The organism is Rhodococcus shunpengi, from assembly GCF_048381395.1.
Taxonomy (GTDB): Bacteria; Actinomycetota; Actinomycetes; order Mycobacteriales; family Mycobacteriaceae; genus Rhodococcus.
Genome location: NZ_JBLWIU010000012.1, coordinates 391,831 through 473,713, shown reverse-complemented (window position 1 = coordinate 473,713; position 81,883 = coordinate 391,831). Strand labels below are relative to the sequence as shown.

The 81,883-nt window shown below is 67.9% G+C and carries 82 protein-coding genes; 39 read left to right on the top strand and 43 right to left on the bottom strand.

The features are described from left to right. Positions 1-40 precede the first annotated feature (40 nt). The 4 genes from dmpG to ACNJ7K_RS07445 form a co-directional block, all read right to left on the bottom strand. Positions 41-1,096, bottom strand: coding sequence for a 4-hydroxy-2-oxovalerate aldolase (gene dmpG, locus ACNJ7K_RS07460; RefSeq protein WP_006550744.1), 1,056 nt, complete (start codon positions 1,094-1,096; stop codon positions 41-43). Beyond that, positions 1,093-2,025 carry an acetaldehyde dehydrogenase (acetylating) gene (locus tag ACNJ7K_RS07455; RefSeq protein WP_088899521.1) on the bottom strand — a complete coding sequence of 311 codons (933 nt, stop codon included), beginning with the start codon at positions 2,023-2,025 and terminating at the stop codon, positions 1,093-1,095. Before ACNJ7K_RS07455 ends, dmpG begins: the two co-directional genes overlap by 4 nt. Continuing rightward, the gene (locus ACNJ7K_RS07450) at positions 2,022-2,867 is read right to left on the bottom strand and encodes a 2-keto-4-pentenoate hydratase (protein WP_006550746.1); all 846 of its coding nucleotides are present in this window, start codon (positions 2,865-2,867) and stop codon (positions 2,022-2,024) included. The genes ACNJ7K_RS07455 and ACNJ7K_RS07450 overlap by 4 nt, the downstream gene beginning before the upstream one ends. A 90-nt stretch (positions 2,868-2,957) precedes the next feature. Then, positions 2,958-3,713: an IclR family transcriptional regulator gene (locus tag ACNJ7K_RS07445; protein ID WP_247849652.1), complete on the bottom strand. Its 756-nt coding sequence runs from the start codon at positions 3,711-3,713 to the stop codon at positions 2,958-2,960. Positions 3,714-3,829: 116 nt separating this feature from the next. On the opposite strand from ACNJ7K_RS07445, the gene ACNJ7K_RS07440 reads away from it, so the two are divergent. Continuing rightward, complete coding sequence (locus ACNJ7K_RS07440; protein WP_016931951.1) at positions 3,830-4,366, top strand: DnaJ family domain-containing protein; 537 nt, start codon at positions 3,830-3,832, stop codon at positions 4,364-4,366. Here the strand turns inward: ACNJ7K_RS07440 and ACNJ7K_RS07435 are convergent. After that, positions 4,353-5,006, bottom strand: a complete 654-nt coding sequence (locus ACNJ7K_RS07435) for a CoA transferase subunit B (RefSeq protein WP_120280851.1) — start codon at positions 5,004-5,006, stop codon at positions 4,353-4,355. The two genes, ACNJ7K_RS07440 and ACNJ7K_RS07435, sit on opposite strands and share 14 nt — an antisense overlap. A 3-nt stretch (positions 5,007-5,009) precedes the next feature. Next, positions 5,010-5,771 carry a CoA transferase subunit A gene (locus ACNJ7K_RS07430; protein ID WP_064062371.1) on the bottom strand — a complete coding sequence of 254 codons (762 nt, stop codon included), beginning with the start codon at positions 5,769-5,771 and terminating at the stop codon, positions 5,010-5,012. Positions 5,772-5,973: 202 nt separating this feature from the next. On the opposite strand from ACNJ7K_RS07430, the gene ACNJ7K_RS07425 reads away from it, so the two are divergent. After that, positions 5,974-6,747 (top strand): IclR family transcriptional regulator, encoded by a 774-nt coding sequence (locus tag ACNJ7K_RS07425; RefSeq protein ID WP_006550750.1) that lies wholly within the window; start codon positions 5,974-5,976, stop codon positions 6,745-6,747. A 7-nt stretch (positions 6,748-6,754) separates the two neighbouring features. Here ACNJ7K_RS07425 and ACNJ7K_RS07420 read toward each other — a convergent pair whose 3' ends face one another. From ACNJ7K_RS07420 to ACNJ7K_RS07400, 5 genes are read right to left on the bottom strand one after another with little or no spacing between them, the layout of a single operon-like run. Beyond that, positions 6,755-7,576 (bottom strand): HpcH/HpaI aldolase/citrate lyase family protein, encoded by an 822-nt coding sequence (locus ACNJ7K_RS07420; RefSeq protein ID WP_006550751.1) that lies wholly within the window; start codon positions 7,574-7,576, stop codon positions 6,755-6,757. Continuing rightward, positions 7,573-8,067 (bottom strand): MaoC family dehydratase, encoded by a 495-nt coding sequence (locus tag ACNJ7K_RS07415; RefSeq protein WP_006550752.1) that lies wholly within the window; start codon positions 8,065-8,067, stop codon positions 7,573-7,575. The genes ACNJ7K_RS07420 and ACNJ7K_RS07415 overlap by 4 nt, the downstream gene beginning before the upstream one ends. Then, positions 8,064-9,227, bottom strand: a complete 1,164-nt coding sequence (locus ACNJ7K_RS07410) for an acyl-CoA dehydrogenase family protein (protein WP_006550753.1) — start codon at positions 9,225-9,227, stop codon at positions 8,064-8,066. Before ACNJ7K_RS07410 ends, ACNJ7K_RS07415 begins: the two co-directional genes overlap by 4 nt. After that, positions 9,224-11,230 (bottom strand): acetyl-CoA carboxylase biotin carboxylase subunit, encoded by a 2,007-nt coding sequence (locus ACNJ7K_RS07405; protein WP_230791826.1) that lies wholly within the window; start codon positions 11,228-11,230, stop codon positions 9,224-9,226. The genes ACNJ7K_RS07410 and ACNJ7K_RS07405 overlap by 4 nt, the downstream gene beginning before the upstream one ends. Before the next feature lie 8 nt (positions 11,231-11,238). Then, entirely contained in the window at positions 11,239-12,834 is a 1,596-nt protein-coding gene (locus ACNJ7K_RS07400; protein ID WP_455407883.1) for a carboxyl transferase domain-containing protein, read from the bottom strand. A gap of 89 nt (positions 12,835-12,923) precedes the next feature. Between ACNJ7K_RS07400 and ACNJ7K_RS07395 the strand changes: the two genes are divergently transcribed. Together ACNJ7K_RS07395 and ACNJ7K_RS07390 are read left to right on the top strand one after the other, a co-directional pair. Continuing rightward, complete coding sequence (locus tag ACNJ7K_RS07395) at positions 12,924-13,583, top strand: SACE_7040 family transcriptional regulator (protein ID WP_016693261.1); 660 nt, start codon at positions 12,924-12,926, stop codon at positions 13,581-13,583. Continuing rightward, entirely contained in the window at positions 13,580-14,350 is a 771-nt protein-coding gene (locus ACNJ7K_RS07390) for a thioesterase family protein (RefSeq protein WP_016693262.1), read from the top strand. Before ACNJ7K_RS07395 ends, ACNJ7K_RS07390 begins: the two co-directional genes overlap by 4 nt. An 87-nt stretch (positions 14,351-14,437) precedes the next feature. Here ACNJ7K_RS07390 and ACNJ7K_RS07385 read toward each other — a convergent pair whose 3' ends face one another. After that, the gene (locus ACNJ7K_RS07385) at positions 14,438-15,310 is read right to left on the bottom strand and encodes an LLM class F420-dependent oxidoreductase (RefSeq protein WP_216850664.1); all 873 of its coding nucleotides are present in this window, start codon (positions 15,308-15,310) and stop codon (positions 14,438-14,440) included. Between the two features lie 264 nt (positions 15,311-15,574). Here ACNJ7K_RS07385 and ACNJ7K_RS07380 point away from each other — a divergent pair, with 264 nt between their 5' ends. Both ACNJ7K_RS07380 and ACNJ7K_RS07375 read left to right on the top strand, forming a co-directional pair. Next, a complete protein-coding gene (locus ACNJ7K_RS07380; RefSeq protein ID WP_088899515.1) occupies positions 15,575-17,215 on the top strand; it encodes a sensor histidine kinase in 1,641 nt (546 codons plus the stop codon). Between the two features lie 11 nt (positions 17,216-17,226). After that, positions 17,227-17,676 carry a response regulator gene (locus ACNJ7K_RS07375; RefSeq protein WP_172415070.1) on the top strand — a complete coding sequence of 150 codons (450 nt, stop codon included), beginning with the start codon at positions 17,227-17,229 and terminating at the stop codon, positions 17,674-17,676. 34 nt (positions 17,677-17,710) lie between these two features. On the opposite strand, the gene ACNJ7K_RS07370 is transcribed toward ACNJ7K_RS07375, so the two are convergent. Then, complete coding sequence (locus ACNJ7K_RS07370) at positions 17,711-17,956, bottom strand: DUF6480 family protein (RefSeq protein ID WP_024102438.1); 246 nt, start codon at positions 17,954-17,956, stop codon at positions 17,711-17,713. 244 nt (positions 17,957-18,200) lie between these two features. Between ACNJ7K_RS07370 and ACNJ7K_RS07365 the strand changes: the two genes are divergently transcribed. Further along, positions 18,201-19,382, top strand: a complete 1,182-nt coding sequence (locus tag ACNJ7K_RS07365) for a zinc-dependent alcohol dehydrogenase (RefSeq protein WP_016693267.1) — start codon at positions 18,201-18,203, stop codon at positions 19,380-19,382. A 56-nt stretch (positions 19,383-19,438) separates the two neighbouring features. Here ACNJ7K_RS07365 and ACNJ7K_RS07360 read toward each other — a convergent pair whose 3' ends face one another. Further along, positions 19,439-19,864 (bottom strand): Hsp20/alpha crystallin family protein, encoded by a 426-nt coding sequence (locus tag ACNJ7K_RS07360; protein WP_016693268.1) that lies wholly within the window; start codon positions 19,862-19,864, stop codon positions 19,439-19,441. A gap of 159 nt (positions 19,865-20,023) precedes the next feature. Here ACNJ7K_RS07360 and ACNJ7K_RS07355 point away from each other — a divergent pair, with 159 nt between their 5' ends. The 5 genes from ACNJ7K_RS07355 to ACNJ7K_RS07335 all read left to right on the top strand — a co-directional run bounded on the left by ACNJ7K_RS07355 (position 20,024) and on the right by ACNJ7K_RS07335 (position 24,135). Then, positions 20,024-20,353 (top strand): MerR family transcriptional regulator, encoded by a 330-nt coding sequence (locus ACNJ7K_RS07355; protein ID WP_026061371.1) that lies wholly within the window; start codon positions 20,024-20,026, stop codon positions 20,351-20,353. A 375-nt stretch (positions 20,354-20,728) separates the two neighbouring features. Next, complete coding sequence (locus ACNJ7K_RS07350) at positions 20,729-20,941, top strand: hypothetical protein (protein ID WP_037190626.1); 213 nt, start codon at positions 20,729-20,731, stop codon at positions 20,939-20,941. A gap of 56 nt (positions 20,942-20,997) precedes the next feature. Continuing rightward, on the top strand, positions 20,998-21,891 hold the full coding sequence (locus tag ACNJ7K_RS07345; RefSeq protein WP_487041426.1) for an AAA family ATPase: 894 nt from the start codon (positions 20,998-21,000) through the stop codon (positions 21,889-21,891). Continuing rightward, entirely contained in the window at positions 21,888-23,000 is a 1,113-nt protein-coding gene (locus ACNJ7K_RS07340) for a vWA domain-containing protein (RefSeq protein ID WP_487041425.1), read from the top strand. The genes ACNJ7K_RS07345 and ACNJ7K_RS07340 overlap by 4 nt, the downstream gene beginning before the upstream one ends. Continuing rightward, complete coding sequence (locus ACNJ7K_RS07335) at positions 22,993-24,135, top strand: XdhC family protein (protein ID WP_487041424.1); 1,143 nt, start codon at positions 22,993-22,995, stop codon at positions 24,133-24,135. Before ACNJ7K_RS07340 ends, ACNJ7K_RS07335 begins: the two co-directional genes overlap by 8 nt. On the opposite strand, the gene ACNJ7K_RS07330 is transcribed toward ACNJ7K_RS07335, so the two are convergent. Continuing rightward, complete coding sequence (locus ACNJ7K_RS07330) at positions 24,123-24,938, bottom strand: mycofactocin-coupled SDR family oxidoreductase (protein ID WP_487041423.1); 816 nt, start codon at positions 24,936-24,938, stop codon at positions 24,123-24,125. The two genes, ACNJ7K_RS07335 and ACNJ7K_RS07330, sit on opposite strands and share 13 nt — an antisense overlap. A 143-nt stretch (positions 24,939-25,081) precedes the next feature. Between ACNJ7K_RS07330 and ACNJ7K_RS07325 the strand changes: the two genes are divergently transcribed. Genes ACNJ7K_RS07325 through ACNJ7K_RS07310 form a run of 4 tightly spaced genes read left to right on the top strand, consistent with a single transcriptional unit; the run spans position 25,082 to position 29,737 of the window. Beyond that, on the top strand, positions 25,082-25,570 hold the full coding sequence (locus tag ACNJ7K_RS07325; protein ID WP_120280856.1) for a (2Fe-2S)-binding protein: 489 nt from the start codon (positions 25,082-25,084) through the stop codon (positions 25,568-25,570). Positions 25,571-25,572: 2 nt separating this feature from the next. Beyond that, the gene (locus ACNJ7K_RS07320; RefSeq protein ID WP_487041422.1) at positions 25,573-27,972 is read left to right on the top strand and encodes a xanthine dehydrogenase family protein molybdopterin-binding subunit; all 2,400 of its coding nucleotides are present in this window, start codon (positions 25,573-25,575) and stop codon (positions 27,970-27,972) included. Next, complete coding sequence (locus ACNJ7K_RS07315) at positions 27,969-28,823, top strand: FAD binding domain-containing protein (protein WP_487041421.1); 855 nt, start codon at positions 27,969-27,971, stop codon at positions 28,821-28,823. Before ACNJ7K_RS07320 ends, ACNJ7K_RS07315 begins: the two co-directional genes overlap by 4 nt. Before the next feature lie 53 nt (positions 28,824-28,876). Then, complete coding sequence (locus tag ACNJ7K_RS07310) at positions 28,877-29,737, top strand: SRPBCC family protein (RefSeq protein WP_120283792.1); 861 nt, start codon at positions 28,877-28,879, stop codon at positions 29,735-29,737. Positions 29,738-29,808: 71 nt separating this feature from the next. Here ACNJ7K_RS07310 and ACNJ7K_RS07305 read toward each other — a convergent pair whose 3' ends face one another. Further along, positions 29,809-30,732 carry a LysR family transcriptional regulator gene (locus ACNJ7K_RS07305; protein ID WP_120280857.1) on the bottom strand — a complete coding sequence of 308 codons (924 nt, stop codon included), beginning with the start codon at positions 30,730-30,732 and terminating at the stop codon, positions 29,809-29,811. 277 nt (positions 30,733-31,009) lie between these two features. On the opposite strand from ACNJ7K_RS07305, the gene ACNJ7K_RS07300 reads away from it, so the two are divergent. The 8 genes from ACNJ7K_RS07300 (at position 31,010) to ACNJ7K_RS07265 (ending at position 38,750) form a co-directional block, all read left to right on the top strand. Further along, positions 31,010-33,094, top strand: a complete 2,085-nt coding sequence (locus tag ACNJ7K_RS07300; protein WP_487041420.1) for a sensor histidine kinase — start codon at positions 31,010-31,012, stop codon at positions 33,092-33,094. 42 nt (positions 33,095-33,136) lie between these two features. Further along, positions 33,137-34,030: an amidohydrolase family protein gene (locus ACNJ7K_RS07295; RefSeq protein WP_159417183.1), complete on the top strand. Its 894-nt coding sequence runs from the start codon at positions 33,137-33,139 to the stop codon at positions 34,028-34,030. Positions 34,031-34,237: 207 nt separating this feature from the next. After that, entirely contained in the window at positions 34,238-34,738 is a 501-nt protein-coding gene (locus ACNJ7K_RS07290) for a cysteine dioxygenase (RefSeq protein WP_268654870.1), read from the top strand. Positions 34,739-34,821: 83 nt separating this feature from the next. Beyond that, positions 34,822-35,733 (top strand): ABC transporter substrate-binding protein, encoded by a 912-nt coding sequence (locus ACNJ7K_RS07285; RefSeq protein WP_192378596.1) that lies wholly within the window; start codon positions 34,822-34,824, stop codon positions 35,731-35,733. 16 nt (positions 35,734-35,749) lie between these two features. Then, a complete protein-coding gene (locus ACNJ7K_RS07280; protein ID WP_159417180.1) occupies positions 35,750-36,859 on the top strand; it encodes an ABC transporter ATP-binding protein in 1,110 nt (369 codons plus the stop codon). Further along, complete coding sequence (locus ACNJ7K_RS07275; RefSeq protein WP_159417179.1) at positions 36,856-37,500, top strand: ABC transporter permease; 645 nt, start codon at positions 36,856-36,858, stop codon at positions 37,498-37,500. The genes ACNJ7K_RS07280 and ACNJ7K_RS07275 overlap by 4 nt, the downstream gene beginning before the upstream one ends. After that, positions 37,497-38,171 (top strand): ABC transporter permease, encoded by a 675-nt coding sequence (locus ACNJ7K_RS07270; RefSeq protein ID WP_174246965.1) that lies wholly within the window; start codon positions 37,497-37,499, stop codon positions 38,169-38,171. Before ACNJ7K_RS07275 ends, ACNJ7K_RS07270 begins: the two co-directional genes overlap by 4 nt. A 105-nt stretch (positions 38,172-38,276) precedes the next feature. After that, positions 38,277-38,750 carry a hypothetical protein gene (locus tag ACNJ7K_RS07265; protein ID WP_159417177.1) on the top strand — a complete coding sequence of 158 codons (474 nt, stop codon included), beginning with the start codon at positions 38,277-38,279 and terminating at the stop codon, positions 38,748-38,750. Positions 38,751-39,049: 299 nt separating this feature from the next. Here the strand turns inward: ACNJ7K_RS07265 and ACNJ7K_RS07260 are convergent, their stop codons facing one another. Then, a complete protein-coding gene (locus tag ACNJ7K_RS07260; RefSeq protein ID WP_159417176.1) occupies positions 39,050-39,922 on the bottom strand; it encodes an alpha/beta fold hydrolase in 873 nt (290 codons plus the stop codon). Between the two features lie 207 nt (positions 39,923-40,129). Then, the gene (locus ACNJ7K_RS07255) at positions 40,130-41,404 is read right to left on the bottom strand and encodes a glutaminase (RefSeq protein WP_487041419.1); all 1,275 of its coding nucleotides are present in this window, start codon (positions 41,402-41,404) and stop codon (positions 40,130-40,132) included. 87 nt (positions 41,405-41,491) lie between these two features. Here ACNJ7K_RS07255 and ACNJ7K_RS07250 point away from each other — a divergent pair, with 87 nt between their 5' ends. Then, entirely contained in the window at positions 41,492-42,175 is a 684-nt protein-coding gene (locus tag ACNJ7K_RS07250) for a phosphodiesterase (protein ID WP_487041418.1), read from the top strand. Here ACNJ7K_RS07250 and ACNJ7K_RS07245 read toward each other — a convergent pair. Next, the gene (locus tag ACNJ7K_RS07245) at positions 42,168-42,662 is read right to left on the bottom strand and encodes a hemerythrin domain-containing protein (protein ID WP_159417173.1); all 495 of its coding nucleotides are present in this window, start codon (positions 42,660-42,662) and stop codon (positions 42,168-42,170) included. The genes ACNJ7K_RS07250 and ACNJ7K_RS07245 overlap by 8 nt on opposite strands. Positions 42,663-42,732: 70 nt before the next feature. Further along, entirely contained in the window at positions 42,733-43,599 is an 867-nt protein-coding gene (locus tag ACNJ7K_RS07240) for a LysR family transcriptional regulator (protein ID WP_487041417.1), read from the bottom strand. 76 nt (positions 43,600-43,675) lie between these two features. Between ACNJ7K_RS07240 and ACNJ7K_RS07235 the strand changes: the two genes are divergently transcribed. Both ACNJ7K_RS07235 and ACNJ7K_RS07230 read left to right on the top strand, forming a co-directional pair. Continuing rightward, positions 43,676-44,665: a bile acid:sodium symporter family protein gene (locus ACNJ7K_RS07235; protein WP_159417172.1), complete on the top strand. Its 990-nt coding sequence runs from the start codon at positions 43,676-43,678 to the stop codon at positions 44,663-44,665. Positions 44,666-44,799: 134 nt separating this feature from the next. Beyond that, on the top strand, positions 44,800-46,017 hold the full coding sequence (locus ACNJ7K_RS07230) for an alpha/beta hydrolase (RefSeq protein ID WP_159417171.1): 1,218 nt from the start codon (positions 44,800-44,802) through the stop codon (positions 46,015-46,017). Between the two features lie 3 nt (positions 46,018-46,020). On the opposite strand, the gene ACNJ7K_RS07225 is transcribed toward ACNJ7K_RS07230, so the two are convergent. Beyond that, a complete protein-coding gene (locus ACNJ7K_RS07225; RefSeq protein WP_160877141.1) occupies positions 46,021-47,217 on the bottom strand; it encodes a 4-hydroxybenzoate 3-monooxygenase in 1,197 nt (398 codons plus the stop codon). Between the two features lie 103 nt (positions 47,218-47,320). Next, positions 47,321-48,079, bottom strand: coding sequence for an IclR family transcriptional regulator (locus tag ACNJ7K_RS07220; RefSeq protein WP_159417170.1), 759 nt, complete (start codon positions 48,077-48,079; stop codon positions 47,321-47,323). 81 nt (positions 48,080-48,160) lie between these two features. Here ACNJ7K_RS07220 and ACNJ7K_RS07215 point away from each other — a divergent pair, with 81 nt between their 5' ends. From ACNJ7K_RS07215 to ACNJ7K_RS07200, 4 genes are all read left to right on the top strand, one after another. After that, positions 48,161-48,520, top strand: a complete 360-nt coding sequence (locus ACNJ7K_RS07215; protein ID WP_159417169.1) for an ArsR/SmtB family transcription factor — start codon at positions 48,161-48,163, stop codon at positions 48,518-48,520. Beyond that, a complete protein-coding gene (gene arsB, locus ACNJ7K_RS07210; protein ID WP_159417168.1) occupies positions 48,517-49,596 on the top strand; it encodes an ACR3 family arsenite efflux transporter in 1,080 nt (359 codons plus the stop codon). Before ACNJ7K_RS07215 ends, arsB begins: the two co-directional genes overlap by 4 nt. Next, positions 49,593-50,000 carry an arsenate reductase ArsC gene (locus ACNJ7K_RS07205; RefSeq protein ID WP_120280870.1) on the top strand — a complete coding sequence of 136 codons (408 nt, stop codon included), beginning with the start codon at positions 49,593-49,595 and terminating at the stop codon, positions 49,998-50,000. Before arsB ends, ACNJ7K_RS07205 begins: the two co-directional genes overlap by 4 nt. Positions 50,001-50,204: 204 nt before the next feature. Beyond that, on the top strand, positions 50,205-51,155 hold the full coding sequence (locus ACNJ7K_RS07200) for a DUF808 domain-containing protein (protein WP_183070775.1): 951 nt from the start codon (positions 50,205-50,207) through the stop codon (positions 51,153-51,155). A gap of 22 nt (positions 51,156-51,177) precedes the next feature. Here ACNJ7K_RS07200 and ACNJ7K_RS07195 read toward each other — a convergent pair whose 3' ends face one another. Together ACNJ7K_RS07195 and ACNJ7K_RS07190 are read right to left on the bottom strand one after the other, a co-directional pair. Beyond that, positions 51,178-51,783: a phosphoribosylanthranilate isomerase gene (locus ACNJ7K_RS07195; RefSeq protein WP_120280872.1), complete on the bottom strand. Its 606-nt coding sequence runs from the start codon at positions 51,781-51,783 to the stop codon at positions 51,178-51,180. 48 nt (positions 51,784-51,831) lie between these two features. Beyond that, the gene (locus ACNJ7K_RS07190; protein WP_120280873.1) at positions 51,832-52,191 is read right to left on the bottom strand and encodes an Rv2640c family ArsR-like transcriptional regulator; all 360 of its coding nucleotides are present in this window, start codon (positions 52,189-52,191) and stop codon (positions 51,832-51,834) included. 93 nt (positions 52,192-52,284) lie between these two features. Between ACNJ7K_RS07190 and ACNJ7K_RS07185 the strand changes: the two genes are divergently transcribed. Further along, a complete protein-coding gene (locus tag ACNJ7K_RS07185; protein ID WP_159417165.1) occupies positions 52,285-52,782 on the top strand; it encodes an ArsI/CadI family heavy metal resistance metalloenzyme in 498 nt (165 codons plus the stop codon). Positions 52,783-52,857: 75 nt separating this feature from the next. Here ACNJ7K_RS07185 and dnaB read toward each other — a convergent pair whose 3' ends face one another. From dnaB to rpsF, 5 genes are all read right to left on the bottom strand, one after another. Further along, positions 52,858-56,082 carry a replicative DNA helicase gene (gene dnaB, locus ACNJ7K_RS07180; RefSeq protein WP_487041416.1) on the bottom strand — a complete coding sequence of 1,075 codons (3,225 nt, stop codon included), beginning with the start codon at positions 56,080-56,082 and terminating at the stop codon, positions 52,858-52,860. A gap of 469 nt (positions 56,083-56,551) precedes the next feature. Beyond that, a complete protein-coding gene (gene rplI / locus ACNJ7K_RS07175; protein ID WP_026061132.1) occupies positions 56,552-57,007 on the bottom strand; it encodes a 50S ribosomal protein L9 in 456 nt (151 codons plus the stop codon). Positions 57,008-57,024: 17 nt separating this feature from the next. Beyond that, positions 57,025-57,267 carry a 30S ribosomal protein S18 gene (rpsR, locus tag ACNJ7K_RS07170; protein ID WP_006550800.1) on the bottom strand — a complete coding sequence of 81 codons (243 nt, stop codon included), beginning with the start codon at positions 57,265-57,267 and terminating at the stop codon, positions 57,025-57,027. 41 nt (positions 57,268-57,308) lie between these two features. After that, positions 57,309-57,827, bottom strand: coding sequence for a single-stranded DNA-binding protein (locus ACNJ7K_RS07165; protein ID WP_064062336.1), 519 nt, complete (start codon positions 57,825-57,827; stop codon positions 57,309-57,311). A gap of 64 nt (positions 57,828-57,891) precedes the next feature. Beyond that, on the bottom strand, positions 57,892-58,179 hold the full coding sequence (rpsF, locus tag ACNJ7K_RS07160; RefSeq protein WP_006550802.1) for a 30S ribosomal protein S6: 288 nt from the start codon (positions 58,177-58,179) through the stop codon (positions 57,892-57,894). A gap of 154 nt (positions 58,180-58,333) precedes the next feature. Here rpsF and ACNJ7K_RS07155 point away from each other — a divergent pair, with 154 nt between their 5' ends. Genes ACNJ7K_RS07155 through ACNJ7K_RS07145 form a run of 3 tightly spaced genes read left to right on the top strand, consistent with a single transcriptional unit; the run spans position 58,334 to position 60,668 of the window. Next, positions 58,334-59,674, top strand: coding sequence for a glycosyltransferase 87 family protein (locus ACNJ7K_RS07155; protein WP_487041415.1), 1,341 nt, complete (start codon positions 58,334-58,336; stop codon positions 59,672-59,674). Further along, positions 59,674-60,261: a GNAT family N-acetyltransferase gene (locus ACNJ7K_RS07150; protein ID WP_487041414.1), complete on the top strand. Its 588-nt coding sequence runs from the start codon at positions 59,674-59,676 to the stop codon at positions 60,259-60,261. Before ACNJ7K_RS07155 ends, ACNJ7K_RS07150 begins: the two co-directional genes overlap by 1 nt. A gap of 26 nt (positions 60,262-60,287) precedes the next feature. After that, the gene (locus tag ACNJ7K_RS07145) at positions 60,288-60,668 is read left to right on the top strand and encodes a DUF2752 domain-containing protein (RefSeq protein ID WP_487041564.1); all 381 of its coding nucleotides are present in this window, start codon (positions 60,288-60,290) and stop codon (positions 60,666-60,668) included. Positions 60,669-60,671: 3 nt separating this feature from the next. On the opposite strand, the gene ACNJ7K_RS07140 is transcribed toward ACNJ7K_RS07145, so the two are convergent. Both ACNJ7K_RS07140 and ACNJ7K_RS07135 read right to left on the bottom strand, forming a co-directional pair. Then, positions 60,672-61,229, bottom strand: coding sequence for a hypothetical protein (locus ACNJ7K_RS07140; protein WP_159417161.1), 558 nt, complete (start codon positions 61,227-61,229; stop codon positions 60,672-60,674). Between the two features lie 122 nt (positions 61,230-61,351). Continuing rightward, on the bottom strand, positions 61,352-65,170 hold the full coding sequence (locus tag ACNJ7K_RS07135) for an nSTAND1 domain-containing NTPase (RefSeq protein WP_487041413.1): 3,819 nt from the start codon (positions 65,168-65,170) through the stop codon (positions 61,352-61,354). A 174-nt stretch (positions 65,171-65,344) separates the two neighbouring features. Between ACNJ7K_RS07135 and ACNJ7K_RS07130 the strand changes: the two genes are divergently transcribed. Next, entirely contained in the window at positions 65,345-65,626 is a 282-nt protein-coding gene (locus tag ACNJ7K_RS07130; RefSeq protein ID WP_159417160.1) for a response regulator transcription factor, read from the top strand. Between the two features lie 219 nt (positions 65,627-65,845). Here the strand turns inward: ACNJ7K_RS07130 and ACNJ7K_RS07125 are convergent, their stop codons facing one another. The 5 genes from ACNJ7K_RS07125 to ACNJ7K_RS07105 form a co-directional block, all read right to left on the bottom strand. Then, positions 65,846-66,328: an RNA polymerase subunit sigma-24 gene (locus ACNJ7K_RS07125; protein WP_159417159.1), complete on the bottom strand. Its 483-nt coding sequence runs from the start codon at positions 66,326-66,328 to the stop codon at positions 65,846-65,848. A 27-nt stretch (positions 66,329-66,355) separates the two neighbouring features. Further along, positions 66,356-67,948, bottom strand: coding sequence for a glycosyltransferase family 87 protein (locus ACNJ7K_RS07120; RefSeq protein ID WP_159417158.1), 1,593 nt, complete (start codon positions 67,946-67,948; stop codon positions 66,356-66,358). A gap of 9 nt (positions 67,949-67,957) precedes the next feature. Beyond that, on the bottom strand, positions 67,958-70,600 hold the full coding sequence (locus tag ACNJ7K_RS07115) for a transglycosylase domain-containing protein (protein WP_230789930.1): 2,643 nt from the start codon (positions 70,598-70,600) through the stop codon (positions 67,958-67,960). 553 nt (positions 70,601-71,153) lie between these two features. Next, on the bottom strand, positions 71,154-71,330 hold the full coding sequence (locus ACNJ7K_RS07110) for a hypothetical protein (RefSeq protein WP_159417156.1): 177 nt from the start codon (positions 71,328-71,330) through the stop codon (positions 71,154-71,156). Between the two features lie 15 nt (positions 71,331-71,345). Further along, entirely contained in the window at positions 71,346-71,768 is a 423-nt protein-coding gene (locus ACNJ7K_RS07105; RefSeq protein ID WP_172414849.1) for a DUF5318 domain-containing protein, read from the bottom strand. Positions 71,769-72,000: 232 nt separating this feature from the next. On the opposite strand from ACNJ7K_RS07105, the gene ACNJ7K_RS07100 reads away from it, so the two are divergent. Beyond that, positions 72,001-72,558 (top strand): PadR family transcriptional regulator, encoded by a 558-nt coding sequence (locus ACNJ7K_RS07100; protein ID WP_016694961.1) that lies wholly within the window; start codon positions 72,001-72,003, stop codon positions 72,556-72,558. Beyond that, entirely contained in the window at positions 72,551-73,651 is a 1,101-nt protein-coding gene (locus tag ACNJ7K_RS07095) for an inositol-3-phosphate synthase (protein ID WP_120280883.1), read from the top strand. The genes ACNJ7K_RS07100 and ACNJ7K_RS07095 overlap by 8 nt, the downstream gene beginning before the upstream one ends. Before the next feature lie 88 nt (positions 73,652-73,739). Here ACNJ7K_RS07095 and ACNJ7K_RS07090 read toward each other — a convergent pair whose 3' ends face one another. From ACNJ7K_RS07090 to ACNJ7K_RS07080, 3 genes are read right to left on the bottom strand one after another with little or no spacing between them, the layout of a single operon-like run. Continuing rightward, the gene (locus ACNJ7K_RS07090) at positions 73,740-74,498 is read right to left on the bottom strand and encodes an SDR family oxidoreductase (RefSeq protein ID WP_120280884.1); all 759 of its coding nucleotides are present in this window, start codon (positions 74,496-74,498) and stop codon (positions 73,740-73,742) included. After that, entirely contained in the window at positions 74,495-75,568 is a 1,074-nt protein-coding gene (locus ACNJ7K_RS07085) for a phosphotransferase family protein (protein WP_230789164.1), read from the bottom strand. The genes ACNJ7K_RS07090 and ACNJ7K_RS07085 overlap by 4 nt, the downstream gene beginning before the upstream one ends. Positions 75,569-75,584: 16 nt before the next feature. Further along, on the bottom strand, positions 75,585-76,817 hold the full coding sequence (locus ACNJ7K_RS07080; RefSeq protein WP_230789167.1) for an acyl-CoA dehydrogenase family protein: 1,233 nt from the start codon (positions 76,815-76,817) through the stop codon (positions 75,585-75,587). An 81-nt stretch (positions 76,818-76,898) separates the two neighbouring features. Here ACNJ7K_RS07080 and ACNJ7K_RS07075 point away from each other — a divergent pair, with 81 nt between their 5' ends. Then, the gene (locus tag ACNJ7K_RS07075) at positions 76,899-77,486 is read left to right on the top strand and encodes a TetR/AcrR family transcriptional regulator (protein ID WP_159417153.1); all 588 of its coding nucleotides are present in this window, start codon (positions 76,899-76,901) and stop codon (positions 77,484-77,486) included. Positions 77,487-77,523: 37 nt separating this feature from the next. Here the strand turns inward: ACNJ7K_RS07075 and ACNJ7K_RS07070 are convergent, their stop codons facing one another. The 4 genes from ACNJ7K_RS07070 to ACNJ7K_RS07055 form a co-directional block, all read right to left on the bottom strand. Continuing rightward, a complete protein-coding gene (locus ACNJ7K_RS07070; protein ID WP_159417152.1) occupies positions 77,524-79,653 on the bottom strand; it encodes a transglycosylase domain-containing protein in 2,130 nt (709 codons plus the stop codon). A 125-nt stretch (positions 79,654-79,778) separates the two neighbouring features. Further along, on the bottom strand, positions 79,779-79,970 hold the full coding sequence (locus ACNJ7K_RS07065) for a hypothetical protein (RefSeq protein ID WP_006550829.1): 192 nt from the start codon (positions 79,968-79,970) through the stop codon (positions 79,779-79,781). Continuing rightward, on the bottom strand, positions 79,967-80,788 hold the full coding sequence (locus ACNJ7K_RS07060) for a carbohydrate ABC transporter permease (protein ID WP_033098494.1): 822 nt from the start codon (positions 80,786-80,788) through the stop codon (positions 79,967-79,969). The genes ACNJ7K_RS07065 and ACNJ7K_RS07060 overlap by 4 nt, the downstream gene beginning before the upstream one ends. Positions 80,789-80,871: 83 nt before the next feature. Then, a partial coding sequence (locus ACNJ7K_RS07055) for a carbohydrate ABC transporter permease (RefSeq protein WP_487041412.1) occupies positions 80,872-81,883 on the bottom strand: 1,012 nt, incomplete at its 5' end.

Below are 81,883 nucleotides of genomic sequence, written 5' to 3'. Positions count from 1 at the left end.
CGCGCCCGACGCGGCTGTTCCGGCTCGATGCGGCCGGGGATCAGTTCCCTGTGCGGTTGCGCAGGTCGAGTGCGACGTCGGTGATCATGTCCTCCTGTCCACCGACGAGGCCGCGACGACCGATCTCGACCAGGATGTCGCGGGTGTCGAGGCCGTAGATGCTCGCTGCGGTCTCGGCGTGACGCAGGAAGCTCGAGTACACGCCGGCGTAGCCGAGGGTGAGGGTTTCACGGTCGACCTGCACCGGACGGTCCTGCAGCGGACGCACCAGATCGTCGGCGGCGTCCTGCAGACCGAACAGGTCGCACGAGTGCTTCCAGCCCTTGAGGTCGGCGACCGCGACGAACGGTTCGATCGGGCAGTTGCCCGCACCGGCACCCTGGCCTGCGAGCGACGCGTCGACGCGGATCACGCCCTCCTCGACCGCCACGACGGAGTTCGCCACCGACAGCGACAGGTTCTGGTGGGCGTGGATACCGATCTGGGTGCTCTCGTTCAGCACGTCCCGGTATGCACGGATGCGCTCGCGGACACCGTCCATCGTGAGGCGGCCACCCGAGTCGGTGACGTACACGCAGTCGGCGCCGTAGGACTCCATGAGCTTCGCCTGCTGGGCCAGGGCGTCTGCGGAAGTCATGTGCGACATCATCAGGAAGCCCGACACGTCCATGCCCAGTTCCTTCGCCGCCGCGATGTGCTGCGCGGAGACGTCGGCCTCGGTGCAGTGCGTCGCGATGCGCACCGACCGCACACCGATCTCGTAGGCGCGCTTCAGCTCGTGGACGGTTCCGATACCGGGCAGGAGCAGCGTCGTCAGGGTTGCCGAATTGATGGCTCCCGCTGCGGCTTCGAGCCACTCCCAGTCGGTGTTGCTGCCGGGACCGTAGGTCAGCGAGTGACCGGCGAGGCCGTCACCGTGTGACACCTCGATGGCGTCGACACCCGCACGGTCGAGTGCACCGGCGATCGCCGCGACGTTCTCGGGGGTGATGCGGTGACGGATGGCGTGCATGCCGTCGCGCAGGGTCACGTCCTGGATGTACAGCGCCGTTCCGTCGCTTGCGAATTCACGTGCCGTAGTGGTTGCCGCGGTCATGCCGTCACCTGATCCTTCTTGCGTGCCGCCACGGCGCGTGCGACCTGCAGCGCCGCGGAGGTCATGATGTCGAGATTGCCCGCGTACTCGGGCAGGTAGTGCGCTGCGCCCTTGACCTCGAGGAACACCGCGACCTTCCACAGGGGGCCGGTGTGGTCGGTGAGCGTCTCCATGGGCTCGGTGACCTCGGTGAACTGCACCTCCTGCTTGAGGGCGTAACCGGGCACGTATTCCTGGACCTTCGCGACCATCGCCTCGACGGACGCGACGATCTCGTCCTTGCGGTCCTCGCCGACGAGCGCGAGCACGGTGTCGCGCATGATCATCGGCGGCTCGGCCGGGTTGAGGATGATGATCGCCTTGCCGCGCGTGGCGCCACCGATCTTCTCGATGGCCTGCGAGGTGGTCTCGGTGAACTCGTCGATGTTGGCGCGGGTGCCGGGGCCGGCCGACTTCGAGGAGATCGAGGCGACGATCTCGGCCCAGTGCACCTTGGTGACCTGGGAGATGGCCGCGACGATCGGGATGGTGGCCTGGCCACCGCAGGTGACCATGTTGACGTTCGGAGCGTCGAGGTGCTCGGTGAGGTTCACCGGCGGCACCGTGTACGGGCCGATCGCGGCCGGTGTCAGGTCGATGAGCATCTTCCCGTGCGGGCGCAGGACCTTCTCGTTGTACTCGTGGGCCTTCGCCGAGGTCGCGTCGAAGACGATCTCGATCTCGTCGAAGCGCGGGTGCTCGACGAGTCCTTCGACACCGTTCGAGATGGCGTCGATGCCGAGGCGCTTCGCCCGTGCGAGACCGTCGGATTCGGGATCGATACCGACGAGGGCGACGGTCTCGAGTTCGGCGTCGGCCAGTCGCTTGATCTTGATGAGCAGGTCGGTGCCGATGTTGCCCGACCCGATGATGGCAACCTTGGTGGTCATGAGTTCTCCTGTGCGGTGGAGCTTTCGGAAGAGAAACGCGCGGTGACGGTGCCGAGCGAGGAGATCTCGGCGCGGACCGTGACGCCGGGCGGCGCCGGAACCATCGGGCCGAGTGCCCCCGACAGCACGACCTGCCCTGCGCGCAGGGGCTGGCCGAACTCGCGTGCCGTACGCGCGAGCCACAGCAGGGCGTTCAGCGGATCGCCGAGGCAGGCTGCGCCGTTGCCCTCGGAGACGAGTTCGTCGTCGACGTACATCCGCATGGTGGCGTCGATCGGCTCGAATTCGTCGAGGGTGAGCGTCTGCGAGCCGAGCACGTACAGGCCGCTGGATGCGTTGTCCGCGACCGTATCCGTGATCTTGATGTCCCAGCCGGCGACGCGGCTGTCGACGATTTCGAGAGCGGCGACCGCATGTCCCACGGCGGCGCGGACGGTCGCGAGATCGAGATCGTCCGAGTCGAGGTCGGCGGAGAGGACGAAGGCGATCTCGGCCTCGGCCTTCGGCTGCAGCAGGCGCTTGCTGGGCACCTCGTCGAGATCGGTGACGTCCATGTCGTCGAAGAGGACACCGAAGTCGGGGCGGTCGACACCGAGCTGCTGCTGCACCGCCGGGGAGGTCAGGCCGATCTTGCGTCCGACGATGCGGGCACCTTCGGCGAGCCGGCGGTCGGTGAGCTGCTGCTGCACCGCGTACGCCAGGTCGATGTCGGTCTCCCCGAGCAGGTCGCGGACCGGACCGCACGGGGTGGAGCTGCGTGTGGCCTCGATGAGACGGTCGGCCGCCGCACCGGCGATGCGGGTGCGATCCGCCGCTGATGTGGTGTTGGAGCTGGTAGTCATCACGTCCTCGTCGTTCGATGGATTACGACCATCCTGGCGGCGAGGTCCGTACCCGCATAGGGGCGCGTTCCGGTGAGTGGAACGTGAGGCTCAGAGGTTGCGGATGGCTTCGCGCCGGGCGTGGGTGGCAGCGATGCCCGCGGCGGCGGCCTTCACCGCGCCCTCGTGCTTCTCCGGACGGAACCGGGTGACGGGACCGGTGACGCTCACCGCCGCGATGGGACGCTCGTCCGCGTCGAAGATCGGAGCGGCGACGCAGGCGAGGCCCACCGCGGACTCCTCGAACTCGAACGCCACACCGCGCTCGACCACGGTCACGAGATTCGCCCCGAGCCGGCCGGGTGTCGTGATGGTCCGGGGAGTCTTGCGCGCCAACCCGGCCTCGACCACACCGGCCAGCAGCTCGGGCGGGGAGAACGCGAGAAGGGCCTTGCCGATTCCGGTGCAGTACATGGGCATCCGTCCACCGATCCGGGACGGCGTGGAGGCGGGGCGATGTCCGCCGATCTTCGAGACGTAGACGACCTCCACCCCCTCGGGGACGCCGAGGTGCACGGTCTCGTGGGTGCGCTCGTACAGGTCTTCCATGAACGGGATCGCGACCTCGACGAGGCCGCGCTCGAGAGAGGCGCGCAGACCCAGTTCGAAGAGCTGACCGCTCAGGCGGTATCCCGCCGGATCCTTGTCGAGCAGCCGGACGGCGACGAGATCGGTGACGATGCGGTGCAACGTCCCCTTCGGCAATCCGGTACGCCGGCCCAGTTCGGCGAGGGTGAGGACGTGGTCGTCGGCGGTGAACGCCCACAGCACGGTGACGACCTTGCCGAGCACCGTGTTCGTGTCCACCCCGTCGCCCGGCGGGCGGGCATGCACCGGCGACTCGCGCTGTCCTTCCACGTGGCTCAGGTTAGGACACCATGCACCACACCCGGGACGGGCGCCCGCGCTGGCATCCTGGATGTGTGACCGAGCGCAAGCGGTGGGACCTGACGTTCGAGACATGGATCGAACGTCAGATCCGCGTGGCGCAGGACCGGGGCGATTTCGACGATCTGCCCGGTTACGGCAAACCCATCCCCGACCACGGCGACGACGATCTGTGGTGGGTGAAGAGTTATCTGGCGCGTGAGGGTCTGTCGACGGAGGCGCTGCTGCCGCCCGAACTGCAGTTGCGGCGCGAGATCGAGCGGCTGCCCGGCACGGTCGGCTCGGCGCCCAGCGAGAAGGTGGTGCGCGACATCGTCTCCGATCTCAACCGGCGGATCGCCGACTGCCTGCGTTTCCCGAGCGGCCTGCCCGTACCGATCCACAAGGTCGACGCCGAGGAGATGGTGGAGGTGTGGAAGGTCGAGCGGGCACGTCGTCGCGAGGAGGCCCGCACGGCCCTGAACTCGACGCGACCCCGGCTCGAGACGGAGTCCGAGACCGGGGTCGCGCGGAGAAGGTGGATCTTCCGGTGGTTCCGCAGGCGGAACCGGCCGGTCGTCAGGGAAGGGTGAGCGGTGCTCCGGTCGCGGCGCGCACCTGTTCCTCGGTGACGCCCGGGGCGCACTCGGTCAGGACGAGGCCGTCGGCGGTCACGTCGATCACCGCGAGGTTGGTGATGATGCGCTGCACCACGCCCTCACCGGTGAGCGGCAGCGAGCACTCCGAGACGATCTTCGGGTTGCCCTGCTTGTCGGTGTGCTCCATGAGCACGATGACCTTGCGGGCACCGTGGACGAGATCCATCGCCCCGCCCATGCCCTTGACCATCTTGCCGGGCACCATCCAGTTGGCCAGATCGCCGGTGGCCGAGACCTCCATGCCGCCGAGCACGGCGGTGTCGATGTGGCCGCCGCGGATCATGCCGAAGCTCAGCGCCGAGTCGAAGAAAGCAGCGCCGGGGTTGACCGTCACGGTCTCCTTGCCGGCGTTGATCAGATCCGGGTCGACCGCGTCGTCGGTGGGGTACGGCCCGGTGCCCAGGATGCCGTTCTCACTGTGCAGGGTCACGTGCACACCCTCGGGCAGGTAGTTGGGGATCAGCGTCGGCAGGCCGATACCGAGGTTGACGTACTCCCCCGGCGAGAGTTCCTGCGCGGCGCGCGCGGCCATCTGCGTGCGCGTCCAACCCTGTGTCTCGACAGCTGTGGTCATCTTCTACGCTCCCTTCGCGGCGCTGACGGTGCGCTTCTCGATCTGCTTGTCCTGGACACCGGTGTGCACGACCCGGTTCACGAAGATTCCCGGCAGGTGCACCTCACCCGGATCGATCTCGCCCGGCTCGACGAGTTCCTCGACCTGGGCGATGCACACGCGGCCGGCCATCGCGGCGAGCGGGTTGAAGTTCATCGCGGCCTTGTTGAACACCAGGTTGCCCTCGGTGTCGCCCTTGAGGGCGTGCACGAGCGAGAAGTCGGCGGTAATGGACTCCTCGAGCACGTACCGCTTGCCGCGGAACTCGCGGATCTCCTTCGCCGGGGATGCCACGGCGATCGAACCGTCGGCGTTGTACTTCCACGGCAGTCCGCCCTGCGAGATGGGCGTGCCGACGCCGGCGGGGGTGAAGAAGGCGGGGATGCCCGCACCACCGGCGCGGAGCTTCTCGGCGAGAGTGCCCTGCGGGGTCAGCTCCACCTCGAGCTCGCCGGAGAGGTACTGCCGGGCGAATTCCTTGTTCTCCCCGACGTACGATGCGGTGACCCGGCGGATGCGCTTGCTGCCCAGCAGGATTCCGAGGCCGTGGCCGTCGACGCCGCAGTTGTTGGAGAACACCTCGAGGTCGGTTGCCCCGGTGTCGGCGATGGCCTGGATCAGGATGTCGGGAATGCCGCACAGTCCGAATCCGCCCACCGCGAGCGTCGCACCGTCACGGATGTCGGCGACGGCCTCCGCCGCCGTCTCGAACACTTTCGTTGCCAACTCTCACCTCTCGGATTCCGGGGGAGCCGCCTGGGCTCCGCTGGACGAATCACGTCCACTGGATGAACGCGGTCACATTCTCGGCTTCTACTAAAGATCCTGCAGGTGGAGAACACAAGTGCCCGTCCGAATCTCTCTGAAATTGGTCGTTCATCGAACGGAGACGCCATATGCGTTCACTGAGTGGACGTAGAATCGAGGCATGTCGTCCGATGCACGGGGTCAACTGGTCACGCGGATCGCCGCTCTGCTGCGCACCGTCTCGTCGCACGAACCGAAAGGGGTGACGACCTCGGAGGTCGCCCGCAGCACCGATCTCGCCCGGCCCACGGTGCACCGGCTGCTCAGCTCGCTCGCCGACGAGGGGCTCGTCGACCGGGATCCGGCGTCGGGACGCTGGGCCCTCGGACCCGAGCTCTACCTGCTGGGATCGCTCGCCTCGGTGCGCTACGACATCACCGATCTCGCGGGCGACGTGCTGCGCGATCTGGCGCGCGCGACCGGCGAGAGCGCCTTCCTCTCCGCGCGACGGGGCGACGAGACCGTGTGTCTGGCGATGGAGGAGGGCAGCTTCCCGCTGCGTTCGCACGTGCTCCACATCGGGATCCGGTTCCCGCTCGGGGTGGCGTCGGCGGGGCTGGCGATCCTCGCGCACATGCCCGACCAGGAGATCGAGGCGTATCTGTCGCGGGCGGATCTCACGGAGAACTGGGGGCCGGACCATGCGCGACCCGCACTGGAGAAGCGCATCGAGGCGACACGGCTGGCCGGCTACGCCGTCAATCCGGCGCTGATCGTCGAGGGCAGTTGGGGAATGGGCGCCGCGGTGTTCGATCACCGCGGCGCCCCGACCTGGGCGTTGAGTCTGACCGGCGTGGAGAGCCGGTTCCGGCCCGATCGTGTGCCCGAACTCGGTGAGGCGCTGCTCGACAGCGCCCACCGTCTCACTCAGTTGTTGCGTCACCGTCCCCGGTGACGCGCGGTCATGCCGAGGCGGCAGCCGACGCGCGCTGCAGCACGCGCTCGGCGTGACGCAGCACCGGGGCGTCGACCATCTTCCCTTCGAAATCGAAGACGCCGCGCTCCGATTCGGCGGCCTCGAGGACACGTCGCGCCCACGCCTCCTCCTCGGGGGTGGGCGCGTACGCCCGGCGGACGACGTCGACCTGGCTCGGGTGGATCGACACCTTGATGTCGAATCCGACCGCCACGGCGTCGAGGGCCTCCTCGTGGAGACCGTCGGTGTCCTTGATGTTCAGGTACACCGAGTCGAGCGCCCAGCGGGCGTGACCCTTCGCGGCGAGCAGGGTCACCGACCGGGCGTGTTGCGCGACCGCGCGGTACGTCCCGTCGGCGCGGCGGCTCGCGTTGCCACCGAGTCCGGCGACGAGATCCTCGGCACCCCACATCATTCCGAGTGTGTTCTCGGCGACGGCGATGTCTTCGACCGCGAGCACCCCGAGGGGCGACTCGATGAGCGCGACCACCTCGAGCGGTGCGAGCGAGCGCACCTCGTCGCCGCTCTCGCATTTGGGCAGCATGACCCGCGTGTACGACGTGCGGCGCAGCGCCTCGAGATCGGCCTCGTGGTCGGCCGTGCCCACCGGGTTGACCCGCACCACGGTGCGTTCGGGGTCGAGCGGCGTGGCGATCAGTGCCTCACGGGCGGCCTGCTTGTCGGCCGGTGCGACGGCATCCTCGAGGTCGATGATCACCACGTCGGAACGTTCGGCGGCCTTGGCGTAGCGCTCCGGGCGATCGGCGGGACAGAAAAGCCATGCGGGGCCGGGGAGTTCCCAGGTCATGTCGTGGGCCTCTTCTGGACGAGGGTCTTGCGCACGGCGACGGCGACGACATCGCCGTGCTGGTTGCGACCGGTGTGCTCGAGGGTGACGATGCCCTCCCCCGGCCGGCTCTTCGACTCGCGCTTGTCGACGATCTTCGTCTCGGCGTAGAGCGTGTCGCCGTGGAAGAGCGGCTTGGGGAAGGAGATCTCGGAGAATCCGAGGTTCGCGACGATCGTGCCCTGCGTGAGCTGGGCGACCGACAGTCCCACGATCGTCGAGAGCGTGAACATCGAATTGACCAGACGCTCACCGAAACTGGTCTCGGCGGCGTAGGCGGCGTCGAGGTGCAGCGCCTGCGTGTTCATCGTCTGCGTCGTGAACAGCGTGTTGTCGGCCTCGGTGATCGTGCGGCCGGGGCGGTGCTCGTAGATCGCGCCGAGTTCGAATTCCTCGAACCACAGGCCGCGCTGGACGATCCGCTTCTCCACGGTGGTGTCGGTTTCGCTCACAGTCCCAGCTCCCGTCCGATGAGCATGAGCTGCACCTCGGTGGTGCCCTCACCGATCTCGAGGATCTTGCTGTCGCGGTAGTGGCGCGCCACGGCGTATTCGTTCATGAAGCCGTAGCCGCCGTGGATCTGCGTCGCGTCACGCGCGTTGTCCATCGCGGCCTCGGACGCGACGAGCTTGGCGACCGCGGCCTGCTTCTTGAACGGCTTGCCGGCGAGCATCGCGGCGGCGGCGTCGTAGTAGGCGGTGCGTGCTGCGTGCGCACGCGCCTCCATGCGGGCGATCTTGAAGGCGATGGCCTGGTTGTTGCCGATCGGGCTGCCGAATGCCTCGCGTTCCTTGGCGTACTTCACCGATTCGTCGACGCAGCCCTGCGCGGCGCCGGTCGACAGCGCGGCGATCGCGATGCGGCCCTCGTCGAGGATGCGCAGGAAGTTGGCGTAGCCGCGGCCCCGCTCGCCGAGGAGGTTCTCCTCGGGCACCCGCACGTCGGCGAAGGTGAGCGGATGTGTGTCGGAGGCGTTCCAGCCGACCTTGTTGTAGGCGGGTTCGGCGGTGAAGCCCGGCGTGGAGGTCGGCACGAGGATCGTGGAGATCTCCTTTTTGCCGTTCTCCCGCACACCGGTGACGGCGGTGACGGTCACCAGCGAGGTGATGTCGGTGCCGGAGTTGGTGATGAACTGCTTGTTGCCGTTGATGATCCACTCGCCGTTCTCGAGCTTGGCGGTGGTCTTCGTGCCTCCGGCGTCGCTGCCCGCACCCGGCTCGGTGAGACCGAAGGCGGCGAGGTTGCGACCGCTCGCGAGCTGCGGCAGCCACTCCTGTTTCTGCTTCTCGTTGCCGAAGCGGTAGATCGGCATCGCACCGAGCGAGACACCGGCCTCGAGAGTGATGGCGACGGACTGGTCGACCTTGCCGAGTTCCTCGAGTGCGAGGCACAGCGCGAAGTAGTCGCCGCCCATGCCGCCGTATTCCTCGGGGAACGGCAGGCCGAACAGGCCCATCTCGGCCATGCCCTGCACGACCTCGTAGGGGAACGAATGCTCGGCATCGTGCTTGGCCGCGACCGGCGCGACCACCGTGCGGGCGAAGTCCGCGACGGTCTTGCGCAGCTGCTCGTACTCGTCGGGAAGTTGGCCGGTGGCCAGGTATTCCGTCATGACTGTGCCTCTTCCGTGTCGGCGTGCGGGGTGACCCGCGCGAGAAGTTGATCGACCTTGACCTGCTCACCGGCGGCCGCGAACAGTTCGACGGTGCCGTCGATGGGGGCGGTGAGCGAATGTTCCATCTTCATGGCCTCGACGACGACGAGCGTCTGCCCGGCCGTGACGGTGTCGCCGGATGCGACGGACACCGCGATGACGGCGCCGGGCATCGGGCTGGTGATGTCGGCGTCGCCGGCGTGCGCGTCGTCGCCGCGCACCGATGCCTCGCGCACCTCGCGGACGGCGACGCTGCCGTGGCCGTCGGAAAGCCAGACCGCACCGTCGGATTCGCCGACGCGGTAGCTGTGACGCCGGCCGTCGAGCACGACCGCCAGATCGGAGCCGTGCAGCACGGCGCTGAACCGGTAGGTCTCGCCGTCCTCGACCTCGGCGACACCGGCCGCCGGGGTTCCGGTCAGGCGCACGTGTGCGGTGCGGTCGCCGGAGGTGAGCCGCGACGTGACGGGGCGGTGGGCACCGACGCGCCATCCGTCGGGCACCGCCCACGGATCGGTGGTGTCGCCCGCCCAGCGGTCGAGCCACCGCAGGATCGCCGCGGCGACGAGCGTGGAATCGGCGGTCGTGGGGGCCGTGTAGTCGCCGACCCGGCGGTCGAGGAGTCCGGTGTCGAGCGCACCGGCCACGACGTCGTCGTCGGCGAGCAGGAACCGCACGAAGTCGACGTTGGTGACGACGCCGAGCACGGCTGTCTGTGCGAGCGCCCGGTCGAGGCGGCGCAGCGCTCCGGCGCGGTCGTCGGCGTGGGCGATGACCTTGGCGAGCATCGGGTCGTAGTCGCTGCCGACCACGGTGCCGGCGCGGATGCCGGAGTCGACGCGCACGCCGGGACCGGTGGGTTCGACGACGTCGGCGATCTCACCGCCGGTCGGGAGGAAGCCGCGGGCCGGATCCTCGGCGTAGACGCGGGCCTCGATCGCGTGGCCGGTGAGGGTGATGTCGTCCTGGGTGAAGCCGAGCGGCTCGCCGGCGGCGATGCGCACCTGCCACTCGACGAGATCGAGGCCGGTGACCATCTCGGTGACCGGATGCTCGACCTGCAGTCGGGTGTTCATCTCCATGAAGAAGAACTCGTCCGGCTTGTCGGCGGAGACGATGAACTCGACGGTGCCGGCGCCGGTGTAGTCGACGCTGCGCGCGGTGTTGCACGCGGCCTCACCGATGCGGGCGCGGGTGGCCTCGTCGAGCAGCGGCGAGGGCGCTTCCTCGATGACCTTCTGGTGCCGCCGCTGGAGGCTGCACTCGCGCTCGCCGAGGTGGACAACGTTGCCGTGCGCGTCGGCGAGGACCTGGACCTCGATGTGCCGGGGGCGCTGCACGAACCGTTCGAGGAAGAGGGTGTCGTCACCGAACGCCGACGCCGCTTCGCGACGGGCGGATTCGAGCGCGGCGGGCAGATCCTTCGGGTCCTCGACGAGGCGCATGCCCTTGCCGCCACCACCGGCGGAGGGCTTGACGAGCACGGGATAGCCTACTTCCTCGGCGCCCGCGATCAGTTCGTCGTCGCTCAGTCCGGGCCGGGAGATGCCGGGCACGACGGGAACGCCGAACTCCGACACCGCGGCCTTGGCGGTGATCTTGTCGCCCATGGTCTCGATCGCGTGGGCGGACGGGCCGAGGAAGGCGATACCGGCGGTGGCGCATGCGGCGGCGAAAGCCGAGTTCTCCGAGAGGAATCCGTAGCCGGGGTGGATGCCCTGCGCGCCGGTGGCGAGCGCCGCGTCGATGACCTTGTCGATCACCAGGTAGCTCTCGCGCGCCGCCGCGGGTCCGAGCAGCACCGCGGTGTCGGCCTCCTGCACGTGGCGGGCGTCGCGGTCGGCCTCGCTGAACACGGCGACCGAGCGGATGCCCATCGCCTTCAGGGTGCGGATGACGCGCACCGCGATCTCGCCGCGGTTGGCGACCAACACCGTGTCGATCCGAGTCGTATCAGTCATGGGTGCACTCACATCCGGAAGACGCCGTAGGAGACCGGCTCGAGCGGGGCGTTGGCGCACACCGACAGTGCCAGTCCGAGAACTTTTCTGGTGTCTGCGGGATCGATGATGCCGTCGTCCCACAGGCGCGCGGTCGAGTAGTAGGGGTTGCCCTGCTCCTCGTACTGGGCGCGGATCGGAGCCTTGAACTCCTCCTCCTGCTCGGCCGTCCAGGGCTTACCCGAGGCATCGAGCTGGTCGGAGCGCACCGTGGCCAGCACCGAGGCGGCCTGCTCGCCACCCATGACGGAGATGCGGGCGTTGGGCCACATCCACAGGAAGCGAGGCGAATACGCGCGACCGCACATCGAGTAGTTGCCGGCGCCGTACGAGCCGCCGATGACGACGGTCAGCTTCGGCACCCGCGCGCACGCGACCGCGGTGACCATCTTCGCGCCGTGCTTGGCGATACCGCCGGCCTCGTAGTCGCGGCCGACCATGAAGCCGGAGATGTTCTGCAGGAACACCAGCGGGATCGAACGCTTGTCGCACAGTTCGATGAAATGCGCTCCCTTGACGGCGGATTCGCCGAAGAGCACGCCGTTGTTCGCGATGATGCCGACCGGGTGACCATGGATGCGCGCGAAGCCGGTGACGAGCGTCTTGCCGTATTCGGCCTTGAACTCGTGGAAGCTGGATCCGTCGACCACACGGTCGATGACCTCGTGCACGTCGTAGGGGATGCGCGAGTCGGTGGGCACCACGTCGTACAGCTCGGTGGGGTCGGCCTCGGGCGGGGTGGTGGGTTCGACGTCCCACGGGCGCGGGTTGCGCGGACCGAAGGTGGAGACGATGTCGCGCACGATGCGCAGCGCGTCGCGGTCGTCCTCGGCCAGGTGGTCGGTGACGCCGGAGACCTTCGAGTGCAGGTCACCACCACCGAGTTCCTCTGCGGTGACGACCTCGCCGGTCGCGGCCTTCACCAGCGGCGGGCCACCGAGGAAGATGGTGCCCTGATTGCGGACGATGACGGCCTCGTCGCTCATGGCGGGGACGTAGGCGCCGCCGGCGGTGCACGAGCCCATGACCGCGGCGATCTGCGGAATCCCCTTGGCGCTCATGGTGGCCTGGTTGTAGAAGATGCGGCCGAAATGCTCGCGGTCGGGGAAGACCTCGTCCTGCCGCGGCAGGAAGGCGCCGCCGGAGTCGACGAGGTACAGGCACGGCAGGTTGTTCTGCAGCGCGACTTCCTGCGCCCGCAGATGCTTCTTGACCGTGATCGGGTAGTAGGTGCCGCCCTTGACGGTGGCGTCGTTCGCGACGATCACGCACTCGCGGCCGGCGACGCGGCCGATGCCGGCGATCATGCCGGCGCCGGGGCACTCGTCGTCGTACATGCCGTCGGCGGCGAGCGGCGACAGTTCGAGGAACGGGCTGCCCGTGTCGAGCAGTTCGTCGACGCGGTCGCGGGGAAGCAGCTTGCCGCGCGCGACATGCCGCTCCCGGGCTTTCTCGCTGCCGCCCAGTGCTGCGGCAGCGAGCTTGTCTCGGAGCTCTCCGACCAGCTGTTCATGCTGGTCGCGGCTGGTTGTCGAGGCCGTCTCAGCGGTTGTCACGCACACCATCCTCGGTAGATCGACTAATCGCCATTAACTGAAATCTAGGTTAGTTATGATTAACCGAGTTGTCCAGACCACACCGAGCGGAGATTTTCATGACCGAGTCCGCGATCGACGTCTCGACCGCATCGGGACGCCCGACGCGGCGTAGCCTCGCCAAGGCGGAACGCCGACGGGACCTCCTGCGTGCCGCGGCGCACCTGATCGCCGAACGCGGATTCCCCGGGGTCCGCCTCGAGGATCTCGGTGCGGCCGTGGGGATCAGCGGACCCGCCGTGTATCGGCACTTCCCCAACAAGGACGCCCTGCTCGTCGAGATCCTCGTCGAGATCAGCCGCCGCCTCCTCGCAGGTGGCACGCAGGTCGCCGAGACGACGCCCGACCCGCGCGACGCCCTCGAGGGGCTGGTCGACTTCCATCTCGACTTCGCGCTGGGCGAGCCCGATCTCATCCGCGTGCAGGACCGCGAGTTCACGTCCCTCCCCGACGAGGGGCAGCGGGAGGTGAGGGTGACCCAGCGGCGCTACGTCGAGATCTGGGTCGACGTCCTGCGCCGCATCGACCCCGCACTGCCCGAATCCGACGCGCGCACGATGGCGCACGCGACCTTCGGACTCATCAACTCGACACCGCACAGTGCCGACCCGCGTTCCCCCGAAGGCACCCGCGCGGTGCTGCGACGCATGGCACTGGCAGCTCTCGCCACGACCCCCTCGGCTCTCGCGGCAGAGCCGGCACGAACGGAGACCGCATGAGCTACTTCGAACGACTCGGCCCGACCTCCTTCCGCGCCACCGAACACGTCGGTGGGGCGTGGAACGAGGCGGAGCAGCACATCGCGCCCGCCCTCGGGCTGATCGCCCACGTCGTCGAATGCGACCGCGACGCGCGGCGCGACGACGACCTCGCGATCGGACGCCTGTCGTACGACATCCTCGGCACCGTGCCCGTCGGTCCCGTCGTCACGACCGTCGAGGTCCTGCGGCCCGGACGCACCATCGAACTGGTGGAAGCGACACTCGCCTACGACGGGCGCGCGATCGTGCGTGCGCGCGCGTGGCTGATGCAGACCGGCCCCACCGCGGAGATCGCCGGCACCACGCTGCAGCCGATCCCGTCGCCCGAGGACTGCGAACCCTGGGACCCGACGACGCTGTGGCCGGGAGGATTCATCGACTCGGTGGAGGTGCGTCGCGTCTCGACCGCACCCGGACGGGCCTCGTTCTGGGTGCGTACCGATCTTCCGCTCGTGGAGGGCGAGAAGGTCAGCGATCTCGCCGCCACGGCCGGCCTGTTCGACATCGCCAACGGCATGGCGGTGCGTGCCGATCCGAGGACGGTCGCCTTCCCCAACCTCGATCTGACCGTGCACCTGTTCGCCGAACCCCGCGGTGAATGGGTCGGCTTCGATACGTCGGTCTCGTTCGGCGCCGACGGCATCGGCCTGACGAGCACGGTGCTGCACGATGCGACCGGCCCGATCGGCACGATGTCCCAGATCCTCACGGTGCGGCCGATCTGAGCGGCCGCACCGGTCCGGAGGTCTCGGAGTCCGGTGACCTCGAGGTTCGGTGACCTCGGGGTGCGGCGCCCTCGGGGTTCGGTGGCCTCAGCTCAGCAGCGCGGACGCGAGCTGCCGGTAGCCCTCGCTCGGGAAGGTGAACGGATCCGCGGTGAGCACCTGGATGGCCACCTCGTCGGCACCGGCGGCGTAGTGCTTCTCGATGCCGGCGACGACGCTGTCGAGATCACCCCACGGGATGAGCACGTCCATCAAGGCGTCGCTGCCACCGTCGGCGAGGTCCTCGTCGGTGTACCCGAGACGACGCAGGTTGTTCGAGTAGTTCGGCAGCGCGAGATAACCGCGCATGTACTCGCGGGCGATGCCGCGCGCGACGGTCTCGTCGGTTTCGAGGACGACGGCCACCTCGGGCGCGAGCAACGGCTCCGAGCCGAGGGCCTCACGCGCGACCGCCGTGTGCTCGGGCGGAACGAAGTACGGATGGGCTCCTGCCGCGCGCTCGGCGGACAGCTTCAGCATGCGCGGGCCGAGCGCCGCGAGGACCCTGCGATCGGTGGGCACCGGCGTCGACGCCGCATCGAGACCGTCGAGGTACTCGACCATCCGGCTGTAGGGCTTGGTGTAGCTGGTGTTCTCCCGCGCGTCGACGACGGGAGCGTGACTCGTTCCGACTCCCAGCAGGAAACGACCAGGATACCGCGACTCCAGATCGGCGACCGCAGCGGCCGTGGTCTCCGGGTCGGCGTGCCAGATGCTGATGATGCCGCTCGCCAGTTCGAGCGTCGTCGTCGCCGCGAGCAGTTCCCCGTAGACGGAGGGGAAACCGTCCCGGAATCCGCCGGACGTCCACAACCGGGAGTACCCGAGCTCCTCCAGTTCGCGGGCAGCGCCGAGCGCCTGCTCGCGAACCTTCCGACCGAGCCAGAACGCGCCACCCCACACACTCACTCGTCGTGTCATGCGACCGACCCTAGTCGCGTTCCGGCACTCGGTGCAGCCGCTTCGGCCCGTGGCCGGATCGGGACGGCTCCACCGGTCGGCTACAGTTCGCATTCGGGTTCAACAGACAGCCCGTCCATACGTGTGTTCGCAGACCGACAGGTCCGGGACCGCACCGCCGTCGGGATTCGTCGCCCGTAGGCGCGAATCGGGCACGGACCGGGAAGCTGGGGTGGATGTGATCGGTTTCGTGCGTTCCGCCGAAGTCGGAGCGACGGTGCAGCGATGAGGGATCCTTCGGTTCCCGAACCGCGTATCGAGCGCATCTCCTCGCGGCTGGCCGTGCAGAGCTGGTTCCAGTTGGCGTTCGCGCTCCTCGCGGTGTTCGCCGTCGTCGGTTCGATCGTCGGCGGGATCTTCATCCAGCGCACCGTGCAGATCACCGACGAGGTGACCGAGCGGATCCAGCCGGCGATGACGCAGGCCTTCAACTTGCAGACCGCTCTGCTCGATCAACAGACCGCGGTCCGCGGGTACGCGCTCACGACCGAACCCGTCTTCCTCGGGCCGTACCGTGCGGGTCAGGAGAACCAGCAGGTCGCGCTCGATCGTCTTCGCGTGCTCCTCGCCGGGCATCCGGATCTGCTCGCCGACATCGACACGATCGAGGCCGCCGCTGCGCAGTGGCGGACGCAGTACGCAGAGCCGATCATCGAGACCGTCGTTCCCGGGGAGCCGCGTCCCGTCGATCCGGCCCTGGCCGAGCAGGACCGGCTGGCCTTCGGTGAGATCCGGTCGATGTTCGCCCAGGAGAACAACGCTCTCTCCGATGTCCTGGCGGAGGACCTCGACGAACTCGCGGAGTCCCGCACCATCCGCAATTCGGTGTTGATCGCGATGGTGATCACGTTCATCCTCACCGGTCTCGCCACGGTGGTTCTCGTCCACAACCTCGTCGCCGTGCCGCTCGCAAGGCTTCGCCGGGCCAGCCGCCGGGTCGCGCTGGAGGAGAACTTCTACCAGCACATCTACCCCCAGGGACCGAAGGACATCCGGGCACTCGCCCTCGATGTCGAGACGATGCGCGGTCGTATCGCGGACGCGTTGGCGGACTCCCGGAAGCAGCAGACCCTGCTCGCGAAACAGACCGAGGATCTCGATTCCCAGGCCGAGGAACTCCGCCGCTCGAACACCGAACTCGAGCAGTTCGCCTACGTCGCATCGCACGACCTGCAGGAACCGCTGCGGAAGGTCGCGTCCTTCTGCCAGTTGCTCGAGAAGCGGTACGGCGACGTCCTCGATGATCGGGGACGGCAGTACGTGGAGTATGCCGTCGACGGCGCGAAGCGGATGCAGGTGCTGATCAGCGATCTGCTCGCCTTCTCCCGGGTCGGACGCGTTCACGACGCCTACGTCCGGGTCGACCTCGGCCGACCGCTCGAGAAGGCGTTGTTCAACCTCTCTGCCTCCATCGAGGAGTCACAGGCGCAGATCGAACGCCCCGACGACCTCCCCGAGCTCACCGGCGACCCCACTCTGCTGACGATGCTGTGGCAGAACCTGGTCGGCAACGCCATCAAGTTCCAACATCCCGATCGCACCCCGGTGATCAGGATCGAGTGCGAAAAAGTCGAGGACGAGTCGGACGGTCCGCAGTGGCACTTCTGCGTCACCGACAACGGCATCGGGATCGACAGCGAGTACGCCGAGAAGGTGTTCGTCATCTTCCAGCGGCTGCATCCTCGCGACGATTACCAGGGCACCGGTATCGGACTGGCGCTGTGCAAGAAAATCGTCGAGTATCACGCGGGAAGAATCTGGATCGACACCGAGTACGGCGATACTCATACCGAGGGCACTCGAATCTGCTTCACCCTCGGAACCGCATCACGCCCCGTCGAGCAGAAGCAGGGGACCACGGCCTGAGGAGCACGATCGTGACATATCCCCCTGCCCGACCGGTGGACGTCCTGTTGGTCGAGGACGATCCCGGCGACGAGCTGATGACCCGTGAAGCATTCGAGGACAACAAGATCGGCAACGCCCTCCACGTCGTCCGCGACGGGGCGGAAGCACTCGACTTCCTGTACCGCCGGGGCGACCACGAGGGCGCGCCGCGCCCGGATCTGATCCTGCTCGATCTGAACCTGCCGAAGTACGACGGCCGGCAGGTGCTGACGAAGATCAAGTCCGATCCGGAACTGTCCGACATCCCGATCGTGGTGCTCACGACCTCGTCGGCCGAGGAGGACATTCTCCGCAGCTACAAGCTGCACGCCAACGCGTACGTCACCAAGCCGGTCGATCTCGACCAGTTCATCGGTGCCGTGAAGCAGATCGACGAATTCTTCGTGCAGGTCGTGCGGCTACCGCGTCGCGGACGCTGACGAGAAGCTCCGCGGCGCGGCTCCGGCCGAACCGTCAGGACAGGATGCCGAAGATCGCGACCACGAAGATGATCACGATCACCGCGACGGCGAGCAGCGTGAGCCACCCGCTGATGGGGAACCGCTTCCTCGTGTCGGGTTCCGGGGCGGACAGCCCGGACGTCGTCCCCGAATCGGGGGGCGTCGATCCGGGCGCTACGCCACCGCCGGGTTCCAGATCCGGGGTACGTGCAGGGTCGGGATCCTGGTTTCCATGATGTTCGGGGTCCGACGTGGTCACCTGACCTCCTTCTGTGCGGCTGCGCTCCCGTGGAGCGGCCGCAGACGTGTGTCGCGGTGAATTCGGTTCTACGGCGACATACCTCTCCCCCGCACTCCGCAAACCCCGCACTCCGCAAACCTGCCTTCTGCGGCAGGCGACCTCTTCCGGTCCGGCGTTTGCCCGCTCCGAGCGCGGGTAGGCATCGAGGGACACGTGCCGGGTACGACCCGACATTCCTGCACCCGAGGAGCCGAGGAGCGACATGAAGGCAGTGACATGGCAGGGGCGCCGCAACGTGAGCGTCGATACGGTGCCCGATCCGACGATCCAGGAGGCCGGTGACGCCGTCATCCGCGTCACCACCACCAACATCTGCGGCTCCGACCTGCACCTGTACGAGGTGTTGGGAGCCTTCATGACTCCTGGCGACATCCTCGGTCACGAACCGATGGGCATCGTCGAGGAGGTCGGCTCCGGCGTCACGAAACTGAAGCCCGGCGACCGGGTGGTGATCCCCTTCCAGGTGTGTTGCGGCCAGTGCTTCATGTGTTCCCACGGCCTGCATTCGCAGTGCGAGACCACGCAGGTCCGTGAGGAGGGCACCGGTGCCGCGCTGTTCGGCTATTCGAAGCTCTACGGCAGCGTGCCCGGCGGGCAGGCCGAATACCTGCGCGTCCCCCATGCCGACGCCACCCACATCAAGGTCCCGGAAGGGCCGGCCGACGACCGTTTCGTCTACCTCTCCGACGTGTTGCCCACCGCGTGGCAGGCCGTCGAATACGCGGAGATCCCCGACGGTGGGAGTGTCACGGTGCTCGGCCTCGGCCCCATCGGTGAGATGGCCGCGCGCATCGCGGCGCACAAGGGTGCCCGCGTGATCGGCGTGGACATGGTCCCCGAGCGACTGGCCCGCGCGGCCTCCCGCGGCATCGAGGTCGTCGATCTGCGCGAGGTCGACAACAACCCCGGCGACATGATTCGTGACATGACGAACGGGCGCGGTACCGATTCGGTGATCGACGCCGTGGGTATGGAGGCGCACGGCTCACCCGTCGCGAAGCTCGCCCAGAGTGCCGCCGGTTTCCTGCCGTCGGCAATCGCCGAGCCGTTCATGGAGAAGGCCGGAGTGGACCGTCTCCACGCGCTGTACACCGCGATCGACGTCGTGCGGCGTGGTGGTGCGGTCTCGCTGAGCGGCGTGTACGGCGGGGCGGCAGATCCGATGCCGATGCTCACCCTGTTCGACAAGCAGATCCGTCTCCACATGGGTCAGGCCAACGTGTTGAACTGGGTCCCGGAGATCCTGCCGCTCCTGACCGACGAGGATCCGCTGGGGGTCGACGACTTCGCGACCCACCGCCTCCCGCTCGACGACGCACCGCACGCGTACGAGATCTTCCAGAAGAAGCAGGACGGCGCCATCAAGATCTGTCTGAAACCGTAGTGGACGCAGCCGAACCGGGCCCGGGAATCATCCCGGACCCGGTTCGTCGTAGCGGTTCACTTCTCGATCGCGGCCTGGCCGTTCGTCTCCGCGTCGATCACGGAGATCTTGCGGGGCTTCGCCTTCTCTGCGACCGGAATCGTCAGGCGCAGAACACCACCGCGATACTGTGCTTCGATCCGATCGGTGTCGAGAGTGTCACCGAGGAACAGCCGACGAGTGAAGACGCCTCGCGGCCTCTCGGTGGAGACGAATTCCTTGTCCCGGTCGACTTCCGGACGTTCCGCGCGCACGGTGAGCACGTTGCGTTCGACATCGAGGTCGATCGAGTCGGCGTCGACGCCCGGAAGGTCGAACTCGGCGACGAAACGGTCGCCTTCTCGCCATGCATCGAGCGGCATCACCGCGGGCCGTGCCATGGTGCCGAGCACCTGCTGCGTGAAACGATCGATATCGCGGAAGGGGTCGGTGCGCATCAACATCGGTCTGTCACCTCCGACTGTCCGGCCGTTCGTGACGGCCACACTCTGTTTGATTATCTGTGTCTGTAGACACAGATTTATTATGGCCCTGTGATAAGGTTCGGTCAAGGCTGCGGGTGACCGCGGCGCGACCCGAGAACCCCGACTCCGGAGGAAACGATGACGCCAGATCCGTTACGCGCCCGGCGCGGGGTCTACGGCATCTCGGTGGCCGCCGAACTGTCGGGACTCGACCCGCAGACCCTGCGCCTGTACGAACGCCGAGGGCTGCTGAACCCCGAACGCACGGCAGGCGGAACGCGCCGCTACAGCGACAACGATCTCGAGATCGTCCAACGGATCGTCGAACTGGTGGGCTCCGGAATCAATATCGCCGGAATCGCCCGGATCCTCGAACTCGAGGCGAACAACGCGGCCCTCAGGGAGGACAACGACCGTCTGCGCTCCACTCTGGACAGCAGACCCCCTCCCCCGCCGCATACTTCCTAGACCTCCTCTACCTGCGCAAACAGCAGAAAGACCGGGCCGGTTCAGGAGAACCGGGCTAAGATTCAAGAACGCCTCAGAGGTGCGTAGGAGTGCGTCCGCCAAGTGACGCACCGATAGCAATAAGGGGTGACCTCAGTGCGCAATGCACAGCACGATTCACCGAATATCGGACAGGGACAGCAGGACACGGTATTCCGGCCTAATCACATCGCAGACGACACGATCCGCTGGCCCGATCCGAGCCCGCTGGACGGATGGTGGGCCCGCGTCATGGGCAAGTCGGTTCCCTGAGAGGAACCGGCACGATCCGACCATTCCACGACATCGATTCGCGGATACCGAGTTATTGATCGAGTTATTGATATCGAGGTGGACATGATGCCGCACCGCGACCCGCTCTCCGGTGGCCGGTGGGTCTTCCGTTGCGACCATTGCGATCACTGCTACCGCACTGCCGCACAGAGCAAACTGCAGGCAGAGCTCTATGCCCAGATGAACGGCTGGGCCACCCATCCGACGACGTTGTGCCCCGGATGCGCAACACTGTTCACCGGCGAGTTCGCGCCGCTCGCGCACGCCGACGGTTGAGCCGATAGTTGTCGCAGTCGCCGGTCGGGAGGCGGGGGAGCATCTAGGCTCGCTTCATGACCGGCGACGCGACGCGTATCGATTCACCCGAGAAACTCTCGGCTGCTCTCGAGACCACGGGATATCTCGCCGACGATGGACTGGCGACCGTCGTCTTCCTTGCGATGCGTATGGGCCGGCCGCTCTTCTGCGAAGGCGAACCCGGAACCGGGAAGACTTCGCTCGCAGCGGCTCTCGCTCAGTCCCTGGATCTGCCGATGGTCCGGTTGCAGTGCCACGAGGGCATCGACGCCTCGCAAGCCCTCTACGACTGGGATTTTCCCCGGCAGTTGCTCCATCTGCGCTCGCTCGAAGCGGCGAGCGACGGTGTGCTCGATGCGGATACCGCCGAGCGTTCCCTCTACACGGAGCGTTACCTCCTCGTCCGCCCGTTGCTGCAGGCGCTCACCGACTCGCCGTGCGTGCTGCTCGTCGACGAGATAGACCGCGCCGACGACGAGTTCGAGGCCTTCCTGCTCCAGCTACTCGACGAGAACGCGGTGACGATCCCCGAACTGGGCGAGATCCGCGCGGAGGTCCCACCGCTGGTGGTGCTCACCTCCAACCGGACCCGTGAGGTGCACGACGCGCTCAAGCGCCGCTGTCTGTACCACTGGGTGGAGCATCCCGATCTCGAACGCGAAGTCGCGATCCTGCAGCGGCGATTGCCCGGTCTGGGGCACCCGCTCGCCGAGCAGATCGCCCACGCGGTGCGCTCGCTCCGCGAACAGGACCTCCTGAAGCCCCCGGGGATCGCCGAATCCCTCGACTGGGCGCGCGCACTGATCGCCCTCGACCGCGACGTCCTCGACGCGGCGACCGCCGCGGCGACACTCGGTGCCGTACTGAAGTACCGCGAGGACATCGACCGGGTCACCCGCGCCGGACTCGACCTCTCGAGCGCCGGATGACGACCGCCCCCGGTCCGGTCGTCGGGCTGGCCGGCTTCTGCCGCGCCCTCGCTGCCGCCGGTCTGCCCGTCGCCCTCGATGCCACCGCTACCTATCTCGACGCCCTCGCACACGTCGACGTCGGGGATCCCGTCCAGGTCTACTGGGCGGGCCGCGCGACGCTGTGCCGCACCCCGGACGACACGGCCCGCTACGACGCGACCTTCGTCCACTGGTTCGGCGACACCGTCCCCACCGGCTCGCGCACCCACGGGCAACGCACCCGCACCGCACGGATCGCGGCGCTGTCCCGCGGCGAGGGCGCCGACGGCGACTCCGGCGACGACGCGCCACGACTGCAGGTCGCGGCGGACGACACCGACGTCCTCCGGCACCGCGACGTGGCCGAACTGACGACCGCCGAACGCGCTCACCTCGCCGAACTGCTCGCGCGGCTGCAGCCCCGTCCCCCGACGCGCCGGGGACTGCGGTCGAAGTCCTCCCGCCGCGGGCCGGTGGACCCGCGGCACACCCTGCGCGACATGCTGGCGAGCGGAGGCGAACCCGTCCGGCCGCGGCACCGTGCACGGGCGACGAGACCGCGCCGGGTGGTGCTGCTGATCGACGTGTCCGGTTCGATGAGTCCCTACGCCGACGCGCTCCTGCGGTTCGCGCACGTCGTCACGCGTGCCGCACCGTCGTCCACCGAGGTGTTCTCCCTCGGCACGCGGCTGACCCGCCTGTCGCGGGCGCTGCGTGCCCGCGACCCGCAGATCGCGCTCGCCGGGGCCTCGCGTGCGGTTCCCGACTGGGCGGGTGGGACACGTCTCGGCGACACGCTCGGTGCGTTCCTGGACCGTTGGGGGCGAAGGGGTTTCGCGCGCGGCGCGGTGGTGGTGATCTTCTCCGACGGCTGGGAGCGCGGCGACGCCTCGCTGCTCGGGGAACGCATGGCGCAGCTGCATCGCCTCGCGCACCGCGTGCTGTGGGTGAACCCGCACGCCGGCAGCGCCGGATACGAACCGATCCAGTCGGGTATCTCCGCGGCCCTGCCGCACATCGATCGTCTGCTCGCGGGACACAGCCTCGCGACACTGGAAGAACTTCTCGAGGAGGTTCGGCGTGCGTGAAATTCTGGACGAGCTCGACCGGCGGTACCGGGACGGGGAGGCCGTCGCGGTGGGCACCGTGGTCTCGACCTTCCGTTCGGCGCCCCGGGGACCGGGTGCATCGATGCTGGTCGCGCAGGACGGCACCGTCACCGGCAGCGTCTCGGGCGGATGCGTCGAAGGCGACGTCTACGAACTCGGCCGGTCCGTCATCGACAGCGGGCAGCCGGTGCTGCAGCGTTACGGGGTCTCCGACGACGACGCGTTCTCCGTCGGCCTGACCTGCGGCGGCATCATCGACGTCTTCGTCGAACGGATCGACGCCGCGTCCTTCCCCGCCTTCACCGACCTGCTCGGCTCCGTCCGCGCGGGCGAACCCGTCGCGCTCGCGACCGTCACCGCCCATCCCGACCCGGCGGTACGGGGACGACGGATGGTCGTGTGGCGCGACCGCGCCGACGGCCGGCTCGCCTCGTCCCGCATGCACGACGCCGTCGTCGACGACGCGCGCGGCCTGCTCGAGGTTGGACGCTCGGGCACCCTCCGCTACGGCACCGACGGTGAGCGTCGCGGCGAGGGGATGTCGGTGTTCGTCAACGTCTTCCAGCCCCCACCGCGGCTGATCGTGTTCGGGGCGATCGACTTCGCGTCGGCGATGGCCCGGCTCGGCTCGTTCCTGGGTTACACGGTGACCGTGTGCGACGCGCGTGGAGTGTTCGCCACCGAGGCCCGCTTCCCCGGCGCCCACGAGGTGATCGTCGACTGGCCGCACCGCTATCTCGCCGCCGAGGCCGAGGCCGGACGCGTGGACGCCCGCACCGTCATCACGGTGCTCACCCACGACCCGAAGTTCGACGTACCGCTCCTCGAGGTCGCGCTACGGCTCGACGTGGCCTACGTGGGAGCGATGGGGTCGCGCCGCACGCACGACGACCGGATGGAGCGTCTGCGGGAGACGGGACTGACCGAGGAGGAACTGGCACGCCTGTCGTCGCCGATCGGCCTGGACCTCGGGGCCCGCACCCCGGAGGAGACGGCGGTGTCGATCGCCGCCGAGATCATCGCGCTGCGCTGGGGTGGAGGCGGCGGCCGCCTCGCGGAGACACGCGGACCGATCCATGCCCACGAGGAGCACATCGGCGCTCAGAAGTACTGAGCACCACCGTCGATCGCGAAGCTCTGGGCGGTGACGAAGGCGGACTCGTCGGACGCGAGGAAGGCGACCATGTTCGCGATCTCGTCCGCCTCGGCCATGTACTTGTTCAGGAAGGGCATGGTCATGCCGCCGAGCCGGGGGTTGCTCTCGGCCGTCTGCGCGATGCGTTCGCGCATCGAACCCGATCCCATGGGCGTGTTCACCGCGCCCGGATGAATGCTGTTGACCCGGATGTCGTGCTGTCCGAGTTCGGCGGCGAAGGCCCGCGCCATCCCGACGAGGGCGTGCTTGCTGGTCGTGTAGTGCACCATGAACGGCTGCAGCTTCACGCCGGCGAGCGAGCTGGTCACGACGATCGAACCGCCGCCGCGGGCGATGAGGTACGGGGCGGCCGCGGTGATCGTGTTCCACACACCGGTGACGTTGATGTCGAGGGTGTCGCGGAAGCTCTCGGAGGTGATCTCGTCCCACGTCTGCGGGATGCAGATCCCCGCGTTGGCGACCACGACGTCGAGACCGCCGAACTGCGCGACACCCTCTTCGAGCACCGCCTTCGTACCGTCGAGATCGCGGACGTCGCACTGCACCAGATGCGCCTTCGCGCCCTCCGCCTCGACCAGCCGGCGCGTCTCGTCGAGGTCCCCGACCGTGGGGGAATCGTAGGGAACACCCGGCAGCGGACCGGCGAGATCGATACCGACGATCTGCGCACCCTCCTGCGCGAGCCGGACCGCGTGGGCGCGGCCCTGACCACGCGCGACTCCGGTGATGAAGGCGACCTTGTCCTCGAGGCGACGGGTCATGCGGTTCCTCTCGTGGCGGCTTCCGCCTCCGATCGACGCGAGCACGAAGGCGATTTCGGCGATTCGGGTCCTTTCTACGCGCGATATGCAGCAGAGTGTCAGTGATCTGTATCACTGCGCTACGCGAGGTACTTGGAGGACCGATGCGCATCACTGTCACCGTAGACGGAACGCAGTACACGGACGACGTGGAACCGCGACTGCTTCTCGTCCACTACCTCAGAGATCGACTCGGGAAGGTGGGCACGGTGGTCGGCTGCGACACGAGCAACTGCGGCGCCTGCACCGTGTTGCTCGACGACCACAGCGTCAAGTCGTGCTCGGTGCTCGCGGTACAGGCCGACGGACACGCGGTCACCACCGTCGAAGGGCTCTCCACGAACGGCAGCCTGCATCCGGTCCAGGAGGCGTTCCGCGAGAAGCACGCCCTGCAGTGCGGCTTCTGTACGCCCGGGATGATCATGGCGACCATCGACCTGCTCTCCGAGAACTCCGATCCGAGCGACGAGGACGTCCGGCACGGCCTCGAAGGAAATCTGTGCCGCTGCACCGGATACCAGAACATCGTGGCCGCTGCGCGTGACGCCGCCCAGCGACTGCGCGAGAACCCGGCCGCCACGCAGGAGGTATGACGATGACGAGCACCGTGGATCCCACCACCGACGAGGGAACCGGCGAATCCGAACTCGGCCGGGCACGCCGCCGCAAGGAGGACGAACACCTCATCACCGGCCGCACACGCTGGACCGACAACATCGTGCTCCCCGGGATGCTGCACGCCGCGATCCTGCGCAGCCCGGTCGCGCACGCCCGCATCACCGGCCTCGACGTCTCCGAGGCCCGGGGCAAGCCGGGGGTCGTCGCCGTCTACACGGGTGCCGACCTCGCCGAGGAGCAGGGCAGCCTGCCGTGCGCGTGGCCGATCACCGAGGACATGAAGACCCCGAACGCCCCGGCCCTCGCAGTCGACACCGTGCACTTCGCGGGTGAAGCCGTCGCAGTCGTGGTGGCCCGCAGCGCATACGAGGCCCACGACGCCCTCGATGCGATCGATGTGGACTACGAGGACCTGCCGGTCGTGCTCGATCTCGAGAGCGCGGCGCAGGACGGCGATCTCGTCCACCCCGATCTCGGCACCAACGTCAGCGCGACGTGGGTGTTCGACTCCGCCGAGGCCGGTAGCGGTGGCAACGTCGAGGACGCGATCCGCGACGCGGAGGTGATCGTCGAACGGACCTTCCGGCAGCAGCGGCTCATCCCCGCTTTCATGGAACCGCGGTCGGTCGTCGTCGACCCCACCGCCTCGCAGATCACCATGTGGTCGGCCACCCAGGTCCCACACGTGCTGAAGCTGATGCTCGCGATGACACTCGGTCTCCCCGAGCACAAACTGCGCGTCATCGCTCCCGACGTGGGCGGCGGTTTCGGTGGCAAGCTGCAGGTCACCCCGGAGGAGGTGCTCACGCTCCTCATCGCGCGTCGCCTGCACAAGCCCGTCAAGTACACCGAGACGCGCAGCGAGTCGATGCTCGCCGCGCACCACGGCCGCGACCAGGTCCAGAAGCTGACCCTCGCCGCGCGCCGCGACGGCACCGTCACCGGCCTGAAAGTGGAACTGCTCGCCGACATGGGCGCCTATCTGCGTCTCGTCACCCCGGGTGTGCCGATCCTCGGCGCATTCATGTTCAACGGCATCTACAAGTTCGACTCGTACCGGTTCGCGTGCACCAACGTGTTCACCAACAAGGTGCCCACCGACGCCTACCGCGGCGCCGGACGCCCCGAAGCCACCTTCGCGATCGAACGCATCATGGACGAGCTCGCCGTCGAACTGTCCATGGATCCCCTCGAGCTCCGCGAGAAGAACTGGATCAAGCACGAGGAGTTCCCGTTCGACACCGTCGCGGGTCTGACCTACGACTCGGGCAACTACGAGGCCGCGACCGCCAAGGCACGAGAGTTGTTCGACTACGACGCATTACGACGCGAACAGGCCGAACGACGCGAGCGCAACGACCCGGTGCAGCTCGGTCTCGGGGTCTCCACGTTCACGGAGATGTGCGGCCTGGCCCCGTCGCGGGTGCTCGGTTCGCTCTCCTACGGCGCCGGCGGCTGGGAGCACGCCGCGATCCGCATGCTCCCGACCGGCAAGGTGGAGGTCGTCACCGGTTCGTCCGCCCACGGTCAGGGCCACGAAACGGCGTGGAGTCAGATCGTCGCCGACCGGCTCGGAATCCCGTTCGAGGACATCGAGATCCTGCACGGCGACACGCAGAGTTCACCGCGCGGTCTCGACACCTACGGTTCCCGCTCACTCGCCGTCGGCGGCATCGCTGTCGTGAAGGCCGCCGGGAAGGTGGTCGCCAAGGCCCGGCCGATCGCCGCACACCTGCTCGAATGTTCCGAGGACGATCTGGATTTCGAGGCAGGACAGTTCCGTGTGAAGGGCACCTCGAAGTCCGTCGGGCTCACCGACGTCGCGCTCGCGGTGTTCGCCGCGCACGACCTGCCCGACGGTGTCGAACCGAACCTCGACTCCGAGGCGACCTACGATCCCGACAACTTCTCGTTCCCGCACGGCACCCACCTGTGCGCGATCGAGGTCGACACCGAGACGGGGCACGCGCGAATCCGCAAGTACGTGTGCGTCGACGACGTCGGCCACGTCGTGAACCCGCTCATCGTCGAGGGTCAGGTGCACGGCGGACTCGCCCAGGGCATTGCCCAGGCCCTGTACGAGGAGGCGGTGCACGACGAGTCGGGCACGTTGCTGAGTTCGTCGTTCGCGGAGTATCTGCTGCCCACCGCGGTGGATCTGCCGCCCTTCGTCACCGATCGCACCGACACCCCGGCACCCGGTAATCCGCTGGGTGTCAAGGGTGTCGGCGAGGCAGGAACCATCGCCTCCACCCCGGCCGTCGTCAATGCCGTACTCGATGCGGTCCGGCCGTTCGGCGTCACCGACGTCGAGATGCCCTGTACACCGATGCGGATCTGGCACGCGCTCCGCGACGCCCGAGGAGGCACGAAATGATTCCGGCTCCGTTCGACTACGTCGCCCCCTCGAGCGTCGACGAAGCGGTCGCCGCGTTGACGGAGGCAGGTGAGGACGCGAAGGTCATCGCCGGTGGGCAGAGCCTCATGCCCGTCCTGCGACTGCGGATGGCGGCACCGACCGTGCTCGTCGACCTCGGCAGGATCCCCGAACTGCGGGGCATCCGCGACGACGGCGACGCCCTGGTGATCGGCGCGACCACCACCCACCACGACGTGCTGCACGACCCGCTCGTCGCGGAGCACGCACGGTTGCTGGCCGAGGCGACGGCGACCGTCGCCGATCCTCAGATCCGGCACCGCGGCACGTTCGGCGGGGCGCTCGTGCACGCCGATCCGGCCGGAGATCTCGCCGCGCCGGCCGTGGCGCTCGAGGCGACCTTCACCGTGGCGGGTCCGTCAGGGCGTCGCACCATCGCGACGGACGACTTCTTCCAGGACTACTTCACGACCGCGGTCGAACCCGGAGAGATCCTCGTCGAGGTCCGGATTCCCAAGCACACGGGCTGGTCGGCGCGCTACCAGAAGTTCCATCGCGCGGCCCAGCAGTGGTCGATCGTCGGAGTCGCGGCGACCCTGCAGGCGTCCGGCGGCACCATCGAGCGGGCGAGGATCGCGCTCACGAACATGGCGGCCGTTCCGGTCCGGGCACGCGGCGTCGAGGAATCGCTGGTCGGCAAACCCGCGACGGCAGAGACGATCCGCGAGGCCGCCGAGCTCGCCACCGACGGCACGGCTCCCATGACCGACGGGAATGCCGACGCCGAGTATCGGAGCCACCTCGCCCGGGTACTCACCCGCCGAGCGGTCACCACTGCCTCCGGGGTCTAGGCGTTTCCACGCCGAACACCGAGATCCCGGACCACTTGTTCGGAAAGGACCTCATGCAACTCGAACACACACTGTCCGTTCCCGCCCCGGTCGACGAGGTGTGGACCGCCCTGCTGAATCCGGAGAAGGTTGCGCCGTGCATGCCGGGCGCGACGCTCACCGGGGTCGACGGCGACACGTTCACCGGGACCGTCAAGGTGAAGCTCGGACCGGTGGCGCTCACGTTCAAGGGCACCGGCGTGTACGTCGAGAAGGACGAGAGCGCCCGCCGGGCGGTCATCGAAGCCAATGCGAAGGACACCCGGGGCAACGGCACGGTGGCCGCGACCATCACCGTCACCCTCACCGGCGACGGCGACCGCACCGACGGCATCGTGAACACCGACATGAAGATCACCGGCAAGCCCGCCCAGTTCGGACGAGGGATGATCTCGGATGTCGGTGGGAAGATCCTCGAACAGTTCGCGGACTGCCTGTCGAAGAAGCTCGGACCCGAAGCGGCGGCCTCCTCCACGTCCTCCTCCTCCGCGGCGACCGCTGAGGCAGCCGAGTCGCAGCCCAACGAATCCGTGCCGGCGAGCCCGCCGCTCACCGCTGCAGGTTCGGGCGACGAGCCTGCCGGTGGAGCATTCGTCGGGCCCGGCGCCGGGGACGACGACTCCGCGCAGGCGCGGCCGAACGAGTCGGTGCCGCCCAGCCCGGTGAGCGCCTCACCGGCACCGACAATGACCTCGACGCCTCCCACGCCGTCGACGACTCCCTCCCCGGCCGCGCCCCCGCAGCCCGAGGCCGAACCGCTCGACCTCATGCAGTACGCGAAGGGATCGGTCGCGACGCGGGTCGCGCCGGTGGGAGTGATCGCGATTCTCGTCGTGGTCATCGCGGTGATCCTCCAGCGTCGATCGGGACGCTGACCCACGCCGGATCCACTCGAACGCTGCGGATCGGACCCGTCGAACGGGCCGGTTCGCAGCGTTCGTCGCTGTCAGCCCGCCTGTGCTGCGACGCGGCGACGCCCGACCGGATCGAGCTGCGCGCGGAGCCAGGCGTGCGCGGGATCCGCATCGCGCTCGGCGTGCCACACCGCGAATTCGCGCAGGGGCGGCAGCTGGAAGGTCGGTTCCAGGATGCGCAGGGACGCCGCCTCGGCGACGTGCCGGGCCATGCGCTCGGGCAGGAAGGTGATCATGCGGGTGTTCTCCAGGGCATACGGGAGAACCGCGAGGTTGCCGCTGGTTGCGCCGATCCGGGCCACCACTCCTGCACGCAGCAGCGCGCGGCCGAGGTTGGTGTCGTCGGAATACTGCGCGTAGGACAGCAGCGGGTAGCGGCCGAGCACTTCGCGCGTGAGCTTGGTGCCGGTGTACGGGTGGCCGGACCAGACCGCCCCGACGAATCTGTCGGTCAGCACGACCTGCCTCCGGCAGGTCTCGAACTCCGGGGATTCGAGGACGTATCCCGGCAGCACCGCGAGGTCGATCTCGAACCGGCGGAAGGCATCGAGACCGGCACCGTTGAACGGCAGCAGATCGAAACGGATGTTGGCCGGGGTGCTCCCCCGCACCAGCATGCGCAGAAGGGTGATCTCCGCGTAGTCGCCGGTCATGATCGTGAAGGTGCGCGAATCCGTCGCGGGGTCGAAACCGGGTGCGGCCAGCACCGAACGCTCGAGGGTCCGCAGCACCTCACGGAGCGGTTCGACGATCGCCTGCGCCCGCGCGGTGGGACGCAGTGTGCGGCCGCTCTTCACCAGAAGCGGATCGTCGAATTGCTTGCGCAACCGGGCGAGAGCCGTACTCGTGGCCGGCTGCGACATGTTCAGTCGCCGCGCCGCCCGCGTGACATTGCGTTCGGAGAGCAGGACATCGAGGACGACGAGCAGGTTGAGATCGACCCGTCGCAGATCCATGCGCCCCCCTGACATCGAAACCCGGCGGAACGGAAAATTCCGGCGGCATCGTAGCGCACGACCGTGATGTATACGCAAGGCCGAATACCAGCTATCGGACTTGGACGGCGATCTTGTGAGCGCAACGAAGTACTACCTACTCTGACCCACGTCCTGACGGCAGCGAACCGTGATTCGCCCTGGCCCGAATTTCGAAGGCGAAATTCTTTACTTGCCGAAGTCCAGTTTCGGCCGGCCGCCGACTCAGGCAGGTAGAGAGGTTCGGGGGCGAAACGTTGTGAGTCTCATAAAGAAATTCCGGCAGCACACGCCGGACAACTGGCGTCTGTGGCGCAGGATGACCGCGGTCGTCGCCGTCCCCCTCGTCGCCGCTACCCTGTACGGCTCGCTCCGCGTCTACGACCTCTACCAGGAGAACGACACCTACAGCGCCGCCGCCGAGAACGTCTCCATCCTGCCGACCCTCGCCGACTACGCCACCAGTGTCACCGGCGCCGCCGCAGCGACGATCCTGTCACTGCCCGTCGACAACGGTGCCCAGGTCGCCCGCGAATCCGCCGCGACGCTGCGCGACCACATCGACGCCAAGGATCTCGATCCGCAGATCGCGGCGATGATCAACCGCATGCTCGCCGAGGGCGAGAGCCTGCTCGACAGCGCGTCGTCGGGAACCCTGGCGCCGACCGTGGCCAGCGAGCGCGCCGAAGGATTCGTCAGCCGCGCCCAGGCTGCCTACCGCGCCATCACCACCACCACGGACGACCCCACCGTCCAGCGCGAGAGCGCGACACTTCTCGACCTGTGGGACACCCAGTGGTCCCTGCTCGACCAGGTCCTCGCATACTCCGCGCTGAGCGCCGGAACCGACGGTGCCCTGCTGATGTGGAACAACGCCCTCGGTGTCGAGTCCGCGCGACTGGCCGTCCTCCGCGACACCTTCGTCGAGAACGAGGCCGCCGACGCCTCCCGGGTCGACGGTCTGATGACCCAGCTCGAGAACCGCCGCAGCATCACGGCCAACCTCGACAACGAAGCGGGCAACGTCGCCGCCCTGCGCGGGTCGATCTTCGAGAGCCTCATGATCTACCAGGAGGAGGTCGCCGGTTCCGCGACCCGAGCCGTGACCGCCCTCGACGACCTCGCGGCCGAAGCACGCACCGAAGCCCTCAAGAACGCCATCGGTGTCGCGATCATCCTCCTGCTCGCCCTCACCCTGGCGATCGTGATCGCGATGTCGCTCGTCCGGCCGTTGCGCCGACTGCGCGACGACACCCTGCGCACCGCCGAACAGGATCTGCCCGCCGCACTCGCTGCGATCAAGGACGGCGCCGAGATCGAATCCGTCACACTGGATCCGATCCGCGTCCACACCCGCGAGGAGATCGGCGAGGTGGCGCGCGCCGTCGACAGCATGAACGAAGGTGCCCTACGCCTGGCCGGCGAACAGGCCCAGCTGCGCCGCCAGGTCAACGAGATGCTCGAAACGCTCGCCCGCCGCAACAAAACGCTCGTGGAACAGCAACTGGCGCTGATCGATTCGCTCGAACACGAAGAGCGCGACCCGACGCGTCTGCAGAACCTGTTCGCGCTCGACCACCTCGCCGCCCGCATGCGGCGCACGGGCGACTCGCTGCTCGTCCTCGCCGGTACCCGCCAGCGCCTCGGCCGCGTCCCCGACACACCGCTCGTCGACGTCCTGCGCGCATCCGTCTCGCAGGTCGAGAACTACCAGCGCGTGAACATCGGAAATGCGCCGGACGGCAATCTGGTCGGCAGCGCCGTCACCGACGTCGTCCACATGATCGCCGAGCTCCTCGACAACTCGCTGCGCGCCTCACCGCCCGAGAGCACCGTGGCGTTCGCGTTCTCCCGCGCCGTCGACGGCGGCCTCCTCCTCGAGATCGCCGACCGCGGAATCGGTATTCCCGCAGACGAACTCGCCGACATCAACATGCGGCTGGGTTCGGACGGCGAAGCCGGATCCGGTGCCGCACGGCGAATGGGTCTGTTCGTGGTCGCGCGCCTCGCCGATCGTCACGGCATCACGGTGCGTCTGCGTCCGACCTTCGACTCGTCCACCAACGCCGGCATCACCGCGAGCATCTACCTGCCGACCAGCCTGCTCAAGGGAACCGGCAGGAACCACGACGATCCGTACCGGATCGATCGGCCGCGCCGCCTGCCCGATCCCCCTTCGGAGTACGGCGAGCAGTTCCACGCCGACCCGGCATCCGGATCGCAGCCGGCGGTCGGAAGCCGTCACTCGGCACCCACCCCCGCTCTCGCGACGCCCGGGACGAGTCCGGGCATCCGACGCGGACAGCTGCACGAACGATGGGTCCCCCGCGGCGCGGGACAGTAGGCGACGCAGGCCGTGGGCGGGGCGGTCTGTCATCCTGACGGCATGACCGCTCCCCGCGTCGACGTCCACCAGCACGTCTGGCCGGCACCGTTCGTCGCGGCATTGCGGGCACGCACCCGTGCGCCGCGGCTCGTCGGATGGACGTTGTACCTCGACGGTGAGCCCCCGTACGAGGTGCGACCCGAGGATCATTCGATCGCCCGGCGGGCCGAGCTCGCGGCGCAGGACGGCATCGACCTGGCGCTGGTGTCGTTGTCGAGCCCGCTGGGGATCGAAACGCTTCCCGCGGCCGACGCCGCCGGCCTGCTCGACGCCTACCACGAGGGAGTGCTCGCGCTGCCGCACCCGTTCGGGGCATGGGCGGCGGCGTCGATCGACGATCCCGATCCCGCGGCGCTGCGCGCGGTGCTCGGGGCGGGCTGCGTCGGCCTCCAACTTCCCGCCACCGAGTTGGCGGATGCCGACGGCTACGCGCGGTGCGCCCCACTCCTCGACGAACTCGACCGCGTCGGCGCTCCCCTCTTCGTGCATCCTGGGCCCGCCGCGGCCGACCCGTCGGCTCCGCCGTGGTGGCCGGCGATGGTGTCGTACGTGGCGCAGATGCACACCGCGTGGTTCGCCTGGCACGAGTACGGGGCCCCTCGCCTCCCCGGACTGCGCGTGGGGTTCGCGATGCTCGCCGGGCTCGCTCCGCTGCACGCCGACCGGATGGCCGCGCGCGGCGGACCGGCGACGATCCCGTCGGCCGGAGTGTTCGTCGACACCTCGTCGTACGGTCCCGAGATCGTCGAGGCCGTGGCGGCCGGGCTCGGCCGCGACCGCGTCGTGCTCGGGTCGGACCGTCCGTACGCTGCACCGTTGCTGTTCGGCGACGAGCGCGACGAGCCCGTACGGCGACGCAATCCGGCCCGGTGGTTCCGAACGTCACACGAGTGAAAACCTTGACAGCGCCGCATCCGGCCGCTGAAGTGATCGGCATGCATCTTCCGGCGACCCTGCGGCATCGCAGGCTACATGTGGACTACGTCCGCATCGCCGGTGGTTTCTGTGGTTGTCGCGCCTGTCGTTGATCCCGGCCCGACCCCACTTCTTCTGCCCGGACGACCCTTCGGCCCCGTCCGGCTCCCGTTTCGAGGAACCACGATGCCTGCTGCTCTTCTGTCCACCTCCGTGCGCGTCGATCTCACCGAGATCGTCCGTGACATCGCCGCGGACGTCTCCCGCCGGCGGCCGCTCGTCCGTTTCGACGAGACCGAACGCTGGTACACCCGGCTCGCCGTTGCCGACGACTACGAAGTGTGGTTGCTGAGCTGGCTTCCCGGGCAGCGCACCGGGATTCACGATCACGGTGGGAGCGCCGGTGCGTTCGCCGTGGCACAGGGACGGGTCCGGGAGGACACCGTCGACCAGCCGTGGTCGGAAGACCTTCCCGGGCAACGCGTGACACTCTCCCGCACCCGTCTGTCGACGGGTGCCACGCGTCGATTCGACGGTCGGCACGTGCACGAGGTCGTCAACGACGGTCCCGTCCCGGCGGTGACCGTGCACGCCTATGCCCCCGCACTGGACTCGATGAGCCGATACCGCCTCGAGAGCGGCATCCTCACCCTCGCGACCTCGGAGCGTGCCGGCGACGACTGGTGATCCACTCGTGACAAATCCGGCACAGTGGGTATCCGCCGGGATAGAGTCGAAAACCGACCGTGCCGCATCCGAGGGAGCAACCCGTGAAACGCTTCGCACGCACCACCGCACTTCTCGCCGTGTACGCATTCGCCCTGGCCGCCTGTTCCGGCGGTGGAGACGAGGATCCCCTCGCCGGGGATACAGCGGACGGAGGCGCGATCGTCGTCGGTTCGGCGAACTTCCCGGAGAACGTCCTGCTCGCGGAAATCTACTCGCAGGCACTCGAGAGCGCAGGCTCCGAGGTCACCCGCCAGTTCAACATCGGCAGCCGCGAGATCTACTACGACCAGGTCGCCTCGGGTGCCATCACACTCGTCCCGGAGTACAACGGCGCACTGCTCGCCCGGGTCGATCCCGACAGCACCGCCTCGACGACCGAGGACGTCAATGAGGCCCTGTCCGAAGCCCTTCCGGACGGACTCGAGATCCTGGCCTCCGCACCCGGCGAGAACAAGGACGCCCTCGTCGTCACCGAGGAGACCGCGCAGCGCTACAACCTGGTGAGCATCGCCGATCTCGCGCCGGTCGCCGGCGAACTCGCCCTCGGCGGACCGCCGGAATTCGAGACGCGCCGGCAGGGTGTCGTGGGTCTGCGCGAGGTGTACGGGGTCGAGTTCCGCGAATTCGTCCCCACCGACACCGGTGGCCCCATCACCATCCGCGCGCTCTCGGACGGCACCGTGCAGGCCGCGAACATCTTCACCACCGATCCGTCGCTGAGCACCGAACCATTTGTGGCGCTGGAGGACCCGGAATCGATCTTCGGAGCCCAGAACGTCACCCCACTGGTGCACCGCGCCGATCTCGACGACGACGACGTCGCGAAGATCGACGCCGTGTCCGACAAGCTCACCACCGACACCCTCGTCGTCCTGGTCGGACAGGTGGTCACCGACGGCCGCGACATCGACGTCGTCGCCGAGGAGTGGCTGCAGCAGAACGATCTGAACTGACGGAAGTCGGTGCCGCGTGATCATATTCGACAACGTCGAGAAGCGATATCCCGACGGGACCGTCGCCGTCGACGGACTCTCGCTGGAGGTCCCGACGGGCACCCTGACGGTGTTCGTCGGACCGTCGGGCTGCGGGAAGACCACCTCGTTGCGCATGATCAACCGGATGGTCGAACCCTCGGGCGGGCGTGTGCTCGTCGGGGGCCGCGACGTCCGGGACGAGGATCCCCGGATCCTGCGCCGCGGCATCGGATACGTGATCCAGCACGCCGGACTGTTCCCCCATCGCACGGTGGTCGACAATGTCGCCACCGTGCCCCGACTGCTCGGCGCGAGCCGTAAGGAGGCCCGCGCGACCGCGATGGACGTGCTCACCCGGGTCGGACTCGGAAAGGAACTGGCGCAACGCTATCCGTCTCAGCTGTCCGGCGGGCAGCAGCAGCGTGTCGGTGTGGCCCGCGCGCTGGCGGCCGATCCTCCGATCCTGTTGATGGACGAGCCGTTCTCCGCGGTCGATCCCGTGGTCCGCAAGGATCTGCAGGACGAACTCCTGCGCCTGCAATCGGTGCTGGCCAAGACGATCGTGCTCGTCACCCACGACATCGACGAGGCGATCAAACTGGGCGACCGCGTGGCCGTCCTGCGACCGGGCGGGGTGCTCGCCCAGTACGCGACACCGGAGGAGCTTCTCACCTCCCCCGCCGACGATTTCGTCGCCGGATTCCTCGGCGTCGATCGCGGTGTGCGGCTCATGTCGTTCTTCTCGTCCGCCGACCTGCCGCTGCGCACCGACCCGATCGTCACCCGCGATGCCGCCGAACTCGCCGTCGGCGACGGCTGGCTTCTCGTCGTCGACGACGACGGACGCCCGACGGGGTGGCACGACGGCAGTGCCGATACGGAATTCCTGCCGGCCGGAAGGCCGTTCGTTCCCGGGCGGGATCCGCTGCGCGCCGTGCTCGACGCGGCCGTGCTCTCACCGTCGGGTCATGCCGTGGCGGTGGACGACGACGGACGTGCGCTCGGGGTGATCAGCAGCGAAGAGGTGGCCGCGGCGGTCCGCGCAGCGCACAACCACAGAGAGGCCGGCACCCCGTCTCCGCTCGAGATGCGGAAGTCGCGGTGAGCCTGCGGATTCCCGGCTATCTCGGGACGTTCTGGGAACTGCTCGGCGATCATCTCGTCATGGCGCTCGGCGCGTCGCTGCTCGGCCTCGTCCTCGCCCTGCCGCTGGGCCTCGCGTGCGTGCGGTGGCCGCGGGTGTACGCCCCGGTGCTCGCGGTCTGCAGCGTCCTGTACTCGATTCCGTCGCTTGCCTTCTTCGTCCTGCTCATCGCGTTCACCGGGATCAGCCGGACCACGGTGATTCTTCCGCTGGCCGTCTACGCCCTGGCGGGCCTCGTCCCGAACGTCGTCGACGGATTGCGTGCCGTGCCCGACAGTGTCCGCCAGTCGGCGGTGGCGATGGGATTCTCGACGCCGCGCCGGTTGCTCACCGTCGACCTGCCGCTGGCGATCCCCGCGGTCGTCGCGGGGTTGCGCGTCGCGACCGTCGCGAACATCAGCATGGTGAGCGTCGGAGCGCTCATCGGCATGGGTGCCTTCGGGGCATTGTTCACCGCGTCGGTGCAACTCGACCGGCTCGATCTGGCGATCATCGGCATCATCGCGACCGTCGTGATGGCACTGGTCGTCGACGCGGTGCTCGTGCTCGTCCAGCGTCTCACCACGCCGTGGATGCGCCGCACCTCGAAGGTGCGCCGATGACGACGCTGCTGAACTATCTGGCCGAGTACTTCGGCGACTCCGCGAACTGGTCGGGCGCGTCCGGGATCCCGACGCGACTGGCCCAGCACTTCGGCTACACCCTGCTCGCGTTCGTGATCTCCGTGCTCCTCGCGTTGCCGCTCGGTCTGTGGACGGGTCACACGGGCCGCGGCGGCGTGTTCGTGTCCCTCACGGCGAACGCCGCACGCGCCCTTCCCACCTACGGCCTGCTCGTGTTGCTGGTCGTGCTGTACGGGATCGGGCTGGTTCCGGTGATGGTGCCGCTGGTGGCACTCGCGATCCCACCCATCCTGTTGAACTCCTACGAAGGGATCCGCGGGGTCGACCCGGCGCTGACCGACGCCGCCCGCGGGATGGGGATGACCTCGTCCCAGATCCTGCTGCGGGCCCAGCTCCCGGTGGCTCTGCCGCTGATCCTCGTCGGCCTGCGCACCGCCGCAGTGCAGATCGTCGCGACCGCGACCATCGCCGCCGCGGTGAGCTTCGGCGGGGTGGGAAGGCCCATCGTGGACGGTCTCGCGCGCAGCGACTACGCCCTGGTCGTGGGCGGTGCCGCCCTCGCCGGGATCTGCTCGCTGGTGATCCTCGCGCTCTTCGCGGTCCTCGGCCGACTGCTCGTCTCACCCGGCGTTCGGGCCTCGCGCGACTAGCTCGTACGACCCCTCGGAACGCCTCCTTCGGGGCTGCAGAACGTGTCGGTGGCCCGGAGCACACTGGAGGTAGAGACGAAGTCCTATCGAGGAGGCGCAGGTGCGATGTATGCGCAACGCGAAACCTACTTCGGCTGGACGTCTCGGCGTGTACCCCTGTACGCAGCCGCGCAGCCCACGGCATCCCCGGCCACACCGGCCGCATCCGGTCCGAGCATCCGTCCCGAGGACGAGAGCGTTCCCTCGGGTGTGACGCTCGACCGCATCCTGCCCGAGTCCGTGCTGCACGGCCGTCTGGTCGCGTATCACGACGCGGACGAGGACAGGGACTACGTGGCCGTGGCGGTCGGCGCGGTGGCGGGCGAGAACGATGTACCGGTCCGGGTGGCCGAGGAGGAGACACTCGTCGTGTCCGCGGCCCGCAACGTGATCAACGGGATCCTCGTCGGCACGGAGGACGACGACCTCGACGAGCTGGAGGTCGCCCGGCAGCTCCGCTTCGGCGGACCGGTCCGCGACCTGCTGGAATACATCGGCGCACGGTCGGTCGTCGTCGACTGGAGTCCCGCTGTGGCGTGATCCGACAGCGCCGTGGCGTGATGTGACCGAGCCCCGTGATCGCGGATGTGTGACGCGCCGACACACACATCTGCAACGACTCGGCGTTCAGGTGGTACGGTCGTAGGTGTCCCCGTGACCAAACCGTAATAATCCGGGGATTATCGCAGCCCTCAGGTGGGTATCCGACCGCTCGGGTTCCACTGGGAGGGTGACCGGAAGTGGCGATGCCGGACTGATAGCTACGCCCGTCGGGGGCAGCCCGACATCGCCACTTTCGACCCAGTTCTTCGTGACCCGGTTCTTCCGAGTCCCGGGCCTCAGCCCTCCGTTACCGATGCAGCAGCGGCCATGGACGCCAGAGCTGCCGGCGTCTCGACCGCGAGGAGATGACCCGCCTCGGGAAGCGTCACGAAATGCGCGCCCATGTCGTCTGCCAGCTTGTTCAGCGCGTCGACCTGCACGAGGGGATCCTTGCTACCCACGACGACCTCGACCGGACGCCCACGCCAGCGGCGCAGCACGGCCCGATCGATGCGGGGCATGTTCGTCAGCGACGTGCAATACGCGCCGACGCGGCAGGACCACCGCAGGGTCTGTTCGTCGGGCCGGTAGTCGCATCCGGCGAGTGCCCGGAGGTACCGCTCGGTGTTCTCGAGGTTGGGCTCGTTGCGCCACTGCAGGCCGGGGATGAGGGCGCGGTTCCACCGGACGCGCGGGACGAGCCCCAGCGGGGCGGCGATCACCAGCTTCTCGATCCGGTCGGGATCCTCCACCGCAGCAGCTACCGATGCCGACCAGCCGAGCCCGATCACGGGAACCCGCTCGACGCCCAGCGCATCGAGCACCTCGACCAGCCAGTGGCCGTAGACGGCGTGGATCCGGCTGTCGGGCCGGCTGCCCGCGCTCGCACCGGGAAGGCCCGGGACGTCCACGAGCACCACCCGGTGGTGCTCGCCGAACTGCTCGGCGAGCAGACGCAGCCCCGCCGCAGGGAGGTCGCCACCCGCGAGCACCACGATCGGCGGTGCGGTGGCAGGACCTGTAGTGAGCACATAGGTGTCGCCCAGCGAAGTGCGGGCGACGTGCTCCTCGACGGGACGCTTCCAGTAGGTCAGCAGTCCTGCGCACGCCTGATGGATCACACTGCCGTCTCCGGGGCAGCGATAGGGCGAACGTGTGAGCAACGCCATCATCCTCCTACCCGGACGGTTCCGGGGACGACGAGGGATTCACGGAACGGCATGAATGGATCTTCTTTCGTGGGGTACGAGCGTCTTTCGCCGCCGGCCTCAGGCACACCGCACGACACCGTAGCCCAGTGCTCGGCGTGAACGCCACCCGTGGTGCCGGAAAGTTTCACAGCCGTCCCTCACGTCACTTTCGTGCCGAATGCCCTTTCACCTCTGCGCCTCCAGGTCTTCCCACGAGGCGTGGACCTGCGGCCGGAAGCCGTAGCCGGTGTCGGGATCGGGCAGATGCCCTTCGGGGTCGATCACGACGACCTCCACACCGTCCCGATGGAGCCGACCGATCATCTCCAGCAACATCCTTCGGCCCACAGGCAGGACCGTGCGGACGAGGGAAAGGTCGAAGACCAGGCGTTTCGTCTTCACCGGATCGTCGACCACGGCCGTCACGAGACCCTCGGCACTGGTGAACTGGAGGTCGCCCTGCAGCTCCAGAAGAGTGAGAGACTCGTCACCCTCACCGATGACATGTCGTCTGCGCAACACCGAGTGCGCGACCATCGGCGCGTCCATCAGATGCAGGCTCATGTCACGGGAGAGACGACCGAAGGCCGCGACGCCCTGGACGCTGGTGCCGTGCTCGTCGAGGCGCGGTGAGTACGCCGCAATACCCAACTGTCCCGGTAGGATTCCTATGATTCCTCCGGATACGCCGCTCTTGGCGGGGATACCGACGGTGGAGAGCCAGTCCCCCGCCGCGTCGTACATCCCACAGGTCGCCATCACCGACAACACCTGACGCACCACGTCGCGCGAGAAGATCTCCTCGCACGTCACGGGTTGCACACCGCCCGCCGCGAGTGTCGCGGCCATCATCGCGAGGTCCTTGGTCGTGACCGTCACCGAGCACTGCCGGATGTACCCCTCGACGATCTCGTCGGGATCGTCCTCGAAAACCTCGTATCCCCGAAGGAGATTGGCGATGGCGACATTGCGATAGGAGTTCTCGAGTTCCGAGGCCGCGACCTTCTCGTCGATCGCCAGGTCGCGACCGGCCAGGGACGACAGCAGGGAGCGGATGTCCTCCACCGAGTCCTCGACCGGCCTGTCGTCGAGCACCAGGGCGTGTGCGGCGAGCGCACCGGCATTGATCATCGGGTTCAGCGGACGGCCCGTGTTGCGTTCGAGGGAGACCTCGTTGAACGCCTCCCCGGAAGGTTCGACGTCGATCACGTCGAGTACGGCGCCGAAGCCTCTCTGTTGCAGTGCGAGACCGTAGACGAAGGGCTTCGAGATCGACTGGATCGTGAACTCGGTGTCGTCGTCGCCCACGGAGTACATCGCGCCCTCGGCGGTCACGAGGGTGAGTGCGAACCGGTCCGGGTCGGCCCTCGCCAGTTCGGGGATGTAGTCGGCGAGTGTGCCCGAACTGTCGGCACATCCTCGGAGGACTTCGGTCAGATAGTCCGGCAACGGTGAACGCATGCATTCCATCGTGACCGACTCGGACGCTGCCGGGGTAGGGAGTGACGAACGCGATTGAACCGACAGACCGACGGGTATGCCATCCCCATGACTGCTCTGTCGTCGGCGCTGTCCGTGCCGTTCCGAGTGGGATCCGCGCTGCGCGGAGCACGCGTGTTCCATCCCCGCGGCGAGACCTTCGAAGGGATGGCCGAACTCGAGTCGTCCTGGTGGCCGCAGCAGATCCCCCGCCCCACCCCGGTGATCGCCCGGGTGTCGCGAGGCATCGGCACGCCGGACGGGATGCCGGACGTGCTCGGTCTCGCGGTGCGCTTCGCCTCGAAGACCGGCCCGTGGGACGTCCTGCTCGCATCGGCCTACCTGCCGGGCCGGGTGACGTTGGTGCCGGCCCGCTCGTGGTCGACTGCCCGCTACAGCACACTCATGGCCTATCGGACCGACAGCGATCCCACGCCGCGGTGGATCACTGCCGTTCCGCGCGGGCGGCATCCGTCCTCGACGACCTCGGTGCAGGCGCTCGAGGTGCCGCTCGAGTTCTCCCTCCTGGTGGGTTCCGCCCGCGGCCCTCTCGAAGCGGCGGGACGCCTGACGCTGAGTCGCCGCCTGCCCGAAAAGGATTCGGAGCAGCCGTCCTTCGATCCGACCGTCCACTGCCCCGGATTCGTCGATCCGTGGCCGGGCTGGCTCGTCGAGACACGGCGCGACGCCTACCGGGCGAGCCGGGCCGGACGAGGCGCCTCCCTCGCCCGGCCGCAGCACACCGTCAGCTGATCACCGCGTCGATCGTCTTCTTCAGCGCGGACGGCTGTGCCGGTGACCGCGGGGCGTCCTTCTTCATCTCGAGCATACGAGCACCGATGTCCTGCAATTGCTTACGGCCGAGCGCCTCGCGCACCTTGGGGAACCACTCGTCCTCCTCCTCGTCGATGTGATGCTCGACGTTCTCGATCAGGACCGTCGTCTTCGCGTCGAAACGCTCTGCGTCGGGCTTCATCCCGGCCAGTTCGACGACGAGCACATCGGCGACGTGGTGTTCCTCGTACGACTCGAGGATGTCGTCCTCGAGATCGGGAAGCAGGGAGCGTATCTCGGGGTACATGCACTCGTTCTCGAGATAGGTGTGCACGGTGAGGGCTTCGATGATCCTGTCGACGATCTTGCCCTTCTCCTTCTCCCCCTCGGCCTTCCGGAAGTCGCGGAAGAGTTTCTTGATCTCCTTGTGGTCTTCCTTCAGCAACACGATCGCGTCTGTGGACACGGTTCCTCCTGCGGCGTGAGAAATGCCGCCCCCAGCGGGCGTGACACAGGAATACCCATCCGCGACACCGTCACACGCGCACGCGATCCGCATTCGCGAGGATAGCCGCCCGCAGTGCCGCCTCCGGACCGCTGAGTACGGAACGGCGCGCCATGAGCACGAACTCGATCTCACCCGCATCGGGAAGCAATCGTCGGGGATCGCGCACCGGGACGAGACCGGGTGGTGGAAGCCGCTCGGCGTGCAGCACCACGCCCAGTCCGGCGAGCGCCGCGGCGCGCAGGCCGTTGAGACTGTCGGTCGTGCACGCGACGCGCACACCGCGCCCGCTGCGCTGGAGGACCTCGAGCGCGATGTCGCGGGTCAGGGCCGGCGATGGATAGGACACCAGCGGTGTCGGCTCGTCCGGGTCGAGGATGTAGTCGGGGGCGGAGAGGAAGACGAGGCGCTCGCGGAAGATCATCTCGCCGTGGCGGCTGCCCGGTCGGCGCTTGCCGAAGACCAGATCGAGTTCGTTGTCGTCGAGCCGGCGCTGCAGATCCTCGCTCAGATCCACGGTGAGTTCGAGATCGATGCGGGGATGACTGCGCCGGAACTCGGCGAGGATCGACGGCAGCTCGTAGAGCACCAGGTCCTCGGAGACCCCGAAACGCAGCCGGCCGCTGAGCGGTGACTCCGAGAAGTGCCTGCGGGCGGCATCGTGGCGATCGAGGATCTCGCGGGCGAAGGCGACCATATCGGCGCCGTCCGCCGTGAGCTCGACGTTGTGCGTGTCGCGTACGAACAGGCGCCGCCCGATCTCCTTCTCGAGTCGCGCGACGTGCTGACTGACCGTCGACTGCCGCAGGCCGAGCCGCTGGGCGGCCGCGGTGAAGCCGCGCTCCCGCTCGACGGCGAGGAAGCTCCGTAGATGTACCGGATCGAACACGACCTCCATTTCATCATGAATCGCGATAACAGAAAACGTGGTGACCGTCTTCTGTAATGGCCTCAGGCTGCCGTACCGTCGATTCGTGCTCTCCAAGATCCCCGTGCTCGGACGACTCGACCCGTTCCTGCTCGCCATCCTCGCCACCGTCGCCGTCGCTGCTCTGCTGCCCGCCGACGGGGTCGTACTCGACGGCGTGAACTGGGCCGCCAAGATCGCCATCGGGTTGCTGTTCTTCCTGTACGGCGCGCGCCTGTCCACGCAGGAGGCCATCGAGGGTCTCAAGCACTGGCGTCTGCACCTGACGATCCTCGCCACGACCTTCGTCGTCTTCCCGCTGCTCGGCCTGGCCGCGAAGGTGCTCGTGCCGTCGATCCTGAGCGACCCGCTCTATCTCGGCGTCCTGTACCTGTGCCTGCTGCCGTCCACGGTGCAGTCCGCCATCGCGCTCGTCTCGGTGGCGCGCGGCAACATCCCCGGTTCGATCGTCTCGGCCAGCGCCTCGAGTCTCATCGGAATCTTCGCGACGCCGCTGCTGGTCGCGCTGACGATGTCCACCCAGGGCGTCACCTTCAGCGGGTCGGCCGTGCTCGACATCGTGCTGATGTTGCTCGTGCCGTTCGTCGTAGGTCAGCTCCTGCGGCGCTGGATCGGTGGCTGGGTGAAGGCCCACGGCAAGCCGCTCAAGCTCGTCGACCGCGGATCGATCATGCTGGTCGTGTACGTGGCGTTCAGCCGCGGCATGAACGAGGGCATCTGGTCGATGATGTCGGTCGGTCGCCTGCTCGCCCTCGTCGGTGTGTGCGCGGTGCTGCTCGCGATCGTGCTCGCACTCACCTGGTACTCGTCGCGCGGACTCGGTTTCGAATACCAGGACCGTGTCGCGATCCTCTTCTGCGGCTCCACGAAGTCCCTGGCCACCGGCCTTCCCATGGCGATCGTGCTCTTCCCCGGCCAGCCCATCGGCCTGATCGTGCTGCCGCTCATGCTGTTCCACCAGATGCAGCTCCTGGTGTGCGCGGCCCTCGCCGGACGCCTGGCGAAGAAGGCACCGGACGGGCTCGTAGCCGTGTAGGAGAGCGAAGCGGAAGCTCCTGTTCGACGAGATCGAGGGTGAAATCCGCTGATTCCGGTAGCGGTGACGTCGTCGTGCCGTCACCGTGCAGGGAGAACCCCGATTCGCGAACCTCGGCTCGAAGGAGCACCGGCATGGGTCTGCTCTTCCACGATCATCTGCACGACGAGTTCGGAACCTGGCCATTGGCCTACATCCCCTACGGTGGTGCCGACTTCGGTGAGATCGCCGCAGTGGCCCGGCAGGTGGGGGACGGTGACGATGCGGACTTCTACGGGGCATGGGTCGAGGCCGGGGATCGTCTCGTCGCCGAAGCGGAGACCTGTGCGGCCGCCGGGCACGACGACTCGGCTCGCGAGTTGTTCCTGCGGGCGAGCGCCTACTACGCGACCGCCTATCACCCGCTGTACGGATCCCCGGTCGACCCGCGTCTGATCGCTGCCTTCGACAAGCAGGTCGCAGCATTCGATGCCGGGCTGGCGATCGGGGACACACCCGTGAAGGCCGCCAGGATTCCGTTCGAGGACACCACGTTGCCGGGCTACCTGATCCCCGCACCCGGTCACGAGAGCAACGTGCGGCCGCTCATCGTCTTCACCAACGGATACGACGCCACGATCACCGACATGTTCTTCGCGTCGGCGGTGGCGGCACTGCGACGCGGCTACCACTGTCTCCTGTTCGACGGACCGGGTCAGGGCGAGATGCTCTACAAGCAGAACATGCCGATGCGCCCGGACTGGGAAGTGGTCGTGCGCGCGGTGATCGATCATGCGACGGCCTCCCCCATCGTGGACCCCGAACGCATCGTCCTGAGCGGATGGAGTCTCGGGGGGTATCTCGCGCCGCGCGCAGCGTCCGGTGAGCATCGCCTGGCAGCGGTGGTCGCCGATCCCGGTCAGTGGAGCGTCGCGGCCGGCACCCGGGCCCTCGGGGCAGCATTCGGCCTGTCCCCCGAGGTCCTGGACGATCCTCTCTCGATGCACACGCAGGACGCCGACGCGATCATGGCTGCGGTGCAGGCGGATCCGTCGCTGCGCTGGAAACTCGTCTCGCGCGGATTCTGGGTCAACGGAGTCTCGGACATCCGGGAACTGTTCGCGGCACTGAACGAGTACACGCTCGACGAGGTCGGGGAACGCATCTCGTGCCCGGTCGTGGTGACGGCGGCCGAGAGCGATGCCCTCGCACGCGGTGCGGGAACATTCGGAGATCGGCTCGGCGACACGGTGACTCTCATCCCGTTCACCGACGCCGAGGGTGCGGGTGGGCATTGCGAGATGGGCAACCGCACCCTCCTCAACAGGCGGGTTCTCGATCGGCTCGACGAACTCCTGGCCCGCACGCCCTGACGATCAGCGGTCGGGCCAGCCCGTGTACGCCTCCGCGAGATACTGCTGCCCGTACCGGGAACCGACGACCCCGGCGAGTTCACCCAGCGCCCGCTTGTTCTCGAACGACGTTGCGTCCTCACGGGTGTGGAGCATCGAGGTCATCCAGTACGAGAAGTTCTGCGCCTTCCACACGCGCTGCAGCGCCGTGTCGCTGTAGGCGTCGAGCAGGTCGGACGAGCCGGTGGAGAAGAACGAGTCGAGCGCGCGGAAGAGCACCCGGACGTCGGCCAGGGCGAGGTTGAGTCCCTTGGCACCGGTCGGCGGAACGGTGTGGCCGGCATCGCCTGCCAGGAAGAGGTTTCCGTGCCGCATCGGTTCGCACACGTACGAACGGAAGGGCAGGACCATCTGCTCGAAGATCCGGCCGCGCTTCAGTTCGAAACCGTCGGGGCCGTCGACACGCCGCTGCAGTTCGTCCCAGATCCGGTCCTCGCTCCACGCCGACGCGTCCTCGGACGGATCGCACTGGAAGTACATCCGCTGCACCGACTCGTTGCGCTGGCTGATGAGGGCGAATCCGTGATCCGAACGCGCATAGATCAACTCTGGCGCACTCGGCGGAGCCTCGGTGAGGATCCCGAACCATGCGAAGGGGTACTCGATGAAGTGATCGGTACGGACGTCCCCCGGAATCGCCTTGCGGCAGATGCTCTGTGATCCGTCGGCTCCGACGAGGAATCGGCACCGGATCTCGACCGGCGTGCCGTCGGATTCGGTGAACCGGATCTTGGGTGTGTCGGTGGTGATGTCGAGAACCTCTGTGTCGCAAACGCTGTAGCGCACATCGCCACCGTCGCGTTCGCGCGAGGCGGCCAGGTCGACGAAAACCTCGTTCTGCGGATACAACCACACCGACTCACCCACGAGGTCCCGGAAATCGATGCGGTGGCTCTCGCCTCCGAAGCGCAGATCGATGCCGTCGTGGCGGTGCCCTTCGTTCAGGACACGGGTGTCGACTCCGCTCTCGGTGAGCAGCGACACCGAGCCGTGCTCGAGGATGCCCGCACGGTGGGTGGTCCGGATGGTCTCGTGATCACGCTTCTCGACGACGATATTGTCGATCCCCGCCTTCGCGAGGAGGTGGGAGAGCATGAGACCTGCCGGGCCGCCGCCGACGATGCCGACCTCGGTGCTGACGACCGTACGGGTTGCGTTCATGTGTTCGTCCTTCGCTGCGCGTATCCGATTCGCGTCCCGTCGAGTGTCGTGCGCCTCACCCACCGCACACGCCAACTTCTCGTTCAATGAGAAAACGATCGGGTCAGTCCGGGGGACGCTCGCCGACTCCGCGCGCGATTCCGCGGGCAGCGGCCATGAGGACGGGCACGACGGCCTGCTGCCGGGACGCACCGGTGGGCACCACCACGCCGAGCGCCGCCATGGCATGACCCGACCGTGCGAGGACGGGCACCGCGATGCCCGTGGTGCCCTCGTCGAGCACACCGTCGAAGCGCGCATAACCCCGTCGGCGGACCTCCGCGAGCGCGCGACGGAAATCCCTCGTCGTCGCAGCGAACCGCTTCTCCACCTCGGGATGTCGTCGCCGATAGGTTTCCTGCACCTCCGCAGGTGAGAACGCGAGCATCGACATGCCCAGCGACGTGTCGTGGACGGGGAGCCGACGCGCGACCGAGGCCTGGTTGACCACCGAATCGGACGCCGACAGCCGCTCGAGGACGAGGACCTCGTCGTCCTGCAGGACCGCGAGCTGGGTGTGCTGGTGCACCACCGACTGCACGTCCTGCAGGAAGGGCAGTGCCGCCTCCCGCAGATCCCGCGCGGGTGCACTGCGCGCGACGAGTTCCCACAGGCGCAGACCGAGCCGTACCCGGCCGTCGTCGTCCCGGGTGAGCAGACCGTGTTGCACCAGCTCGCCGACGAGCCGATAGGTCGTGGCCTGCGGGATACCGGACCTGCGGGCGAGACTCCCGACCGTCAGGCGGGGTTGAGTGTCGTCGAACGACTCGAGGATGCGGACGACGCGGTCGAGCATCGAGTCACCGGACGGCGAGTTGGCCATGTCGCCATTGTTCCGTGTCCGATCCGGGCAGCTTCACCATCCGGATCCGTCCGTAGATTCGACATCTGTCAATATAGACGTGTGTCGAATCAAGATCTCGCGGGCGACGACGCCTGCTGCTCTCCGCTCGTGCGCCAACCCCTGACGGGCGATCGCGCCGTCGACCTCGCCCGGATGTTCAAAGCCCTCGGCGATCCGGTGCGTCTGCGGTTGCTGTCGCTCGTCGCGAGCCATGCCGGCGGTGAGGCGTGCGTGTGCGACATCTCGGGATCGTTCGATCTGTCCCAACCGACGATCTCGCACCACCTCAGAGTTCTGCGCGAGGCAGGCCTGCTCGAGTGCGAGCGTCGCGGAACGTGGGTGTACTACTGGGTGGTTCCGGCTGCATTACGGCAACTCTCCGAGGTGCTCGGGATCGAGTCGACCGAGGTACCCGCATGAGTGAGCGCACCGCGGTGGACACTCCCGTGATGGGCAGGATGTCGACACTCGACCGCTTCCTTCCCGTGTGGATCGGCACCGCCATCGTCGTGGGCCTGCTGCTCGGCCGCATGATTCCCGGACTCGGGGAAGCCCTGAGTTTCATCGAGATCGACGGAATCTCGCTGCCGATCGCCCTCGGTCTGCTGATCATGATGTACCCCGTGCTGGCGAAGGTGCGCTACGACCGTCTCGACACGGTCACCGGCGACCGCACCCTGTTGATCTCGTCGCTGATCCTCAACTGGATCGTCGGTCCCGCACTGATGTTCGCGCTCGCGTGGCTGATGTTGCCGGATCTGCCCGAATACCGCACCGGTCTGATCATCGTCGGCCTCGCGCGCTGCATCGCGATGGTTATCATCTGGAACGACCTGGCGTGCGGCGACCGGGAAGCCGCAGCCGTGCTGGTCGCGATCAACTCGGTCTTCCAGGTGATCATGTTCGCCGCTCTCGGCTGGTTCTACCTGTCGGTGCTGCCCGGATGGCTCGGCCTCGAGCAGACCGGTCTCGACGTCTCCCCGTGGGAAATCGCGAAATCCGTGCTGATCTTCCTCGGAATCCCGCTCGTCGCCGGTTTCCTCACTCGTCGATTCGGCGAGAAGGCCAAGGGCCGCAGCTGGTACGAGCAGACCTTCCTGCCGCGCATCGGACCGTGGGCGCTGTACGGACTGCTGTTCACCATCGTGATCCTGTTCGCGCTGCAAGGCGAACAGATCACCTCGCGACCACTCGACGTCGTACGCATCGCGCTGCCCCTGCTGGCGTACTTCGCGATCATGTGGGGGAGCGGGTATCTGTTCGGCGCTGCAGTAGGACTCGGCTACGAACGCACCACCACCCTCGCCTTCACCGCCGCGGGCAACAATTTCGAACTCGCCATCGCCGTCGCGATCGGCACGTTCGGCGTCGCGTCCGGGCAGGCCCTGGCTGGAGTCGTCGGACCACTCATCGAAGTGCCCGTCCTCGTCGCACTCGTGTACGTGGCTCTGGCTCTGCGTACACGTTTCGCCGCACGCGCCGGAGGTGCGTCGTGACCACGGTCCCGTCGGTGTTGTTCGTGTGCGTGCACAATGCCGGTCGGTCCCAGATGGCCGCCGGGTTCCTGAGTCATCTCGCGGGGGACCGCATCACAGTCCGTTCCGCCGGGTCCGCACCCGCCCCCGAGGTGAACCCTGCTGCGGTCGCAGCGATGGCCGAGGTCGGCATCGACATCTCCGGCGAGAACCCGAAGATCCTCACCGCCGACGCCGTGCAGGCCTCCGACGTCGTGATCACGATGGGCTGCGGCGACACCTGCCCGGTGTTCCCCGGTACGTCCTACCGGGACTGGGTGCTCGACGACCCGGCCGGACGAGGAATCGACGCCGTGCGTCCGATCCGTGACGAGATACGGACGAAGGTCGAGGCGCTGATCGCCGAACTGACGTCGCCGGCATGATCGAGTTCGGCAACCGCATCCATCGGGTACCCACAGATCTGTCACGCCGGGCGTCCGCGTAGGGCGCCCGGTGTGGACGAAGTCGTCCCCGACATGCTCCGGACACCGCGTTGCACGTCATCGCAGGTCCGGTAGCGTTCTGAGACGACTCGTAATCGCGTGTCGGTCGATCGGCTCGGTGCAGCCGAACTGTGGGAGGTTCCCGTGGCTGGTGGTCTCGTCGCCCTTCTGGACGACGTCGCGGTACTTGCGAAGGCAGCCGCGGCATCCATAGACGACATCGGCGCCGCAGCCGGCAGGGCGAGCGTCAAGGCAGCGGGCGTGGTCGTCGACGACACGGCCGTCACCCCTCGCTACGTGCACGGGTTCACCCCCGATCGCGAACTGCCGATCATCCGCAAGATCGCGATCGGGTCGATCCGCAACAAGCTCCTGATCATCCTGCCGGTCGCGATGATCCTGAGTCAGTTCCTCCCGCAGGCCCTGCCGTATCTGCTCATCGCCGGTGGTCTGTTCCTCTGCTACGAAGGTGCCGAGAAGGTCTACGAAGCGCTCACCGGCGGCCACCACGAAGAAGAGGCCACCGCGGCGGAGAAGGGCCCCGAGTTCGAGAAGGCCATGATCGGCGGCGCGATCCGCACCGACCTGATCCTGTCGGCCGAGATCATGGTGATCTCGCTGGCCACGGTCGAGGACGAACCCTTCCTGACCCGACTGCTCGTCCTCCTCGTCGTCGCCGTCCTCATCACCGTCCTGGTGTACGGCGTGGTCGCCCTGATCGTGAAGATGGACGATGTCGGCCTGGCGCTCGCGAAACGGAAATCGACCTTCGCTCAGCGCGTCGGTCGCGGTCTCGTGACGGCGATGCCGAAGCTGATGACCGTTCTCACCGTGGTCGGGATCGCCGCCATGCTGTGGGTCGGTGGGCACATCCTGCTCGTCAACGTCGGCGAGGCCGGATTCCATTGGCCTGCCGATCGCCTCCACGATCTCGAGCACTGGTTCGGCGAGCTCGTACACGGCGGATTCGGCGGCGTGCTGTCGTGGACCGCGGGGACCGTGGCATCCGCTCTGGTGGGCCTGATCGTGGGCGCGATCGTCGTGCTGATCATGCACCTGATTCCGCGGCGGAAGAAGGCCGACGCCGCGCACTGACGCCGCCGGATCCCCGGACGGGTCACTCCGGGGCGCTTCTCCGGACCGCCTGCGCGAACGCCCGCATGAGACCGGGATCCTTGACGCCGCGTTCGGCCTCGATGCCGCTGGAGACGTCGACACCCCACGCCCCGGACGCGGCAAGCGCCCTCTCGACATTGTCGGGGTTCAGCCCGCCCGCGAGGACCCACCGACCGGACGGCAGGGCACTGCGGTCCTGCCAGTCCCACGTCTTCCCGGCACCGGCGACGGCACCGTCGACGAGCAGCAGGTCGGCCCCGTAGTCCTCCGACAGCGCCTCGGCTCCTCCGGTGTTGACGGCACGGATCACCGTGAATCCAGCGTCGTGCAGCACGCGCACGTCGTCGGCCGACCGAAGGTCGTGCACCTGGACGTGATCGAGATTCGCGGCCCGCGCCGTCGCGATGATCTCGTCGAGGGGCATCTTCACGTAGACGCCGACGGCGAGTGTTTCCGCCGGCACGCGGGGGCGGAGCGTCGCGGCCCGGTCGGGGGAGATGCGACGAGGACTCTCGGCAAGGACGAAACCGACCGCGTCGACGCCCAGTTCGACGGCGAGATCGACCGTCGCCTCGTCCTGCAGCCCGCACATCTTGATGAACGTCATCACTACCTTCCTCGCCGTTTCTCCACCTCGAGGATATGTCTGCGACCGTCAGCGGCAGCAGTTCGGATCCAGGACGACCCTGAGCGCCTCGAGGGACTCGGAGCGGGCACGGTGATAGACGTTCATCCCGCGCCGCTCGGATTCGACCATGCCCGCCTTGCGCAGTTGTCCGAGGTGATGGCTCACCGTGGATTCCGCGAGATCGACACCGGCTGCAAGATCACATGTGCACACCGCACCTTCGTCTGCAGTGAGCAGGATCGACATGAGCTTGATGCGCACCGGGTCGGCCAGGGCCTTCAACCTCAACGCGACTTCGAGGGCGGCATCGTCACTCATCGGCGCAGCCGATACCGGCGCACAGCAGATCGGGGCGCGGACATCGATCACGGGTAGAGCTTTCGGCATGATTCGAGCCTAACCACCTTCTTGACATATGTCGAAATACAGGAGCATCCTGTGAGCGGTAATTCGATATATGTCACACAGGTGGAGGAAGTCATGTCACGCATCCAGTTCGCTCTCAACGTCGACGACCTGCCCGAAGCGGTCGCCTTCTACTCGACACTGTTCGGTACCGAACCGGCCAAGCTCGAACCGGGCTACGCCAACTTCGCGATCGCCGATCCACCGTTGAAGCTGGTGCTGTTCGAGAACCCGGGCAAGGGCGGCACGATCAACCATCTCGGGGTCGAGGTCGACTCGTCCGAGAAGGTGCACACCGAGATCGCCCGATTGACCGAAGCGGGTCTGTTCGCCGACGAGGAGATGGGCACGACCTGTTGCTACGCCACGCAGGACAAGGCGTGGGTGACGGGTCCGGCAGGGGAGAAGTGGGAGGTGTACACCGTCCTGGCCGATTCGGAGACCTTCGGGTCGAGCCCGCAGCATCTCGACGGCCCGCGAGAGACCGACGACGTGGCGTGCTGCACCGCGAACACGGCAGACGAGCGCCAGAACCAGCCTTCGACGACAGGAGCCGCACCTACCTGCTGCTGAACGTCTTTCGCCGAAGGTTCACGTCCTCGGGACACGATCTGTCGCCCCGGCCGCCGGGCGGGGCGACAACTCGTATCAGCCTCGCGCCATGTCCACGAACCGCGACAGGTGCAGCTGGTGCGCAACGGTGATGGTCGCGGTCGGGCCGTTACGGTGCTTGCCGACGATGAGGTCGGCCTCGCCACCACGCGGGTCGTCGCGCTCGAACGCGTCGGGGCGGTGCAGCAGGATGACCATGTCGGCGTCCTGCTCGAGGCTGTTGTGCACCGCGATGCCGTCGGCGACGAAATTGTGTGTGCCGGGCACTGTTCCGTCGTAGACGTCCTGCTCGCCGAGACTCGTGACGGAGACGATCTCGTCCCAGAACACGTTGTTGGTGGCGACCATGTCGATGTCGGCCGTGTCGAGGACATCGGCAACCCGGGCGAGCCGCGAGCGTGCACCCTCGGTGGTCCGCGGGATGGCGGACGCGACCGGCCCGATCGGGGCGAGTTGTTCGACGGCGAGAAGTTCGCCGAGCTCGGCTTCGATCTCGGGGGTGACGGTGTCGGGGCTGTGCTTGACGAGCTTCGGTCCCAGTTGCGCCAGGACCCACTGCGCCGCGGTTCCGTGCTTGCCCACGTCGTGGAGGAAGACCGCCTGGTTCTCCGCTCCGGTGACCGTGAGGTCCCAGCCCTCGCCGGCATCGGTGATCCGCGCGAACACGCCGATGCGCAGGAGCAGGCGCGCGAGGTCGTCGGCGAGACGACGATCCGCCGACCGGTAGCGGACGACGGCGCGGGCAGCGCCTGCGTCCCATGCGACCTCACCGCTGTCTTCCCAGATGTGGCAGACGAGTTCGGCGACCTGTTCCTTGGGGAGCGAGAACGCGCGGGTGGGGATCAGCCGGCCGGCCACGGCAGTGTCCGCGAGAGCGGCCACCTCGTCGTCGGATGCGGGTATCACGTCCAGGGGTGCGGGCACCGCACGCGGCACTGCGACACGCTCACCGGCGACCAACTCGCCCAACGGCATCCAGCCGTCGATGGTGAGGAAGGGATGGTTCGCGGTGGCTTCGACACGACGCCCCGAGGCCAGCTCCAACCGGAAGACTTCCTTACGGCCGCTGGGGAAGACCTTCACCATCGGCCGGACGACCATCCGCATGCGTTCGTCGAGCGACCACACGAGGGGCTGTTCGCCCGACTCGAGCAGCTCGCCGAGCGTGACCTCGGCACCGGTGTCGGCGCGCATGATGCGCGTGGACGCCGGCAGGCAGCCCGACTCACGGAGGTCGGAGACCTGCGGCCGCTTGTCGGTGCGCTGCTCGGGACCACGGTTGAGCTGACACACCGCGACGACCGGAACCTCGAGTTCCTTCGCGAGAAGCTTGAGGCTACGCGAGAATTCAGAGACCTCCTGCTGACGCGACTCGACCTTCTTGCCGGACGACATGAGCTGCAGGTAGTCGATGACGATGAGACGGATGTCGTGCTTCTGCTTGAGCCGCCGCGCTTTTGCACGGATCTCCATCATCGTGAGGTTCGGCGAGTCGTCGATGAACAACGGCGCCTCGCTGATCTCACTCATGCGACGGGCGAGACGCGTCCAGTCGTCGTCGGTCATGCGTCCGGATCGCATGTCGCCGAGCTTGATCTTCGCCTCCGCGGACAGCAGACGCATGACGATCTCGGTCTTGCCCATCTCGAGCGAGAAGATGACCGAGGCCATGCCGTGCTTGATGGAGCACGACCGCATGAAGTCCATGCTCAGCGTGGAGTTGTGCGTGGGCACCATCGCGCGACCCGCGAGGTACATGTGGTCGCCGTCGACCTCGACGCACCGCACCGGGACCGAGGGAACCGGGCGGACGGCGACGATACGGCGCTCCCGCGACGCTGCGGCACGGCATTCCTTGTGCCGCACGGCCTTACTGGGCAGGACGAAGACATCGTCGTCGGTGGCGAAGGAGATCTCGGTGCCGTCGAGCACCGGTGCGTAACCGAGGCCCGACAGGAGTTCGGCGACGCCCTGCGCCAGACGCTCGGACGAGCCGACGAACCGGATGGTGCCGTCGTCGTCGATCTCTCCACCGGCGTCGAGCAGGCCCGCGAGGAGTTCGCGACGCTGCGGTTCGGATGCCCGCTGGTACTCGGCGGGGATGTGTGCGCCGAGCGCGACGAGGGCGCTCGTGAAACCACCTTCGCCGTCGATACGCATGTGCAGTTCGGGATCGGACGACGGTCCGCCCAGCCACGCACCGAGCGTGAAGGGGGAGACGGGCAGCTCGGCTGCCGGGAACGACAGTGCCTCGGTGTTCGCGACGGTGTGCCCGGCGTCGGCGGAGGCGGCGAGTTCGCCCGTGGTGCGGATCGCGCCGTCGCCGGTGCGCCACTGGTGCTGCTCGTCGGCGACGATCACGGTGCCGTCGGAGAACACGACGTCGAAGCACGGACGGCCGTGCATGACCTCGGTGGCGGCGAGGACGCGGGTGGGACGGCCGTCGGCACCGAGGAGTTCGTCGCCCACACCGACCTCGCCCATCGTGGTCCAGCCGGTGGGCGTGGGCAGGGGAGTGTCGAGGGCGAGCGCCTTACCCACACCGGGACGCGCGGCGACGATGATCATCTGGCCGGCGTGCAGCCCGTTGGTGAGCTCGTCGAGTTCGGCGAAGCCGGTGGGCACGCCGAGGGAGATACCGCCGCGGCTGGCGATGGAGTCGATCTCGTCCATCGTGGGCTGCAGGAGCTCTTCGAGCGGCACGAAGTCTTCGGTGGTGCGTCGTTCGGCGACCTCGAAGACCTCGGCCTGCGCGCGGTCGACGATCTCGGCGACGTCCTGGCCGTCGGCGCCGGCGTAGCCGTACTGGACGATGCGGGTGCCCGCCTCGACGAGACGGCGCAGGACGGCCTTCTCGGCGACGATCTCGGCGTAGTAGCCGGCGTTGGCCGCGGTGGGGACGGTCTGGGTGAGCGTGACGAGGTAGGCGGCTCCGCCGAGACGCTTGAGTTCGCCGCGCCGGTCGAGTTCGGCCGACACGGTGACCGGGTCGGCGGGTTCGCCGCGGCTGTAGAGATCGAGGATCGCGTCGTACACGGCCTGGTGGGCCGGGCGGTAGAAGTCGCCGGGCCTCAGCACTTCGAGGACGTCGGCGATGGCGTCCTTGCTCAGCAGCATGCCGCCGAGCACGGACTGCTCGGCTACGAGATCCTGAGGGGGCTGTCGACCGAAGTCTCCACTCGGTTCCTCGGGAGGTCCCGAATATTCGGGATTTCCACGATCGTCAACGACGGCCACTGCAGTGCCTGCCTTCCTCCACATGTCCCCGTCCGGCGCGCTGTGCTCCGGCGGATACCTGCACGCACTCCCGGTGTCGGTACCCGGGGTTTCGTGTCCGGTTCTACTCGCCCCTACCGACATCCTGTGTGTGGAGTCGTGCGCCCGACGTTAGGGATCGGGATGACCCTCCACAACTCGGGTTGTGCACACAGTTGGGGATGAATTGTGGAAAGAGGAGGACAGCCTTGTGCACCGGATGTGCACAACCTGGGGACAACACATCTCACATCTCCCATAACTGCAGGTAGGAGCGGAAAAACGCCTGTTCACACCTGTGGAGAAAAAGAATTTCGGCGTGTCGGAGGGCCGGGCGTGTTCACCCATTCGTTCCCCGAACGACATTCCGAGGAGTCACAACGGTGTGGTTTACCCCCCGGTTTATCCACAGGCTGTGCACAGACGACGAGGAGCCCCACGCCGACCAGGCGCGGGGCTCCTCGGGGGGCCGGAATCAGGCAGCCACGACGTTCAGCGTGAACTTCGCGGTGACATCCGGGTGCAGCTTCACGACGATCTGGTGCTTACCGGTCGCCTTGATGTGAGCCTTGGGCAGCTCGACGATGCGCTTGTCGACAACCGGGCCACCGGCAGCCTTGAGAGCACCGGCGACATCGGCAGCGGTGACCGAGCCGAACAGCTTGCCCGAGTCGCTCGAGGTCTTGACGCTCAGCGAGACGTCCTCGAGGCCCTCGATGGCGGCCTTGAGCTCCTGGGCGTGCTCGAGGCCACGCACGGCGCGAGCCTCCTGAGCACGGCGGATGCCCTCGACCTGCTTCTGGGCACCACGGGTGGCGACGATCGCCAGGCCGCGGGGCAGCAGGTAGTTGCGGCCGTAGCCGTCCTTGACCTCAACGGTGTCGCCAGGCGCACCGAGGTTGTCCACGTCAGCAGTAAGGATGAGCTTCATCGTGTCCCTCCCTTTCCTCAGCGAGTCGTCGAGACGTAAGGGAGCAGAGCCACCTCACGAGAGTTCTTGACAGCAACAGCGACGTCGCGCTGGTGCTGCACGCAGTTGCCGGTGACACGGCGAGCGCGGATCTTGCCGCGATCGCTGACGTACTTGCGCAGCAGCGTCGTGTCCTTGTAATCGATCTGCACGTTCTTTTCCTTGCAGAAGGTGCAGACCTTCTTCTTCAAAACCTTCTCGCGCGCGGGCGACTTAGGCATGGTCGTTCTCCGTAATTTTGGATGTTCCGATCGAGGTCGGATCAGAACGGAGGCTCGTCGTCCCCGGAACCACCGAAGGAGCCCGACTGCGGGGCGTCGCCCCACGGGTCGTCTCCGCCGACGTTCGCGTTCTGAGCGGGACGGCCACCGCCCGATCCACCGGAGGAACCACCGAAGCCTCCGCCACCGCCACCGCGACCGGCCTTGGTGACCTTGGCCGTGGCGTAACGGAGCGAGGGGCCGATCTCGTCGACCTCGAGCTCCACGACAGTGCGCTTCTCACCTTCACGCGTCTCGTAGCTGCGCTGCTTGAGCCGGCCCTGCACGATCACACGCGAGCCGCGAGTCAAGCTCTCGGCCACGTTCTCCGCTGCCTCACGCCAGATGTTGCAGCGCAGGAACAGAGCCTCGCCGTCCTTCCATTCGTTGGACTGACGGTCGAACACGCGGGGCGTGGATGCAACGGTGAAGTTCGCAACCGCAGCACCCGCGGGGGTGAAACGCAGTTCGGGGTCGGCGGTCAGATTGCCGACCACGGTGATGACGGTGTCGCCTGCCATGTGGTTCCTCCTGCAGTGTGGGGAGTCCTGATGCGCCAGAGCCTACGGCCCGGCGCCGACAGGCTCACTTGCCGTGGCGCAGAACCTTGGTGCGGAGCACCGACTCGTTCAGGCCGAGCTGGCGATCCAGCTCTGCAACGGCAGCAGGCGTCGCGCTGATGTCGATCACCGCGTAGATGCCTTCGCTGTTCTTGGCGATCTCGTAGGCGAGACGGCGCTTACCCCACACGTCGACCTTGTCGACCTTGCCGCCTTCCTGGCGAATGACGTTGAGGAACGTCTCCAGCGAGGGAGCGACGGTGCGCTCGTCCAGGCTGGGGTCCAGGATGATCATCAATTCGTAATGACGCATAAGACCTCATCACCTCCTATGGACTGTGAACGGTCACGGACGTTCCGTGACAGGAGGGTCGTTGCGTCAGCAACCCATGAAGGGTACACGACGGCCCGGCGACCAGCGAAATCGCCGACCGTCGCGGTCAGGGGTTTTGTCCTAGGGTGAGGACATGCGCACGAGCTCCGGGACCGTCTCGCTCGTCGCCGTCCTGACGTGCGCGGTGATGATGTGGTTCGGCTACCTGAACAAGGCCCGGTGCGCCGGCCCCACCTTCGACGCCGAGGGCCGCACGCTGCGGTTCGAGGACATCAAGGACGCGGACGTCTGTTATTCCGATATCCAGCAGTTGTGGATCGGCCGCGGCATCAACCTCCACCTCTTCCCCTTCGTCGACGGGGGCATCACCTCGTCGGGAGCGCTGACCGGGGGCACCGTCGAGTACCCCGTGCTCAGCGGGGTGCTCATGTGGATCGGGGCGATCGGTGCCCACACCGATGCGGAGTTCCTCCTGCAGTCGGCGTGGTTGCTCGCCCCCTTCGGGCTGATCACCGCGTGGTTGCTCGCTCGGATGGCGGGGTGGGCAGCGCTGACGTGGTCGCTCACGCCGCCGCTCGTGCTCTACGCCTTCCTCAACTGGGACCTGCCGGTCGTGGCGGTCACCGTCGCCGCCGTCGCGGTGCTGACGATCGAACGCTGGTCGCTGCGGACTCGCGGAGTGGTCGCGGCGGTGCTGCTGGGCGTGGGCTTCTGTCTCAAGCTCTATCCGGGCATCTTCGTGCTGCCGCTCATCGCCTATGTCCTCACCGGCGGGAGCTCACCCGACCGGAAGCGGGACGTCCCCGGCGCCCTCGCCGTCGCGGGCACGGCGGCAGCGACGGTCGCCGCGATCAACCTGCCCTTCGCGATCCTCGGCTACGAGGGCTGGCGCGCGTCGTTCGCCTTCCAGCAGAACCGGGAAGCGGACGGGACCAGCAACTCCATCTGGTACTGGGGTCTGCGGCCGTTGATGGGCGGCTACCAGGAATACGAGAACACTCCCCAGTACAACGAGCTGGTGGCCCAGTTGTCGCCGACGCTGGTCGCGCTGTCGTTCGCGCTCGCTCTGTGGTTCGGATGGCGCCGATACCTCCGCGACGGCGTCTATCCGTGGCTCGGGACCGGGGCCGCGATGCTGTGCGGGTTCATGCTCTTCCACAAGGTGCACTCACCGCAGTACACGCTGTGGCTGCTGCCACTGCTGATCCTGCTGCGCGTGCCGTGGGGTCTCGTCGCCGCTTATCTCCTCGCCGACCTCGCCATCGGCATCGGCATCTTCCGGTGGTTCGCCGCGACCGCCGGCGAAACGGACATGGCCCTGCCGCTCACGCTCGTCCACATCGGAGTGTGGGGACGCGCGGTCCTGCTGGTCGTGCTGTTCTTCGTCTTCCTGCGCGTCGCGCCCCGAACTCCGTGGCAGCAGACGGAACGAACGGACTACGCTCGCCGTCCGACGACGACCGGGAGAACGTGATGAACGACAGTTGGACGGAACATCCCGTCCTCGAGGGTCCCCGTATCCGGCTCGAGCCCCTCACCGACGCGTACGCCGAAGGGTTGCTGGAAGCCGCCGACGATCCCGACACGATTTTCGCCTGGGCGCACCTCGTGATCCGCGACCTCGACGACGCGCGCACCTTCGTGCGCGAGGCGGTGGCCGATCCGTCCCGGTTGCCCTACGCGATCGTCGACAGGACGACCGGTGAGGTGCTGGGATCGACGTCCTACTACCTGCTCGAACCGGCCCACCGCACATTGGTGATCGGGTACACCTGGTTGTCGACGCGAGTGCAGCGCACCCACGTGAACAGCGAGTCGAAACTGCTTCTGCTGCAGCGCGCATTCGACGACCTCGGGGCCGTACGCGTGACGTGGCACGCCGACGAACGCAACACCCGTTCGCGCGACGCTCTGCGCCGGCTCGGCGCCACCGAGGAGGGTCTGCTCCGCAAGCACCGCAGGCGCCGTGACGGCAGCTGGCGGACCACCGCCCTGTTCTCCCTCACGGACGACGAATGGCCCGGGGTGCGCGCCCGGCTCGAGGAGCGCCCGGTGCGATGAGGACGAGGCGCGCGCTCGCAGCCCCCATGGCGATCGCCGTGGGTGCGGTCGCGGTGTGCGCAGCGGTGGCGTGGGCCGACCCGACCACGCCGGGTGGGGTCATCCCGCCGTGCCCCACCTATTCACTGTTCGGAATCCTGTGTCCCGGTTGCGGTTCGTCACGGATGTTGTACTCACTCGTCCATCTCGACGTACCGGCAGCGTTGCACTACAACGCCCTCGGTCTCGTCGCGCTGGCCGTGCTCACCGTGGTCTTCGGTCTGTGGACGTGGGGCCGGGTGCGGGGCACACCGATGCCGCGATGGACGCGATACCGGTGGACCCCGCACCTCGTGCTGGCCCTGACGGCGGTGTGGTTCGTCGTGCGCAACATCCCGGTCGCGCCGTTCACCGCCCTACGGATCTGACCGTCAGAGGATCGGGCAGTTGACCAGGTAGTCCCAGTCCGTCCCGGGATCACCGGTCACTCGGACGAGAACCGAGGTCGCGCTCCCGGCCGGCACGTTCACCACTGCCGATCCGGTGCCTTCGTTGATGCTGTCACCGATACGACCGGTGTCGTAGATCTGGGAACCCCCGTAGAACACCTGGATCCGGTCGGGAACGTCGTAGGTCTCCCAGTCGAGCAGGAACGACGTGGGACCGCTGCGACCCAACTCGTGGTAGGTGCTGGTGACGCCTTCCCCTCCCGACTGCCGCGACTGGTTGCACTGCTGTGTCGTCGGCAGCGACGATCCGTTCTCCAGGATCACGCTGCCCAGATCGATCGCACGGGCCCCCAGATCCATCACGCTGCCGGGCAGTTCGGACACACTGCCGGGCAGATCGGCGACACTGCCCGGCAGATCGTTGCTGCCGGCGCTGCCGGTGGGAGCGGCCGAAGCGGCAACGGGCGCACCGAATGCGACCGCCGCCACCGTGACCGCCGTCAGAACCGCGCGCAGACCCGACCTGCGAATACGAGACATGCTTCCTCCGATGATCGATGCGTTGAATCCCCCATGAGGGACGTTCCCACACCGCGCGGCCTGGGCGTATCCTGCAATCGGATGAATCCGGCTCGGTCGGAACATCTTCCGTCCCTTCCGATTCACGCCGTGTCGCCGCACGGCGGCCGGAAGGGAACACCCGGCAGATGCCGTTCCCATTCGTCCTCGGTCACCGGAGTGCCGACGGTGGAACACAGTGTCGCCTCGACGGTCTCGGGGTCGAGTTGCCACAGTCGCACGGAACGGTCCGGACCGCCTCCGACGAGCACCGCTCCGTTGTGCGCGAAGGTGGCGTCGTAGACCCGGCTTCCGTAGGCGGCGAGCACCGCGTGGGTGGTGGGGGAGTCCGGCCGGGTGACGTCCCAGATCCACGCCGACCCGTCGCCGACGCCGGCCGCGAGACGATTCCCGTCGGGGGAGAAGTGCAGCGAATACACCGCGTCCGCAGGCCCGGTGATCCGCGCCAGTTCGCGCGGGGCGGCAGGGTCCGCGACATCCCACAGGCGCACACTGCGGTCGGCGCTCGCGGCGGCGAGGACCGTTCCATCGCCACCGAACGCGACCGTCTGCGCCTGACTCTCGAACCCGGAGAGCTCGGAGATCCGCGTCGGGTCGGCGGGATCGGAGAGATCCCACAGTTCGACGAGGCCACCGGCGCTCGCCGCGGCCACGATGTCGGCAGTGGGATGCCACGACAGCATGTACGGATAGTCGTCGGCCTCGAAGGTGCCGACGACGCGCGGAGCAACCGGATCGGAGGCGTCGACGATCGCGACCTTCGCGTCCTCCGTCGCCGTTACCGCGACGACGGGTCGGTCGGGAGCGAACTCGACCACTCCGACGACGCCCGCGACGACGCCCTCGGCGGTCCCGACGAACTGCGGCGCCGCGGGGTCCGTCAGATCCCACAGGTGCACGGATCCGCCGGATGTTCCCGCTGCAGCGAGCGATCCGGTCTTCGACAGCGCTGCGGCACCACTGAACCGGTCCTCGACGGGCGGACTCAGGGACGGTTGTTCCGCCGCCGCACCGGGATCGGCGATGTTCCACAGCGGCAGGGCATTCGACCGTCCCTGACCGAAGAGGGCGAGGGTGCCGTCCGCATCGACGGGAGTGACGTAGACGGCTTCGTCCGCGGGCAGGACCGGGCCGGGCACCGGCCACCATCCCACCGAACCGTCCAGTGCCGCGGTGAGCACTGCGCGACCCTCGTCGGTGAAGACGACCGAGGTCACGGGATTCGAACCGGGCAGTGTCGTGGTCGATTCGGCGGCGTCGGGAGTCGTTCCGTCCGCCCAGATGCGGACGGTGTTGTCGGAGCTGCCCGCGACCAGGCGACGACCGTCCGGAGCGAACGCGACGGTGTTGACATAGCTGGTGAATCCTTCGAGGGCGGCCAGGGGCACGGGTACCGCGGGATCGGCCATGTCCCAACGCAGTACGTGGCGACCGGTGGTGCCGGCCGCGACCGTGCGACCGTCGGGCGAGAACGCCACCGACAGAAGATGTTCGGTGCCGCCGTCCGGCGGTGTCTCGAACACCGGTCGGGTGCCGGCATCCTGCGTTTGCGCGTCCCACACCCGCAGCGACATCTGCCTGCCGGCCACGACGAGCCATCGGCTGTCGGGCGAGAAGGCCGGGTACACAGCACCTTCGGCCGGATGGTCGAGTGAGGACAGTTCTCTCACCTCGTCGGCATTCGTGTTCCATCGCAGCACTGTGCCGGAGCCCGTCCCTGCCACGAGTTGCCTTCCGTCCGGAGAGAATTCGAGGGAATATGCCGTGTGGTCGGAGTTCGCGAGCACCGCCCGCTGCTGCGGCGAGGTGCGATTGCGGATGTCCCAGAGCCAGATTCCGCCCTGCCCGCCCACCGCGACGGAGTCGCCGTCCGGCGACACGGCGAGCGCATAGAGTTCGCCGGCGCCGTCCCCCGCACCGAATTCCGCGGTCGGGGTGATCGACGGTCCGGTCTCACCCACCGCCCACAACCGCACCGTGCCGTCGGATGCGGCACTGACCACAGTGCTCCCGTCGGGTGTGCTGCGTGCCTGGAGGGGGCCTGCCGGTCCCGTCAGACGCACGGGGGTACGCACACCGGTGGTGTCCAACAGCGCCGAGCGCGCTTCCACGGTGTCGGCGACGCGGTAGCCGGCCAGCGCGAACTGGGCGGCAAGGGCGGGTTCGGTGGCCGACAACTGCGACGAGACGGTCGCGATCTGGCGCGACATCGCGTCGTCGCGTGCGCGCTGGGCGTCGGCGCGTTCGGTGCGCGCGCTGATTCCGGCTGTGGTGGCGACGACCACCAGTACGAGGGCGATCACCGCCGTCACGGTGAGGGCGCCGACGAGCCGCCGGAGCATCCTGGTCCGGCGGCGCTCCGCCTCGACTTCGGCGTCCCGGTGCGCGAGGCTCCGGGCGAGGAACTCCCGTTCGGTGTCGTTGAGCGCGTCGGCGTTGTCGTCGACGCGACTCCAGTCGTCGTGGAGGACGAGCCTGCCACCGCCGAGCAGGGTGGTGTCGTCGCGGTCGCTGTCCTCCCACACCTGCGCGGCGCGGGTGAGTTCGCGATGGACCGCGAGGCCCGCCCGGTCGGCGTCGATCCATCCGCGCAGCCGGTCCCACGCGGTGAGGAGGACCTCGTGGCTCAGCTGGACGGAATCCTCGTCGACCGTCAGGAGCCGGGCGTCGGCGAAACGGTCGACGATCTCGTCCACGGCGTCGACGTCCCCGAACGCCAGTTCGCTGCGGGGAGTGCGTCGTCGTGTCTGGGTGTCGTCGTCGACGTTGACGAGACGCAGGAACACCCGGCGCGTGAGTCGCTGCTGTTCGGGGGTCAATTCCGAGTACAACTCCTCGGCGGTCTGCTGGACCGCGCCGGAGATACCGCCGACCGCGGTGTAATCGGCGACGGTGAGCGTCCGGCGCTCGGCCCGCTGCCACAGCCGCAGCAACGCGTGGGACAGCAAGGGGAGTGTGCCGGGCTCGTCCTTCGTCCGCGACGCGCGGGGAGAGAGATCGGTCAACAGCACCTTCACCAGCTCCGGTGGAACGGTCACCCCCGCCTTGGCCGCCGGTTGCACGATGACGGATTCGAGTTCGGCAGCCGACATGGGACCGACGACGACGGGCCCGGACTCCAGGATCGGTACGAGGTGCGGTTCCCGAGCGGCGAGCCCGTAGAAGTCGGCCCGGAGCCCGAGGACGACGACGATGTCGTCGGACGGCTGCGCGAGGTGTTCGAGAAAGTCGTGGCGGTCTTCTTCCTCCCCGGAGGTCCACAATTCCTCGAACTGGTCGACGACGAGAACGGTCGGGTGATCGACGTCGAGAATGCCGGCGAGTTTGTCCGGTCCTGCCGACGCGGGGGTCAGGACGACAGGTTTCCAGTCGCGGAGATCGGTCTCGTCGGAACCGACGGCGGCCGCGACACCGGCCCGCAGCAGAGACGACTTGCCCGCACCGGAGGGACCGACGACGAGGATCACCCTCGGACCCTGCCCGGCGACCGCGGCGCGGATCCGGCGGAGAACGTCCTCGGTGATGTCGTCGCGGCCGAAGAACCACTCGGCGTCCTCCGCCTCGAAAGAGGACAGACCGCGATAGGGGATCGGGCCGGTGTCCCGGCGCTTGGTCCGTGCCTGCCGGGCGCGACGCGCAGCCGCGATCCAGGTGTCCGCCTCGATCTCGTCGGCGACCCCGCACGCCGCGAGCACCGCGCGGAAGGCGGGCTCGCTGGCGCGGGTCGGCAGGTGCTGTCCGGAGAACCATCCGGCGACCGTGCCGTGCAATGCGCCGGACGCGTCGACGACATCGCGGATCGACAGTCCTGCTCGGGTTCGCAAGGCGGTCAGGGCCCGGCCGAACTCGGCCCGGGAGGTGATGGAGGTCGGATCGGCCGCCTCCACGGTTGTTTCCGTCATCTACGGTTCCCTCGGGAAGAATCTGCGTTTCCGCAGGTCAACGATGTATGGCTGTACGGATTTCGTACGGGATCACGCGCGGGCGTAGGTCTTCGCACCGACGGCGACGAGGATTCGAGGTGGCGCATTCGCGCCGGCTCCCCAGACTCTTCGTCAGCCGAGAGGCGGTTCGCCGTGAACGCTCAGCACCGTTCGTCCTCGTTCCACGACACGCGTGTCGGCGGCCTCGTGCGGCCTCTGCTCAGCGCCCGCGAGAAGGAAGTTCTGCTCACCTGGCTGGCAGCGGACTCGAAGACCGAAGCGGCGAGGCGGCTGTTCATCTCGGTGGGCACGCTGAACACTCATCTGCAGCGGATCCGCCTCAAGTACGCGGCAGCCGGACGAGATGCCTCGACGAAGGCGAGTCTGCTGGCACGCGCGCTCCAGGACGGTCTGACGACGCTGGACGAATGGTGACACCGCACGAAGGTGACGCCGCGCGCACGGTGACGCGCCGGCGCGCGTGAGGTCAGGGATCGTCGGAAGTGCAGGGCACGGCGAACCTCCAAGGCGCGGTCGACAGGTCCCCGACAGTCCCGTAGCAACGAAGTTGACGAATCGGATATTAGCGACAAAACGCCCGAAGATGCGGGGTTCGTCCATTTACCCGTCGATGTGGACTCCGTCCACGCAGGTTCAGGCCGCGCGCAGGGAACTCAGCGCCGCGTGCTGCTCGATACCGACCCGCCCCGGCGCCACGGCGAGAGCCACCGCGGTCTGCCGCGAGTCGAGGCCCACGATGGTGCGCAGGATGAGAATCTCCTGCTGGAGTCGGGTCAGCGGGAAGGCTCGCGGGCTCGCGAACTCGGCATCGGCCGCGTCGGCGACCAGCGTGTAGGCCAACCGCAGGAAAGGCCGGTCGGCTCCGGACGGCGCGGTGAGCTCGGCGAGAATGGCACGGCAGGCGGCCAGGGCGAGACGATCGGCGTCGGCGAAGGTACCTCCGGCGGCTTTCGCACGGGCCCGGAAGTAGGCGATCACGAGCGGATGCAGGTCGCGCAGGAGTCGTGGGATCGCGGTGGCGTCGCCGGCCGCGACCGTCCACGCCAACTCACACGTCGTGAACTGTGATGCGGTGACATCCGTCCCCGCTCCGAATCCCCGTCCGCCGCTCGCCATTCTCCCCCCTCGTGCTCGTTCCCGAGCCTAGGGGGCCGACGAAGTCTCCGACATCCATCGTTCGGATGATTCTTCTCTCGTGACCCGATGGTGAGCAGGTCGCAACCTGGCGGGCAGCCATCGCGGCGGACGGTCGGGAGCCTGATCGAGCACACCACCGACGGGATCGTCGACGAAGCCGTACCGCACGGGATCCCGCACCGGACGCCGGATCTGCCACAGCACGACCGCGCACAGTGCCACGACGGCGACATCGCGCAGGAAGACCGTGGCGGTGAACCACTGCTCCGGCAGCCCCTTCCGATCGGGACCGAGGTAGTAGTACATGCGCGGAACCCACACCAGCGCATCGATCGTCATCCAGGCGACCAGCGCGCGCCGGTGGGGCACGGCCAGCACGGCGAGCGGCACGAGCCACAGCGAATACTGCGGACTCCACACCTTGTTCGTGAGCAGGAAGGCCGCGACGAGGAGGAAACACAGCTGCGCGAGGCGGGGGCGGCGCGGCGCGGTGAGCCCGATCCACCCGATCGCGGCGCAGGCCGCGGCGAACAACACGAGCGAGACCCCGTTGAAGGTCGAGGCCGACCAGGCCGGCCAGCCCACGAACGAGTGCAGCACGTTGTAGATCGAATCCGGATCCGCTCCGCGATCGGAGTTGAGCCGGAAGAACTCCGCCCATCCGCGCGGGTACAGCACCATGATCGGCAGATTCACGACCAGCCATGCCGCGGCGGCCGCTCCCGCGGTGCGGGCGAACGACCGCAGGTGGCCGGTCCGCAGGCACAGCACCAGCAGCGGACCGAGCAACAGCAAGGGATACAACTTCGTCGCGGCACCGAGGCCGAGCAGGACACCGGCGAGAACCGGTCGACGACGTGCCCACGCCAGCAGGCCACCGGCGGCGAAGGCCGTGGCCAGGGCATCGAAGTTCGTGAAGGCGTGCACCACGACCAGCGGTGACGCCGCGACGAGTGCAGCGTCCCAGATCCTGCGACCCGCCGACATCGCGGTGGCCCATACCGTGACGAGCCAGGCGAGCGCGAGACCGAGTGCGACGACGGCGAAATAGATCGCGACCTGCAGCGCATCGGGGAGCCACGGTGTGGCGTCCCACGCCTTCGCGATGCGCATCGAGCCGTACTGGTAGAGCCCCGCGAGCACCGGATACTCCATGTACCGGGTCTGCATCTGCCCGTCGGGGCCGGGTTCCTCCCACGACGTCCGGTACGGGAAGGCGCCCTCGGCGAGCCGTTCGGCACCGTAGAGCGGAACGATGTCGGAATAACACATCGCCACGTACTGCCGGTTGCCGCTCCAGTCCAGGCCGAGCGCGCCATCGGGACCGACGGGTCCCTGCTGGACACAGGCCGCCTTCGTGAACCAGCCGAAGGCGAGGAAGACGACCGCGAGCAGCAACATCGCCCGCAGGGGAGTGAAGAAGCGGGTGCGCCCGAGCACGGCGTGCCGGCCCACCGGACCGCCGATGACGGCGGTCAGGCGCGACACCGTCGGGTCGGTACGCCCGGGGGTGTCGCGCCAGTCCAGGGAACGACGATCCTCGGCCGGTGGTGCAGCGGACACCACCGGCCGGGCGTCGGATCCCCGGTCGTCGCTCACGCGGCGAGGCTACCCGGCCGGAGCGTATTCGAACGCGTCCTGGGGGCTACCGCCCTGCGCGCCCTGGAATCCGCCTCCCTGCGCGCCCGGGATCGCGGGGCTCTCGAGTCCCGGGATGCGGTTCTGCGGAGGCGATCCACCCTCGTCGGAGTCGTCGCCGGTACCACCGCCGCCGGTTCCGCCGCCGGTGTCCTCGCTCTCCTCCTGCTGACCGCCGGTGCCGGGACGGGAGGGCGCGTTCTGGGTGGTCGTCTGCGGGGCGACACCCGGAACGGGAATCGTGACGCCGGGGAAGATCTCCACGTTCTGCGTGGTGATCTCCGGAACCTCCGGAAGGCTCGGCACGACACGCGAGGTGGTGGTCTGCTCACGGGTGGCCGGAGCCGTCGTCGACGCGGTCCACGCCGGCACGCCGGAGACACCGGCGATCGGTTCCGGCTTCGGGAACGACTCGACCTCGGTGCCCTCGAGAGCGCCGTCCATCGTGTCCTTCCAGATGTCCGACGGGATACCCGAGCCGTAGATCATGCCGCCCCAGCTGTTCTCGAGGGGCAGGCCCTCCTCGGTGCCGACCCACACAGCGGTCGACAGCGACGGGGTGTAACCGACCATCCACGCGTCCTTGTTGGAGCCGGTGTCGCCGAGCTGAGCGGTACCGGTCTTCGACGCGGACGGACGGCCACCGGCCAGGGCGTGGCCGTTCGAGTACGCGGCGATCGGGGTCATCGCGGAAGTGGTGTTGTCGGCCACCGCCGCGTCGACGACCTGCTCACCGGCAGGGGTGCCACGGTCGAGGAGCACCTCGCCGTCGGACGTCACGACCTTCTGCACGAAATACGGCTCGTGATAACGGCCGGACGCCGCGAGCGTGGCGTACGCCGACGCCATGTCGAGCACGCGCGACTGGTACTGGCCCAGCACGATGCCGTAGTTGGGGCCGATGCCGCCCGGCTCGGTGAGCGTCTCACCGATGCCCGGCAGCTCCTTCGCGACACCCAGCTTGTGCGCCATGTCGGCGATGGCCTGCGGGCCGTTGTCCATCTCGAGCATCATCCGGTAGAAGCTCGTGTTCAACGACCGCTTGAGCGCTTCTGCGATGGTGCACTGCCCGCACGACTCACCCTCGACGTTACCGATCTTGATGCCGTTGACCGTCAGCGGACCGCTGTCGTAGGTCTGCGACAACGGCACGCCCTGGTCGAGGTTGGCGGCCAGGCCGAACACCTTGAACGACGAACCCGTCTGCAAACCGGACTGGGCGAAGTCGTAACCGACACCGCTCTCACCGCCGTAGTAGGCGCGGATCGCCCCGGACCGGGGATCGACCGACACCACCGCGGTACGCAACTCCTCGGGTTCGCCCTCGAGATTGCTCTGCGCCGCCTCGACCGCCGACTGCTGGGCCTGGGGGTCGATCGTCGTGGTGATCTGGAGACCGGCTGTGTTGAGAAGGTTCTCGTCGATGCCCTCGCGGGACAGCTCGGCGAGCACCTGGTTCTTGATCAGACCTTCGGGGCCGGACGACTGGTCGCCGTTGTCGAGCTCAGCAATCGGCACGTAGGCCGGGTACTTCATACCCGACCGTTCGGCGGCATCGAGCGTGCCCGCGGAGACCATGCCGTCGAGCACGTAGTTCCAGCGCGCCTCCGCACCCTCGGGGTTCTGCTCGGGATCGAGCAGCGACGGCAACTGGATCGACGACGCGAGCACGGCGCCCTCCTCGACGGTGAGCTCACCGACGGGCTTGCCGAAATACGCGTTCGACGCCGCGGCGATGCCGTAGGCACCACGACCGAAGTAGATGGTGTTGAGGTAGGCCGCGAGGATGTCGTCCTTGGCCCACTGGTTCGCCATCTTCGTCGACAGCACCAGCTCCTTGAGCTTTCGCGTCAACGTCCGCTCGGAACCGACGACGGCGACCTTCACGTACTGCTGGGTGATGGTCGAACCACCACCGGCGCTGTCGCGGCCGAGCACGTTGTCGCGGGCGGCACGCGCGAAGCCGGTGACCGAGAAGCCGGGATTGCTGTAGAAGTCGCGGTCCTCGGCGGCGAGCACGGCATTGCGGACGTGCACGGGGATCGCGTCGAGTTCGACCTCGGTGCGGTTGCCCTCCGGCGGGATCACCTTCGTGATGACACCCTGGCCGTCGGAGTTGAAGATGGTCGCGGCCTGGTTCGTCTGCAGCTCACCGGGGCGCGGCACGTCCTGGACGATGTACGCCAGCATGAACATGAGGATCGGGACGAGGATGCCGGCGGCGACCACGCCGTAACCGATCCGGCGGATCGTGCGCCAGCGGTTGTTCTTGCCGTCGCCCTTTCCACCCCCGGCGCCGCCACCCGAACCGCCACCGGGCGGAACGGTGGGAGGTCCGCCTGCGGGCGGGCCGCCGGCGACGCGTGTCGTGGGTGCATCGTTCGCAGCACTCGCACCTACTGCAGCACCCGCTGCAGCGCTCGCACCCATCGCAGCGGAGACCCGCTGCGTCGGCGCGTCCGCTCCGGGACGCTGTGCACCTGGCGCGTCCGCTCCGGGACGCTGCGCAGCCGCGTCCGCTCCGGGACGCATGGCGACGGTCGGATCGGCCTGCGGCGTGCGCTGGACGGGAGGCACCGCGCCGGGCGGCAACGTGCCGGGACGCGGCGGCATCGGCTGGTTGGGATTGCGCGGCTGGTTCGCGCCCGGGGCGGGCACCGGTCCGCGCGGCGGGTACGGCTGTCCCGGCCGGCCCTGCTGGGGGGCCGGTCCCTGCCCCTGACCGGGAGCCGGGGGACGTTGTCCCTGGACGGGACCCTGAGGGCGCTGCCCCTGGCCGGGGGCTTGAGGACGTTGCCCCTGCCCGGGGGCTTGAGGATGCTGCCCCTGACCGGGAGCCTGGGGCGGGTACGGCGGCCGGCCGCCGGGGCGCGGCGGTTGCTGACCTGCGGGACCACCGGGCTGTCCGCCCGGTCGGCCCGGCTGTCCCTGAACACCCGGCTGACCCTGTGCTCCCGGCTGACCCTGCGGGCGCGGTTGCGGCGGCAACGGACGACCCTGCACCGGTCCCTGGACAGGGCGCTGCTGTCCCGGACCGGGCTGTCCCTGACCGGCACCGGCAGGAGGACCGGGACGTTGCTGCCCGGGCTGCGGTCCTGCGGGACCGCTGCGCTGGGGCGGGACGGCCTTGTTGTCCTCGGGTTCGTTGTCGGGGGAACTCACGTACTCATCTCCAACTGTTCTCGCGACGCATCACGCCGCGGCCTCGACACTGCTCCACGAAGAGCCGATCGGCGATGCCGGCGGACGGCAGCCGATCGACGATGTGCGCAGCGGACGACGCGACGATCAGGTCGTGCGGGTCGGACCCAGGAGCGAACTCCACGAGAAAGCGTACGGGCACGTTGCCGGTACCCCTTCACTCGCTGGCGGTACGACGGCTCGATCCCGTCGACCGGCGACGCGGGCTCTTGGGGGCGGGTTGCGATCCCAGGACGTACGACTGCACCAGGTGATTCCAGCTGCAGGTACGGCACACCTCGACCACGTGAACCGAGAATTCCTCCTGGCTGGCGGCCAGACGCACCAACTCTTCGGGGGTGCGCGCCGACCCGGACACCGGACCGAGTTTGTCGCCGAAGACCCACGAGACGAGGGTCAACTGCTCCTTACGGCAGATGGGGCACATCACATCGCTGCCCCGTCCGTGAAACTTCGCCGCCCGCAGCAGATAGGGGCTCGCGTCGCAGACCTCGCTGACTCCGCGTCGCCCCGAGTAGACCTCGGCGAGCAGCGAGCGCCGCTGCAACGCGTAGTCCACCACCTGCCGCTGAATTCGCACGGCTTCCAGAGTACGTGCGGGCGATGCGGCGATGGGCGAGGAGTGGCCCACCGGACATCGAAGACGGGTGGTCGTGGCGGCACCGATGCATTTCCGATCGGGTCCGGAGACGGGTGCCTGCCCGCAACCGGACGTGACACGAACCGTGTGGGGCGTATCGTCGTATATATCGGCGCGATATAGTTCCGTGTCGTATCAATCGGTTGGTTCGAACGGAAACAGGAGGTGACCCGTGCTGGAACTGGCGATACTCGGGCTCCTCCTCGAATCGCCCATGCACGGCTACGAGCTGCGCAAGCGTCTGACCGGGCTTCTCGGAGCCTTCCGCGCCTTCTCCTACGGGTCGCTCTATCCGACTCTGCGGAGAATGCAGGCGGACGGCCTCATCGAAGAGGATCCGGGAACTCCCGGTCCCGTGAAACGACGTGCCCGCCGCGTCTACCAGCTCACCCCGAAGGGTCGAGAACGCTTCACCGAGCTGGTCGCCGACACGGGACCGCAGAACTACACCGATGACGGATTCGGCGTGCACCTCGCCTTCTTCGGTCGCACTCCCGCCGAAGCGCGGATGCGAATTCTCGAAGGCAGGCGCCGCCAGGTCGAGGAGCGCAGAGAAGCGCTCCGCGATGCGATCGGACGGGCCAGCGGCACACTCGATCGTTACACCCGTCAGCTCCATCAGCTCGGCCTTGAGTCCAGCGAGCGCGAAGTGCGCTGGCTCAACGAACTCATCGCCGCCGAGCAGTCGTCAGCAGCACGCAACAAAGAAGGAGAACCCGACCATGGGTGAGAACAGCACCGCGGTGCGCGTGGCCATTGTGGGCGTGGGGAACTGTGCCTCTTCCCTGGTCCAGGGCGTCGAGTACTACAAGGATGCGGACGCCGAGACCACCGTCCCCGGCCTGATGCACGTCGAATTCGGTCCCTACCACGTGCGCGACGTCCAGTTCGTCGCCGCGTTCGACGTGGATGCCAAGAAGGTCGGCTTCGACCTGTCCGAGGCGATCCTCGCGAGCGAGAACAACACCATCAAGATCGCCGACGTGCCGCCGCTCGGCGTGCCCGTGCAGCGCGGCCACACGCTCGACGGCATCGGCAAGTACTACTCCGAGACCATCGAGCTGTCCGACGCCGAGCCCGTCGACGTGGTTCAGGCGCTCGAGGATGCCCAGGTCGACGTTCTCGTCTCCTACCTCCCCGTGGGTTCCGAAGAGGCCGACAAGTTCTACGCGCAGTGCGCCATCGACGCGGGCGTCGCCTTCGTCAACGCTCTCCCCGTGTTCATCGCCTCCGACCCCGAGTGGGCGCAGAAGTTCACCGACGCCGGTGTCCCGATCGTCGGCGACGACATCAAGTCGCAGGTCGGCGCCACCATCACCCACCGCGTGATGGCGAAGCTGTTCGAGGACCGCGGTGTCGTGCTCGACCGCACGTACCAGCTCAACGTCGGCGGCAACATGGACTTCAAGAACATGCTCGAGCGCGAGCGTCTGGAGTCGAAGAAGGTCTCCAAGACCCAGGCCGTCACGTCGAACCTGAACGGCCCCCTCGCCGGCAAGGTCCACGACCGCGACGTGCACATCGGCCCCTCCGACTACGTGCAGTGGCTCGACGACCGCAAGTGGGCGTACGTCCGCCTCGAGGGTCGCGCCTTCGGTGACGCCCCGCTGAACCTCGAGTACAAGCTCGAGGTGTGGGACTCCCCGAACTCGGCCGGCATCATCATCGACGCCATCCGCGCGGCGAAGATCGCCAAGGACCGCGGCATCGGCGGCCCGATCCTCCCGGCTTCGGCATACCTGATGAAGTCCCCGCCGGTCCAGATGGCCGACGATTCCGCCCGCGCCCAGCTCGAGGCGTTCATCATCGGAGCCGACGCGTAAGTCGTTCTCCGGCAGGATTTCCGACAAAGGCCGCATCCCTCACGTGGGATGCGGCCTTCGTCGTTGCTGTTGCGGGTGACGGACCGGCCTATGCCATCTTCCGGATCACAGACAGCGGCAGCACCTTCATCGCGTAGCCGAGCGGAATCCACGGCCAGCCCGGCACGTACGCCTTGGCGGGTTCCTTCTCGATCGCAGCCGCCAGTGCACGACAACCTGTTTCGGTGTCGACGATGAACGGGACCTTCTTCACCTTCTCGTTGATCTCCGACCGGATGTATCCGGGGAAGATCGTGCTCACCGAGATGTCGGTGTCCGCCAGGTCGGCCCGCATCCCCTCACCGAGCGAGGCGACGGCGGCCTTCGACGCGGCGTAGGTCGTCAGGTTGCGCGGCATGCCCCGCACCGCGCTCATGGACGAGATGAGGACGACGTGCCCGCGCCCACGGGGTCGCATGAGCTCGAGGGCCGCTTCGCTCTGCGCCAGCGCACCGAGGAAGTTGGTGTTCGCGGTCTGGGCGTTCGCGCGGAAGTATCCGGTACCGAGGGGTTGTCCCTTGCCGAGGCCGGCGTTGACGATCACCCGGTCGAGACCGCCGAGCTCCTCGTCGAACTCGCGGAAGACGGTGAACACGTCGTCGTGCCGGTTCACGTCGAGGGCGCGCACGCTCACGGTGATGCCCGGATGCGCGGCGAGCAATTCGTCCCGCAGCTCCTCGAGCCGTTCGACGCGACGGGCAGCGAGCGCGAGATTCCTTCCTCGCGCGGCGAATTCACGCGCCATACCGGCACCGAGCCCGGAACTCGCACCGGTGATGAGGATGTTCCGTCGCTGCGGGCGGCTCATCGGTTCTCCTTCTCGTATCGATCGATCAATGCACTGCAACGGGATTCGAGGTAGCCGACCACGACCCAGAAGTCCTTGAAGGCCGGGTTGGTGGTGTGGCCGTGGTGGTAGCGGTAGTAGATCTGCTGGGCGATCACGGCGAGGCGGAACAGTCCGAACACCTCGTAGAATCCCCAGCCGTCCACCGGCAGTCCGGTCCGCTCGGAATAGTATTCGACGATCTCCCGCCGGGTGAGCATGCCGGGGAGATCGGACGGCTGCCGCTTCGTCAGCAGCAGCATGTCGTCGTCGTCCGCCTGGACCCAGTAGGCGAGCGACGAGCCGAGGTCCATCAGGGGGTCGCCGATGGTGGCCAGCTCCCAGTCGAGCACCGCGACCGGCTTCAGCGGATCGTTCTCGTCGAGGACGATGTTGTCGAGCCGGAAGTCGCCGTGGATCACGATCTGCGCGACGTCCTGCGGCTGCCGCGCCGCCAGCCACTCGGTGACGCGGGCGAAGTCGGGGACGTTGTCGGTGCGGGCCTTGGCGTAGCGCGACGTCCAGCCCGCGACCTGCCGTGCGACGTAACCGGATCCGCGCCCCAGTTCGGACAGTCCCGCGGACTCCGGATCGATGCCGTGCAGTTCGACGAGCAGGTCGACGATGCGCAGGCACAGGGTGCGGGTGTTCGTTTCGGAGAGGTCGAGTTGCGTGGGCGGATTCGTGCGCAGGATGGTGCCGGGAACGCGGTTCATGACGTAGAAGTCGCTGCCGAGCACGCTGTGATCGGTGCACAGGCCGACCATGGTGGGCACGTAGGGGTAGACCGGTGCGAGCATCGACTGGATGCGGTACTCACGTGCCATGTCGTGGCCCGACGACGGCTTCGCCCCGGCCGGCGGACGGCGCAGCACGAGATCGCGATCCGGATAGCGCAGCAGGTAGGTGAGATTGGATGCGCCGCCGGAGAACTGGCGCACATCCGGCACTCCGGTGATGCCGGCGTTCTCGGCGAGCCAGGCCGCGACCGCGTCGACGTCGAAGGCGTCCTCCTCACGAACGGTGCGGGCGTTGTCGGGAAGTGTGGTCATCGTCGGACACTCCCTCTCACGCGTACTTGCCGAGTTCGAACCGGGCGACGAGCCCCTGGTGCACCTCGTCGGGTCCGTCGGCGAGACGCAGTGCTCGCGCGGCCGTCCACGCACCGGCGAGGGGGAAGTCGTCGGAAAGCCCGCCACCACCGTGGATCTGGATGGCGAAGTCGACGATCTGCTGGGTGACGCGCGGTGCGACGACCTTGATCTCCGAGACCGCCGAGCGCGCTCCGGCGAGTCCCTGCGTGTCGAGCAGCCAGGCCGCGTGCAGGACGAGCAGCCGCAGTTGGTTGATCGCGATGCGGGCGTCGGCGATGCGTTCACGGTTGCCGCCGAGGTTGATGATCGGCTTGCCGAAGGCGGTGCGCTCGAGACCGCGGCGACACGCGAGTTCGAGGGTGTGCTCGGCCAGCCCGACGAGGCGCATGCAGTGGTGGATGCGGCCGGGACCGAGCCGACCCTGGGCGATCTCGAATCCTCGTCCGGGACCGGCGATGACGGCATCGAGCGGCAGTCGCGCGTCGGTGAAGGATACCTCGCCGTGGCCACTGGGCTCGTCGAAGAAGCCCATCGTCGGGAGCATGCGCTCGACCTTCACACCGGGGGTGTCGAAGGGCACGAGGACCATCGAATGTCGCTGGTACTTGTGGGCTTCCGGGTCGGTCAGGCCCATGAAGATGAGCACCTTGCAGTCGGGATGGCCGACGCCGGTGCTCCACCACTTGCGGCCGTTGAGCACGATCTCGTCGCCCTCGACCACGGCGGTCGCGGCCATGTTCGTCGCGTCCGACGACGCGACCTCGGGTTCGGTCATGCAGAAGGCCGAACGGATCTCACCGTCGAGGAGCGGGCGCAGCCACTGTTCCTTCTGCGCCTCGCTGCCGTAGTGGTAGAGGACCTCCATGTTGCCGGTGTCGGGGGCGTCGCAGTTGAACACTGCGGAGGCGAACTGCGAGCGGCCCATCTCCTCGGCGAGCGGGGCGTATTCGACGTTCGACAGTCCGGCACCGAGTTCGGCGTCGGGCAGGAAGAGGTTCCACAGCCCCTCGGCACGGGCCTTGCGCTGCAGCTCGCGGAATTCGGGGGAGACGGCCCACCTCTCGGCAGCGTCGATGTCGCGTCGTCCCTCGCCCGCGGTGCGTCGCTCGGCCCGCAGTCGCTGTTCGACGGGCGTGACCTCGGCGGCGATGAACGCTCGGAGGCGTTCGAGATAGTCGCGACTGCGCTCGGACTGTGCGAAATCCATCGGGTGCCTTCCGTCGAGTTCGACCGGGAATCTGCCCGGTCGGGCGGTCGTAACTGAGCGATGCTCAGTTAGACTATCGGCGTGAGCACCCCGCGACAAGAGGCGTCCAAGGGACGGCGTCGTCTGCCGCCCGAGGAACGTCGACGGCAACTCGTGGCGATCGGGCTGCAGGAGCTGTCGACGCGCCCGATCCACGCCCTGTCGATCGACCGCGTCGCCGAGATCGCCGGCATCTCCCGCGGTCTGCTGTTCCGCTACTTCCCCACGAAGCAGGACTTCTACGTCGCCGTCGTCGGCGCCGCGTCACGCCGGTTGCTCCGCGCGGCGGACCCCGATCCGGACGAGCAGGATCCCCTCCGGGCGGTGCTGCACCCGTTCGTGTCGTTCATCGATCGTCACGGCGACAACTATCAGGCGTTCTTCCACAGCGGCGTCGGTTCGGACCCCCAGATCCGCGACATCCACGACTCGATGCGCGACACCATGGTCGAGCGGGTCGTCGCGGCGCTGGGCTGCGACGACACCCCCGTCACCCGTATGCGGCTGCGGGGGTGGTGGGCGCTCGTGGAGTCGCTGGCGATCGACCGGTTCCGCGAAGGCACACCGAGCGTCGACGAGGTCGTCGATTATTCGGCCGCGCTGCTGCCGACGGTGCTGGCCGGGCCGTAGACCCGAACCGCCTCGACAACGAAGGGGAGGTACGGATCTACAAGCCGGGGATCTGGATCGTCACGCCGGGGAACACCTCGATCTGCGAGGGCACCGGGACGGGCAGATCGACCGGCGGCGCGGGAATCGTGATCGGCGGCAGGTTCGACAGGTCGGGCAGCTGGAAGGTCGGCGCCGGGGGAGCGGTGGTGGTCTCGATACCGGCGTCCTTCGGGACACCTGCCTGACCACCGATCGGCGCCGGCCACGGGAAGCTCTCGACGGGCGTGCCCTCGAGCGCGCCGTCCATCGTTCCCTTCCAGATGTCCGACGGCAGTCCGGAACCGTAGATCGACCCGCCCCAGCTGTTGGTGATCGCCCCGGCATCGGGAGTGCCCATCCACACGGCCGTCGACAGCGACGGCGTGTACCCGACCATCCAGGCGTCCTTGTTCAACCCGGTGTCGCCGAGCTGCGTGGTGCCGGTCTTCGACGCCGACGGCCGCCCACCGGCGAGCGCGTGCCCGCGCGAATAGGCGGCGATCGGCATCATGGCCTGGGTCGCGTTGTCGGCGACCGCGGCGTCGAAGCGCTGCTCGCCGGGTGACGGCGGACGATCGAGGAGCACGACACCGTCGGCCGTGACGACCTTCTGCACGAAGTACGGCTCGTGGAAGACACCGGACGCGGCGATCGTCGCGTAGGCGGAGGCCATGTCGATGACCCGTGCCTGGTACTGGCCGAGGACGATCCCACCCTCCGGCGGACCACCGTTCTCGCTCAGCGTCTGCCCCTCGACCCCGGGGATCGTTAGCGGGATCCCCGCTGCGTGCGCGGCGTCGGCGATCTTCTGCGGGCCGTTCGACATGGACATCATGAGCCGGTAGAAGCTCGTGTTCAGCGACCGCTTGAGCGCCTCGGCGATCGTGCAGCGTCCGCACGACTCGCCCTCGACGTTGCCGATGCGGATGTTGCCCACCGTGAGCGGGGAGCTGTCGAAGCGCGCATTGAGGCCGATCCCGTCGTCGAGCGCGGCGAGCAGGCCGAACACCTTGAACGCCGAACCGGTCTGGACAGGGGCCTGCGCGAAGTCGAATCCGGCGCCGTCCTCACCGCCGTAGTAGGCGCGCACGGCACCGGAGCGAGGGTCGACCGAGACCACCGCGGTGCGCAGTTCTCCGGGTTCGCCGGACAGCGTGGACCGGGCCGCGTCGATCGCCGCCTGCTGGGCCTTCAGGTCGATGGTGGTGGTGATGCGCAGACCTTCGGTGTTGAGGGCCTGTTCGCTGATCCCCGCCGCGGACAGCTCGCGCAACACCTGGGTACGGATGTGGCCTTCCGGTCCGGTCGCCTCGGTGGCCAGCACGAGGGTGTCCGACGGCACCGTCGGAGGGAACACCTGGTCCGACCGCTCGGCCGGGTCGAGGACCTTCATCTCGACCATGCCGTCGAGCACGTAATTCCAGCGTTCCTCGATGGCCGGCAGGTTGTACTCGGGGTCGAGCGACGACGGCGTCCGGATCACCCCGGCCAGGACGGCGCCCTCGGAGACCGACAGCTCCTCGACGGGCTTGCCGAAGTAGGCCTGGGACGCCGCGCCGATGCCGTAGGCGCCGCGACCGAAGTAGATGGTGTTGAGATACGCCTCGAGAATCTCGTCCTTCGACCACTGCCGCGCCATCTTGGTGGAGATGACGAGCTCGCGCATCTTGCGTTCGAGCGTGCGATCGGAACCGACAAGCACGTTCTTGACGTACTGCTGGGTGATCGTGGAACCACCGCCGGCGGTGTCCTTGCCCATGACGTTGTCGCGGGCCGCGCGCGCGAAACCGGTGATCGAGAAACCCGGGTTGCTGTAGAAGTTGCGGTCCTCCGCCGACAGCACGGCGTTGCGGACGTGCTCGGGGATCTGCGCGATCCCGACCTCGACACGGTTGCCCTCCGGCGGGACCACCCGGGTGATCTCGGTGGCGTCGTCGGACGCGTAGACGCGCGCGAGCTGGTTCGTCTTCATGTCCGCCGGGGTCGGCACGTCCGCCGAGTAGTAGGCGGTGGCGAAGATCCCGAGCGGGACGAGCACGGCGAGAACGAACGCGACGAGTACGGCGTAGCGAACGATGCGTCCCCTGCGCTTCTTCGCTGCGGCCGCGGCGGCGCGCGAGGATGTCGACCTTTTGGGGCTCGTCACTCGTTCCACTTTCTCGGTACCGGAAATCCGGACGGGAGGGTCTCCCGCCCACCGTATGGTACGGAAACGACCACGGGACGCGTCCGGAACACCGGTACGGTGCTCCTTCTCACGTCACGGGAGGGTCAGCCGGATCGGCGCCACGCGCGGAACGCGAACCCCCACATCACGACGAATGCGAGCAGCACGAGGGACGGCACGATGCCGGGTTGCGGCGACGTCAGCTCGGCGACCGCGGAGATCACCGCCATCACCGTGAACACCGTGAGCAGGCCGAGCAGCATCTCGAGTCGGTTCCGGCGTGGAACCTTCCTCACGACTTGACGCCGCCCGCGGTCAGACCCGAGATGATGCGGCGCTGGAAGAGCAGCACCATCACCACGAGCGGCACCATGACGAGCGTGCCGCCGGCCATGATCGACGCGTACGGGGTGACATACGGGTCGGTGCCGGTGAACCGTGCCATCGCGACCGTCACCGGGGCCGTGCTCTCGCTCGACAGCTGCGACATCAGCAGGTACTCGTTGACGGTCGCGATGAAGGCGAGGATCGCCGTGGTGAACAGCGCGGGTGCCGCGAGCGGCAGCATGACCAGGCGGAACGCCTGCCCGCGCGTCGCGCCGTCCATGCGGGCGGCCTCCTCGAGTTCCCACGGCAGTTCGGAGAAGAACGAGGTGAGCGTGTAGACCGTCAGCGGCAGCACGAACGAGATGTTCGGGATGATCAGCGCCTGGTACTTGCCGATCCAGCCGATGTCGGTGAACAGCTGGAACAGCGGCGTCACGAGCGCGACGACCGGGAACATCGACGCGCCGAGGATGATGCCGGTGACGAAGTACTTGCCGCGGAACTCGAAGCGCGACAGCGCGTAGGCGGTGAACACGCCGAGCAGCAGCGCGACCGCCGTGGTGGCGCCGGCGATGATGACGCTGTTGAGCAGCGCCCGCGAGAAGTTGACCTTGGCGTCGGGGTCGAGCGCGTCGGCGAAGTTCTGCAGTGTCGGGTTCGACGGCCACAGGGTCGTGCTGAACGTCTCCGACGGGTCGCGCAGGGCCGTGACGATCATCCAGTAGCAGGGGGCCAGGCCCCACACGACGATCAGCGCGACACCCAGATAGGTGCCGACGGTGCTCATCCTGCGCTTGAACGGCACCTTGCGGGTCTGCACCGGCGTGGGCTCCGGCTCCGGCCGACTCCGGGGAATCTCGGTGGTGACGGTCATACGACCTCCCCCTTACGCTGCTTCTCCTGCGTACTCACCGCGTTGGCGCCGAGGAACCGCACCAGCACGAAGGCGACGGCGAAGATGAGCAGGAAGGTGATCGTCGACAGGGCGGACGCGGAGTTCGAACCCTGCCGCATCTGGTCGACGACGAGCACCGAGATCGTGGACGTCGCGGGATTGGACCCCATCATGATCGCGGGCAGGTCGTACATGCGCAGCGCGTCCATGGTGCGGAACAGGATCGCCACCATGAGAGCGGGCTTCACCAGCGGCAGCGTGATCATCTTGAACCGCTGCCAGGCGTTCGCGCCGTCGACCTTCGCGGCCTCGTAGACGTCCTGCGGGATCATCTGCAGGCCGGCGAGGATGAGCAGCGCCATGAACGGCGCCGTCTTCCACACGTCGGCGACGATGATCGCGAAGCGCGCGGGCCACGGGTCCGCGGTCCACAGATAGTCGGTGCCGAGCAGTTTGTTGGCGGCACCGTCGTTGGCGAAGATGAAGAACCACAGCTTGGCGGTGACGGCGGTGGGGATCGCCCACGGCACGAGCACGGAGGCGCGCAGCAGGCCGCGACCCCGGAACGACTTGGCCATCACGACCGCCATCGCGAAACCGATCACCGTCTCGAGCGAGACCGTGACGACGGTGAAGAAGAAGGTGTTGAAGATCGACTGCCAGAACTGGGAGCCGAGGGTGCCAGGAGGGCACGGGATCGAACCGGTGGCGGTGTTGCAGGTCTGGGTGATCCAGCGCGTGTAGTTCTCGATCCCTACGAAACCGCCGGTGACGAACCGGCCCGTCTCGGGGTCGAGTCGCTTCGAGTCACCGTGCAGCGACATCCACACCGCTCGTCCGAGCGGGTACAGGATGATCACGGCCAGGACGAGCATCGACGGGGCGACGAACATCCATACCGGGACCTTGCGCCGCGTCTTCACCGCCGTGACGGGAGGTGCGGGCACGCGGTGACGTCCGCCGACACGTCCGCGGTCGGGACCGGGC

Excerpts from the sequence above, each read along its gene's own strand:
- rplI (WP_026061132.1), bottom strand. The coding sequence starts at position 57,007 with ATGAAGCTCATCCTTACTGCTGACGTGGACAACCTCGGTGCGCCTGGC.
- ACNJ7K_RS07455 (WP_088899521.1), bottom strand. The coding sequence starts at position 2,025 with ATGACCACCAAGGTTGCCATCATCGGGTCGGGCAACATCGGCACCGAC.
- ACNJ7K_RS07295 (WP_159417183.1), top strand. The coding sequence starts at position 33,137 with ATGACCGCTCCCCGCGTCGACGTCCACCAGCACGTCTGGCCGGCACCG.
- ACNJ7K_RS07350 (WP_037190626.1), top strand. The coding sequence starts at position 20,729 with ATGATGCCGCACCGCGACCCGCTCTCCGGTGGCCGGTGGGTCTTCCGT.
- ACNJ7K_RS07155 (WP_487041415.1), top strand. The coding sequence starts at position 58,334 with ATGCGCACGAGCTCCGGGACCGTCTCGCTCGTCGCCGTCCTGACGTGC.
- ACNJ7K_RS07080 (WP_230789167.1), bottom strand. The coding sequence starts at position 76,817 with ATGGATTTCGCACAGTCCGAGCGCAGTCGCGACTATCTCGAACGCCTC.
- ACNJ7K_RS07270 (WP_174246965.1), top strand. The coding sequence starts at position 37,497 with ATGACGACGCTGCTGAACTATCTGGCCGAGTACTTCGGCGACTCCGCG.
- arsB (WP_159417168.1), top strand. The coding sequence starts at position 48,517 with ATGAGTGAGCGCACCGCGGTGGACACTCCCGTGATGGGCAGGATGTCG.
- ACNJ7K_RS07265 (WP_159417177.1), top strand. The coding sequence starts at position 38,277 with ATGTATGCGCAACGCGAAACCTACTTCGGCTGGACGTCTCGGCGTGTA.
- ACNJ7K_RS07125 (WP_159417159.1), bottom strand. The coding sequence starts at position 66,328 with ATGGCGAGCGGCGGACGGGGATTCGGAGCGGGGACGGATGTCACCGCA.
- ACNJ7K_RS07310 (WP_120283792.1), top strand. The coding sequence starts at position 28,877 with ATGCAACTCGAACACACACTGTCCGTTCCCGCCCCGGTCGACGAGGTG.
- ACNJ7K_RS07220 (WP_159417170.1), bottom strand. The coding sequence starts at position 48,079 with ATGGCCAACTCGCCGTCCGGTGACTCGATGCTCGACCGCGTCGTCCGC.
- ACNJ7K_RS07195 (WP_120280872.1), bottom strand. The coding sequence starts at position 51,783 with ATGACGTTCATCAAGATGTGCGGGCTGCAGGACGAGGCGACGGTCGAT.
- ACNJ7K_RS07425 (WP_006550750.1), top strand. The coding sequence starts at position 5,974 with ATGTCGTCCGATGCACGGGGTCAACTGGTCACGCGGATCGCCGCTCTG.
- dnaB (WP_487041416.1), bottom strand. The coding sequence starts at position 56,082 with ATGTGGAGGAAGGCAGGCACTGCAGTGGCCGTCGTTGACGATCGTGGA.
- ACNJ7K_RS07305 (WP_120280857.1), bottom strand. The coding sequence starts at position 30,732 with ATGGATCTGCGACGGGTCGATCTCAACCTGCTCGTCGTCCTCGATGTC.
- ACNJ7K_RS07230 (WP_159417171.1), top strand. The coding sequence starts at position 44,800 with ATGGGTCTGCTCTTCCACGATCATCTGCACGACGAGTTCGGAACCTGG.
- ACNJ7K_RS07390 (WP_016693262.1), top strand. The coding sequence starts at position 13,580 with ATGAGCTACTTCGAACGACTCGGCCCGACCTCCTTCCGCGCCACCGAA.
- ACNJ7K_RS07410 (WP_006550753.1), bottom strand. The coding sequence starts at position 9,227 with ATGACGGAATACCTGGCCACCGGCCAACTTCCCGACGAGTACGAGCAG.
- ACNJ7K_RS07115 (WP_230789930.1), bottom strand. The coding sequence starts at position 70,600 with ATGCCGCCGCGTCCCGGCACGTTGCCGCCCGGCGCGGTGCCTCCCGTC.
- ACNJ7K_RS07395 (WP_016693261.1), top strand. The coding sequence starts at position 12,924 with ATGACCGAGTCCGCGATCGACGTCTCGACCGCATCGGGACGCCCGACG.
- ACNJ7K_RS07320 (WP_487041422.1), top strand. The coding sequence starts at position 25,573 with ATGACGAGCACCGTGGATCCCACCACCGACGAGGGAACCGGCGAATCC.
- ACNJ7K_RS07290 (WP_268654870.1), top strand. The coding sequence starts at position 34,238 with ATGCCTGCTGCTCTTCTGTCCACCTCCGTGCGCGTCGATCTCACCGAG.
- ACNJ7K_RS07095 (WP_120280883.1), top strand. The coding sequence starts at position 72,551 with ATGGGTGAGAACAGCACCGCGGTGCGCGTGGCCATTGTGGGCGTGGGG.
- ACNJ7K_RS07330 (WP_487041423.1), bottom strand. The coding sequence starts at position 24,938 with ATGACCCGTCGCCTCGAGGACAAGGTCGCCTTCATCACCGGAGTCGCG.
- ACNJ7K_RS07400 (WP_455407883.1), bottom strand. The coding sequence starts at position 12,834 with ATGGTGTGCGTGACAACCGCTGAGACGGCCTCGACAACCAGCCGCGAC.
- ACNJ7K_RS07250 (WP_487041418.1), top strand. The coding sequence starts at position 41,492 with ATGACTGCTCTGTCGTCGGCGCTGTCCGTGCCGTTCCGAGTGGGATCC.
- ACNJ7K_RS07090 (WP_120280884.1), bottom strand. The coding sequence starts at position 74,498 with ATGAGCCGCCCGCAGCGACGGAACATCCTCATCACCGGTGCGAGTTCC.
- ACNJ7K_RS07060 (WP_033098494.1), bottom strand. The coding sequence starts at position 80,788 with ATGAGCACCGTCGGCACCTATCTGGGTGTCGCGCTGATCGTCGTGTGG.
- ACNJ7K_RS07385 (WP_216850664.1), bottom strand. The coding sequence starts at position 15,310 with ATGACACGACGAGTGAGTGTGTGGGGTGGCGCGTTCTGGCTCGGTCGG.
- ACNJ7K_RS07135 (WP_487041413.1), bottom strand. The coding sequence starts at position 65,170 with ATGACGGAAACAACCGTGGAGGCGGCCGATCCGACCTCCATCACCTCC.
- ACNJ7K_RS07325 (WP_120280856.1), top strand. The coding sequence starts at position 25,082 with ATGCGCATCACTGTCACCGTAGACGGAACGCAGTACACGGACGACGTG.
- ACNJ7K_RS07140 (WP_159417161.1), bottom strand. The coding sequence starts at position 61,229 with ATGTCTCGTATTCGCAGGTCGGGTCTGCGCGCGGTTCTGACGGCGGTC.
- rpsR (WP_006550800.1), bottom strand. The coding sequence starts at position 57,267 with ATGCCTAAGTCGCCCGCGCGCGAGAAGGTTTTGAAGAAGAAGGTCTGC.
- ACNJ7K_RS07450 (WP_006550746.1), bottom strand. The coding sequence starts at position 2,867 with ATGACTACCAGCTCCAACACCACATCAGCGGCGGATCGCACCCGCATC.
- ACNJ7K_RS07260 (WP_159417176.1), bottom strand. The coding sequence starts at position 39,922 with ATGGCGTTGCTCACACGTTCGCCCTATCGCTGCCCCGGAGACGGCAGT.
- ACNJ7K_RS07315 (WP_487041421.1), top strand. The coding sequence starts at position 27,969 with ATGATTCCGGCTCCGTTCGACTACGTCGCCCCCTCGAGCGTCGACGAA.
- ACNJ7K_RS07225 (WP_160877141.1), bottom strand. The coding sequence starts at position 47,217 with ATGAACGCAACCCGTACGGTCGTCAGCACCGAGGTCGGCATCGTCGGC.
- ACNJ7K_RS07355 (WP_026061371.1), top strand. The coding sequence starts at position 20,024 with ATGACGCCAGATCCGTTACGCGCCCGGCGCGGGGTCTACGGCATCTCG.
- ACNJ7K_RS07185 (WP_159417165.1), top strand. The coding sequence starts at position 52,285 with ATGTCACGCATCCAGTTCGCTCTCAACGTCGACGACCTGCCCGAAGCG.
- ACNJ7K_RS07380 (WP_088899515.1), top strand. The coding sequence starts at position 15,575 with ATGAGGGATCCTTCGGTTCCCGAACCGCGTATCGAGCGCATCTCCTCG.
- ACNJ7K_RS07420 (WP_006550751.1), bottom strand. The coding sequence starts at position 7,576 with ATGACCTGGGAACTCCCCGGCCCCGCATGGCTTTTCTGTCCCGCCGAT.
- ACNJ7K_RS07435 (WP_120280851.1), bottom strand. The coding sequence starts at position 5,006 with ATGACCACAGCTGTCGAGACACAGGGTTGGACGCGCACGCAGATGGCC.
- ACNJ7K_RS07340 (WP_487041425.1), top strand. The coding sequence starts at position 21,888 with ATGACGACCGCCCCCGGTCCGGTCGTCGGGCTGGCCGGCTTCTGCCGC.
- ACNJ7K_RS07255 (WP_487041419.1), bottom strand. The coding sequence starts at position 41,404 with ATGCGTTCACCGTTGCCGGACTATCTGACCGAAGTCCTCCGAGGATGT.
- rpsF (WP_006550802.1), bottom strand. The coding sequence starts at position 58,179 with ATGCGTCATTACGAATTGATGATCATCCTGGACCCCAGCCTGGACGAG.
- ACNJ7K_RS07365 (WP_016693267.1), top strand. The coding sequence starts at position 18,201 with ATGAAGGCAGTGACATGGCAGGGGCGCCGCAACGTGAGCGTCGATACG.
- ACNJ7K_RS07150 (WP_487041414.1), top strand. The coding sequence starts at position 59,674 with ATGAACGACAGTTGGACGGAACATCCCGTCCTCGAGGGTCCCCGTATC.
- ACNJ7K_RS07165 (WP_064062336.1), bottom strand. The coding sequence starts at position 57,827 with ATGGCAGGCGACACCGTCATCACCGTGGTCGGCAATCTGACCGCCGAC.
- ACNJ7K_RS07145 (WP_487041564.1), top strand. The coding sequence starts at position 60,288 with ATGGCGATCGCCGTGGGTGCGGTCGCGGTGTGCGCAGCGGTGGCGTGG.
- ACNJ7K_RS07345 (WP_487041426.1), top strand. The coding sequence starts at position 20,998 with ATGACCGGCGACGCGACGCGTATCGATTCACCCGAGAAACTCTCGGCT.
- ACNJ7K_RS07240 (WP_487041417.1), bottom strand. The coding sequence starts at position 43,599 with ATGGAGGTCGTGTTCGATCCGGTACATCTACGGAGCTTCCTCGCCGTC.
- ACNJ7K_RS07190 (WP_120280873.1), bottom strand. The coding sequence starts at position 52,191 with ATGCCGAAAGCTCTACCCGTGATCGATGTCCGCGCCCCGATCTGCTGT.
- ACNJ7K_RS07360 (WP_016693268.1), bottom strand. The coding sequence starts at position 19,864 with ATGTTGATGCGCACCGACCCCTTCCGCGATATCGATCGTTTCACGCAG.
- ACNJ7K_RS07085 (WP_230789164.1), bottom strand. The coding sequence starts at position 75,568 with ATGACCACACTTCCCGACAACGCCCGCACCGTTCGTGAGGAGGACGCC.
- dmpG (WP_006550744.1), bottom strand. The coding sequence starts at position 1,096 with ATGACCGCGGCAACCACTACGGCACGTGAATTCGCAAGCGACGGAACG.
- ACNJ7K_RS07405 (WP_230791826.1), bottom strand. The coding sequence starts at position 11,230 with ATGACTGATACGACTCGGATCGACACGGTGTTGGTCGCCAACCGCGGC.